Here is a 115,343-nt window from a genome sequence, read left to right on the forward strand (position 1 = left end):
ACCGCCCGCTGCCAGGTGGTCGGGATGTAGAGGGCGTAGATGAAGATCAGGACGATCCAGGGGTGGACCGGGTTGATCAGAAAGCCGAGCGGCGCGGTCTCGATCTGGGCGACGTTCGTATTGAAGAAGAACTCGAACGTCGTCGAGGCGAAGATCAGGAACTCGACGACCCGGAGGGAGGCGATGGCGTGTGTGCAGCGGACGCACAGTCGCCAGGCGATCAGCATCAGGAGCATCGTCACTCCCAGATGCGTCCACCACTGGGCGCGGTGCCACATCGTCGTCAGACCGTCGACGTCGAACAGGCCGAGGACGGTGAAGACGATAAAGCCGACCGAGAGCACGAGGGCGACGTTCCGGAGCCGGCTGGCGAGGAGGGAGCTCATCTCCCCGGTCAGTCCGGGCGTGGTTCCGGCGATGATCTGGACGGCGGCCCGTTGAGCGACGGGGGTTGGCGCGAGTGGCGACGCCATCAGCTGGGTCGCTTCATACGCGGAGGAGAGAGGGGGCATGATGACGAGGTCGGGGGCCGTTGTCGGTCGCAAGGCAGTGTGGCCGTGGGCAGCACGGCATCGCCGCAGGAACGCTCGGATTTCGCCAATCATAGTCTCGGCAGCGGCGAATCGAGAGTCTTGTAGCAGCTTTGTTCATCGCAAAGTGTTGTGGGGCAACGAGCCCAAGGCGTTCGCCCGAAGCCGGGAGACACTTCTGCCCGGGACATCTGCTGGCCCGAACCGCGTCCTTGCCGGCGCAGCGATGCCACCTCAAACCCAACCTGCTACGGCAGCCGGGGTCAAGGGGCCAGAAAAACAACACAGGCCCCTCTGCACTCCCCACCAGGGTGCCCCTGGACCCGGATGGGGGCGATGTCAGGCCGGCCGCGGCAATCACTTTCCGATACAGATCAGCGACTTTTGACCGCGAAGAACGAGCGCACCATCCACAACCGCCGGCGTGGCATTCGTCGCATCCCCCACATCGTTCCGCGCGAGCTCGACATATCCCGCCGACTGCGGCTCAAACACAACCGTCTTGCCGTTCTGAGCCGTCGCGTACGCCCTCCCTTCCGCCAGGACCATCGAGCTCCAGTAGTTCCCCCCGGCTCCCCGGTCCTGCCACAGGACCTTTCCACTCCGGGGATCCAGGCACTCAATCGTCCCCGGGCCGGCGTTGGGCCGGTAGACGTGCTCGCCAACGACCAGCCCCGTCCCGATGCTCTGCGGGCTCTTCTCCGTCCGCCACAGACGGGCCGTGTCCGTCATGTCCCCCGTACCGCCCAGCGTGAAAGCCATCGCCGGCCCGCTGAACCCGCCGGTCATGAAACACAGGTTCCCCACGATCAGCGGCGAGGAATAGGCAAGGTCCCCCCCGCCATGCCGCAGCCCGGAACACCACCACAGCGCCTTGCCGTCCCGCGGGTCATACCCCACGACGCGGGTCGGCATCGCCACGATCAACTGGTCCTGCCCGCCAACCTTGGCCACGACCGGCGTGGCCCATGAGCCAAAGTACCGCCGGTCGGGCGTGTTGCTCCCGTCCCCTTCGACCGGCTCCTCCGTCTGCCAGATCGTCTCACCGGACTGGAGATCGAGAGCCGCCACGAAGACCCGTTTTCCTGGTCCCGAGTGCAGGATCACGCGTCCCCCGTGGAGAATCGGGGAGGTCCCGTATCCCCAGATGTGACGGAACTCGCCGAAGTCCCGCGTCCAGCGCTTCTCGCCGCTGAGGGCATAGGCATGAAGTCCGCCGGTGGCGTGCCACACGACCACCGTCTGGCCGTCCGCAACGGGCGTGGTTCCAGCGTGCGGGTTGGTCTTGTGCGTCGGCATCTCGCGGTCGATCTCGACCGTCTGTTTCCATTCGAGCGACCCGTCGAGCAGGCGGTGGCAGATCAGGCTCAACCGCTTGCCGGCGGGGTCTTCGGCACTCGTGACGAAGACGCGGTCTCCCACCACGATGGCGCTGCCGTTGCCCGGCTGCGGGAGGGGCACTTTCCAGCGGATGTTTTCGTCGGGGCCCCACTTCAGCGGGACACGGGCGGCGTCGGCGGTCCCGTCCCCCCGCGGTCCCCGGAAGGCGGGCCAGTCGTCGGCAAGGGCCGGAATCGCCGTCGCGAGACAGGCCAGGATCGCCAGCCCGTGCCGCATGCGGCGGACGATCGATGTTCGAGGTGAAAGGTCGTCGGAAACGCCGGTCCGCATGGTGCCGTCCCCTCTGTCGTCGAAGATATGGCCCGCCAACGCTCCTCCTTTGCGAAGTATGGGCTTGCGGCTGGCGAACTTTCCAGATCGGGGGGCCCGCCCAGTGACCGACTGCACCCGACGGGAGCGGGGACTATGCTGTGACGAGCGACACCGGACCTCCGACCGACCTCGTCCAAGGCTCCTCTCTCCTGATGTCTTCCCCTCCTTCGATCCCTCGGTCGGCCCGAGAGGCCACGGCCCACGCGGAGGGAGCGGGGCCGGGAGTCGGACTGGTCGTCCTATCGGTCCTTGATGCCGCCAAACTCGCGCTGGTGCTTCTCTCGGGGTTGGGGCAGCCTTGGCCGGACTCGGTCGGTTACTGGTCCCTCGGTCGGGACGTCGCCGCGGGGGACCTGGCCCTGTGGGGCGCGGCGGTCGGCTATCGCACCCCCGGGTATCCGTGGTTCCTGGGAGGACTGCAGTGGGCCCTGGGCGACCGGGCCCTGCTGGCGACTGCGATCTTCCAGCAGGGATGCGTGTGGCTCACCCACCTGATCGTCGTGCTCTGGACCTGGCGGCTTTCCGGATCGCGACGAGGGGCGCAGATTGCCTATGCGCTCTGCGTCTGTTCGACGGCCCGGCCCCTGTACGCCAACTGGATTCTGACGGAAACGCTGGCGACCTTCATCCTCGTCGGGGTGTCATTCCTGCTCTCATCGACCGGGAGCGCCGCGCGGCTCCGGTCCATGCTGCTGGTGGGGCTCCTGGCCGGGATCGGGGTCCTGATCCGTCCTTCGCTGATCGTGCTGCCGATTGCCGTCCTGGCGGCGGGAGTCTGGCAGGCTCGAAGCCTGTCCGGGTCGCGAAGTCGCGCCGCCACGATCATTGGTCCGGTTCTCCTGGCGCTTCTGATCGTGGTTCCGTGGGCCGGGCGAAACAAGGTCCTCTTCGGCCGCTGGGCGCTCGTGACTTTCGCGGGGCGGGAACTCTGGACAGCCAACTTCAGCCCGTGGCCCGGAGCGGGGCTGGCAATACCGGAAGACGGCCCGGGAGGGGAGCTGCGCGACCGCATCGCGGCGGAACCGGCGATCGATCTCCGTCACAACTGGAGCGTGGCGAAAGCCCTGGCGGCCTCGGGGCTCAATGATGCGGAGCTCGACCGTCTCATGGAGCGGACGACATGGCAGGCGATCCTCCGCCAGCCAAACCGCGCGGCGTTCTACGGGGCGGCGCGGTGTCTCACGTTCTGGTATTGCCGGGAGTTCGCCCCTCCGACGAACGAGATCGGCCGATTCCCATCAGGAACGACGATGCCGATCCCCTCCAGCACCCGGGAAACGGTTCTCGCCTGGACGCCTGAGCGTCGGCAATGGTTCGTCGTGGCGGCGGGGGCGATCAGCGGATTGTGTGTCCTGCTGCTGATCCGGGATCCGGCGACGCGCTGGAACGGTCTCCTGCTGGCGGGGCTCTGCGGAGGGACGACCCTCCTGACCGCCGGCTTGGAGATCCCGACCTACCGCTATCGCCTGCCGCTGGAACCGCTCCTTATCGTCGCCGTCGCGACCGCAGCGTCTCGATTCCTCCACACGCCGACGGACGAACCCGCCGGAGGATGATGTCGCTCAGGCTTCCTGACGCACGCGGGCCGGCCGCGGCGAGCTGTTGACGCGGGCCGGCTCCAGGTCGTCTTCGGCGGTCGACATCCCGAGGGCCTCGTAGGTCATGCAGTGACCGGTCATTCCGCGGTAGAGAAGCCCGCCTCCAACCGCCAGCGTGAGGATGTTCCAGGATCGGGCGAACAGCAGGCTGCTTGCCAGGAGTCCGCCGCCGATCAGAAGGGAAAGCTGCTGCTCGTGCTGGCTGATGTTCCGGTGACAGGCGGAACCGCATTCGGAGGAAGTGTTTTGAGATGCCATCATGTCCTCGATTCTTGCAGAGATAGATTCGGTGAGGGTGGAGCGGGCAAACTGTGTGCCCCGGACGAAGGAAGGTGATCCCTGGAAGGCCGGATGTTGTTGAACCGAGTGGTTCGACGGTGGTAGAGTCGGGCGCGGATCGGTGTCGGCTTTGGGCATCGTGGATCGTGAGGGCAGGGGACGAGGTGACGGAATGAGCACATTCCTGTGGCGAACGACCGGCCTCTTCATGCTGGCGGTGCTGATGTCCCTCGGGCCGACAAGTCTCGCCCAGACGAAACCGGGGCTCGGGACCGCTTCGAAGAGTCCCGCCGACAAGGCGATCGACGGGGCGTTTTCCAAGCTCCGGACGATGCGCCGGCCGGCCGACGGAGTCGCCCTGCTGACCACGCTCCTCGAAGACAAGACCTTCTCCGCCGTCCAGCGGCAGAAGGTCGCCAGGGAACTGGAGGTCTGGCAGAAGCGCGAGGCGGACAAGCTCGTCCGCAGCGGGACCAGCTGGATCACCGCGGAGGAGAAGACCCGCCGGGAGAAGGAGGCGGACCTGCTGATCGAGAAGGCCTTCCTCCTGATCGACACGAAGGACTATCGGTCGGCCCGGGAAGCCCTCGAAAAGGCGAGCCGGACCGACGACGCCGGGCTGAGGGCGGACTTTCTGCTGGGCCTGCTCAACACGCCGATCCTCGCCAATTCGCCCGAGACGGCGGAGAAGCATTTCCGCAAAGTGCTGACGCGCTCGCCGAATCATATTCCGACGCTCAACAACCTCGCCCTGTGCTGCGTTCGGCAGAAGGAGTTCTCGAAGGCGTATGAGTGCTGGCGGCAGCTGGGCGAAGTCGCCCCCAACACGCCGGAGCTGTCGCACAACCTCGGCCGGCTGCTCGACGAGTCCGGCAAGGGGCTCATCAACCTCGGGAACTCCGAGAAGAAGCGGTTTCAGGACCTGTACCTCGATATCGCCACCGGGGAGAACGCGCCGGACCGCTACAAGCAGGGGGGCTGGCGGTACATGCACCTCACGCTTCCGAAGGAGGAAGCGGACCGCACCCCTGTCCGCGACGCCTCGTCGCTGATCCTGGCGGCGAGCGGGACGGGGTTCGCGATTCTGCCGGGGGTGGTGCTGACCAACCGGCACGTCGTGAACGACGCGCATTCGATCCGGGTCGATGTCGAGACCGCCTCCGGCTGGACGTCGCTCGAAGCGAAGGTCAAGGCGGTCAGCGACACGCTCGACCTGGCGATCGTGGAGTGTCCCAAGCTGGTTTCACCGGCGGTGCAGGTCTCGACCGGCGCGCAGCGCCGCGGCTCGGAGGTGATGATCCTGGGCTACCCGAAGCCGGGCGCGCTCGGTCGGACGCTCAAGACGACGCGGGGCTCGATCACCGCTCTCCCCAGCAGCGACTACGACGGCATGCTGCTGTTCGACGCGACCGCCAACCCCGGCAACAGCGGCGGTCCGATCGTCGATCAGAACGGGAACGTCATCGCGGTCCTGACGGTGGGATTCGACCTCAAGGGGCAGCTCACCGGGGGCGTGACGATGTCGGACGCGCTGAAGTTCATCCAGTTCCACTATGGGGACTATCGGCCGAAGCAGGGGGGCAAGAAGCTCGAATGGCCCGACGTCGATGAGCTGATCGCCAAGTCGACCGTGATGGTCGGGGTCTACCAGCAGGTCGTGAAGCTCGGAGCGGGGACAGGGGGGGCCGCGGGACAGGCGACGAAGTCGTCCGGCTCCTACATCGAAGACAACGCCTGCTCGTTCTGTGGCGGTTCGCAGATGGTCACCTGTTCGGCGAAGGGGTGTTCGCGGGGTGGCATGTCGGTGACGGAGACGGTCCAGGCGGGGACGAACCCGGTCACCGGGCAGGCGCTCTTCAAGTCGGTGACGCGGAAGGTCTCGTGTGGTACCTGTGGCGGGACGGGAAAGATCGACTGCCCCCGATGCCACTGATTCAAACCGCGTCCTCGTCGGCACGACTCCCATAGCTTAAGCCCAAGGTGCTACGGCCGCTGGGGTCAAGTTGGCTCACCCCCTTGCCGCCGGAGGCGCTTCCATGAGGAACCGTGGTAAGCAACGGACGCCCGCTTTGTGTCACCGGCGTTGAGGACTCCACGCTCGCTTCGTAGTCCCCGTGGGTTGGTGAGGGGGCATACGACACGTCGTCCGCGTCTGGACACTCACTCCTTCAGACAGTTCTCGACGGCCAGGCCTCCGGCGGGCAAAGGGGCGTTGCCCCTCTGCACTCCCCACCAGGGTGCCCCTGGACCCGGTGAGGGCTGTGACTTCGGGTGAGCTGTTTCACCGGGGAGCGCGCCGGTAGACTTACGGGCTTGTGCTTGAACGAGAACGGTGAGAATGAGCGGCTGCAGTTACGAATTCGACGTCGTGGTCATCGGGGCGGGACACGCCGGAATCGAGGCGGCCCTCGCGTCCGCACGGCTCGGAGCCCGCACCGCCTTCCTCACCATGAACTGCGACACCGTCGGCCAGATGAGCTGCAACCCAGCCATCGGCGGCGTTGCCAAGGGACAGATCGTCCGCGAAATCGACGCCCTCGGCGGCGAAATGGGGAAGTGCATCGACGCCACCGGCATCCAGTTCCGGATGCTCAACAGCGGCAAGGGGCCCGCCATGCACAGCCCCCGCGCCCAGGCCGACAAGAAGGCCTACCAGTTCCGCATGAAGGAAGTGGTCGAAAACGAGCCGAATCTGCACCTGCGACAGGAGATGGTCGAAGGCCTCCTGACGGAGGAGGCGGAAGGCGGAAGGCTTAAGGCGGAAGGTAGAGGGGAAGAGGCCGTGAACGGCCTCCCATCAGAGGCGCCGGACGCTGAGCTCCCCTCTTCTCTACCTTCAGCCTCCCGCCGCATTCGCGGCGTCGCCGTCCGCGGCGGCGCTGTCTACCGCTGCCGCGCCGTCATCGTCACGACCGGGACGTTTCTTCAGGCGATCATGCACACGGGAGAAGCGAAGACTCCCGGCGGACGCGCGGGGGACGGCACGACGGGGACGATGTCCGACAGCCTGCGGGACCTCGGCTTCGAGCTGGAGCGGTTCAAGACCGGCACCCCGTGCCGCCTCAACGGCCGGACGATCGACTTCTCCGTCCTCAAGGAACAGCCCGGCGACCCCGAGCCGACCCCCTTCTCGTTCCTGACCGACCGGATCGCGCAGCCGCAGATGTCCTGCTGGCTGACCGACACCAACCCTTACGTCCACGACCTGATCCGAGCCAACCTCCACCGGGCCCCGATGTACAGCGGTCAGATCCGCTCGACCGGCCCGCGGTACTGCCCGTCGATCGAGGACAAGGTGGTCCGGTTCGCCGACAAGGAATCGCACCAGATCTTCCTGGAGCCCGAAGGACGGAACACCTGGGAGTATTACTGCAACGGGATCTCGACCAGCCTGCCGCGGGACGTGCAGGACGAGCTCGTCCACTCGATCCAGGGGCTGGAAAAGGCCCAGATCATGCGGTACGGGTACGCCGTCGAGTACGACTTCGCGCCGCCGACGCAGCTCCACGCGACGCTGGAAACGAAGCGTGTCGAAGGGCTCTACTTCGCCGGCCAGATCAACGGCACGACCGGCTACGAAGAAGCCGCGGGACAGGGGCTGATGGCGGGGATCAACGCGGCCCTCAAGCTGAAGGGGGAGCCGCCCCTGATCCTCGACCGCAACCAGGCCTACCTGGGGGTGTTGATCGACGACCTCGTGACCCGCGGCGTCGACGAGCCGTACCGGATGTTCACGTCGCGGGCCGAGTACCGGCTGCTGCTGCGGCAGGACAACGCCGACCGCCGCCTGACGCCGACCGGAGTTCGGATCGGCCTGGCGACGGAAGAGCGGCGGACGCGGCATGAGGCCTACGAAGAGGAACTGGCGCGAGGGCTGGCCTTCCTCCGGAAGACGCGGCACGAACACGACACACTGGAGGCGTGGCTGCGGCGGCCGGAGATGACTTGGGACAGCCTGTGTCAGATGGCCCCGGCCGTGGGAGAGCTGGGGCTCAGCCCGCGGGCGGGCGAGCAGGTCCAGATCGAGGTGAAGTACGCTGGTTACGTCCAGCGGCAGGAGCTGGATGTGAAGCGGGCCGAGAAGGTCCAGGCAATGCGGATCCCCGAGACGTTCGACTTCCGGGCGATCCCGCAGCTCCGGGCCGAGGCGCGGGACAAGTTGAGCCGGGTCCAGCCGCGCGATGTCGGACAGGCGGGCCGGATCAGCGGCATTACGCCCGCGGACCTGGCGGTCGTGATGCTCTATCTCAAGAAGTGACGAAGCGGGCCGGGTCGGTGCGGGGAGGGAGAACGCAATGAAGGCGTCGGCGATCCCGAAGGCGAGTCTCGATCCGCACAGGAACTACGTCGACACGTTCATCACGGTCGCGCCGGACTCCACGGCGAAGGAGGGGACTGCGCCGCCCGTCCGGGGCGAGGCGCCGACGATTCCGCAGCTGGAGTTCGAGCTGTTGTCGAAGAGCCCCGGAAAGTGGACGCAGCAGGAGCTTCAGTTCGCGGTCCATCTGCGGCGGGAGGGGATTGCGGCCGCGGAGGCGAAGAGTCGGCACCGGGAGTTGTGGGAGGCGTTCTTCTCGAAGTCTCACGCCTGCCTGCGGGCCTCTGCGCTCCCCAAGAAGTACGGCTGGGGGTTGCGATTCGATTCGGATGGCCGGATTACGCTCGTGTCGGTGGAGAGTTCCGAGTACGCGCGGATTGCAGCGGGTCGTGAAGCCGGGACGAAGATCGTTCCGGCGATGCGGAGTCGTCGGGCGATGTAGCGTACTGCACGGGCCGCGTCCTTGCCGGACGGACTCTGGTAGCTCAAACCCAACGTGCTACGGCCGCTGGGGTCAAGGGGGCCACGCCCCCTTGCCGCCGGAGGCACTTCCATGAGGAACCGTGGGACACAACGGATGTCCGCTTTGTGGAACCGGCGTTGAGGACTCCCTCAAAATACACCGCTCGCTTTGCAATCCCCGCGGGTTGGTGAGGGGGCATACGACACGTTGTCCGCGCTTGGATACGCCCTCCTTCAGACATTCCCCGACGGCCAGGCCTCCGGCGGGCAAAGGGGCGTTGCCCCTCTGCACTCCCCACCAGGGTGCCCCTGGACCCGGTCGGGACGGAGAGCCCCCGTCGGACGTCTGCTCTCCCTTCAGCCTCTCCCACCACTACTTCGACTTCAAATCAAACGTCTGCGTCCACCCCGCGTCCGGCACCGTCAGCGTCAGCTTGGTCTGAGCGGCGTCGCTGAATCGCGGCGGCACCGTCTCGATCGCACCAACGTCCGCCGCCGACTGGCCCGGCGGAACAGGAGAGCCATTCGGCAGACCCATGCGGGAGACGACGATCTTGTACGATCCCGGCGGAATCCCGGTCTCGGTCCGCCACTTCGCTTCGAACTTCCCGTCCTCGCCCGTGTAAGCGACCCCCGCAATCCCCTTCGTCTCGCCGTCGGGAAGGAACGTCATGGCAGCCATCGTCAACGGCTTGCCGTCGAGAGTCACCATCCCATTGACGGGAGCCAGCTTCTCCGGCTTCTCCGACTTGGCCCCCCCGCAACCGACAAGCGCGGAGACGAGGAGCATGTAAGGAGCGAGTGAGCGCATCGGACGAATCGACATCGGACAGAAACCCGGGAATGGAGAAACCCTCCGTTCTCCGCTGACCACCCAAAGGGCCAGCGGAGAACCGGGGAGGGATGAGGGAAGGAGGGCTGTGGTGGTGGGACAAGGCCGGGTGCGGCCGCCCGCGCGGCCGAGAGAAGCGGAAGCGGAACGACAGGTCCCGCCTCCGTCACGACATCCGGCTGGAGGGAATCAGAAGTCGCCGAGCAGCTGACCGTCGGAGATCGTCCCCAGACGGCCGCGGGCGGTGTTGTCGAGGTTCTCGGTCAGGAACCGGACGGCGCCGTCCCCCATCAGGACGTTCATGCCTCCGGCGTGCACACTCCCGGGAGCGCTCCAGGTTCCGAGGCGGAGCGGGATCTGCGTGATCGGCGGAGTCCAGGCGCAGCAGTCCCAGTTGTTGATGTTCGCGGCGCGGGCCAGGTCGACCCCCTGCCCGACCCACTTGGCGTAGCCCCACGTCCCGGTGACGCCGTCGCGGATATCGAGCGTCGTCTCGCAGACCGCGACACTGTTGCTCATGCCGTCCTTCACGTCGCCGATTCGGGCGCTCGAGTTGATCCCGAACATCCGGCGGCTCGTCGAAGCAACGTTCATCCAGTCCGTGCAGTTGCTCGAGGTGCCGACAACATTGAACTCGTAGCTCGTCTTGGCCCCCAGGTAGGCGGCGTTGGCACCGCTGGACGCGATGGAGTAGTCCGCGGATGTCGTCGACCGGTAGAACCGGTCGCCAGGATCCGAGGGGCACAGGAATGCCGGAAGCGAGACGGAGACGACCTTGTCGTTCGTCCCCACCGCCGTCCCGGTCAGCACAGCCGGACTTCCGGTCCGCACGTGGTTGCTCGCGGGCGAGCTGTGGTCGTACTGGTTGTAGAGGGCCCCCTGGTCGATGTAGGGGAGCAGCATCGTCCAGCCGCGGGCGTTCCGGACGGGACTGTTCACCGTATTGGGGGCCGCCACGCTGATGCACGAGCCCGGGTTCATCGACGAGAACGGGAAGATGAAGTGCGTCTCGTGATAGCTGTGGAGGGCGATTCCGAGCTGCTTGAGGTTGTTCTGGCACTGCGACCGCCGGGCCGCTTCGCGGGCCTGCTGCACGGCGGGCAGCAGGATCGCCACGAGGACGGCGATGATGGCGATGACGACGAGCAGTTCGATCAACGTGAAACCGCTTGATCTCCCGCGGAGACCGGACTTCGAAAACAGCATCAGCTCACCCTGGGAAAAACGGAGACACTTTCGGGGCCGCCTTGATTCCTCGCGGGCGGCGCCGTTCGAACCTGTTCGACGCGTGGAACTCCACGCATTCGCGGAGGAGAGACACGGAGACGACCGCGTCGTGATCCGGCGATCGGACCAAGAGGTCCGGACAGGCGCTCAGCACGTTTCCGATCCCATCCTGGGCGGTCGCGCGAGCGATGTGCCTAGTGACTTAGCAAGCGACATTCCAACACCGCGAAACTGGCGATTGCCACGCGGGAAACGCAATCGGCAAAGGCCTCCGCCGGGACATCTGCTGCTGGAAACACTTCGCACAGAGTGGATTTAGGTCGATCTGCACCGCCCGTCTCGAAGCTCTCTCTGTTTTGCGAACAGTGCCCTTCAAAGCGGCAGTGTCCGATGGGTTCGCCGTGATGAGAGAGGCGCTCAGGCCCGCGCTGCCTCAAAAGCGGATGAGGATGCCTGTGGAGTGCGCAAACACTGCCTCGCCTCACGCCTGGCTCACGGGGACCGTTCCGGTGAGCCACAGGACGAGGTTCTCGATCTGCAGCCGATCCGAGACGCGGCTCGCTCCCTTGAGTCCGCGGTCGGCGGCGACGAGGCGGGGGATGATCCGTTCGGCTCGGTCCCGGCCGATGCGGCGGAGGTACCGCTCCACCAGCTCCAGCTCCTTGTAGTAGACGCCCGCCTCCTTGAGGGCGGCCGGCAGGGCCATGGAGCGGGACTTCTCGGTGGCGTTGGCGATCCGGCGGAAGACAAAGTTCATCCCGCCGAGGATCTTTTGCGGGGCTTCTCCGGCGTGGAGAAGTTTCTGGATGCACTCGAGGGCTTCGCCCGGTTTGCCGTCGCGGATGGCGTTGACCATGGTCCAGGTGGTTTCGGCCTTCCAGCCGCCGACGAGCTGGCGGACTTCGTCGACGCCGATCCGTTTCCCGTCGCCGACGAACGAGGCGAGTTTGGCGAGTTCCTGGGCCAGGAGGGTCAGGCTGGTTCCGGCGAGTTCCGGGAGGAGGGCGGCGGCGTCGCGGGTGAGTTGTTTGCCGTACTGGGACTCGGCCTGTTCGGCGAGCCATTTGGCGAGGGCGTTGCCTTCGAGCTGGGAGCAGTCGAGCTCGAGGCCCATCTCGGCGATCTTTTTGGCGAGTTTGGTGTTGGCTCGCCAGGTCTTGAGTTCGAGGACGAGGGTGGAGCGGGAGGAGGGTTTGTCGCAGTAGGCTTCGAGGGCGGGGCGGTGTTCGGTGACGAAGTCATCCGCGCCGTGGACGACGATGACGCGTGCGGAGCCGAACATGGAGACGGTCTGGAGTTCTCCTTTGACCATCTTGAAGTCGCACTGTTTGCCGTCGAAGGGGACGAGTCCCATGGAGGCGTCGGCGTCGGGGCCGAGGAGGGCTTGGGCGAGACGGGAGATGGCGCTGTTTTTGAGGTGGGCTTCGTCGCCGTGGAGGACGATGACCGGGCCGAGTTTGGCGGGGGTCTTGGCGAGGAAGGCGGTGGCGTGGAGGGCGGGCATGGAGAAGATTAGAGCGTGTCTGGAACCGCCTTTCAGTCTCGAACCGCGTTCTAGCCGGCACGGCTGTGCCACCTCAAACCCAACGTGCCACGGCAGCCGGGGTCAAGGGGGCAACCCAACGCCGTTAACCCTGGTTCGTGTTCAAAAAGAAAGTCTTGATGCGACATGGCGTTGTGGAGACGCTTCGGTTCTCACACTGAAACCCACCCACTTCGCCCTCCCGAAAGGATTCGGGGATGCCGCATCAAGACCTGTCTCCGGATGTTGCGCTCAATTCTCGGCATCTCGAGAAAGCTCTGCAATGGCTTCTGGCTGGGACGGACTGGAAGACCATCCTCTTCCGGCACGACTGCACGTGGACGCCACCACTGTTGGTTCGAGCCGCCCTTCTGTGGGCCTGGTCCGATGAGCAGACACTGCAGGAACGGTTTGTCACGACCCACAGGCTGATGGCGCATCTGTTCCCCCATCACGGCCCTCTGGCCGGGTCGTCCCAGGCCTTCATGAAGCTCCTCCGACGCTGGACCGTTCCCCTGGTCTATCTTCTCACGACGGCTCTCCGAAAGCGGATTCGCCAGACGCTCCCCCGGCAGTGGGAATCCTGCGGTCTGGTGGTCTACGGGGTCGATGGCAGCCGAGTGGAGCTCCCTCGCACCCAGTCCCACGAGACGGCCTATGCCCCGTCGTTCAAGAGATCGATCCGGAAGAGGCGCCACCGCCGCCAACGGACGAGAACAGCCGCCGGGGCCAAGGCGGCCCGCGTTCCCCAGATGTGGCTGACGACCTTGTTCCATGTCGGGACGGGGCTTCCGTGGGACTGGCGGATCGGCCCCGCCGACAGCAGTGAGCGGGAACACGCCCTTCAGATGCTCCAGGACCTGCCCGAGGGAAGCTTGATGACGGCGGACGCCGGCTTCGTGGGCTATGACTTCGCCCGGAAAGTCCTGGGAAGCGGCCGGCATCTGCTGGTTCGGGTGGGAGCGAACGTCAAGCTTCTGCGGAAGCTGGGGTTCGTGCGGGAATCGCAAGGAACCGTCTACGTCTGGCCTGACGAGGCCGCCAAACGGCTCGATCCGCCTCTGGTGTTCCGGCTGATCGTGGCCCAGGGACCGAGATCTCCGATCTCTCTGCTCACGAGCGTCCGGGACCCGAAGATCTTGAGCGACCGGGCGGTCCTGGACCTGTACCGCAAACGCTGGGGAGTGGAACTGTTCTATCGAACCCTGAAGCAGACGTTCGGTCGACGAAAACTCCGCAGCCTGTCCTCCCTGAATGCCGCGGTCGAGCTCGAATGGTCGCTGGTCGGCCTGTGGGGCATGGGACTGTCGGTTGCAGTGGAACTGGCGAAGGCCCAGGTTCCGCTGTCTCGAATCAGCATGGCGGGAGTCTTGCGGTCGTTCCGTCGACTGATACGGGACTACCGGCATCCCGTTGTTCGAGGTCAGACGCTGTGCGCGATGCTGCGTGAATCCGTCACCGACCCGTATGAGCGGAAGAACAAGGCCAGCCGGGACTACACACGGAGGAAGAAGGAGCGGCCGGCGGGATCGCCAAAGATCACCAACGCCACGTCCCAGCAGATCGACCAGGCCAGGAGACTCAAGCTCCTCAACCGGGGTTAACGGCGTTGGGGGCAACCCCTTGCCGCCGGAGGCACTTCCATGAGGAACCGTGGTAAACAACGGACGTCCGTTTTGTGGTACCGGCGTCGAGGATTCACCGCTCGCTCTGGACTTTCCGCGGGTTGGGTGAGGGGGCATCCGGCACGCTGTCCGCGCTTGGACACGCGCTCCTTCAGACATCTCTCGACGGCCAGGCCTCCGGCGGGCAAAGGGCCAGAAAAACAACACAGGCCCCTCTGCACTCCCCACCATGGGTTCCCGCTGGACCCCGATATTCTTCGAGTTTGTCGCTCCACCGGATAGAATCACCACGGCACCCGAGTCACCATCCCTCCCGGTCCACCTATGCCCTTTCCGCGTCTCCACGCGATCTGCCTCACGCTCATCGCGTCGCTGGCTCCCCCCGGTCCCATCCACGCCCAGGAACCGGCCGCGAACTTCCAACCCGACTGGCCCAACTTCCGCAACGGCCCCGCCCTCCTCGGCGTGAGCAACACACCCCTCCCCCCCCAGTTCGAACTCCTCTGGGAATACCCCACCGTCGACGGCACCAACTCCACCCCCGCCATCGCCGACAGCCGCGTCTACATCGGAGCCCTCAGCGGCGACCTCCTCTGCCTCGACCTCGCCACCGGCAAGAAGGTCTGGAGCTACCACTCCATCGAGTCCAAGGACCCCAATGAATTCGCCCCCGGCTTCGCCGCCCCGATCGGCATCACGGCCGACCTCGCGATGGGAGGCGACGAAGACGGCGTCTTCCACGCCGTCGACCGCAAGACCGGCGAGAAGCGGTGGACGTTCAAGACCGGCACCATCATCAACGGCGGCCCGGCGATCTATCAGGACAGCGTCCTCGTCGGCTCCCGCGACGGAAAACTCTACCGCCTGAAACTCGCCACCGGCGAAAAGATGTGGGAGTTCGACGCCGGCGGCCCGGTCAACGCCACCGCCACCATCGCCGGCCAGTTCACCTTCATGACCGGCTGCAGCGAGCCCTACCTCCTCGTCGTCGATCTCGAAACCGGCAAGCTCAGCAAGAAGATCGCCATCGACGGCCGGATCATCGCCTCCATCGCCTTCAAGGACGGGATCCTCTACTTCGGAACGGCCGAAGGAAAGATCTGCGCCCTCGACTGGCAGAAGGGGGCCGGCGAGATGGTCTGGGCTCACGAAGTCGCCAACCAGGACCAGCAGATCGACTCCTCCCCCGCGGTCACGGAGAACGAGGTCGTCATCGGCGGACCGGGGAAAATGATCCTGAGCCTCGACCGCAAGACGGGAAAGCCGCTCTGGACCTTCCCCTCGCGGGCCAAGTTCGAAGGCTCGCCGGTCGTGGCCGGAGACAAAGTCGCCGTCGGGGGCGTCGATCGGACGTTCTACGTCCTGACGCTCAAGGATGGCAAAGAGGTCTGGCGCTATGGCGCAGGACAGGCCTTCAAGGGTTCGGCGGCGGTCGGCGGCGGGCGGGTCGTCATCGGGACGGAGGCCGGGGACGGCCGCGTCCTGTGCTTCGGCAAGCGTTGAGTGTCGAGAGTTGAGCGGTAAGCGAAAGAAGGGGAGAGGAGCAGCGCGGTGGTCGTGCATCTTCATCGCCGAAGGGGGCGCCTGACGTTCCGCGTTCCGTCCGGAGAGCGGGCTCCGTTCTCTCTCCTGCTCTCGGTTCTCCTCTTCCTGAGCCTCCTCGCCACCACCGTGCGGGCAGCCGATCCGGCCAAGATCGAACGGGCGATTCAGCAGGGACGGATGGGGCTCAAGGGGCTGTGGGCGGGAGCCGGACCGGGAGGGCGGCGGACGCTGGCGGCGATGGCGCTCCTCAAGTCAGGCGAGCCCCACGGCGGGGAAGTCGAGAAGAAAGAGATCGAGTCGATCCGCGGCAAGATCAAGGACGGCGTCTATTCCCCCAGCACGACGTCGCACGAAGCGATCTACACCGCCGGCGTCGACGCGATGTTCGTCGCCGAGCTGGAGGACCACGACCAGCGGAAGGAACTGATCGAGCCGATCGCGAAGTATCTTCTCGCGGCCCAGCGGGAGAACGGCTCGTTCGACTACATGGAAGGGGCCGCGGAGGGACGGAACACCAACGGCGATACGAGCGTCACCCAGTACGGCTGCCTGGGGCTGTGGGCGGCCGCCCGATGCGAGGTCGAGATCGAGCCGGGGGTCTGGCAGAAGCTCATTGGCTGGCACGCCGCGACCGTGCGTCCGGACGGGATGGTTGCCTACACCCCCTTCCCGGCGCCCATCTCCGTCTCGCCGCAAATGTCGGTGAACAGCCTGGCGTCGATGCACATCGCGATTCTGTTCCTCAATCCCCCCGCCGTGACCAAGCTCCTGAGCGGGACCGCCCCGCCGCCGCGGCCCGAGGTTCCCAAGGAGACGAAGCGATACGGGTTCCTGGAGCCGGTCCCGCTCGAGGTGGCCAAGAAGAAGCGGCCCGTCGTCGCCACGCGGTCCGGGACGGACCTCGCGTCGCAGGCATGCCAGAAGGTGTTCCAGGCGCTGCTCCCCAAGATCAAGCAGCCCCAGTTCACGGGGAACTCGGTCGGCTATTACCTCTATTCGCTGGAGCGGATGGCGGCCCTCAGCAACCGGAAGGACTTTGACGGATACGACTGGTATCAGGGGGGAGCCGATCTTGTGATCCCGCTCCAGGGGCCCAGCGGGATCTGGAGCGGACAGTACGGAGACATCGTCGAGACGAGCTTTGTCATGCTGTTCCTGGTCCGGGCCACGGCCAAAACGCTCGACCTGGCGCCGCCGGAGGAGGTCCGGATTGGCGGCGGTCTCCTGGCCGGAGGGCGGGGGCTGCCGGACAACCTCAAGGCTCCGCCGCCGGATCCCAAGAAGCGGACGAGCCCGCTGGGGGATCTCCTGTCGACGCTGGAGAAAGCGGATCTGAAGACAGTCGAAGAGACGCAGACGGAGCTCGTCGAGCAGATCCAGCTCGGGGACCGGAAGGAGCTGATCGGCAAGACGGATCAGATCCTGAAGCTGTTGACGCATCCCGACGGGGAAGTCCGCCGGACGGCGGTCTGGGCCCTCGGCCGGACCAACGACCTCTTGCTGGCGCGGCATCTCGTCCGGGCGCTCGACGACAAGGATCCCGGCGTTGCGGTCGAGGCGCATAACGCCCTGTGCTGGATCACCCGCAATCCGACGGCGTTCGACCTGCCGCAGGACCCCCAGGAGGAGGTCCCGGAAGGGGCCCCGGCGGAGGCCCGGACGGCCGCCGTGCTTTCGTGGAAGCGCCGCGCCCTCCTGGCATGGGGAGAGTGGTATCTCGCGCACCGGCCGTTCAAGGAACGGGGGGATGCCTTTGAGACGTGGCTGCGGGAACGGATCAGGCAGCTGCGATAGATCCAGGTTGCGTGATGGATCTTCTGATGAATTCCGCGATGGGAGGGGATTCTTTCTGAATCCTGATACAGGCCCGCGGCGTAACTCCAGTGAAAAGCCGCCTGTCGTTGCGGTTCGCGTTCGACCTATCATCCTCCGTCGACGGAATTCGATTGCTGGAGAACGTTTGTGTCTGACATCCCTTCACCCACACCGTCCCCTGTTGCCGGCACCCCTGTGGCCCAGCCCGCCGCCCGGCCCCCGCGGGGAATCCTGCGGACCCTGTTTCTGATTGCGTTCTACGGACTCCTGACGATCTTCGTCGGCGCGGTCCTGGTGGCTTGGTTCCCGATCGAAGGGGCCGTCGCGGGGATCGGGGCGATTCCGTACCTGATCGCCCAGTCGAGCTTTGTCGCTTTGCTCGGCACGACCGTCCTGTGGCTCCTCGCCTTCTCGCGGCTGTCCGGCGGTGTCCGGGCCGCCGGGATCGCCCTGATCGTGATTCCGGTCGTCGCCTTCGTCGCTTCGGTGCGGGACCTCGAGTTCACGGCCGACATGCAGATCCAGCCCGTCTTCCGCTGGCAGAAGCTGCAGACCGAAGTCGTCGACGAGTACCGCCGGCAGACCGCCAAGCCGGCGGGCGAGACGGTCGCTGTCACTGAACCAGTCGCTGCGATTGTCGCCCCCGAAGACATGCCCGCTTACCGCGGTGTGCATCGGGACGGGATCGTGATCGGCCCCGCGGTTCGGGAGAACTGGCGGGAGGTCCCGCCGAAGGAGCTGTGGAAGCACCCCGTCGGCGAAGGCTATTCGTCGTTCGTCGTCGTGGGGGACCGCCTCGTCACGATGGAGCAGCGGACCGAAGGGGAAGCGGTCGTGTGCTACTCCGCCCGGAGCGGCGGCGAGCTGTGGGTTCACCAGACCAAGGCTCTCTTTGACGAAGCCCAGGGAGGCCCGGGACCGCGGGCGACGCCGGAGATCGACGGCGAGCACGTTTACGCCCTGGGAGCGACGGGGGAGCTGCACTGTCTCAAGCTCGGCAGCGGCGAAGTCGTGTGGAGCAAGAACGTGCTCGGCATGACGGGTGTGCAAAACGCCCAGTGGGGGATGACCAGCTCGCCGCTTGTTGTCGACAACCAGCTCGTCGTGAACATCGGCGGGGCGAATGGGAACGGGCTCCTGTCGTTCGACAAGCTCAGCGGCAATCTGCTCTGGAAGACTTCCGGCGCCGGCGGGACGGGGTCGTCGGGGGCAGCCGCCTCAGCGGCCGGTGAGGAGTCGAAGAAGACGGCCGACGCGGGGGAAGACGTGGCTGCGGCCGGGTCGGCGATGGCGGGCTACAGCTCGCCGCAGGTGACGGAGCTCGATGGCGTCCGTCAGATCCTGAACTTCGATGGGACCGCTCTTCGTGGGCACGACATCCAGGACGGGCATGTCCTGTGGACGTATGACTTCCGGAACCCGCCGGGGGTCAATGTCGCGCAGCCGGTGCAGTTGAAGGACGGTTCGCTGATTGTCAGTGCCAGCTATGGGCTGGGGACGGTGCGGCTGAAGATGACGCAGGTGGACGGCAAGTGGACGGTGACGTCGGTGTGGCCGAAGCCTTCGTATGACCTCAAGGCCAAGATGGCGAGCATGATCCTGCATGACGGCTATCTCTACGGGCTGGATGAGGGGATTCTGGTCTGTTTCGACCCGGAGACGGGCAAGCGGACTTGGAAGGGGGGGCGGTACGGGCACGGGCAGTTGCTTGCGACCGGGGACCGGATCGTCGTGCTCTCGGAGAAGGGGGAGGTGATTCTGATTCATCCGAACCCGAAGAAGCTGGAGGAGCTGGCGCGGTTTCAGGCGTTGCCGGCTGATGTGAAGACGTGGAATCCGCCGGCGATGTCGCGTGGCGTGCTCTACGTCCGCAATCATCATTGGATGGCGGCGTACGACATTGCGGCGGAGGCGAGTCGGGAGACGGCGCTGAACCGGTAGTTCCGCGACTTGAGTACCGTCCTTGCCGGCACGACTCCCATAGCTCAAACCCAATGTGCTACGGCAGCCGGGGTCAAGGGGTTTCGACCCCTTGCCGCCGGAGGCGCTTCCATGAGGAACCGTGGGACATAACGGACGTCCCCTTTGTGGAACCGGCGTTGAGGACTCCACGCTCGCTCGGGAATCCCCGCGTCTTGGTGAGGGGGCATCCGGCACGTTGTCCGCGCTTGGACACCGTCTGATTTCCATGGTTTCCGGCGAGACGGCCTCCGGCGGGCAAAGGGGCGTGGCCCCCTTGCATCCCCCACCAGGGTAGCCCCTGGACCCGGTGATTTTGCGGGAACTCAGCAGGCGCCCCGCGCGTCTCGATGGGACGTCCCTCCACAACACGCGACGAGGTGGACCCCAATGAGACCGTTCCTGACCGTCACAACCTGGGCCCTCGTCGGACTTCTGACAATGGCGGCCACATCGCACGGCGACGGACCCGAAGTCTGCAAAACAAGAATCAACCTCTCCCCCCGCCTCTACGCCGCCCACGAAGGCAACTTCGGAGTGAAAATCCTCCCCAAACAGGAGCCCCCCGAAGCCTCCGAGTCCTACGTCTACGAAACCACCCTCCTGATCTATCAGCTCAACCCCGACGGAAGCGAGAAAACCGTCTCCCGCACCGTCCTCGACACCCTGCCGCTCCAGACGCTGGTCTCCAAGCGCGGGGACGTCGTCTCGATCGGCCACCACGGAGTCCGGGGAGACGCCGGAGTCGTCGTCTCGATCTACGGCCAGGATGGAAAACGGAAAGGCGCAGCGGACTTCATCGCCGTCCTCGAAGGCCTGTCAGGCGCCGACCGCAACCTCGCCTACGAGGCCTTCACCCAGGGCCGCGGAGCGACCTTCCGGTACGACTGGTACAGCCGCGACTACGTCGTCCTCCCGATCAGCCCCAAGCGGACCGTCTGGATCGCCCTCGACAACGGCGACGTTATCACCGCGCCGCAGTGAAACGGACTCCGCCGCTTACCCGCTCCCGATCGGCCGCCCATCCGACTTGCGGACACTCGCCGGGAGAACCAGCTCGTGCCCGTCCCGCGGCGGCTCGGGGGGGATGCTCCCCTCCTGCCGCACATGGATCTCGCGCTGCGGGAAGGCGAACTCGATCCCCTCCCGCTGAAATCGGGCCGCGATCTGCGTCAACAGGCCATGCCGCAGTTCGAGATACACGTCGCGAGTCGGCATGTAGACCCGCAGGACGTACTGCATCACCCCCTCGCGGAAGTCGTCGAGAAGCGCGTGCGGCGGCGGGTCCTTGAGGACCAGCGGATGCGCCTGGGCCATCTCCAGGAGCAGGGCCCGGATCCGGTCCGAGTCCGCGTTCCCCGAGACCCCGATGTTAATGCTCATCCGCGAGACGGTCGTCGAGAGGGTCCAGTTGATGACCCGCGTCGTGATGAACTCCTTGTTCGGCACGATCAGCTCCCGCATGTCCCAGTCGGTGATCGTCGCCGCCCGCATATGGATGTTGGAGACCTTCCCGGTGATGTCCCCCACCGTCACCGTGTCGCCGATCCGGATCGGCCGCTCAAACAGCAGCACAAGCCCCGAGACGAAGTTCGCGAAGATCTCCTGCAGGCCGAAGCCGAGACCGACCGAGATCGCCGCCACCAGCCACTGGACCTGCGACCATTGCAGGCCCAGAGCCCCGAACGCCATCGCGAGCCCGGCCCCCGTCACGACGTACTTGGCGACCGTCCCGGTGGCATAGCGGGCCCCGGCGTCGAGCGGGAGCCGCTTGAGGACCGTCAGCTCGAGGAGGCTCGGGACATTCCGCCCCAGGACCATCGTCAGGGCGATCGCGGCGGTCGAGAGGATCAGGTCCGCCAGCGTGATCGGCGTCTTGAGGGTCTTGCCCCCCTCGATGGTCGTCTCGAGCGTCCAGAGCTCTACCTGCCGCAGGGCCCCCAGGGCGGGGAAGACCGAAACCCAGATCCACCACACCCCCATCGCGAGCGCCGTGAGCAGGATCCACTGCAGGGTCTGCCGCGTCTGCTGGTTGATGTCGGAGAGCTTGATCTCCAGCGTCGCGTTCCCTGCCACGGGCGTGTTGGGCGGTATCGGGGTGGCCGCCTGACCGGCCGCCTGAGCCGCGGCGCGGCGCTCCTGCAGCCGCTTCATGCCGAGGGCCCGGTAGGCCATCAACGACCACCGCAGGAGCAGGGCATAGGCGACCACGAGCCCCATGAAGAGCGCGGCCGTGAACAGCATCCGGGCGGCGAGCTGGACCGACGTGTAGTAGTACCCCGAGACCGCCAGCCCGACGAGACATAGCGGCACCGCGATCGAGGCGGCCCGCCACAGCCAGCCGAGCCGCGTCCACCACGTCCCCGCTTCGAGCCGATAGGTGGGAGAGAGGACGCCGCCGACGAGGCGGGTGATCCGGTACGCCGGCAGGAGCAGCAGCGCGTGGACGGCCACGAAGGTCAGTCGGCCGAGCGAGTTCTTGATCGCTTCGTCCGGCTGGAACTCGGTGATCAGGATCACTGCCGCCATCGGCAGGCCGACCAGCATCGAGGAAAGGACCCCCTGGCGGACCTGCTTGAGGCTGGTCGAGTCCCAGCCGAAGTGGGCATCCCCCAGACCGCTCGGCCGGCTGATCTGCCGCAGCAGCTCGAGACCGAAGAACAGCCCCGCGGTGTGCAGCAGCCCTTTCCCCACGGCGTGGACAAAAGGGTCTCCCGCGCCGGCAAACATCAGCCGCCCTCCGAGGACTGCCATCAGCGCAGGCCACGGACTGGCGAGAAAGATCGTCAGGACGAGCGCCTTGACCGTGGGGGTCATGTCCTGGCACGTCCCGCGAAACGCGACCTCTCCGAGCCGCGTCACTTCCCCGCGCCACCGTTTGCGGAACGCCAGCGCGCCGCACCAGAGAGCGGCGAACAGCCCGGCCGCGACGGCGTTGTCCGCGATGTCCTTCCGCAGCGTTTCGCCGACCGCCAGCCAGTGCCGCGGTCCGAGGAGCCACCGCAGGGCGGGGACGACGTCCCGGATCTGCGAGAGGACGAACGGTGAACTGCTGCGGATCCACAGGATCCGCTCGTTGCAGAACGCCAGGTACTCCCGGGTCTTGTCGATCAGCGACTGCTCGTGCGTGTTCTGTTCGACGAGCTTGTCGAGGTAGGCGTTCGTGTCCGAGATCAGGGAGTCGAGGTAGGTCCGCTGCGCCTCCAGCATCGCCTGGACGTCCGTTTCGAAGAGCGCTTGCTCTTCGGGGAGAAGATCCGGCCCGAGTCCTTCCACCACCCCCTTCACGCGATCGTCGAGCGTCGCCAGTTCGTTCCGCTGGTCCTCGTAGTCGATCAGCTCCAGCGAGGTCTCCCCGAGCGTGTCGCCGATCTTGTCCATCCGCGCGCGCTCCGCCGGGATGCTCGGAAGCTCGTCCCGTTGTTTGCGGAGCAGGAGGCCGACGGAGGTGTTGTTCTGCCCCTGGCCCATGTCGACCCGCTTGCGGATCTTCTTGAACTGGGAGTCAAGCTGCTCCAGGCGCGCGCTGACGGAGTCGACGTCGTGGACCGCCTCCTCGATCTGCGCCGCACGGTTCTGTCGGAGCTTCGCGAGCTCCGAGTTCCGCTCGGCAATCGCCCGCAGCGCCGGGTGGGCCTGGGCTTCGGCGCGGCGGGCTTCCCACGCCTGCCGGGCGGTCTCCTGCCGCCGCCGCACGGCGACCTCGTCCCGCAACCGCTTGACGAGCGCTTCGAGCGCCGCCGCCTTCCGGGCCGCCACATCCCGCTGGAGCGGGAGCAGCTCCGCCGCTGCTTCGTAGGACTTGAGCTCGGCCTGTCCCGCCGCCATCTCCGCCTTGAGCGCTTGGCCGCGGAGTTCGAGCAGGAGCTTCGACGCGGCGGCCGCTTCCCCCGGCTCCTCCGCGGTGGGGGGCGCTTCGGCCCGCTTCTCGAGGTCCGTCTGCTGCGTCTTGAGAGCCTCGGCCTGCCGGGTCAGTTCCGCCCGCCGGTCGGTGCGGCGCTTCGGTTCGTCCTGCCACTCCTTGAGGGACTGCTGCGCCGCCGCCAGGTCCGCCTCGACGGCGGTGAGCCGCTGTTGCCAGCTCATCAGCGTGGCGTCCTTGTCGAGGCCGAGCGGCAGCTCCGACTGCGTAGCCGCCAGCTCCCCCTGCTGGGTCTTCACCGCCTCGGGGATGTCGCGCGTCAAGCGGCTGAAGCGTTCGATCCGGGCCTGGGCGTCATCGAGACTCTTCTGGAGCTCGAGAGCCTTCGTGTACAATTCGGTGAGCCGGGCCTTGGCCGGAGCTTCCAGGGTCTCGTCCTGGGGGAGAGCCTTGAGCCGGGCCTGGATGGCTGCCGGAGTTCTGGCCCCCATGCCGAGCGGAGACGCAGCAGCGGGATCGGCCATCGCCCCCTGTCCGCGGACTGCGGCGGGTGCGAACAAGATGAGCGACGCAAAGAGAAGCATCGTCAGCAGCCGCGCGGTGGCGGGGCGGTGACGCATGAAAGCGGCCTTTCATTGGAAGTCGGGACGTTGCGTAAACGCAACAGGGCGGGTGGACGCGAAGTGGCACGGCGGTGTCAGCGCGACCACGGTGGCGTCGTTGGCAGGCGAAATCGGACGCGCTCGATGCGGCTTGCCGACCGGTTTGTGGCGAAACGCAGAGCGCCGGGTGAGCCGTGACGGTATCACCCGGTCGTCCGGAAGGTCCACCCGAATTCGGAGCCGCTCCCGCAATCCGTTCGGGCGGGACGAGTTCGGAAGGGGAGTAGCAAAACCCGTGCGTTTCAGCTGACACCAAGTTGTCGCAGTCTCGCCGTCGGGCCGGTGGGGAGTCTTCGGCCGGCATTGGAAGTGCAACCTCTTCGAGCTTGCTACAGAAGGAACGCAGGAGGACGGACGGGACACGGAGAATCGCGGGAGGAGAGCAAGTCGGTTCGCACCCATGAGTCTGCAACGATGGTCGCCATCCGGTCAGGCCGGACGGTGGCGCGTCAGGGAGGAAGACGTGCACATTACTGAAGTCCGCGTGAAGCTGATGGCGGACGCCCAAGACCGTCTTTTGGCCTTTTGTTCCATCACGTTCGACAACTCGTTTGTCGTCCGGGATCTCAAGATCATCCGGGGGCTGAAGGGGCCGTTCGTGGCGATGCCCAGCCGCAAGCTGACGGACCGTTGCCACGTCTGTGGAAACAAGAACGCCCTCCGCTCGAATTTCTGCAGCCAATGCGGTTTGCGGCTGCGCAACGACCGGGCTCCGCGGGGGCAGGACGGCCGGGCGAAGCTCTATGCCGATATCGCCCACCCGATCAACTCGGAGTGCCGGGAGCTGATCCAGGTTGAGGTGATCAACGCTTTCGATCGCGAGCTCGTCCTCGCCCAGCAGCCGGGATACGTCTGCCGCTATGATGACTATGACGACGGCATGATGGACGAGTTCCACGAGTGGGCCAGCAACGAGTTGCGGACGCACCACAGCTCGGACAATCCGTCGGCGGGCCACGCGGCTCCCGCTGCCGCCGGCGCGGCATCTCCCGCAACTTCGGCGGCCGCATCAGGAGCTGCCCCGTCCGCGGGGTCGGTCCGACCCGCGGACGACGTCCAGCGCCGCATCGACGCTCCGCGCCAGCCCTCCACGCACGGTCCGCACGAAACGCGGCAGGGCCGAAGCGTCGCGCCGGCCGACGAGGACTTCGGCGAAGGGGTTCTCTGACGGGCGTTCCGCTGTCAGCCCTCAGGGCGATCGGTGTGACTCGGCTTCGATGATGCTGGAACGCGTGCGCGCTGCGGTCTGCTCGCGGCTGATGGTTGGTGGCGGATCGCTGGCAGCTCAACTCGCTGCCCCTCTGTCCCATCTCTCACGATGCGCATCGGCAGAAAGTGCCGTTCAGCCCGCATGACCTTCCTGATTGGCAGACTCTAACGCCTCCTTCTCCGGTTTTGCGGAAGTGGCTGCACCGCGCTCGATACTGGACGGGAAGAGATGTCTGGCGGAAGGGGGCGGGCAGGGGGCCGCGCGACCTTCGCAGGCAGTGTTCCTTCTCACCGGTACGGCGATCGTTGCCGTCGCCGGTCGGGGCTTCAGGGTCGGCGTTCACCTCGCGAGAGTCGGAGAGTCACGATGAAGAAGTTGAGCCTGTGGAAAGCGATGCGGATGTCGCTGCAGGTCACGCTGGTGGCCCCCGCCTTCGGGGGTGCCCTGGCGATGGCCCAACAAGCCGCCCCGGTCCAGCTGGGATTCGAAACGGCGCTCGTCAGCGAGGAAGTCACCTCGCCGGTCTCGACGACCGCGCCGTGCCTCGAGGGGACTCCGGGGTGCGCCCCCACCGCTCCCGGCTACCAGCCGGCCGTTCCGGGCCAGGTTCCCCAGGCGACCGTTCCGCAGGCCGCCCCCACCACTCCGGACGCGATCTTCTCCAATCCGGCTCCGACCGCCGCTCCGCAGAACTTCGGTTCGCTGCCGGCGGGGCAGGGAGCCCTGACGGGACAGAACCTGATCGCCGCGGCCAACATGCCTGGCGGCTACCTCGATCCCGCCGCGCCGGTCACGATGTTCCGGCTGCGGTATGACGTCGCCAACGACAACGCCTACGGCGACCGCGGCGAATACTTCTACGCCAAGTGCGGCTGCTTCCGGCAGGCCAACCTCGACCCGAACGCGGCCGGTCCTGGGGGACTGAACACAAGCGTCGACTCCCAGACGCTCTCGGCCTACATGGAATATGCGACGAGCGAGCGGTTCTCGATCTTCGCCGACCTCCCCGTGCGGTTCGTCGACTTCTCGTCGCTGCCGGATCCGGGCGGAACGATGCCCTCTCCTGGAAGCGACGGCGGGCTGGGCGACATGAACGCCGGTTTCAAGTACGCCCTGATCGCCGATCCGGACGAGTACCTGACTTTCCAGCTCCGGACCTACATCCCGACCGGCGAATCGACGAAGGGTCTCGGGACGGACCACGTTTCGATCGAGCCCTCGCTGCTCTACTACCGCCGGCTGTCGCAGCGGTGGATGTTCCAGTCGCAGTTCACGGGTTGGACGCCGATCGGCGGCAGCGACTTCGCGAGCGACGTCCTGCAGTACGGGGCTGGCGTCGGCTACCTCGCGCTCCAGACGAACAGCGTCACGGTCATGCCGACCTTCGAAGCGGTGGGCTGGACGTTCCTTGGCGGTCAGAAGTTCAACCCGCTGTATGGCCAGTCGAGCGCCAACGGCGACACGATCTTCAACATCAAGCCGGGTGTGCGGATCGGCCTGGGCGACCCGAATGGCCCGATGATGATGCCGAGCCACTCGATCTATGCCGGTTTCGGCATCCCGGTCACGAACGAGAAGTTCTACAACGACCTGTTCCGCATCGAGTACCGGATCGTCTTCTAAGTGACGCCGATTTGAGATTCTGACAAAAGGCCGGACGCCCACGCGTCCGGCCTTTTGTTTTTTTGACACCGCGTCCTTGCCGGCACGGCTTGGTAGCTCAAACCCAACGTGCCACGGCAGCCGGGGTCAAGGGGGTCACCCCTTGCCGCCGGAGGCGCTTCCATGCGGAACCGTGGGACACAACGGACGTCCCTTGCGTGGGACCCGCGTTGAGGACTCACCGCTCGCACTGCAATCCCCGCGGGTTGGTGAGGGGGCATACGGCCCGTTGTCCGCGTTTGGATACGATCTCCTTCAGACATCTCTCGACGGCCAGGCCTCCGGCGGGCAAGAGGGCGTTGCCCCCTTGCATCCCCCACCAGGGTGCCCCTGGACCCGGTCAAAGGAGAGTACCATTTCGGCAAGCCGAAGCCCCAACCCCCTCCCCCGGAAGTCGCCTTTGCGCGTATGATGGAAGGTTCGCCGCCTCTCCCGAACCTCCCGCATGACCTCCGAACCGCTCCTTCCGCTCCTCGACACGTTCGGCCGCCAGCACACGAACCTGCGGATCAGCGTCACCGACCGGTGCAACATCCGCTGCTTCTACTGCATGCCGGCCGAGAACGTGCCGTTCATGGAACGGAAGGAACTCCTGACCTACGAAGAGATCGAACGCTTCGTCCGGATCATGATCCCGCTCGGAGTCGAAAAGATCCGGCTCACCGGCGGCGAACCCCTCGTCCGCCGCGATCTCGACCGGCTCGTCGCCCGCATCGTGGCGCTCCCCGGCATCCGCGACGTCGGCCTCACGACCAACGGCCTCCTCCTGGGCGAACAGGCGGAAGGGCTGTACCGCGCCGGACTGCGGCGGCTCAACGTCAGCCTCGACGCCCTCGACCCGATCAAGTTCCGCGAGGTGACGCGGCGCGACGGCTACGAACAGGTCCTCGCAGGACTCAAAGCGGCGGAGCGGGCCGGCTTCCGGGAGATCAAGATCAACGCCGTCTCGATCCGCGGCATGACCGAAGACGAGATCGTTCCCTTCGGCCACTTCGCGCGGCGGACCGGGCACGAGGTCCGGTTCATCGAGTACATGCCGCTCGACGCCGAGTCCGCCTGGGAGCGGGAGAAGGTCCTGTTCGCCAGCGAGATCGTCGAGCGGCTGTCGCGCGAGCTGATGCCACTCGTCCCGCTCCGCGGCGCCGACCCGCACGCCCCGGCGACCGAATACGTCTTCGAAGACGGCGTCGGGCGGATCGGGTTCATTCCGTCGGTGAGCCAGCCATTCTGCGGCTCCTGCAACCGTTTCCGCATCACGGCGGACGGCAAGGTCCGCAACTGCCTGTTCAGTCTCGAGGAGACCGACATCCGGGGCCTGCTGCGGGGAACCGCGGCGGATGCCGAGATCGTCGAGGCGGTCCGCGGCTCGATCGCGCGGAAGTGGGCGGGCCACCACATCAACGCGGCAGACTTCATTCAGCCGAAGCGCCCGATGTACTCAATCGGCGGATAGCACGCCTGTCGCCGATGGGTGCATTCGCCGACTGGTGGTCGCCGAATCTTTTTCCACCGGGTCCAGGGGCACCCTGGTGGGGAGTGCAGAGGGGCCTGTTTTGTTTTTCTGGCCCTTTGCCCGCCGGAGGCCTGGCCGTCGAGAGATGTCTGAAGGTGATCGTGTCCAAACGCGGACAACGTGTCGGATGCCCCCTCACCAACCCGCTTGGAATGCTGAGCGAGCGGTGAGTCTTCAGCGCCGGTCCCACAAAGGGACCGTCCGTTGTGTCCCACGGTTCCGCTACGAAAGTGCCTCCGGCGGCAAGGGGTGACCCCCTTGACCCCGACTGCCATGGCACGTTGGGTCTGAGCTACGGACGCTGCGCCGGCAAGGACGCCCGCTGACCTTGGAAACTGATGAGCCGGCGAACGCTTTCAGCCAAGGCCAAGGTGCGCCATGCCGGCGGAGGTTCCCCGTAAATCCCGTCTTTTGTGGGTTCGCGGCCGCCTCGCCCACGGTCTGTCCAATGAATTCTGAGTGAACCGGCCACATTCTCACTGCTGAACCTTCACGTTTTCTTTACGTGAACCAAACGCGCTCTGAACGGCGGAATCGATGATTCGCGTGCTCGGAATTTCCTCGGAGGAACTATTGATGTCGGTTCGGAAACGCGGGTTCACCCTGATCGAGTTGCTCGTGGTGATCGCCATTCTCGCGGTGCTGGTGGCAATTCTGTTGCCGGCCGTTCAGCAGGCCCGGCAGGCCGCCCGTCGTTCCCAGTGCTCCAACAACATGCGGCAGCTGGGACTCGGGATGCACAACTATCACGAAGTCAGCAACGTCCTGCCGTACGGCTGGGACACCTTCGAAGGAAGCTGGCACTGCCAGATCCTTCCGTTCATCGACCAGGGCGCTCTCTGGAACAAGTTCATCTGGCAGGAAAGCGGACCCGGCAACTGGGACTCCGGCAGCGCCAACACGGTCGCCTGCGCGACCTTTGTTCCGACCTTCATCTGCCCAAGCTACTCCGGACCGAGCAAGCTGACGAACCAGGGAATCACCGATCGCCGTCCCGTCTCCTACCGGGCCAGCACCGGCAGCAAGGCCGTGGCGGACGAAAGTAACGACATCACCGGCCAGACCGTGGTCGCGTTCGACGAGGTGCCGCAGGACGGAATGTTCTGGGGCTGCTCCAGCGTCCGTTTCGCAGACGTTTCCGACGGACTCTCGAACACGATCATGATCGGCGAGTCCTACACGGATCCGCAGTACAGCAAGGACGGCCAGGGAATGGACTTCTGGCAGTTCGGCTCGCCCCAGACCGGCGGATGGGCTCCCGGGAATACGAGCGGAGGCGAGTTCACGGAGTTCGTCGGTTCCTGCAACGGGCCGATCAACGCCCGCCTCCAGCCGAGCGTCCACGGGGCGATCATGGAAGCCTCGTTCGGCAGCTACCACCCCGGCGGCGCGTTCTTTGTGATCGGCGACGGGAGCGTGAAGTTCATCAGCGAGAACATCGACATCGTCAGCTACCAGGGAATGGGAAGCCGCGCCGGCAACGAGCGCGTCGTGATGCCGGAGTAAGGGTTTCGCTGGTTTCGATCGGGCCCGCCGACTCGGTGTCCGCAACGGCGGACCACTGGAGCGGCGGGCCGTTTTGTTTTGACGAGCCGGTGCCGGCTCGTTGCGTTCGACCGACTTGTTCTCTGGAAGATGTCGTTATGTCTCGTGGCGGTTTCGTGTGGGCAGCAGTTGTGGCGGTGTCGGTCGGAGTTCTGGCGGGCTGCGATGCACCGCCTCAGTCGAACTACGACGGACTGGGACTTGTTCCGGTGACCGGAACGATCACCCTCGACGGCCAGCCACTGGCGGGGGCGGTCGTCAGCTTTGACGCTCCCGACGGCCAGTTCGCCTATGGGCTGACCGATTCCAGCGGGAACTACAGCCTGCAGGTGGACTCCGTCGCGAAAGGGTGCCCGAGCGGCCCGCGGACGGTCCGCATCAGCACGGCCCGCAAGGTCCTGGGCCTGAACTCCGACGAAGAAGGGGGGAGCGGCGGCGAAGGTCCTCCCAAGCCTAAGGCGGAAGAGCGGGTCCCGGAGAAGTTCAACAAGAACTCGGAACTGAAGATCGAAGTCACCAAGGACAAGACCGACTACGACTTCGATCTGAAGTCGTAGCGAGTTGTCGGACTTGAGCCGTCAGTTCTCAGTGGGCGCGCCGGTCGCGGTCGGACCGGCTGTGAGAATGGACGACGAGGCGGCGGAGCGCGCAGCAAATCTCCGCGGGCCGGCGCGGGCCGGCCGCTTTTCGGTGGCGAATTCTGCCGGGGCTGCGTAACCTCCGAAATGTGCGGAGGTTCGCTCGCTTCCGCCGGTCCCGACCTCGCTGATCCTCGCGGAGGCCGCTCCCGATGTTTTCCGTCCGTCACGTCTCCCGACGTGCCGCCGCTGGCGTCTTGGCCCTGTTGACGCTCGTTGTTCTCTCCGGATGCCCTGGCTCCGGCGGCACCTCCAACGAGATCCTGATCGGACACTACGGGTCGCTGACCGGTTCGGAGGCGACCTTCGGAACCTCGACCGACAACGGCATCAAGATGGCCGTCGAGGAGTTCAACGCCGCCGGCGGTCTGAACGGCAAGAAGGTCCGGCTGATTACGTACGACGACAAGGGAGACGCCAAGGAGGCGGGGAACGCCGTCACCAAGCTCGTCACGAACGACGGCGTCAAAGCGGTCATCGGCCAGGTCGCCTCCAAGCTCTCGCTCGCCGGCGGACCGATCTGCCAGGAGCACGGCGTCCCGATGATCAGCCCCTCCTCGACCAATCCCAAGGTGACCGAGATCGGGGACATGGTCTTCCGGGTCTGCTTCATCGACCCGTTCCAGGGCTCGGTCTGCGCCCGGTTCTGCCGCGACCAGCTCAAGGCCGAGAAGGCCGCGATCTTCTACGACCAGTCGAGCCCCTACTCCGTCGGCCTGATGGAGGAGTTCGAGAAGGCGTTCGTCAAAGCCGGCGGCACCGTCGTCCGCAAGGAGACGTTCCAGGCGGGCGACCAGGATTTCTCCTCGCAGCTCACGCAGATCCGCGGCAGCGAGCCGAACGTCGTCTTCATCCCGGTCTACTACGCCCAGATCGGCAACATCGCCCAGCAGGCCCGGAAGCTGGGGATTCAGGTCCCGATGATCGGGGCGGACGGCTGGGAGTCGGGTGAGCTGACCTCGCTGGCGGCGGGGGCTCTCGATGGATGCTACTACTCGAGCCACTACTCGCAGGAGAGTGACTCGCCGAAGGTCAAAGAGTTCCTGGCGAAGTACAAGGACCAGTACAAGGGGGAGGCTGACAGCATGGCGGCTCTGGGCTACGACGCGGCAAAGGTGTTGTTCGAGGCGATGAAGAAGGCCCCTTCGCTGGAGGGGAAGGATCTGGCGGCCGCGATCGCCAAGACACGGGACTTCGACGGCGTGACGGGCAAGATCACGCTCAACGAGAAACGCGACGCCGTGAAGCCGGCGGTGATCCTGGAGATCAAGAACGGGCAGCCGAAGTACCTGACGACGATCGAGCCGGACGCGCCGTAGGGAAAGGGCAGAGGAGTCAGGATCGTCCATCTCCTGGAACCGTCCGTCTCCCACCCCGTCTCCTCGCCTGAATCCCAGTTCCTAACTCCTGGATCCTCTCTTCCTCCGGATGACGGACTTCGTCCAGACCCTCGTGTCTTCCATCACGGTCGGCAGCCTCTATGCGCTGATCGCCCTGGGATACACGATGGTTTACGGCATCCTGCGGTTCATCAACTTCGCCCACGGCGACATCGTCGTCCTGGGGGCCTGGTTCAGCTACACGCTCGCGACGAAGTTCGGGTACGTCGGGGCCGATGCTCCCTGGTACGCGGGGCTGCTCGTCCTGCTCAGCTCCTGCGCCCTGTGCAGCCTCATCGGGTTCATCATTGAGCGGTTCGCCTACCGGCCGCTCCGCCGCTCCCCGCGGCTCAACATCCTGATCACGGCGATCGGCGTCTCGCTCCTGCTGCAGAACATCGGCATCCAGACCTGGGCCTTCGGCGCCAGTCCGCGGGCGATGCCGAACCTCTGGCCGAACCGCGACCTGATCCGCATGACCTTCGGCTCCGGGACGGTCGTGATTGGTCTCGTCGACGTCCTGATCCTGAGCCTCTCGGCGATCCTGATGGTCGCCCTCCAGTACCTCGTCTTCCACACGAGCCTCGGCCGGGCGATGCGGGCCATTTCCTTCAACGCCGACACCGCGGCCCTGATGGGGATTCCGGTCGACCGCGTCGTCTCGATGACCTTCGTCCTCGGCTCCGCCCTCGCGGCGGCGGCCGGGTTCCTGTTCGTCATGAAGTACCCCGCGGCCCTGAACCACCCCGCCGATCCGGCCTGGGTGCTGCTGGGGCTCAAGGCGTTCGTCGCGGCCGTTGTGGGAGGGATCGGAAGCATCCGCGGGGCGGTCGCCGGGGGCTTCGTGATCGCCTTCGTCGAACAGTTCGGCATGTTCTACATCGGGGCCAGCTATCGCGATGTCTACGTTTTCGGGCTTCTCGTCCTGATCCTCCTCGTGAAGCCGACCGGCATTCTCGGGTCACCTTTGCGGGAGAAGGTGTGATGGGAGTGGGGAGAGGCGGAAGGCTTAAGGCGGAAGGCGAAAGGAAGAGGACCGTGCGGTCACGGGCTCGTCTTGCTTCTTTGGACCCACGACCAACGGCACACTACCCACTGGAGCGCTCCTGAGATGCCGACGACGATGCATCTGGACTCGCTCCGCCGCCCTTCGCCGCTCCAGACAGTCTGGCAGTCGGTCTGGCCGCTCCTCGTCGGGATCGGCCTGGCCCTCGTCCTGCACTTTGCCCTCCCTAAAGTCGTCAACGGTTACCGGGTCCGGATCGCGATGGACATCGGGATGGCGATGATCTTCGCCGTCTCGCTCAACATCGTGAACGGCATGACCGGCCAGTTCTCGATCGGACACGCGGGCTTCATGGCCCTCGGCGGCTACACGGCCGGCCTCATCACCTACTACGTCTCGCTCACGGCGTGGCATTCCACGGCCCGCCACGGCGGCTTTCTCGGTGTCGGCGAGTGGCTGTTCTTCTTCTCCTGCATCGTCGGCGGACTGGTGGCGGCCGGGCTTGGGTATCTCGTGGGCCTCCCGTCACTCCGTCTTCGCGGCGACTACCTCGCGATCGTGACGCTCGGCTTCGGCGAGATCCTCCGCGTCCTGCTGCAGCAGACCAATCCCGTCATCGACGACTATTCGGAGCTGCAGAGCGCCACCGCCGCGCAGCTCTTTCCACCTCCCGTCGGCGGAGCCCTGGGGTTCAACGGTATCCCGAAGTACACGAGCATTTTCTGGGTCTACACCTGGCTGGCGATCACCGTCATCGCCGCCTGGCGGCTCAAGAATTCGAGCCTCGGCCGGGCCATGATCTCGATCCGCGAGGATGAGATCGCCGCGCGGGCCATGGGGGTCAACGTCACCCGCCAGAAGGTGTGGGCCTTCATCCTGGCCGCCTTCTTCGCCGGCTGCGGCGGCGGACTGTTTGCCCACGAGTTCGGACTGAACATCGAGCCGCGGGACGCCGGATTCCAGCGGTCGTTCGATTACATCATCATGGTCGTCCTCGGCGGCAGCGGTTCGATCACCGGCTCGATGATCTCGGCGGCGATCCTGACCTGGCTGCCGGAGGCCCTCCGCGACTTCCAGAAGTACCGCCTCATCGCCTACGCCGCCCTGCTGGTCGGGATGATGCTCATCCGTCCGCAGGGACTCCTCGGCTTCCGCGAGATCTGGGAGATCTGGCCCCTGTCGAAGTTCTTCGGCCGGAAGGGGCTGGCGAACGAGTCCGTCGAACGAGACGGTCGAACGGAAGGGAGCCGCGGCATGAGGAGGCTTCCGTGATCGCTTCGCCCGCACCGCTCCTCAACGTCCAGAAGCTCAGCATCGCCTTCGGGGGGTTGAAGGCGGTCCAGGATTTTTCGCTGGTGCTGCCGGACAAGGCGCTCTACGGCCTGATCGGTCCCAACGGGGCGGGCAAGACGACGGTCTTCAACCTGCTGACGGGGGTGTACCGCGCCGATTCGGGCGAGATCACGCTCGCCGGTAACAACCTCAAAGGACGCAAGCCGGAGGCAATCACGGCCGCGGGTCTGGCCCGGACCTTCCAGAACATCCGTCTCTTCGGCGAGCTGAGCGTTCTCGACAACGTCCGCCTCGCCTGTCAGGTGCGGGGCCAGCACACGCTCGTCCGGACGCTGTTCCGCACGCAGCACTACCGCACGCAGGAAGACCGTTTCCGGGCGAAGGCGCTCGATCTCCTGGACCTGTTCCAGATGGGCCCGCTGGCGGACCAGCCGGCGAACTGCCTGGCCTACGGCTACCAGCGGCGGCTGGAGATCCTGCGGGCCCTGGCGACCGAGCCCAAGGTCCTGCTCCTTGATGAGCCGGCGGCGGGAATGAACCCGCAGGAGAAGCGGGAGCTGGCGCAGTCGATCCGCCACATCCGCGACAGCTTCGGCGTCGCGATCCTGCTGATCGAGCACGACATGGGGCTCGTGATGGACATCTGCGAGCGGATCACGGTCCTCGACCAGGGCCAGATCATCAGCGAAGGCCCCCCGGCCGCGGTTCAGAACTGCCCGCGGGTGATCCAGGCGTACCTCGGTGTCGAGGGCTGATTGGTTAAACACCAAGACACAAAGATTGCACCAAGGACACCAAGGTCTTCGCTGCACCTGTATTCTTTGTGACCTTGGTGCCTCCTTGGTGTCTTGGTGTTTAACTCTTCTGCCTCATCAGAAGAGTTCGCTTACGGGTCGGCCGTTCTCTTCGACGATGTAGCGGGGGCGGCCGCGGTCGTCGTCGTAGGTCGCGTCGAGCGGGACACCCATGTACTGGTAGATCGTCGCCGCCAGGTCGCCGGGAGTGACGGGACGGGAGGCGATCGTGCCCCCTTGCGGGTCGCTGCTGCCGATCACCTGGCCGTGCCGCAGGCCGCCGCCGGCGAGGCACATCGACATCACCTCGGGCCAGTGGTCCCGGCCATCGGTGCTCCCCTGCGTTCCCATGTTCGGCGTCCGGCCGAATTCCCCCATCGCGATCACGAGCGTACTGTCGAGGAGACCGCACCGCTCAAGGTCGCTGACCAGCGTCGTCAGCAGATGGTCGAAGAGCGGCAGCAGCGGGCCGAGTCCCTTTGAGATCCCGCCGTACGGCGGAATGTTGTCGCCATGCGTGTCCCAGGTTCCGGAGGCGCCGTGGTAGCTGAGGTCGAGCGTCACGAAACTCGAGCCCGCCTGCACGAGCCGCCGGGCGACGAGCGCCTGCTGGCACCACAGGTGTTTTCCATAGCGGTCGCGGACCGCGGCCTCTTCCCGCGAGAGGTCGAAGGCCCGCTGCGCCTTCTGGCCGAGCAGCATCTCGACCGCCTGCTGCTGGTAGACGTCTCCCGCCTCCATGATCCCGGACTGGTCGAGGTTCGTCCGCATCCGGTCGAACTGCGTTGCCAGCTCACGGCGGCTCTCCAGCCGCTCCACTGAGACACCGCTCGACATCCGGAAGATGTCGGCCCCGGTCATCTGGCCGGTGTCGACGCCGACATCCGTCAGGATCGGCAGCCGCGTGGCGGTGTTGGCCAGGAACGGGTCGTACTCCTTCCCGAGCCAGCCGCCGTAGGCGACGTGCGTGCGGGACTTCTGAAAGGCGACGTAGGCGGGCATCGCATCGGTCTGATCGCGGCGGTGCTTGGCGATGATGGAGCCGAAGCTGGCGTACTTGTCTCCGTTGGGGTTGCTCCGCGGCTCCGCCTCGCGGTTACCGGTCTGCATGACCTTGTTGGGCTCGTGGTTGCTTCCTTTGCAGTCGACCGACCGGATGACGGTCAGCTTGTCCATCATCCCGGCGATCTTCGGCAGATGTTCGCAGACGATGACGCCGGGGAGCTTTGACGAGATGACGGAGAATGGCCCGCGGTTGTTGTACGGGCGATCCGGCTTGGGGTCCCACATGTCGATGTGGCTCGGCCCGCCCGCCATCCAGAGCAGGATCACGCTTTTGGGCCGGGCCCCGGCCGCCGCGCCCTGGGCCTGTTGCTGGAGGAGCCGTGGGAGCGTCAGTCCGCCGATTCCTGCCAGACCGACCTTGAGGACATTGCGACGGGAGTGGACCTGGAGACCTTCTGGGCGCCGGGCGTTGAGAAAGGACCAGACCGGCGAAGAAGCGTGCGCAGCGTCATTCATGGACGGAACCGGGGATTCCTGGGCGACGACGATCCATCAATGCGAGCTGATGAGATGGTAGCGAGGAGTCCTGGCGGAGGCAATTCGCGATTTCGCGGCCGGTTCGCCGATTGGTGGTCACCAAATGCAGGGTCCAGGGGCACCCTGGTGGGGAGTGCAGAGGGGCAACGCCCCTTTGCCCGCCGGAGGCCCTCTCGTCGAGAGATGTCTGAAGGAGCGTGTGTCCAAACGTGGACACGGTGTCGTATGCCCCCTCACCAACCCGCGGGGATTCCAGTGCGAGCGGCAAGTCCTCCACGCCGGCTCCACAAAGGGGACATCCGTTGCTTACAACGGTTCCTCACAGGAGTGCCTCCGGCGGCAAGGGGTCGCCCCCTTGACCCCGGCTGCCGTGGCACATTGGGTTTGAGCTATGGACACTGCATCGGCAAGGACGTCGCCCAATTAAGCCTTGGGAAGCGTTCGCCGAAGCCGCTTGGCCCGTCCCTTCCAGAACATCTGCTTGCGGGCAATCGCCTTCGGAGCCGCCTCCAGATCCATCAGCAGCCCGTCGAGCAGTCGCCGAGCCTCGGCCGCCTCCCCCTGTCTGGCGAGCAGGTCCGCCAGAATGTACAGCGCCTCAGGATGCCGCCACCGCCGCGTGTGCTCTCGGAGATGCGCGATCGCCGCCGGGTCGTCTCCGAGCGCTTGAAGTACCCGCCCCTGCAGGAGCGAAACATCGCCGAACTTGTAGGCCGGATCCTTCTTCAGCACCGCGGCCAGATGGGCCTTCGCCTCCTCAAAGTGCTTCGCCTGGAACTCGCACTGCCCGGCCCCCCAGAGGGCGGCGATGTTGTCCGGCTCTTTGGCGAGCGCCTGGTCGTAGCTCTCGCAGGCTCCGTCCCACTGGCCGACTTCGCGGCGGGCATCCCCCAGCTCGACGAACTGGTGAGCGTTCCCAATGTTGTGGGCCGCGATCTCCTTCCGCCGGATCTCACTCCCCCGCGTGAACCGCCGGAGCCACTTCGGGCCATGCCAGTCGCGCGTCGGGATGTAGCGGGCGAAGAAGTACAGGAAGGGGCCGAAGGGCTGAATGACGAGGATGATCCAGATCCAGGCCCGTGCTTCCGGATCGTCCCGGACACAGACGTAAGCCATCCAGAGCAGGAACGGGAGGTAGACCCACGGTCCCAGTCCGACGAGTTGTTTCCAGAGGGCGTGCTGCCACCCGAAGTCCCGTGGGACGGGCGGAAGGACATCCTGGGCTAGGGTGAGCAGGTTCACGACTGGCTCGCGGTTCGTGGTGGCGTGTTGAGAGCATACGGTGGGGAGGTCTGTTCGTCAGCATCGACCAGCATCCGCCTGGCTCGGACCGCGTCCTTGCCGGCACGGCGTCCCTTGCTCAAACCCAACGTGCGACGGCAGCCTGGGGTCAAGGGGGCGACCCCTTGCCGCCGGAGGCACTCCTGTGAGGAACCGTTGGACACAACGGATGTCCCCTTTGTGGTACCCGCGTTGAGGACTCGACGCTCGCACTGGAATCCCCGCGGGTTGGTGAGGGGGCATACGGCACGTTGTCCGCGCTTGGATACTCACTCCTTCAGACATCTCTCGACGGCCAGGCCTCCGGCGGGCAAGAGGCATTCTGCCCCCTGCACCCCCTGACCAGGGTGCCCCTGGACCCGGTTGGGGACAATGCCGCTGGGGGCACGGATCGACAGAATCGCTGGCTTCCCCCTGAACGTCGGCCCATTCACAATCCTCTTCTTCTTTGAGCCCGGCCCGGTCCCTCACCTCCAGCCTCGTCAGGAGCGACACCCATGCGAGCGTTCATCACGTTCTGTCTTTGCCTCTGCAGCGTCACCGCCAGCGCCGCGGAACTCAAAGAAGTCTGGACCGTCAACACCGGACTCATGAAGCCGGAATCGGCGTGGTACGACCCTCTGACGAAGATCGTCTACGTCTCCAACATCGGCACCGCCCCCGACAAGAAAGATGGAACCGGCTACATCTCGAAGTACGACACCTCGGGCAAGGTGCTCAAGGAAAAGTGGATCACAGGCCTCAACTCCCCCAAGGGGATCCGCGGGGTCGACGGGCTGATGATGGTCAGCGCGGTCGATGAGATCGTGGTCATCGACTCCGAGTTCGACAAGATCAACCGGACCATGCCGGTCGAGGGGGCGAAGTTCCTCAACGACGTCGCGATGGACAGCGAAGGGAACTTCTACATCTCCGACACGGGAACGGGCGTGATCCACCGGGTCGATCCGTCCGCGAAGCTCTCCGTGTTCGTCCAAGGGCCCGAGACGCAGGCCCCCAATGGACTGCTCGTGAAGGACGGCGCCCTGATCGTCGGCGGGTGGATGAAGGAACAGAACGCGGATGGCTCGACCAAGGTGGCCGGCCAGCTCATGAGCTTTGACCTCAAGACCAAAGAACGGAAACTCATCACGCCGGAACCGCTGGGCAACCTCGACGGGCTGGAAGTCGACGAACACGGCCATTACCTCGTCAGCGACTGGTTCAACGGCAAAGTGTTCCACGTCACGGCCGACGGCAAAGCCACGACGCTCCTCTCAATGAAGCAGGGAACCGCCGACCACGCCTACATCCCTGAGAAGCGGCTCCTGATCCTGCCGCGGATGATGGAGGACAAGCTGACGGCCTACGAACTGGTCGACTAGGTCGGGGCCGATGCACACGAAGCGACGCCCGGACTGAACGTGATGAGGCGATGGCGGCTGACGGAGCCGCCCGTCACTGGCACGAGGCTGGCCGCGGTCCTTACAACATGGACCGCTCGCCTGCCTGCACCTCACCTCAGATCGTTGTGTCTACCGATGAGTACGCTTCGCGCCGGCATGGTCGGCTTTGGGATGATTTTCGACGAGACCTACCGCCCGTTCTTCGAGCGAGTCGCCCGGGAAGGACTCTACGACCGCCGCTTCGGCGACGTCGCGGTCGAGCTGGCCGCCGTCGCCTCGCGGACGGGGAAGCGGGTCGAGGCGTATAAGAAGTCCGCCCCGGCCGCGTTCCGGAATCTCGTAAGCCACTACGGCGAGAATCCGGTTCCGGCGCTGCTGGAAAGCGGCGTCGACTTCGCCTGCGTCGCGACCCCGGACAACCGGCACTTCGACGCCGCGAAACAGGTCCTCGAAGGGGGCCGGCACGTCATCATCGAGAAGCCCTCGGTCCTGATGCTCCAGGAGCTCGACGAACTCGCTGCCCTCGCCAGACAGAAGAACGTCCTGGCCAAAGTCGTCTACCACAAGCTCCTTGACCCGGACCACAAGAAGCTCAGGACCCTCGTCGCCGACGGCCTGCTGCAGCACGTCAACAACGGCTACTGCTCGCTCCTGGAGCCGAAGCAGATCGCCGGGGCCCAGTTCTCGGAGTGGATCACCGGCCGCAACCCGGGAACGTACGTCGCCTGCCACTACATCAAGCTCATCGACTTCACGTTCGGCGGCCGGCTCAAGACCGTGACGGCGACCGGCCAGCGGGGGATCGTCGGCCCCAAGGATGGCCCCACCTGGGACAGCACCCAGATGCGGATGATCTACGAGTACGACGACGGTCGCGAAGCTGCCTTCGACATCCACACCTCGTGGGTCACGCCGGACAACTTCCCCGGCTACGTCGAGCAGGAGGTCCAGTTCCGCTTCGACAACGGGGTCTGGAACGGCCACTCCCGCAAGCGCGGCGTCGAGTGCACGATCGAGGGGAAGACGCCGTTCGAACGGAAGATCACGATCAACAACCACTACAACGGCACCTTCCTGGAGCCGTGGGGCGAGCGGTCGCAGCGGGGCTACGGCGTGGAGGTCATCGAGCGGTTCGCCCGCGAGGTGGCCTACGTCGAGCACGGCGGCGACAAGTCGAAGCGAAGCGAGCGCTTGGCCGAGATGCAGGCCCTGGGGTACAACGACCTGACCGCCGACCGGCAATCGGTCGCCGCGGTCCAGGCCCTCGAGGCCATCCTCGAAGAGCAGGCCGGGGGACACGCCGACTGCGTCGTGCGGGTCAACGAGGCCAAGGGGGGACTCGTCCTCTACCGGCCCGGTTCGGCCGAGCCGCGCGTTCTCTATCCGGGACGCGTGTAGCGGCGATGGCCTCGGCGGCGGCCGTGCTCCCGCAGGCCGCCGCGGTCGTTCAGAACTCGACATCGACGTATCGAAGGAGACACCGCATGTCCCGCCTGACCCGTCGTGACTGGCTGAATGCCGCGGCCCTGACCGCCGTCGCCGGTGGACTTTCGCCCGCGATGCCCGCTGCCTCGGCCGCCGAGCCCGCGGCGCCGAAGCCGTCCCGCCCGCCGCGGATCGGCGTCTCGACCTACTCCTACTGGCGGTTCCGCGACGACACGAAGCTCGATGTCGAGCAGTGCATCGACCTCGCCGCCCGGGACGGCTTCGACGCCGTAGAACTCCTCCACATCCAGATGGGGGACGACTTTTCGAACGCCCGCCTGCAGAAGCTTAAGCAGCGGGCGTTCCGACACGGGCTCGACCTGTGCGGAATGTCGACCCACCAGTCGTTCGTCTCACCGGACAAGGCGGTCCGGCAGAAGAACATCGATCATACGATCGGCTGCATCGAGCTCGCCTACCGGCTCGGCATCCCCACGATCCGGGTCAACACCGGCCGCTGGGGGACGACGAAGACCTTCGACGAGCTGATGAAGAACAAGGGGATCGAAGACCGTCTCCCCGGCCACACCGATGACGAAGGGTTTCAGTGGGTCATCGACAGCCTCACGCAGTGCCTCCCGAAGGCCGAAGAGTGCGGCGTGGTCCTCGGCCTCGAAAACCACTGGGGCCTCGGCCGGACCGCGGAAGGGGTCCTGCGAATTCTCGACGCCGTCCAGTCTCCCTGGCTCCAGGCGACGCTCGACACCGGCAACTTCCTGGAGCGGCAGTACGAGCAGTATGAACTCCTCGCCCCGCGGGCGGTCCTGGTCCAAGCCAAGACTTACTTCGGCGGCGGGACGTGGTACACGCTCGACATCGACTACCCCCGCGTCGCCGAGATCCTCCGCAAGGTGAACTACCAGGGCTACATCTCGCTGGAGTTCGAGGGGAAAGAAGACTTTTCGACAGCCATCCCCAAGAGCCTGGAGCTGCTGCGGAAGGCATTCGCGCCGGCCTGATCCTGGGGCAGGGTCCAGTCCTCGGGAGACGGGCTTGTCTCCGTGGATCTTCTCCCTCTCTTCACGGAGCATTCGTTCCCAACTCACGTTCACCCGCTATCCCTCGCGGACTCTTTGCCCTTCCCCCGCGCGGTTCGGAGAACGTTCGATGTTGCGGAACGATTTCGTCACGCTGATTGGATCCCAGCCCGGCAAGGCCGACTACATCCCGGTCGCCTGTCTGCTCCGCAATGGTTATGGCGTTGCCGGTTACTTCAACACGCCGGTCAATGAGGGGCTGGTTGATACGTGCGTGCTTGTGAATGCCCGTCTGCTCGATCTCGCCTCGGCCAGCGAATCGCGGCGCGGTCTGCACAACTTCACGGATTTTGTGGAAGAGATCGTGACGCGGATGATGGAGAACGACGACTTCACGACGAACGGGGAGTTTGAAGGTTCGAGCTACATCGGCGGGGCGGTGCCGCTGACGGCGATTCCTTTTGGGGATATCACGGTTGTGTACCCGGTCTCGCGGATTCGGCATCTGCTGCAGCGGGTGCAGGAAGATCCGCAGACGACGCCGACGTTCCTCGATTTCCAGAACAAGAGCATCGTCGTCAAGTTGTTGACGGCCAAGATCTGGTGAACGCACCAACGCGCTCTTGCCGGCACGGCGTTGCTTGCTCGAACCCATCGTGCGACGGCCGCTGGGGTCAAGGGGGTCTCACCCCCTTGCCGCCGGAGGCGCTTCAATGAGGAACCGTTGAAAACAACGGATGTCCCCTTTGTGGGACCGGCGTCTCGAACTCACCGCTCGCTCAGCATTCCAAGCGGGTTGGTGAGGGGGCATCCGGCACGGTGTCCGCGTTTGGACACGATCGCCTTCAGACATCTCTCGACGGCCAGGCCTCCGGCGGGCAAAGGGGCGTTGCCCCTCTGCACTCCCCACCAGGGTGCCCCTGGACCCGGATTACGGCAGGCCGTTCACCTTGCGCAGCACCCACTCCGTCATCACGATCCCGCAGAACAGGAACAGCACCCACCACCGATTCCACAGCGGCTCCTCGCCCTCTTTGTGTAGCGTCTGATTCACGTCCCGGAACAGGCTCGGTATCTCACCCGCCTGATCAGGCAGGAACAACCGCCCGCCCGACACGCTCGCAATCTGCTCCAGCAACGCCCGGTTCGCACTCACGTCCGCCAGCTCACCCGTCGTCGGCGGAAGAACCACCAGCTCCGCCTGAATCCCCTCCGTCTTCACGTCCGCATTGTCCACCTGCAGCCGCACCCGATAGTCCCCGGACTTCAGCCCGATCGCCCGTCCCTCGAACGTCAGCGGCTTCGACGGCCGCAGATCGATCGTCACCGGCGCGATCGCAGGATGCGCCCCATCGGCCGACCCGTCCGCTCGGATCGGCTCCAGGATCGCCTGCACGCGGACATTCGGCGCCTTCTTGAGCGCCTGCTCGTCCCAACGGACCCGGACAACAGCATCCTCGCCCAGGCTGATCGTCGGCCGATCGAGGCTCAACTTCAGGAACTCATTCCCCGCCGCCGACTTTGCATCCGCCGCCCACCGGGCGAGCTGTCCCCAGTAGCGATGGTGGTACTTGTCACCCACGCGGAACCGCCACCGCCAGGTGCTGTCGATCCCCATCCAGACCACCTGGCCCGCCCCCACGAACTGCTGCACGAGCATCGCGTTCTTGCGGTCCCAGTCGAGCCGCGGCGTTTCGGCCTCACCCGGCGGAACTTCCAGCGACGCCCAGACCGTCGCGGCGGGTCGGGCTTCGGCGACGAGTCCCCACTGATGTCCGGGTAGTTTCGACCAGATCCGCCGGTTCTCGGCCACATCGGCGTCGAACTGGAGAATTGACTGCTGCTCGCCGTCGTCCGTCAGCCGCAGGTGAAAGCCCCGGTCGAGCGGCCCCCCGGTCTGCGTCGGGCCGGCCAGATCCTTCGCCCGGAGATTCGTGACCGGCAGCAGCCCCGCGACGATATCGGAGGCGTAGTCCTGAGGAAAAAAGTTCTTCCCGGCGATCAGGAGCAGAGTGCCCCCTTCCTCGCGGACATAGCGGTCGAGGAACTCCCAGGCCCGCGGCGAAAGGTCGTTCGGGGCAACATCGCCGATCAGGACTAGGTCGTACTGGCTGAACGGCGTCGGGCTTCCCGGAGTGAACTGCTCGGGCAGCTTCAGCAGCCTAGGAAAGAAAGTGTCGGCCAGGACACCCATGTAAGGCTGGTTGAAAACGATCTTGTCGACCTTGAGGCGGTTGTCCCGCATCAGGGCGTCCTGGATGTACCGGAACTCCCACCGCGCGTCCCCTTCCAGGACCAGGACGTTCGCCTTGTCGTCGACCACCTGCATCTGGAAGTCGCGTTGGTTGTTGTCCTGCCGGGTCTCATCCGGCTGCGGCTCGACCCGGAGGGCGTACTGGTGCCGGCCGACTTCCTTGGCGTCGAGATCGAACGGAACCTCGGCCGTCGGACCGTCGATGCGGACCGTCTTGCGGACCGGTTCCCCCACGGGTTGGCCGGCGGCGTCCCGCTTCTCCAGGACGACGGACATCTCCTTGCCGTCGTAGCCGCTCGTGCGGAGGATCGCCTTGACGATCGGTGTGTCGTCCTGGAACACCGTCGAGGGGTAGTCGAGCCCCGCCACGGCAAGGTCCTTGGGACGCCGGTCCGACCCGATCAGGATCGGATAGATCGGAGCCAGGCCGCCGAACCGCTGAACGAACCGGCCGTCCCCTCCGTGCAGGTTGTCCCGGCCGTCGGTCAGGATGACGACGCCTGCCAGCTTTCCGCCTCCGGAGCCTTCGATGGCCGCGTTGAGCGGGAGCGTGACGTCGGTTCCCTCGCTGTTTCCTTTGACCTTCTCCGGAGACTCCAGCGCCTTGACGTCCGTCGACGCCACATCGGCGGCGAAGACGTACAGCTCGGTGTTGGCACTCTCCTGAATCTGCTTGATGAGAGGCCGCGAGCCGTTCATCAGCAGCCGGCGGGCGATCTCGTACCGCGGCAGCCGCTCGACTTCCGTCATCAGCCCCTGGACCAGCTCACGCCGACCCGCGGCGAGGGCCCGGCGCTTGTCGGCGTCGTTCGTCTCCTGCGGCAGGACCCAATCCGGTTCCTTCCCCGCCTCGTAAGCCGCGATCCATGGATCGACCCGCTCTGCCGCCTCGCCGTGGCCGAGCATCCCCAGCCCCTTGGCGAGCCGCAGCTTCTCCGCCGGCGTGGCGACGGCATCCTGGGTGTCCATGCTCTCGGAGACGTCGATCGCTACGACCACGCGGCCGGTGGTCGTGATGTCCTCGCTCCACCGCGAGACCGGCTCGAACAGGGCGAAGAGAATCACCGCCAGGGACGCGAGTCGCAGGCCGAGGAGCGTGTTTCCGAGCTTCCGGTCGACGAGCTGTCGCTCGTAACCGTAGAGGAACGTGATGCACCCAACCGACGCCGCCGCCACGACGATCAAGACGATCAGCCACGGTGTGGACTCCACCCCGCGGAATGTCGGCCAGTCGAACGCGAGCATGGAGGTCCGGGGACGGCGGCGTGGACGAGGAGACGAGGGTTCCCTCGGCACGGGAACGGACGTCCCACACTATACGATCCGTTGGGAACGAATGTCACCGTCGGTTCGTGCGGAGAGCGAGGCTCCGCCGTTGACGGGAGTGTTGAGCTGGATGGTGGTCGCTCAACGAAGGCCGGGATGCTTATCCTTCCGGCTCGAACCGTGTCCTTGCCGGCACGACTCCCATAGCTCAAACCCAATGTGCCCCGGCAGTCTGGGGTCAAGGGGGTCTCACCCCCTTGCCGCCGGAGGCACTTCGATGAGGAACCGTGGGACACAACGGATGTCCGCTTTGTGGTACCGGCGTTGAGGACTCCCTCAATCCACACCGCTCGCTTTGCAATCCCCGCGGGTTGGTGAGGGGGCATACGACACGCTGTCCTCGCTTGGACACGCCCTCCTTCAGACATCTCCCGACGGCCAGGCCTCCGGCGGGCAAAGGGGGCGTTGCCCCCTTGCATCCCCCACCAGGGTGCCCCTGGACCCGGTTCGGTCAGTATTGGGCGACCACCGGAAGCGGGTTGTCGGATCTCGCCCTTCACCGGACAATGCTGCGTCCCCGTTCCCGTCAAACTTCGGACCTCCTCGTGGAAGCCCATCCCCTGCGATTCCTGCGGAACCTCGGCCGCAGCAGCGAAATCGCCACCGTCCTCCTGAACTACGGATTCGGAGACCTGCTCTACCGCAGCGGGATGCGGCGCTCCCTGGACCGCGGCTGGCGGTGGCTCCGCTTCAAACGCCCCGAACCGGTCGTCGAGTACACGACCTCCCAGCGGATCCGCATGGCCCTTCAGGACTTGGGGCCCACGTTCGTCAAGTTCGGGCAGGTCATGAGCACCCGTCCCGATATCCTCCCGTCGGAACTGCTCGACGAACTCGCCCTCCTCCAGGAACGGGTTCCCCCGTTCTCCGGCGAAGAGGCCGCCGCCACCGTCGAGGCGGAACTCGGCCGCCCCGTCTCGGAACTGTTCGCCTCGTTCACCCTCGAGCCCCTGGCGGCCGGATCGCTCGGCCAGGTGCACCGGGCCCGCGCGCACGACGGATCGGAACTGGCGGTCAAGATCCGCCGGCCCAACGTCGTCCGGGACGTGGAACGGGACCTCTCGCTCCTGGGCGAGCTGGCGGCGCTCCTGGACTACAGCGTCCCGGAGGCGCGGGTCTTCGATCCGACGGGCCTCGTCAACCACTTCGCCCGCACGATCCGCCGGGAGATGAACTTCCACCGCGAAGCCCGCAACATCCAGGAGTTTCAGCGGCTGTTTCGGAATGACGCCACGCTCCGGATCCCGCACGTCTACGAGGAGCTGACGACCGAAGCGGTCCTGACGATGGACTTCGTCACCGGCGAGCGGGCGGACGACCCCGAGGCCCTGCGGGCCCGCGGGATCTGTCCCAAGGGGGTTGCCCGCAATGGGGCCCTGATCTTCATGAAGCAGGCGTTCGACCTGGGGGTGTTCCATGGCGACCCCCATCCCGGAAACCTGCGGGTCATGAGCGACGGGACGATTGCGCTCCTCGACTTCGGAATGGTCGGGACGCTCGACGAGTCGAAGCGGGACGAGCTGGTCGACATGTTCCTGGCGGTCGTGCGGCACGATATCCGCCGGACGGTCTCGATGGTCCAGGTCATCTGCCCGCCTTCGCGGCCGATCGATCAGAACCTGCTCACCGCCGACGTCCGGGACTTCGTCGAGGGCTTCTATGAGTTGCCGCTGGAACGGATCAAGGTGGGGCGGCTCCTGGGGGACTTCGTCCACATGCTTTCCGACCATGGTCTCCGCTGCCCGGGGGACCTGATGCTCTTCATCCGGGCGATCATTACGCTCGAAGGGGTCGGCCGGGCGCTCGACCCCCGTTTCAATCTGGCGGGAGAGCTGCAGCCGTTCATCGAGCGGGTCGTCCGCCGACGGTACGAGCCGAAGCGGATGTTCCATCGCGCTTACGACGACGTCCGGTCGCTTCTTTCGGCGGCCCACGACCTGCCTTTGTCGACGAGCCGCGTCCTTGAGAAGCTGGCTCATGACGACCTGCGGATCAAGTTCGAACACCGGGGGCTCGACCATCTCATCACGGAGTTCGACCGATCGAGTAATCGTGTCGTGATCGCGGTGATCATTGCGTCGTTGATTCTCTCGTCGGCTCTCGTCCTCCGGAGCGGGGTGACGTCGTCGTGGATCACGATTCCGGTCTTCCTGCTGTCGGGGTTCCTCGGTGTGTGGTTGATTTATGGGGTCCTGCGGAGCGGGAGGCTGTGACATTTGGTGGAGCTCTTCCCCCTAGCCGGGTCCAGGGGCACCCTGGTCAGGGGGTGCAGGGGGGAGAATCCCCCTTGCCCGCCGGAGGCTTGTCTCGTCGGGAACTGTGTGAAGGAGGTCGTGTCCAAATGCGAACAACATGTCGTATGCCTCCTCACCAAGACGCCGGGATTGCAGTGCGAGCGGTGAGTCCTCAACGCCGGTCCCACAAAGGGGACGTCCGTTGTATCCGGCGATTCCTCATGGAAGCGCCTCCGGCGGCAAGGGGGCCAAGAAGACAACACAGCCCCCCTTGACCCCGGCTGCCGTAGCACGTTGGGTTTGAGCTATACAGTCGCGCCGGCAAGGACGCGGCTTGAGTCCTTCCCCCCCCCCACCATCCTGGCTACCCACGACCCCTTCACTGCCCCATGTCGCCGCTTGATCGCTACCGCAAACAGGTTCTCTACTCCGGGATCGGTGAAGAAGGCCAGCGGCGCCTCTGTGCGGCCCGGATCCTGATCGTCGGTTGCGGCGCACTCGGCTCCGTCCTGGCCGAGACCGCGGTCCGGGCCGGAATCGGCTTCGTGAGGCTCGTCGACCGGGACTTCGTCGAACTCACGAACCTCCAGCGACAGGTCCTCTACGACGAAGACGACGTCACCGCCCAACTGCCCAAAGCGATCGCCGCCGCCCGGAAGCTGCAGCGGATCAACTCGACCGTCACGATCGAGCCCATCGTGGCGGACGTCGACTACACGAACATCCAGGGCCTCATGCAGGGGATCGATCTCGTCCTCGACGGAACCGACAACTTCGAGATCCGCTTCCTCATCAACGACGCCGCCCTCGAAACCGGAACGCCCTGGGTCAACGGCGGCTGCGTCGGCAGCCACGGCCAGGTGATGCCGATCATCCCCGGCCAGACCCCCTGCCTGCGATGCCTCATGGAAGGGGTCCCCGACCCCGGCTCCATGGACACCTGCGATACCGCCGGGGTCCTCGCGCCGGCGATCCAGGTGGTCGCCTCGCTCCAGATCGTGGAGGCGATGAAGATCCTCACCGGCCAGGCGGTCGAATCCGCCCTGACAATCGTCGATGTCTGGGACGCCTCGCTCCGCCGCCTCAAGCTCGGCGACCTCCCCGCCCGCACGAACTGCCCCGCCTGCGTCCAAGGGGAGCGCCGCTGGCTCCGGGGCGACGCCGTCTCGCGCTCGACCTCCCTCTGCGGCCGCAACGCCGTCCAGGTGACCCCGCCGCAGCGGATGACCCTCTCGCTCGACGACCTCGCCGCCCGCCTCTGCGCCAGCGGCCCCGTGACCCGCAACCCGTTCCTGGTCCGTCTCGACCTCCGCGACCCCGCTTACGAGATCACGGTCTTCCGCGACGGCCGCGCGATCATCAAGGGAACGGAAGACATCCCGACCGCCCGGACCCTCTACGCCCGTTACATCGGGACGTAAGTGAGGCCCAAACAAAAAGAGTCACCCGCGAAACAGCGCGGGTGACTCGAAGTCTCTCCGGTCGGAATTCCAGACGAGTCCTCACCGGGCGGTCAGCGGCTTCTCGGCATCCTTCTCCGCCCCGAGATCCCATACGGGCTGCAACCCGGGAATGAGGGCATTCGTCGCCTGCCGCGGCGTGACGTCGTGGCTCAGGAACGAACCCTCCTTGCCAACGAAGTAGGTGTGCGAGTCCGCAACGACGAGGTTGTGGACCGTCCCCTCCCCGGCCGGCTCGACCGACGTGACCTCGACCGCGCCCCGCACCGTATGGAGGGGCATCTTGGGCTGCAGCGAACGGGCCTGCACCCAGCCTTCGCCATTGATCCAGAACGGGTGTCCGTGCGAACACAGGATCTCGTTGTCCCCGGTCTTGACCCGGTAGAGCTTGGCTTTTTCACGGACGGTCTGCGCGAACACCGGCTTGAACGTCAGTTCGCCGGTTTCCACGTTCTGCGAGAGAACCCGATCGCCCGGCTGGATCGATTCGACCGGCCGCGCTCCTAGTTCGGTAACGATCATCGTCCCCGCCGCCAGGCAGGAGCCGGGAGGACAGGTCTTCTGGCGGACGATCTGCCGCGGCGCGTGTTCGATCCTTCGGGTCCGCGGATCGATGTACCAGGTCTGTTCATAGTTCATCGAGACCAGCTGCTTCCCGCCGACCGCATCCCCTTCGGTTTCCCACCATTTCCAGACGTCGGCGGGCTGCTGAAGCTTCTGCCCCGCCACGGCGGCAACGGTCTGAATCGCTCGACGATTTCGGACACCGTCTCCCGCGGTCTGGTTGACGAGAATCGAGGCCCAGATCTGGGCTCCCGCCTTGCCGACCGTTTCATTGAAGTCGAGGAAGCCGGGAACGTCCGGTGCCATGAGAACAGTGAGACGCTCGATGGGATTCTTGAGCAGCAGTTGCAGATCAATTTTCTGGTCCAGCGTCTCCATTGTGAACCGCACGGTCTGCGCGCCTCGTCCCGCAAGCACCTCGGGAGTCGGATTCTCGGACATCAGAGTGACGCTCGAAATCAGTTCTCGCAGATAACCTTCCGTCGGTCGGTCCTTCAGTTCCTCCGTGGCCTGAAGTCGGATGTTCGCGTTCTCGGAGAAGAGAGCCTGACGGACAAGTGCGTGCGAGGCCTGGAAGTGGGAAACCGTCCCCAGCCATTCCACATAGGCGGTGTGAAGCGGGTCGCCAGCGTCGCCAATCGCGGACTCCAGGGCCGGAAGCTTCTCGGGCGCCGTCCATTCGTCGAACTGCTGCAGGTTTCGGGCGACGACCTCCGAGGATTTATTGCGCAATCGACGAACGAGAGCGGTCGCCTGCTTCCCGTATCGGTTCAGCGATGTTGACCAGCGCTCCTGATGATGAATGGCGCGGCCAATGGCCTCCCGAGCAACCCACCGCCCCTGAACCTGCATATCGCCCAGCCGCTGCCGAGCCTCGGTGTGCGTCGGATCGAGCAGTGTGACGGCAGTGAGGTGGGCCCGCTCCTCATCCTTCAGCCGATGCGCGCGACTTCCGTCCGCCAGGAACAACTGGTCTTCCACCGTCATCTGGCGGCTGTCCCGCGCCTTTCGATAGTCGTACAACTCCTTCCAGCGGTCGCCGTGATCGGCGACTTCGGCAAACGGAACCCAGGTGTCTCCAACCTTCACGTTTCCCGCCGCCCACTGGGCCAGCGGATCGTTGGGGTTCTCAGCCAGACGCCGTGTGACCGCCGATGCTCTCGCGGCCTGATCTCCGGAGAGCTCCAACTCCAGGATTCGCTTTCCATCGACAACCGGGGATTCCTCGGCCGAGGGGGCCGAGGACTTGGGAGTCGGAGGCGCGGCTAGTACAGCCGCTCCTGTCGCCAACACGCCGCACACCAGGCTCAGGTTTCCGAGAATTCGCAACATCGCTGAGACTCCTAAGGTTGTTTCACGGCCGGCAGGCCGCCAGCGGCGAGCGCGGACAGTTCCGCGGCAGCGTCAAAAGAATCGTACGTCGACCAACTCTGCATCTTGTTTCGCAGCGCCTGCGCGCGGCCGGAGCTGCCCGGGGCACTCGTCTGAATTTCCCGCAGTTGTGTCCGAGCCAGTTTCTGCAAACGCTCGTATTGAGCTGAGACGCGAACGGACTTGTTCGCCAACTGGTTCTGGAAGCCGTAAACCGTGGAACGCTGTTCGAGGAGCTGCTGAGCCCGTCGTGTGGCTTGATCGTGTGTCGCGTAGAGCGACATGAGGTCGGCCCTGAGCAACTCCCGCTCGGCCGCCTTCTCATTGATCTTGTCGGTATAGATCCGCTTGGCTGCCGGGTACCCCTCGTACCTCTGCAGCCTCTCCAGATCTCTTTGCAGTGCGCTCATCTCGTAGGCCAGGTTGAGGATTGCGTCAGAAAGTTTCCTCTCCGTCTCCTGAAGGCTGGTCAACTGCTTTTCGAGGGCCCCCAGTTTCGCATCGAGGTCCGCAGCGCCCTCCTCGACCAGCTTCTTGGCGGACGCTTGGTCTTTCTGCGCATCCCGGTAGTCGCGCTCCAGCTTGTCCTTGTTCTCAATCTCGCGCCGCAGGGCCTCGGTCTTCGCCGTCGAAGACTCGTCGAGGACCGTCTGAAGTTGATCCTGAAACTGACGCTGGACCCGCCCCACCGCCGCCTGTCCGGAGGCAACCTGCTCGCCGTATTCCTGCAGGTAGCTGTTGACGCTCGGGATCCGCCGGTTGACGAACTGGGCGACCTCCGCATCCCCGGCCGGTCCCTTGAGATACTCGACGAACGACCCCATCCAGACCGCCGCCTGACGCCGATCCTCAACGGGGATGGCCTCGGCCGGCGCATGCCCGATCAACTCCGCCAGATCCACAAGCTGCTCCGCAGCTTCCGTCAACTTCCGTTGACGAAGCTTGGTCCGGATATTCGCGACGCGGGCCGGCAGATAGGGAGGTGACGCGGCGAGCGCCTTCTGAAACGACTCCTCGGCCTGCTCGAACTTTCGATTCTTCGTCAGTACGACGGACCAGGCATACTCGACCCCGGCATCGTCCGGGGCCAGTCGTCGAGCCTTCTCATAGGCTCGCTCGGCCGCCTTGAGTCCCTCCGGAGTTCCCCGCAATCCCTCCTCGGCAAGGACTGTCAATTCGTGCGCAAGAGGAGTGGGCGCATCCGCATACGACAAAGCGGAGACAGCAGTGCACAGGAGGGCCGCGAGGGCCCTGATCGTTGACGAACCGGTCATGTTTCTGGCCCCGCCGGGGTCGCCGTCAGACCGTAGGGGAGATCCGACACCCTCCCCGAACGGACGGCCTGACAGTTGTTTCACCGATTTTCCCGACCCGGTTCCGAAAAGAGAAGAAGTTTTACGCTCAGTCCTGTCGGTTTTGTCAGAGAGCCCGCCGCGATTCGGAACGGCTGTTCACGGGGCGGAGGTCCGCCGGTCCAACTCCTGGCAACGATCCGCCATCCGTTTGCGGCCCCCTTCGGTCGATCCTACCTTATGTCGGTCGTCATTCCCCCGATGGCCCACGAACGATCGACTCGACCCGCGCGCAGGCGCCTCCCTGCGCCGACATCTGCTGTCTCCGACGTCAAACATGCCCATCACCAAGCTGCTCGTCGCCAACCGGTCCGAAATCGCCATTCGCGTCTTCCGCTCGGCCCACGAACTGGGGATCCGGACGGTCGCCGTCTACACGCATGAGGACCGCTACGCGCTGCATCGCTTCAAGGCGGACGAGGCCTACCAGATCGGGGCCCCGGGGGAGCCGATCAAGAACTACCTGAACATCCCGGCGATCATCGCCGTCGCCAAGCAGCACGGCATCGAGGCGATCCACCCCGGCTACGGGTTCCTGTCCGAGAAGCCGGAGTTCGCCCGGGCCTGCAAAGAGGCGGGGATCATCTTCGTCGGCCCGACGATCGATGCCCTCGAGAACCTGGGGGACAAGACCGCGGCCCGCAAGATCGCCGTCAAGGCGAAGGTCCCGGTCCTGAGCGGGACCGAGAACGCGCTCAAGGACGGCGACGAAGGTCTGGCGGCGGCGAAGAAGCTCGGCTTCCCGATCATCCTCAAGGCGGCCCACGGCGGCGGCGGCCGCGGGATGCGGGTCGTCGAGTCCGAAGACCAGTTCCTCGCCTCCTATGACACCGCCCGCCGCGAATCGCTGACGGCGTTCGGCAGCCCGGACATCTTTATCGAGAAGTACATCCGCCGGGCGCGGCACATCGAAGTCCAGCTCCTCGGCGACAAGCACGGGAACCTCGTCCACCTCTTCGAGCGAGACTGCTCGGTCCAGCGCCGCCATCAGAAGGTGGTCGAGATCGCTCCCGCGCCGAACCTCGATTCCAAGGTCCGCGACGCGATCTGCGCGTCGGCGGTCGAGATCGGCAAGCAGGTGAACTACGAGAACGCCGGGACGGTCGAGTTCCTCGTCGACGCCGACACGAACCAGTTCTTCTTCATCGAGGTCAATCCCCGGATCCAGGTCGAGCACACGGTCACGGAAGAAGTGACCGGCTTCGACATCGTGAAGTCGCAGATCCTCATCGCCCAGGGGGCCGCTCTCGCGGACCCGGAGATCGGGATCGACTCCCAGGCCGCGATCAAGACGACCGGCTTCGCCGTGCAGTGCCGCGTCACCACAGAAGACCCGGAGAACAACTTCACGCCGGACTACGGCAAGATCGCTCACTACCGCTCGGCGGCGGGACTCGGCATCCGCCTCGACGCCGGCACCGCGTTCTCCGGCGCCACCGTCACGCCGTACTACGACTCGCTGCTCGTCAAAGTGACCGCCCGGGCCCGGCGGTTCACCGACGCCGTGCACCGGATGGAGCGAAGCCTCGCCGAGTTCCGCATCCGGGGGGTGAAGACGAACATCCCGTTCCTCACCAACCTGCTGAACCATCCGACCTTCCTGGAAGGTCTCTGCACGACCCGCTTCATCGACGACACTCCGGAGCTCCGCGAGCTCCCGAAGCGGAAGGACCGGGCGACGAAGGTCCTGAGCTACATCGGCGAGACGATCGTCAACGGCAACTCGCTCGTGAAAGGCCGTCCCGTCGCCAAGCGGCGGCTTCCGGCTCCGATCCCGTCTCCGGTCGCGCCGGGGGCTTCGGCTCCCGCGGCCGGGAGCCCGCAGGCGGCCGCGTTCCCCGAAGGAACCCGCGACCTTCTCAAGAAGCTCGGCCCGCAGAAGTTCGCTGCCTGGGTCCGCGACCAGAAGCGGCTCATGATCACGGACACGACGTTCCGGGACGCGCACCAGTCGCTCCTGGCGACGCGGTTCCGCACGCATGACCTGCTCCAGATCGCCGGCATTTACGCCCGCCGCTGTCCGCAGTTCTTCTCGCTCGAAATGTGGGGCGGAGCGACGTTCGACACGTCGATGCGGTTCCTGAAGGAGTGCCCGTGGCAGCGGCTCTCCGAGATGCGGGCGCAGTGCCCGAACATCCTGTTCCAGATGCTCCTGCGGGCCTCGAACGCCGTCGGGTACACGAACTATCCGGACAACGTGGTCCGCGAGTTCGTGAAGGAAGCGGCCCAGGCAGGGAACGACGTCTTCCGCGTGTTCGACTGCCTGAACTGGGTGCCGAACATGCAGGTCGCGATGGACGCCGTCAATGAGACGGGGACGATCTGCGAAGCGGCAATCTGCTACTCGGGCGACATCCTCAACCCGAACCGCACGAAGTACAACCTGAAGTACTACGTCGACCTCGCGAAGCAGCTCGAGAAGATGGGAGCCCACATCCTCGCCATCAAGGACATGGCGGGGCTCTGCAAGCCGGAGGCAGCGACGAAGCTCGTCACCGCGCTGAAGCAGGAGATCGGGATCCCGATCCACTTCCACACGCACGACACTAACGGCATCCAGGCCGCCTCCTATCTCAAGGCGGCGGACGTCGGCGTCGATATCGTCGACTGTGCGATGGCTCCGCTCTCGGGCGGGACCTCGCAGCCGAACCTCAACACGCTCAGCGAATCGTTGCGGTTTATGGAACGGGACACCGGCCTCGATTCGCACGTCCTGGATGAGATCGCGGAATACTGGCGCGTCGCCCGGCAGTTCTACGCTCCGTTCGAGAGCGACGAGCTGGCCGGTACGGCCGACCTCTACAACCACGAGATGCCCGGCGGCCAGTACACGAACCTCTACGAGCAGGCCCGGGCTCTCGGCCTCGAAGACCGGTGGGCGGAAGTCTGCCGGGTTTACGCCGAGGTCAATCAGATGTTCGGCGACATCGTGAAGGTGACGCCGACGTCGAAGTCTGTCGGCGACATGGCGCTCTTCATGGTCGCCAACAACCTGACGGCGAACGACGTCCTGAACGGCGACCGCGAGCTCTCCTTCCCGGAAGGGGTCATCGACCTCCTCAGCGGGGCGATGGGCCAGCCCCCCGGCGGGTTCCCGGAGAAGATTCAGCAGCGGATTCTCGGCAACCGCAAGGCGTTCACCGAACGCCCCGGCGCGAGCCTTCCTCCGGTCGACTTCGGTGCCGCGAAGGAGAAGGTCGCCGGTATGGTCGACGGTGAGCCGTCGCACCAGGACGTTCTGTCCTACATCCTCTATCCGAAGGTCTTCGAAGGCTTTGCCGCTCACCGCCATCAGTACGGCGATACGAGCCTGCTGCCGACGCCGATTTTCTTCTACGGCATGGAGCCGGGCGAAGAGACCACCGTCGAGATCGAGTCCGGCAAGACGCTGTTCATCAAGTACGTCGGCCTGGGGATGCCGCATCCGGACGGAACCCGGACGGTCTCGTTCGAGCTGAACGGCCAGCCGCGGAACGTGACGATCACGGACCTGTCGCTGACCCCCGAGACGAAGTCCCGCCGCAAGGCGGAGAGCGATGACCCCAAGCAGATCGGGGCGACGATGCCCGGGATGGTAGTCCTCGTCCCCGTGACGGTGGGCGAAGAGGTCAAGAAGGGGCAGAAGCTGCTGACCCTGGAAGCGATGAAGATGGAGACCTCGATTTACGCCGACCGTGACGCGAAGGTCCGGGAGGTCGTGGTCGCGAAGGGAGAGAACGTCGAGACCGGCGACCTGCTGATGGTTCTCGGCTGAGTGCCGGCGCTCGAACCGCATCCTTGCCGGCGCAGCTCCGATAGCTCAAACCCAACGTGCGACGGCAGCCGGGGTCAAGGGGGTCACCCCTTGCCGCCGGAGGCGCCTCCATGAGGAACCGCGGTAAGCAACGGGCGCCCGCTTTGTGGAACCTGCGGGTTGATGTGGGGGGCATCCGGCACGCTGTCCGCGCTTGGACACGGCGTCCTTCAGACATCTCCCGACGAGACAGCCTCCGGCGGGCAGGGGGTGGCCCCTGCACGCCACCAGGGCATCCGCCCTGGACCCGGTATATGGCCCGCCGGGTGAACTAGTTCGAATTCTTCAGGATGTTGTACTTCTTCATCTTGTTGTACAGCGTCACCCGGCTGATCCCCAGATCCTTCGCCGTCCGCGTCCGGCTGAAACTGTTCTTGAACAGCGACTGCTCAATGATCTCCCGCTCGTTCACGGCCACCTGATTGCTCAGCGTCACTTCGTTCGTCCCGCGCCGATCACCCAGCACCACCGAAGGATCGTTCGTCGGACCCGCCTTCCCCGCCATGACGTGCGCGGGAAGCTGCTCCGCCGTCAACAGCCCGTTGCGGCAGTAAATCACCGCCCGCTGGATCACATGCTCCAGCTCGCGGACGTTCCCCGGCCACGGATAGTCGAGAAGCGCCTCCAGGAACGTGTCATCGATCCGGGCAATCGTGATGTTGTGCTTCGCCGCAAACTTCCCGATGAATTTCTTCGCCATCGGGATGATGTCGACCTTCCGCTTCCGCAGCGGCGGGATCTCAAACTTCAGCATGCTGAGCCGGTAGTAAAGGTCCGGCCGGAACCGGCTCGCCTCAACCAGCGGCTGCAGATCCAGGTTGCTCGCCACCACCAGCCGCGCCTGAGACTTGAGGGTCCGATTCGATCCGACGGGCTCAAACTCTCCCGTCTCGATCACCTTCAGCAGCTTCACCTGCTGCTCCAGCCCCAGGACGTCGATTTCGTCCAGCAGAATCGTCCCCTTCCCGGCGGCGACGAACTTCCCCTCCTTGTCGGCATGGGCACTCGTGAACGACCCCTTCTGGTGTCCGAACAGCTCGCTCTCGATCAGCTCCCGCGGCAGCGCCCCGCAGGGCACGTGCAGGAACGGCTCGTTCCGCCGCGGCGACGTCTCATGAATCAGCTTCGAGAGAAATGTCTTCCCGACCCCCGTCTCCCCGATGAGCAGGATCGTGACGTCGTGCGATGCGGCGATCGACAGGTCCTCGAGCATCGACTTGAGGACGGGAGAATTCGTCTCGAACTTGTGCGTTGCCCCCTCCAGGACCGCGCGGCCGAACGTCTCGGTCGGCCGGTCATGATGGACCGGGATCGGCGTGATCAGGGCGTCGGTGTATTCCTTCCGGATCGCGTCGACGACCCCCGCGGCATCGCGGAGATGAATCAATGTTGAGCACGCCGCGCGGCGCTCCAGAATCTCGGGACAGTCCGGCCCGGTCAGCAGGACAATCCGGCCCTGGGGATGCCGGAGCAACAGCTCCTCGACGAACCGGTCCGCGCCGTGGCCTCCGTCGAAAACGGTCCGCTGGTCGATGACGAGCAGGCCCGGCTGCAGCGGCGCGATCGAGGATCGGGCGTCGTCGAGTGTCGTGACGCGATGGTGCCGCAGAGCGGAGCCGAATTCCTGTTCCGCCGTGCTGGTCAGGTCCCGGTCCGAGGTCAGCCACAGAATCATCGTCGATCGCATACAGACTTCCCGTGATGGACGAGCCAGGCGCACACCGACAGACGAAAAGTGCGTCCGCGCCGCCGTGCCCGTTCCTGATAGGGAGTCTTTACAAATGGAGTGCCAATCTTGACGCGGCGCTCTCCGGGGTGCGTCCGAACGGCCGCGGGATCGGCGGCGCTCAAGCCGAAGATCCCGCGAACCGCCGCGCCGCTTGCAAAAATGCAAGGATTGTCTGGAGCTGGTCGCGCGGCGGAGCCGACGAGGGGCTTTTCCCTGTCCGTCTTCCGTGACACGTCCAGCGCTGCCCGTGAGGCGTTTCCGAAACACCTCATGTGGCAAATCGGCATCGCAAACGGCAACACACCGGGTGGGACCGGGTGCCCGGCCGCAAAGAAACACGCGAAGCCTTAACACGGGGCCTCTAGCATCAGCGCCCGGGTCAAGGCGTACCCCGCGTCGTCTGCCGCACGCGCGATCGGCCGCCTGTGAGCACAGCGGGATCAAGACGACTTCGGATGACCTCCCTCAACGAGTACCTGGAGCTTCTCTCCGAGAGTCCGGAGCCGGTCCTCCGCCTCGTTCTGGCGGCCGCGGTCATGCTGGTCGTCCACGCCCTCACCGGATGGGCGCTCTTCGCGTGGCCAACGGCCTCCCGCGACGAAGCCGATCGCCAACCCTACCCCGTTCCGTTCGGTGGCCGGCTGCTGCAATGCGTCGGGGCGGGAATCGGCCTCAACATCCTGCTCTGGACCGGGGCGCTGTTCATCGTGCCGTCCGCGATCCCCGGGACGGCGGCGGCGGGAGTCCTGGCGCTGGCCGGAGTCGTGGGAGCGGTCCGGAACCGTCGCCGATGGGCGATCTCCCGGGGGCCCGCGTCCTGGGTCGCGGCCGTCCTGCTCGCCGCCGGCTTCGGGCTGTGGCAGCACGCTCTCCTGGAGTTTCCCCTGCGGGTCCAGCGGGTCCCCCACTCCATCTACAACGACTTCTGGAGAGACCTCCCGATCCACGTTCATGTCGCGACCCTGATCGGCGAAGGGGGATTGCCGCTGCGGTGCGTTTTCGGCACGCCCGATCCGGCCCGGCCGTTCGAACCCCCCGGCCATGTCGGCTACGCGGTCTGGATGGACGGGGTTTCTTCGATCACCGGAGTCGGTCCCTATCACGCGGCCGCCGTCGTCTGGATCCTCTGCCGCCTCCTCACGGCGTGGAGCGCGTGGGAGCTCCTGGGGGACCGGATTCGATCACCGTGGCTCCGGGTCCTCGCGTCGCTGGTCCCTCTCGTACTGGGGTGCGTCGGCTGGCCCCCCTGGAGCATCTCGACCGACCTCGAGAAGGTGGCGGCGGCCGGCAGCCAGGTGGCGGGGGCGATGTCGTGGAACCTGCCGCAGGCGGCGTCGGTCGCGCTCGCCTTCGTCTCGATGGTCTTCTACGACCAGTACTGCCGCCGGGGACGAACGCCGGACCTGTTTCTGACGGCGTTCCTGCAGGTCGTCAGCGGACTGTGCAAGCCGTCGCTGTTCATCGTTCTGGCCCCCGCGCTGCTGATCCGGCTCGTCCTTCAGCGGACCTCCTGGCGGGCGCTCGCCGGCGTCGTCGCCATCCTGCTGTCGGGGGTCGGGATCTACCACCTGCCGCTCCTCTATCCCGTCTTCAGCCTCTCGCGGGGCTGGTCCCTGCATCCTTCCGCGGGGCAGGCGAGGGACGTCCTTTCGTTCTTCCTCGGGAAGTGCGGAGGGATCTTTCTTCTCAGTCTCCCCTTCCTGCGAAAACTCTTCGGGGACCTGGGGCGTCCGGCGGAACGGCGGCCCGTCGATCTGCTCCTCATCGCCATGGGAGGATCGCTCCTCTTTCCGCTGCTGTTCCGGGAGGAGGACCTGGTCCCGCTCGGGATGCAGCCCAACCTGTTCTGGGGGGCCATGGGCTGCCTGTCGCTCCTGTGGCCGTTCGTCGCGGCGCTCCCGTCAGGCCCCGTCGCTCCGGCGACGCTCTGGGGACGGCGGTTCGCCTGGCTGGTCGTCGGAGTCCAGATCCTCAACGGGGGGCTGTTCGCCTTCCAGTATCCCGTCCTCGAGACGCGGCACTTCCCGACGAGGGCGGTCGACCTGATTTATGCGGTCCGCCGCGAGACCGCTCCGCAGGACCGGGTGCTGCTCGACCCGATCATCAGCGATTCGACGCGGGCCAGTTACCTCGGCCGACCCGTCGTCATGGCTTACGAGTTGAACTGGTCGCAGCAGAAGCTGATGGACGACTGGCGCCGCCTCTGCGGGGGGGAATCGCCGGAGACTCCGATCGACTGGAACCGGTTCGAGGCGGTCGTCACCGCGCCGGAACGGGACCGTGTCCACGACCTCCTGAGGAGTCTGGACTGGGCCCCGCGGGAGCTTCCTCTCGGCTTCACGCTGTGGCGGAAGCCCTTGTCCGGTTCGCCGTAAAGCCTCGTCGTCCCCAACAGATTCGCAACGCCGCCTTCACTGGAAGTTCACCACGATCCATTGTCGGCCTTCCGGGGCGTGACTAGGATTTGAGTCTCCGTGGGTGGGCGCTCGGCACCGGTTCGGTTTCGATGGCCTGTTTAGGTCCACAGGGTGAATGCGGATGATTTCATCAGTCCCGCGCAGTTCCCTGACCAACGCCACACCGCACGAGGACGCACCGCTTGATCTTGATCAACGGTCGCCCTCTGCGATGCAGGGAAGTGTTCTCGTCTTAAATCGTGGATTCAGTGCGGTCCACGTGATCTCGGTGCAGAGGGCTTTCTGTCTCCTCTGCAAGGGCGTCGCCGAGGTGATCGCCGTCGAAGACGCCGGCGTCATGGCGTACGACTTCGAGGGCTGGAAGGACCTGAGCCAGCTCAAACGCTCGCTCGATCTTCCCCGCGAGCATGAAGAGTGGATCCGCTCGGTCCACTTCGACATCGAAGTCCCCCGGATCATCCGGCTGCTGAAATACGAACGCGGGCCGCGGAACGCTGTTAAATACAATCGCCGCAATATCTTCCTGCGGGACGAGCATCGCTGTCAGTACTGCAACCGGCGGTTTGCCAGCCAGCGTCTCAGTCTCGACCACGTCATGCCCCGCAGCCGCGGCGGCCCGGATACGTGGGAGAACGTGGTCTGCGCCTGCCTCACCTGCAACACCCGCAAGGGGGGGCGGACGCCGGCCGAAGCGGGGATGCGGCTGATCCGGGAGCCGGTCAAGCCGAAGCGCAGTCCGCTTCTCAGCCGCCAGCTCACGATGCGGCGGTATGCCTGCTGGAAGACGTTCATCCCGGCGCTGGAAGACGCGCAGCAGTAGATCGGGGCGTTCCAAGTCGGGCCGAGACCTCTTCTCTTTACTCCGAAGGAGTTACGCCCAATAGCCCGGGGTTGGCCGCGGAGCGGGCTACCCTGGGTTATCGTTGGTTCATTCTCAAGAACCCCGTCGGGGTTCCGTCAACGAACCGCCTTGACGCAACCTCCTTTGGGGTAGTCTCTGCCCACGCCCTCTCATCCCAGGGTAGCCCGCATGGCGGGCAACCCTGGGCTATTGGACGCAACCCCTTCGGGGTAGGCAGTATTGCAAAGCACACCACCGTGGAATGATTGAATTGGGCTTGAGCCTCACTCTTTCGGCCACTCGCCGCCGAAGGCCTCATAGGCCTCCATGCACCGTTTGACGCAGATGCCCGGCGCTTCGTCGTACTTCACGGTGTGGTCTGCGTGCGTGAGGCTGACCGCGTAGTCCCCGGACGCGATCAATCGGCAGACGGCGAGGACTTCGGCGGTGACCGGAGCTTTGCCATTCTTCATGGGGATCGTTCGGACGTCGTCTCCCTTGCGGACCGTCAGCTCCTGCATCCCTCGAATCCCGTGCCCCGTCGTGGCGATCAGGATCGGGGAGTGGACGGCACCGTCCGGGTCGACGACGAACCGGACAAACAAGACGCTCTGATCAGGAGGCAGGCGCCGGCTGTTGGGGAAGGCGGCTTTTTCGGGGCGGTCCTTGCTTCCGGCCAGGGAAATGTAGGACTTGGCCACGTCGCCCCGGGACATCACGGTGAACTTGTGGACTGTGGGCGTGGCGGCGACTCCGCCTGCGTGAATCTCGTAGGCGCTGAGCGTGACTGTCGAACCGTGTGGCGATGCGACCAGCTCTCTCCGCAGTTCGTCCGGGGTCGCAACGCGGACGCCGTTGACGGATTCGATGAGCGAGCCCGGGCGGAGCGGGTTGGAATCCTTGAGCCAGCCCGCCTCCTCCGCCGACTTCACGTAGACGCCTGGGGTGGTGGGGGGACGACGGATCCCGTGGTCCTTGAGGTACTGCTCGCCGTCGTCTTTGGACCAGGCGTAGACGCCGTAGAACATCTCCTTTGTCCAGGCCGGTGGTTCTCCGGCGGAGACGGGTGTGGCCAGGAGAAGGAGGGCGACGATCGTTCGCATGGGTGGCTCCGCGAGGGCCGGCCCGGTCACCGGGGGCGGGCAGAATGATCGTATCGCCGGTCGGGCTCGGCGTCCTTGCCGGCACGGCTCCCATAGCTCAAACCCAACGTGCCACGGCAGCCGGGGTCAAGGGGGCAACCCCTTGCCGCCGGAGGCACTCCTGTGAGGAACCGTGGTAAGCAACCGGCGTCCCCTTTGTGGAACCGGCGTCGAAGACTCACGACTCGCTCTGGACTCCCCGCGGGTTGATGTGGGGGCATACGACGCGGTGTCCGCGTTTGGACACTCGCTCCTTCAGACATCTCTCGACGGCCAGGCCTCCGGCGGGCAAAGGGGCGTTGCCCCTCTGCACTCCCCACCAGGGTGCCCCTGGACCCGGTTCTTGAGATAGCGGTCTCAGGCCTCCTTCCGAAGATGCTGCACCCACGCCGGCGGAACATTCGCAAACACCCAGTCACGGCGAAAACGCGAATCCCTAAACCGACCCTGCAGATAGCTCTCAATCGCCGTCAGCCGCTCCCGGTCCCCCTTCGCCCCCACAGAACACCGGACCGACCGCACGAACATGTACTCAAAAAACGAGTACGTCGCCCCCGGCGCCACGTGCCCCCACGAAGCCGACACCAGCTCCTCAACGAGCGACATCGGAAAGTTGTTGAACGGAAGCCCCGAGATCACAACGTCGTACGGAGCGGTAGACTGAAACGCCTGAAGCGGGCAGTTGTGAATCGTCGACTGCGCCGCCCTCAACCGCCACGCCCCATCGGACTCGAACCGATTCTTCAGAACCGCGACGAAGTTCTCGTTGATCTCAACGAGGTCAAAGACATCCCCGGGCTGCAGCTGCGAGACGATCGATCCCGTCACAGCCCCCGTCCCCGGCCCGATCTCCAGGATCCGCAGCGGCCTCGGACGCGGATGAGCACGGAGCGGCTCAGTCATCGCCCGGGCCAGAAACCGGCTGCTGGGAAGGATCGAGCCGGTCGTCTCGAACCGCCGCCGAAACTCCCGGAAAAACGCAATCTGTTCGAGCAGCGACACGAAGGAATACCCGCAGGACGAAAGCCGAAACAATAACGAAGTCCGCTTCCCAATTCAGCCCGGCTCCGCAGAGTTCGGCGGCGCCCGTCTTATCTGTGTGAATCTGTGTTCATCTGTGGCTCAATCCAGATTCTTCAGCCACGGATGAACACAGATAGACACAGATAGGGAGAAAGCGGATGCGGCGATCCGACGATCAAGCCGCCTTGCTGGCCTTCTTGATCTCGCCGTTCTCGCCCACTTCCTCGAACCGGACCGACATCCGCTTCGAGACCCCCGCCTGCTCCATCGTCACGCCGTAGAGGACGTTAGCGGCCGTCATCGTCTGCTTCCGGTGCGTAATGACGACAAACTGCGTCATCTCGGCGAACTCCCGAATGACGTTGATGTACCGGCCGACGTTCGCGTCATCGAGCGCGGCGTCGACTTCGTCCAGGATGCAGTACGGGCTCGGCTTGCTGCGGAACATCGCGAACAGGAGCGCCACGGCGGTCATGGTCTTCTCGCCACCGCTGAGCAGCGTCAGTGAGCGGAGCTCCTTGCCCGGCGGCCGGGCCACGATGTCGAGGCCGCACTCCAGCACGTCGTCGGTGTTCTCGAGAACGATATCCCCTTCGCCGCCGCCGAAGACCTTGCGGAACAGTTCCCGGAAGTGCCCGCGGATCGTCTCGAACGTCTCAAGGAACAGCCGTTTGCTCTCCGTATTGATACGGCGAATGATCTCTTCCAGCGTCGACTTCGCTTCCTGCAGGTCCTGAAGCTGGGCGCTCAGGATCGAGAACCGCGACTCCAGCTCGTCGAGATCGTTCAGCGCGTCGGTGTTGATGCTCCCGAGCGCCTTGATCCGCCGTCGCAGCCGCTCGACCGCCGCCTCCAGCTCGGGACGGATGTCGGCGTAGTTCACCACCGGGACGAGCTCGGCGTAGGCCGACTCCCCGGCCTCCGACTCCTCCGCCGCCAGCTCGTTCGACTCCACCTCGACTTCGACGGACTCTTCGTCCGAAGCGTCGACTGCTTCCATCCCGGTTTCTTCGTCCGCAGCCTCTTCAACGGCCGCCTCTTCGGACTCACGGGTGCCCCACATCTGTGCCGCCTGCTCGGGCGCATGCTCTTCGAGGTACGCGCGGAAGGACGAGACGCCGCTGGCCGCCAGCTCTTCGAGGGTCGTCTGGTACTCCTCCTGCATCTTCTCGGCGAGCGAGCGGAGATGCATCTCGCGCTCGCGGATCTGCATTTCGGCGGCGTGCTGCCGGTCCTGAGCCGCCCGCCGCTTCTTGTGGAGTTCGTCCCCGCGGCGGGACAGGAGCTGCCGCTGCATCCGGACCGCATCCCGCTGCTTCGCCGCGCTCCGCACCGACTGCGACAGCGTCTCCCCCTGGCCGAACCGCAGCGAGACGCTCGACTCGGTCCGCAGGATGAGCTGGATCGCCTCCCGCCGTCCGGACAGGAGCGACCGCAGCCGCTGTTCGACTTCCTTCTGCTGCGCCACGCGCTGGACCTGATCCTGCCGCAGCCGGACTTGATCGCTCTGGAGTGTCTTGAGCCGTTCCTCGTGCTTGGCGAACTCGAGCTGTTCCTCGCGGGCCGTCTCGATCAGGAGGTTGAGCGTCGCCTCGATCGACGCCGTCTGCTGCTCGGCATCCGCCACTTCCAGCGTCAGGGCGTCGGCATTCGCCCGTTCCTCTTCCATGAGGACCCGCTGCTCGTCGAGGGCCCGGGTCACCTGGTCGCGGCGCTCCTCCTGGCGGCTCAGAACTCCTTCGTAGCTGCTCAGTTCCTCGGTCAACCGGGCCACGGTCTGCTGCTGCGAGTCGAGCCGCGTCACCGCCTCGGCGAGCTGCGCGGAGACCAGCTGGAATTCCTGGTCGGCGGCGGCGAGCCGGCCGTCGTGGTCGGTCAGCGAAGACGTCAGCCAGCCCAGCCGGTCGACTTCGCTCGTGATCGTCCGGTCGAGGCGGATGATTTCGTTGCGGAGCTGGCGAAGCTCGCTCTTGCGGGAGAGGACGGCGTTCTCGCTCGGCACCGTCCCGACATAGAGCGTCCCGTCCGCTTCAACGAGCTCCCCCTGCTGGGTCACGAACCGGCAGCCCGCCCCGACACCGTCGAGGAGGTCGTACGCGTCTTTCAGCGAGGCGACGATCCAGGTATCGGCCAGGAGCCGCGCCGCCAGTCCCGGAACCGCTTCGGATTCGGTCAGGAGCGTGTCGGCCCGGGCGATCACCCCCGCCTCGTGCGACAGGTCCGGCAGCCGCTCCGCGGAGATCCGGAACCCGCGGGATCGGGCCGCCGCCGCGGCCGTCGGCGCGCCTCGGCGGGCGGAGGGGAGTTCCAGGAACCCGACACGGCCCAGGATGTGGGCCTCGCCGCGGTTGAGGTAATCGATGAGCGGACCGGCGTCGTCAACGACGATGAGTTGCGTCCGTGAGCCGAGCGCCATTTCGATCAGCGGGGCGACGTCGAGCGCCGCGTCGACGAGTTCGCCGACGCTCCCGACGATGCTCGACCACGGCGGCGAAGCGACCGTGGCGGCCCGTTCGAGGATTTCGCGGACCCCGATCCCGAGCCCTTCCTGACGCCGCTCCAGGTCCTGCAACACGGTCAGCCGGGCCTGCGCGGCGCTGCGGCGCTCCCGCAGGTCCGCCAGCCGCCGTTCGGTCTGGCCGTGGTCGCCGAGGAGATTCATCCGCTCCAGGCGGATCGACTCGATCTGTTCGCGGGCGGCGTCGCTCGACGACTGGATTTCGCCCGTCGCGATCTGCTGCCGCTCGAGTTCCCGCTCGGCGAGAGCCAGCCGGTCGACGCTCTCGCGGACCTTCGTTTCGGCGAGCGCCACGGTCTCGGCCGCCGCGCTGAGCTGCGATTCGAGGGCCGCGGTCTTCCGCTGCTGCTCGCTGACCCGTTTGAGGAGTTCGTCCCGGCGGTTCCGGGTCTCGCGGATCCGGGCCCGCGCCTCGTCGAACAGGACCCGCAGCCCGGCGAGCTCTTCCTCGCGACCCTGCATCGCCAGCCGCTGCTCGTCGAAGGCCCGCGCGAACTGCTCCAGCCGCGCGGAGGTGGTCCGCAGCTCCTCGTCGATCCGGGCCGAACGGACCGTCAGCGTCAGGCGATCCTGCCGCAGCCGGTCGATCTCCTGCTCCAGTTCCTTCAGCCGCGAGGTCTGGTGCCGGATCGTCGATTCCTGGACGGCGATCTGCTCGCGGTTGGCTCCCGCCTGCTTCTCCAGCTCGCGGACCGCCCGCTCATGCTCGGAGAGGCTCCCTTCCAGCCCCTGCGTCTCCTCTTCGATCTGCGACAGCTCGCCCGCCAGCCGCTCGACCTCGGCCTGCGCCCCGGCCGCATCGGCCTGGATGCCGGCCATGTGGGACTGGTGCTCGCGGAAGTCGTCCGCCGCCAGCCCGGTCCAGAGGGTCTTGAGCTCGACCGCCAGCTCGCGGTACTTGGCCGCCTTGCTCGCCTGGCTGCGGGTCGAATTGAGCTGGGTCTCGACCTCGTCGACGATGTCGGTCAGCCGCAACAGGTTCTGCGCGACCCGCTCCAGCTTCCGCTCCGCCTCGATCTTCCGGGACTTGTACTTGCTGATCCCGGCCGCCTCTTCGAAGACGAGCCGCCGCGTCGCCGGGTTGGCCTGGAGGATCTGGTCGACCCGCCCCTGCTCGATGATGCTGTAGGCCGCGGTCCCCGCCCCGGTCCCCATGAACATGTCACGGATGTCTTTGAGGCGGACGACGTTCCCGTTGAGCAGGTACTCCGAGTCGCCGCTGCGGTAGAGCCGCCGGCCGATCTTCACTTCGGCGCTGTCGACCGGGAGCCGGCCGGAAGCGTTGTCGAAGGAGAGGGACGCCTCGGCGAAGGCGCTCGCCTTACGGCTGTTGGAGCCGTTGAAGATGACGTCTGTCATCTCCTTTCCGCGAAGGCTCTTGGCGCTCTGGTCCCCCAGGATCCACTTGATGCCGTCGACGACGTTGCTCTTGCCGCTTCCGTTCGGTCCAACGACACACGTCACCCCCGGAGAGAACTCAAAGAGAGTCCGATCCGCGAAGCTCTTGAAACCGAAAAGTTCGAGAGACTTCAGCATGGAATGGGAAACGACGCGAAGTGGAGGGCGGCGCGCGGGCCGCCCGAGTCAGACGTCAAAAGGGAACGTTCGGGGCAGGTTCGACAGTGAAGTGAGTGGGGCAGGGAAGAGGCATGTCAGCGGACGGTCCGCTCGGCCGGACGGGCTCCCTCGCGGGAGTCGAGGGCGGCGGTCTCCGGCAGACGTCCGAAGCGTCCGCCCGAAGGGACCTCCTGTTGCGGCGGAGGTTCGGACTCGCCCTGCGCCGGCGGCAGGTCGTCGATGGCACTCTTGCCGGAGGCTTCCGCGGGGGCGGTCTTCCGGGCCTCCGGCTTCTTCGACTCCGCCTGCGCGGGCTTGGCCGGCGGCGGCGTTTCGGCGGTCCGCTTCTTGTCGGCGTCCGCGTCGCTCGCTTTGGCGGGGGCTTCTTCGTTCTCAGAAGCGTCGGCGTCCTTTTTGCCCTTCTTCTCGTCGGCCGACGGCTTTTCCTCCTCGGCCGGAATCAGCATCGGGGGTTCCGCCGGACGCTCTTCCTGGCCGGTCCCGAAGAGGTTCGGGGCGAGACCTTCGCCGCCGATCTGGGCCTCTTCCTTCTCGCCCTCGGCGTTTTCGCGGTAATACACCCGTCCCGCCTGCGGCAGCGCGTCGATGCCGATCGGGCCGGCGAGGTTGTGCTGCCGGTCGGCCTCCACGAGGAGCTGCAGGATATCCGGATAGGTCGCCCCCATGGCGGCCAGCGTCCGGATCACGTCGGCAACCCGCCGCGAGACCTTCTGCTTGATGTCCCGCTCGCCCGCGGCGATCCGGGTGACTTCCATGTGCGTTCCGTCGCCGGACGACTTGACGATGAAGTTCTTCCCGGGCCGGGCGATCATCGGCGGGAGGAACTCCTGGCCGGCGTTGAACAGAACGACCTCGCACTTCCTGTAGCGGGTCACGTGGATCATCGGCTCGGCAGTCGAGTCGACGATGTGCAGCGAGAACTTGTTGTCGTCAAACTTGATCCCCGCCACGACCGGATCGTGCGGCGCGACGGTGGAGAGCGCCCGGAAGGCGCCGTACCGGGTCTCGATACTGGGATGGTTCATCAGCTCCCGCAGGACCAGCATGGCGTCGCCGTCGGTCAACGTCGCCAGGGCCGCCAGGGCATAGGCCCGGAACGCCGGCTCCTTGTCGGCCGCTTCCTGCAGAGCCCGGACGCCGTCGGCGTTGCCGAGATACGCAAGGGCCTCCGCCGCGCGGAAGCGGGCTTCCAGCCCCGGCGCCTTGAGTCCGTCCTTGAGGGCCGCGAGTCCGTCGGGACCGACCCCCTCCAGTTCGAGCGCCGCCCGTTCGGAGGTCGCGTCGACGAGGAGCTGTTCGCGGAGCTGCTGCATCCGCATATGGCGGTCGATCGGCGTCTCGTTGAGCGCCATGTGGCGGATGACCTGCAGGTACCGCGGATAGTTCTCGCGGTACTTGTCATGGACCACGAGCTCGATCTGCGAGTCGGTCTTGGGCTTGGCCATCGGCTGCTTGATCCCCGCCTTGTCGTAGCCGTGGTAGCGCGACGAGACCCGGTTGGAGATCTTGGTCACCATCTTGGCTCCGACGTAGTCGGGCCGCAGTCCCATCGTCAGGTTCCGGTCTTCGCCGATGTACTCCGCGCCGCCGGGGATCAGCCCCTTCTTCAGCGACGCCTTCGAGCTCGAGTCGGAATTGAACAGGATGACCGGCCCGTTGCTCCGCGCCAGTTCCTTCCCTTCACGCATCCCGCCGTCGAGATACACGAACTCCGACAGGCGGCATGGCAGGAGCCATCCCCCGGCCAGGCTGGTCGTCTCGCTCCCTTCGGGGAGGGTGATCTCGACGTCGATCCGTTCCCCCTTGCGGATCAGCGGGGGGATGTAGGCGGTCACGATGACGAGGGCGGTGTTGGGAGAGCTGAGGATCGACTCCGGGCTGTCGATCTTCATCCGCCGCATGTCGTCGAGGAGCATCTTGCGGTAGTACGACGCCGGGGGGTCTTCGCCCGTGCCGTCGAGGCCGTTGACGAGCCCGACGCCCTGGATGGTCGTGACCCCCTGGCCGCGGATGCTGATGTAGTCGCCGATGTACTTCGAGTGCCCGCCCATGCCCAGGAGGGCCGCGTCGACGTTCTTCCGCCGCTTGAGCTTCTCCCGTTCGTCCTTCTTGAACGGCATGTCGAGCTTGATGTCCGACAGGTCGATGCCGGCGCAGCCGATGGCCATTGAGGAGAGCAGGAGGCCCGCCACCAGGGCCAGCAGGCGGCGACCGCCGAGCAGGCGAGGGGAGCGCGCGGGGGGCGTGGACGGACGAGCAGAGATCGGTCGAGCCATGAACTCGAACTCCCGGTGGGATGCCGGTCGGGGCGAGGTAGGATGGGAGACAGGCAGTTTGGGCGGATCGGAAGGATCTGCCGCGATGGAATCCGGGACACTACGGCAGCCGTTTTTGAAGGGTCAAGATGCGGGCCGACTTCGCCGGACGGGAGGGGGTGTGACAGGCGGGGATTGCTGGACACGGCGGGGAGCGGGGCCATGTTCGGCACTTTTGGCCGTCCGGAGCTTGAGTCAAAGTGTCGAACTTCCCGCAGGCGCCGGCTCGAAAGACGCCCTTGCCGGCACGGCTATGCCAGCTCAAACCCAACGTGCGACGGCAGCCTGGGGTCAAGGGGTCTCGACCCCTTGCCGCCGGAGGCAATTCCATGAGGAACCGTGGTACACAACGGATGTTCCCTTTGTGGAACCGGCGCTGAGGACTCCGCGCTCGCCCTGGAGTCCCCGCGGGTTGATGTGGGGGCATACGACACAGTGTCCGCGGTTGGCCACTCACTCCTTCAGACATCTCTGGACGAGAGGGCCTCCGGCGGGCAAGAGGGCGTTGCCCCCTTGCATCCCCCACCAGGGGTACCCCCTGGACCCCGGTGGGGCAATCCCCGGAAATCGCCCCTCCCTCACTACAGGACAGGCGTACAATATCGCCCCCGACCTGCCGGTCCCGGTTTCCGCAGCCGCCTCTGAAATAGCGGCCCGTCAACGACTTGTGGAAAGGACATTTCCCCTCGGCATGCCGGACGCCCCCCTCATTCGCGACACCTCCGCGGGCCTCTACTGCGAAGCGGGCGACTTCTACGTCGACCCCTGGCGACCCGTCGACCGGGCCATCGTCACCCACGCCCACGGCGACCACGCCCGCTGGGGCCACAAGCGGTACCTGACCACGACCGACGGCCGCCACGTCCTCCAGAGCCGCATGGGGCCTCAGGCGGTCATCGACACCCTCCCCTACGGCGAATCGCTCGACCTCAACGGCGTGCGGGTTTCCCTCCACCCCGCCGGACACGTCCTGGGCTCGGCCCAGGTCCGCATCGAACACCGCGGCGAAATCTGGGTCGTCTCGGGGGACTACAAAACCGGCCCCGACCTCACGAGCCGCCCCTTCGAACTCGTCCCCTGCCACACCTTCATCACGGAGTCGACCTTCGGCCTCCCGATCTACCGCTGGCCTGCCCAGGAAGAGATCTATCGGGAGGTCAACGACTGGTGGCGGAAGAACCGGGACGAAGGCCGGACCTCGGTCCTCTTCGGCTATGCCTTCGGCAAGGCCCAGCGGGTCCTGGCGGGTCTCGATCCCTCGATCGGCCCCATCTACTGCCACGGCGCCGTCGAACGGCTCAACGCCGCCTACCGCGAGACCGGCGTCCCGCTGCCGGAGACCCAGTACGCCGGCGCCGCCGATTCCAAGAAGCGATGGAGCGACTCCATCGTGGTGGCCCCTCCCTCGGCGATGGGGACCACCTGGCTCCGAAAATTCGGCGAGCTCTCGACCGCCTTCGTCTCGGGCTGGATGCTCGTCCGCGGCACGCGCCGCCGCCGCGCCGTCGACCGCGGCTTCCCGCTCTCGGACCACGCCGACTGGCCCGGCCTGCAGGAGACGATTCGCGCCACCGGGGCGCACCGCGTGCTTGTGACCCACGGCCAGGTCGGCGTCATGGTCAACTGGCTCAACCAGCAGGGGATCGAAGCCGCTCCACTCCGGACGGAATTCGAAGGGGAGCAGGACGGCTCGGAGCCGGGCGAGGACGCGGAGGCAGGCGAGGAGATGAAACCGGTCGAGGACGTGGAGGCGAATCCCCCCGCATCATGAAGCGATTCGTCGACCTCTTCCGGCAACTCGATGAAACGACCAAGACCAACCGCAAGGTCTCGGCGATGCGCGAGTATTTCGCGGCGGCTCCTCCGGCCGATGCCGCGTGGGCGGTCTACTTCCTGTGCGGCCGGCGGCTGAAGCGGCTCGTGCTGACCCGGAACCTGCGGGCCTGGTCCGCCGAGGCCGCCGGACTTCCGGAGTGGCTGTTCGACGAGTGTTACGACGCTGTCGGCGACCTCGGCGAGACGATCGCCCTCGTGCTTCCTCCACCAGACACGTCGTCGGACATCCCGCTTCATACCTGGATGGACGACGTTCTCCTCCCGCTCGGTTCCATGCCGGAGGCCCAACAGGCCGGGATGCTGACCGAAGCGTGGCGGCGGCTGACTGCGCAGGAGCGGTTCGTCTTCAACAAGCTAGTCACCGGCAGTTTTCGTGTCGGCGTCTCGCAGGGGCTTGTGGTCCGGGGACTCGCCGAAGCGGCCGGGCTCCCCCCAGCGGTCGTGGCCCATCGGCTCATGGGGAACTGGGAGCCGACGCCGGAGTTCTACCGCGGGCTGCTCGCTCCGGACTCCGGCGAGACCGACCGCAGCCGCCCCTATCCGTTCTGTCTCGCGCATGCTCTCCAGGAAGACCCGGCCACGCTCGGCGTGATCGAGGACTGGTCGGTCGAATGGAAGTGGGACGGCATCCGGGCCCAGATCATCCGCCGCGGCGGACAGTCGTTCGTCTGGTCCCGCGGCGAGGAACTGATCCTCGAGCGGTTCCCCGAACTCCAGGCCGATGTCGACGCCCTGCCGGACGGAACGGTCCTCGACGGCGAGATCGTCGGCTGGAAGGGGGGCCGCGTCCTCCCGTTCAACGACCTCCAGAAGCGAATCGGCCGGAAGACAATCGGGAAGAAGATGCTCGCCGATGTCCCGGCGCACTTCATCGCCTTCGATCTCCTGGAGGTGGGAGGCCAGGACCTCCGCGAGGCGCCGTTTGCCGAACGCCGGGCCCAGTTGGAAGCACTCGTCCCGGCCTCATCGGCCACCACGGAGCCTGGCGCGGCGCTCTCGGACAACGCGGTTCTCGGCCAGCCGATGTCTCCCGTCGGCGAGAGTCGGTTTCTCCTGTCGCCGGTCGTCCGGGCCGCCTCCTGGGAGGAACTGGCTTCGATCCGCACCCGCAGCCGCGACCAGCACGTCGAAGGACTCATGCTGAAGCGGCAGGACTCGGTCTACGGGACCGGCCGCGTGACGGGGCTGTGGTGGAAGTGGAAGGTCGAGCCATTCTCGTGCGACGCGGTCCTGATCTACGCCCAGCGGGGGCACGGCCGCCGGGCCAGCCTCTACACCGACTACACGTTCGCCGCGTGGCACAACGGGGAACTGGTCCCGTTCGCCAAGGCCTACTCGGGGCTGTCCGATCAGGAGATCAACCAGGTCGACCGCTTCATCCGCCAGAACACGATCGAAAAATTCGGTCCGGTCCGGTCGGTGAAACCGGAGCTCGTCTTCGAACTCGCCTTCGAAGGGATCCAGCGGTCGTCGCGGCACAAGTCGGGCCTCGCAGTCCGCTTCCCCCGCATGGCCCGCTGGCGGCACGACAAAACCCCCGACCAGGCGGACACGTTGGACGCGATCAAAGCCCTGCTCCCTCAAAACGGCGAGCCTGTTCCGGACTCCTCCACTCCCTAGTCTCTAGACCCTAGTCCCTCATCCCCTCCGATGCCCCTCGCGACGCCCGCCCCCTCGCTGCCGTCCGCCGCCCGCTGGGCCAAGGCCCGGTCGTCGGCACTGGCGTGGTTTCGTGCGGCGGACTGGACGCCGTTTCCGTTTCAGAAAGAGACCTGGACCGCCTACGCCGAGGGGCGAAGCGGACTCATTCACGCGACGACCGGCACCGGAAAGACCTACGCGGCGTGGTTCGGTCCGTTGATTGAGGGGCTGGCCGAGCAACGCGGGGCACGATCTGAGCCCGCGGCGACCGATGAGGCGGTGGAGGCGACGGGAAAGCGGAAGGCCGCGCGCAGCAAGGCGGAGCCTCCGCTCCGGATCCTGTGGATCACGCCGCTCAGGGCCCTCGCCGCCGACACCGCGACATCGCTCATCCGCCCGATGCTCGACCTCGGCCTCCCGTGGACCCTCGAAACGCGAACGGGCGACACCGCCTCCTCGGTCCGGAACCGTCAGCGGACACGGCTTCCAACGGTTCTCGTCACGACCCCGGAAAGCCTGTCGCTGATGCTGACGCGGCCCGACGCCGAGCATCAGTTCCGCGACCTGCGGGCCGTGATCGTCGACGAATGGCACGAGCTCCTCTCGACGAAACGCGGCGTGCAGGTCGAACTCGCTCTCGCGCGTCTCCGCCGCTGGCGGCCGGAACTGCGGACCTGGGGGGTGTCGGCCACGCTCGGCAATCTCGAACAGGCCCAGGAGGTTCTGCTCGGCCCCGAGCCGCGGCGGCTGACCCCGGCCCGCATTCAGGGGCGGCAGCGAAAGCGGATCGTCATCGATTCCGTCATCCCGCGGAGCATCGAGCGGTTCCCGTGGGCGGGGCACTTGGGACTGCGGCTTCTCCCGGAGGTGGTCGCGGCCATTGACGAGGCCCGCTCGACGCTCGTCTTTACCAACACCCGGTCCCAGACCGAGATCTGGTATCAGGCGATCCTGCGGGCCCGGCCCGACTGGGCGGGGCAGCTCGCGCTCCATCACGGCTCGCTCGACCACGGCACCCGCGGCTGGGTCGAGGACGGTCTGCGCCGCGGCGAACTCAAGGGAGTCGTCTGCACGTCGAGTCTCGACCTCGGCGTCGACTTCAGTCCCGTCGAGCGGGTCATCCAGGTCGGCAGTCCCAAGGGAGTCGCCCGGCTGCTCCAACGGGCGGGACGCAGCGGCCACGATCCGTCCCGCGACAGCCGCGTCACCTGCGTCCCGACGAACGCCCTGGAGCTGATCGAAGCGGCGGCGGTCCGCGAGGCGATCCACGGCGGCCACATCGAAAGCCGGATGGCGCATCAGAAGCCGCTCGATGTCCTGATCCAGCACGCGGTGACAATCGCGGTCGGCGGCGGCTTCGAGCGGAACGACCTGTTCGAGGAAGTCCGACGGACCCACAGCTTCCGGGACCTCACGGAAGGGGAGTGGGCCTGGGTGCTCGACTTCATCACCCGCGGCGGTCCGGCGCTGCGGGCCTATCCGGACTACCACAAGGTTCGGCAGCAGGAGGGCCGGTATCTCGTCGACAGCCCCCGCATCGCGCGGCAGCACCGGATGTCGATCGGGACGATCACGAGCGACGCTTCGCTGACGGTCCAGTTCCTCAACGGGCCGAAGCTTGGCACCGTCGAAGAGTCGTTCCTGGCCAAGCTGACTCCCGGCGACAAGTTCACGCTCGCCGGCCGGGTGGTCGAGCTCGTGTTCGTTCGCGACATGAAGGTCTGGGTCCGCAAGGCGACCGGGACCGCGACCGGCCGCATTCCCCGCTGGATGGGGGGGCGGATGCCGCTTTCGACCGAGCTGGCGCAGGCGTTCCGCCAGAAGCTCGACGAAGCGGCACGGGGCGAGTTCCTGGGGCCGGAGATGCAGGCGGTCCGGCCGCTCCTCCAGGTCCAGTCCGCGTGGTCCCACATCCCGCGCCCGGACGAGCTTCTGATCGAGGAGACGAAGTCCCGCGAGGGGTATCACGTCTTCATTTATCCCTTTGCCGGCCGGCTGGTCCACGAGGGGCTTGCGGCGCTGTGCGCGTATCGCCTTTCCCGGCGGACTCCGATCACGTTCAGCATGTCGGCCAATGACTATGGGTTTGAGCTTGTTTCGCCGACTCCCGCGCCGCTTCGCGGCGCGCTCGATGAGGGGCTGTTCACCACGAACCGGCTGGCCGACGACATCGCCCACTGTTTGAACTCGGTCGAGATGGGGAAGCGGCAGTTCCGCGAGATCGCCCGGATCGCGGGGCTCGTGTTCAGTGGGTTTCCGGGGGCTCAGAAGTCGGCGCGGCAGCTCCAGGCTTCGACGGGGTTGTTGTACGACGTTTTCTCGAACTACGACCCGGCGAACCTGCTTCTTGATCAGGCCCGTCGGGAAGTCCTTGAGCGGCAGCTCGAACATGCGCGGCTTGTGGAGACGCTTCGAGCGCTGGAGCGGGCGCGGGTGGTGCATAGGAACTGTGAGCGGTTTACGCCGCTGGCCTTTCCGCTGATGGTGGATCGTCTGCGGGAGCGGCTGACGTCGGAGAAGTTGTCGGACCGGATCCAGCGGATGCAGCAGGTGCTGGAGCGGGCGGCGGAGGCGAGTGTTGGGAGCCACAGATGAACACGGATGAACACAGATCAAGGCAGAGACTGCGACCCCGATCCAGCCGATTGGGTCCAGGGGCACCCTGGTGGGGGATGCAAGGGGGCAACGCCCCTTTGCCCGCCGGAGGCCCTCTCGTCGGGAGATGTCTGAAGGAGTGAGTGTCCAAGCGCGGACAACGTGTCGTATGCCCCCTCACCAACCCGCTGCAAGTGCGGAGCGGGCGGTGAGTTCTCAACGCGGGTCCCACAAAGGGGACATCCGTCGCTTACCACGGTTCCTCATGGAATTGCCTCCGGCGGCAAGGGGGCGTGGCCCCCTTGACCCCAGGCTGCCGTGGCACGTTGGGTTTGAGCAAACGGAGCTCAGCCGGCAAGGACGTGGTTCCGACCCTCACTGACCACTATGCCGCAACTGCCCTTCACAACCGCCTTTGGAACAACGGAATGAATTCGCCCAAGGAAGTCAGCGAGCAAACAACGGAACGGTCTCCCGGACAGATCGAGATCCGCTTCGCCGGCGAACGGCTCGTCCTCACCCCCGAACGAGCGGCCTGGTGGCCAGCCGGCGAAACGGTCTTCATCGCCGATCCCCACTTCGGCAAAGCCGCCACCTTCCGCGCCGCCGCGATCCCCATCCCCGACGCGACCCACGAAGACCTCCGAGCCCTCGACCGGCTCATGGATCGAACCGGCGCGGCAAAGCTCATCGTCCTCGGCGACCTGATCCACGCCCGCCGCGGTCGATGCGAGACAACCTTCGCCGCGATCGACGCTTGGCGGCGAACCCACCCCGATCTCCGGATCCAGCTCGTCCGCGGAAACCACGACGTCCGCGCGGGACGCCCCCCCGCCGCCTGGAGCATGGAGGAGCTCGACGACGGAGCGGCACTCGGCCCCTTCACGCTCTCCCACTATCCCGACCCCCGGGGCCGGCCGACCCTCGCCGGCCATCTCCACCCCAAGATCCGGCTCGACCTCGGAGCGGACCGCGTCCAGCTCCCCTGCTTCCTCCAGCGGCAGGAGGTCCTGATCCTCCCCGCCTTCACGCGCTTCGCCGATCACGGACTGATCCGCCGCGAGCCCGGCGACGAGATCTACGCCGTCACCGACGAAGCGGTCTTCCGCCTCTGACGTGTCTGTGTCTGGAACGTCGGTCAGGGAAGACTGACGCAGGGGACAGGGAGGGCGAAGCTCCTGCTGAGCCGCGAAGGTTCGCAATCGTCTTCCCTTCGTCGCCTCGACCTCCCGCGTCCGAGACGCACGGCCCCAACGTCACGGCTCTCTTCGGGCTTGGGCGATCGGGCACGGCCCCACCACCGCGGCTCGGCCGGAGCCTCGCCCTCCCGAGGACGGCAGCTTGAACAATGCGGGGCCCTTGTCGCTCCCCTTCGGAATGCTCCCCGGACTTTCGGGATACACACGCGACCGACCACCGGCGCACCTGGAATCGCCGCGGTCCGACGGACTCTCCGCGCGGACCGCTGGCGCAGGGCAGCCGCGATCAGGAGGGCTCAGTTCGAGATGCTGAACCCGAACCCGCGACCGAAGAGCGAAAAGCTGCTGCGGGGATACGGAGCGACCGGGTACACGGCGACCGGCGGCGGTGCGTAAACCGGGGCGGGGACCAGCACCGGGGCCGGGACAGGGGCCACCATCGCCGGAGCGGGGGCGACGATGGTCGGAACGGGCGCCGGGGCCGCAATGACGGCCGGGGGAGCCGCCACGATCGGAGGAGCCATGTAGTACGCCGGAGGAGGGGCATAGAGGAACGCCCCGCCGAAGGCCCGGTGGTGATGGTGATGATGGAAGTGCGGCGGAGGCCCACCGTAGCCGCCATGCCCGCCGTGTCCGCCATGGAAATGATCGCCGTGAACGCTCCCCGCCATCGTTGCCCACAGAACCGCCGCCGCCATCATGACCGGCTTCATCACAATCCCTTTTCCCTGAGAGTCGCTGCGCCTGGAAATCCCAGAACCTCGGCGGCGCACTCCGTGCGCCGATCCGCCGCAGCCCGATCAGGCGGGCATCAATTCCCGTGCCCCGGCGCGACAAGTCCTCCCGGGAGGGTTTTCGTTGAGCGCCGCTTCGCGGAGAGCTCGCCGGGATTGTCGTTTCTACACGCGACGCGGGGCGTCGTGATCACTCTTACAATCGGACGTCCGGCTTTCGGCGGAGGCGACCCGTTGTGATCCTGAGGCCCTGGACCGGCTCTGGCTTGGCCAGCACACGAGGTGCGCGCAAAAAAAGGCACCGGGAGGGGATCCCGGTGCCTTTGAATTCGATCGATGGACGTCTTGGCTCAGCCTTCGGACTTGGTGATCCGGCGCTCGCGAAGACGGGTCGCCTTGCCGATGCGGTCGCGGAGGAAGTACAGCTTCGCCCGGCGGACTTCCGCTCGCCGCTTGACGACGACTTCCGCCACCTTGGGCGAGTTCAGCGGGAAGGTCCGTTCGACCCCTTCGCCGGCAACGACGCGGCGGACGGTGAACATCTCACCCATCCCGCGGCCGGAGATCGCGATCACCACGCCGCTGAACAGCTGGATACGCTCCTTGTCCCCTTCCAGAATCCGGGTATGCACGTCGACGGTGTCGCCGATGGCAAAGGAGAGGGACGTCTGGCGAAGGCTGCCCTTTTCGGCAGCCAGGATCAACGGATGCATGGCCGAAATCTTTCGTCACCACCGGGGTGGAAAAGTGGAGCGAAGGATCGTAAAGGAATCGGCTGCAGAGGACAAGTCACGCTCCGCACTTCCAGAGGGCCGAAGCGGACCACGATTCCGGTGGACGGAACAACCCGCCCCGCAGGGAACCGGTTCCTCGACACAATATATATAGGCGGGTGCTCAACCGCGATCGTCCGGAGACGTGGCCGCCGGGCTCGGCACAGCGGAACAACCGCACCGATTTGATCTTAGCTCGAACCGCATCCCAGCCGACACGACTCCCGCCACCTCAATCCCGTCTGTCCACGGCCACCGGGTCCAGGGGCCTCGCCCCTGGTGGCTGGCTATGGGTTCTGGGGGAGCGTAGACTGATTTTGATCTATCGGCGCCCGGTCTGGCGCGCCGCGTGGTTGCTGCCGCGTTCCGCGGGTCGGCGACACAACCCCTTTGCCCACATCCAATTCGTTCGACAGGCGAGCGGCCCTCATGGCAAAAGACTACCTCGAAGAGTTCGTCCAGGACGGCACGATCAGCCGCGACCAGCTCCACGAAGCGGAGGGAATGGCCCGCAGCCAGGCGATCTCCGTCGAGGAAGCGCTGGTTCGACTGGGGTACATGGAAGAGGCTGACCTCCTCCGGGCCAAGGCGGCCCAGTTCGGCTTCCAGTTCGTCAACCTCGACACCTTCGAGATCGCCCACTCGACGATCGAGCTCGTCCCGGAATCGGTCGCCCGGGAAAACGTCTGCCTCCCGATCGAGTTCGAGAACGAGCGGCTCACCGTCGCCGTCATCGACCCGATGAACTTCGAGCTCGTCGAGAAGCTCCGGTTCGTGCTGAACCGGGATGTCGACCTCGTCATGGCTCCCAAGGAGCAGATCCTCGCGGGGGTGAATAGATACTACGGTCAAGGGGGCCAGACCGAGTCGGTCGACTCCATGCTCCAGGAGTTCACCGAAACCGCCATCGACTTCACCGAGACCGAGCTCGGGCAGGCCAAGTCCCTCCAGGAGGACGACGAGAAGTCGCCGATCGTCAAGCTGACGAATCTCATTATCACGGAAGCGGTTGCGCAGCGGGCCAGCGATATCCACATCGAGCCGTTCGAGGACAAGGTCCGCATCCGCTACCGGATCGACGGGGTGCTGCTGGAGCGGGACAGCGTCCCCAAGCGTCTCCAGGGAGCCCTGATCTCGCGCCTTAAAGTTATGGGGCGCATGGACATTTCGGAGAAGCGCCGCCCTCAGGACGGCCGGATCAAGACCCGCGCCAACGGCAAGGACTACGACCTCCGCGTGAGCGTGCTGCCGACGAACCACGGGCAGGCCATCGTCATGCGGATCCTGGACCGGGACAGCATCAAGATCGGGATCCGGAACCTCGGCTTCAGCGAAGAGAACTACCGCCGGTTCCAGAACATCATCCGCCGGCCGAACGGAATCTTTCTGGTGACAGGTCCGACCGGGTCCGGGAAAACCACGACCCTGTACAGTGCTTTAGGTGAACTGAACCGGCCCGACCGGAAGATCATCACGGCGGAGGATCCGGTCGAGTACTACCTCCCCGGGATCAACCAGTGCGAGGTGCGGCACTCCATCGGCCTCGACTTCGCCCGCATCATCCGCGCGATGCTCCGGCAGGCCCCCAACGTCATCCTTGTGGGAGAAATCCGGGACCAGGAGACGGCGGAGATGGCAATTCAGGCTTCTTTGACTGGACACTTGGTTTTCAGTACGCTTCATACGAACGATGCGCCCAGTTCTGTGACACGCCTGATCGACATGGGAGTGCAGCCGTTCCTGGTCGCCTCCTCCGTCATGGCGGTCATGGCCCAGCGCCTCGTGCGGGTCATCTGTCCGAAGTGCGGGGAGTCCTACAAGCCCGACGCCTCCGAGCTGGGCCAGTTCCCCCTCACCCCGGAACAGATCGCGGAGGCGAAGTTCAAGCGCGGGAAGGGGTGCAACAACTGTTCACACACCGGCTATCGCGGGCGCAAGGCTGTGTTCGAACTGATGATGATGAACACGACGCTCCGCGACATGACGTTCAAGAGCGAGCCGGCCCAGAACCTCCGCCGCCAGGCCCGCCTGTACGGCATGCGGACCCTGGCGGAGGACGCCCTCGATAAGGCGCTCCTCGGGATCACCTCCCTCAAGGAGGCCTTCGAGCTGTCGACGGTCAACTGAGCCGCCTGGCCGCTGGCAGGTGTCCGCAGGCCGTCCCCGCCGGCGACGGAGAGTCCCCCTCTTCTGAGCCCAAAGTGGCACGCGGCTTGGGCTTCTCACTCGTCCTTCAGAATAATTTGGTCCGCCCCACCCGCCCTGCCTCTCGGCCGCCGCTCGCGCGGCCCGGCAGAACGCCTGTTCCCGCTCCCTCGCGGGGACCGCGCCGGCGATTCGAATTTGAAATCCGTTCGCACGATCCGAAATCGGAACTTCATCGTCCGCCAGAATCCTCTGGTGATCGGCCCGGCAATTCCGCCTGTGGCCGGCCTTAGCCCTGGGCGCCCTTCATGAGTTTCATCCAGATCGACAAGCTGCTCGAAACGGTCGTCCGCGACCGCGTGAGCGACTTGCACATCACCACCGGACAGCCCCCCGTCTGCCGCGTGGGCGGACGCATGCGCAAGCTGGAAACGAAATCCCTCGGTCCCGAGGACACCGTTTCCCTGATGAAGTCCATCACCCCCGAGCGGAACCAGCAGGAACTCCAGGAGCGGGGAGGGACCGACTTCGGGTTCGCCTTCGGCGACAAGGCCCGCTTCCGCGTTGCCGTGTTCAAGCAGCGCGGCCACATCGCGATGGTGCTGCGGCGGATTCCGAACGAGTTCCTCACGTTTGAGCAGCTCGGCCTCCCGTCCAAGATCGGCGAGCTCATCGTCCGGCCCCGCGGGCTGTTCCTCGTGACCGGCCCGACCGGTTCGGGGAAGACGACCTCGCTGGCGTCGATGATCAACTGGCTGAACGACACGCACGACCACCACATCATCACGCTGGAAGACCCGATCGAGTATTACCACCAGCACAAGATGTCGACGATCAACCAGCGGGAGATCGGCGTCGATGTCCCGAACTTCCCCGAGGCCCTCCGCCGGGCCCTGCGGATGGACCCCGACGTGATCCTCGTCGGGGAAATGCGAGACCTCGAGACGATCTCCTCGGCGATCTCCGCGGCCGAAACCGGCCACATGGTGTTCGGAACGCTGCACACGACCGGGGCCCAGGGGACCGTCGACCGAATCATCGACGTCTTCCCGACGAACCAGCAGGAGCAGATCCGGACGCAGCTTTCGACGTCGATCGTCGGAATTCTGAGCCAGGCGCTCCTTCCGCGCAAGCCCAAGGGGCTGGTTGCGGCGTATGAACTCCTCGTGGTCACGTCCGCCATCGCGAACCTGATCCGCGAAGGGAAGACGTTCCGAATCAATTCGTCGATCCAGACCGGCCGCAAGCACGGGATGCAGCTCCTCGACGACGCGCTCTTCGACCTGTGGCGGAAACAGCTCTGCGAGGAGAAGGACGTCGTCATGAAGTCCAACAACCCCGCGGAGCTCAAGCAGCGGATCGCGAACTTCAAGAAGGGAATCATCTCCGACGACGAGGACGGAGACGAAGACGACGAAGATGAGGATGAAGACGAAGACGAGGACAAGCACTGAGGCGGATGGGAGGTCCGAGCCTCCTGTCCTGTTGCGTTCGTTTCGATCCGGAACCTGAACCCTTTCTCCCATTCACTTCATGGCCCAGCGCAAACTCGGACAGATCCTCGTCGACCTGGGGTACCTCAATGAGGACCAGCTCTGGGACATCCTCGAGGAGCAGAAGCAGAGCCCCGGCGAGATCATCGGGCAGGTCGCCCTCCGGATGGGGATGATCAGCCCGGACCAGCTCACCGAAGCGCTGGCCGAGCAGTGGGGGATGCCGGTCGTCAACCTGGACGAGACGAACGTTCCGCCGAAAGTGCTGGAGCTCGTCCCGCAGACGATGGCGGACGTCTATAAGATCATGCCCATCTCCCTGAAGGACGACGTCCTGACGGTGGCGATGGCGGATCCGCAGAACGTCGCCGCGCTCGACGACCTGCGGAACTTCATCGGCATGGAAGTCCGCGGCGCGGTCTCGAGCCCCGCCGCCGTCGAAGCGGCGATCGCCAAGTACTACGCCGCGCACGACGACAGCATCGAGGACGTCATCGGCGAGCTCGAGAAGCTGAGCGTCGAGGAGATGGAGGCGGGGGCCAAGGGGAAGAAGAACGCCTACGCCCTCGGCGGCGAGGCGGATCTGATGGACTCCCATCCGATCCGCAAGCTGCTCAACATGGTCATGCTCCTCGCCATCAAGGACCAGGCGAGCGACATCCACTTCGAGCCGTTCGAAGACGAGTTCAAGATCCGCGTCCGCGCGGACGGCGTGCTGTACGAGATGGTCCCACCCCCCCGCCACCTCGCGGCGGCGATCGTCTCCCGCGTCAAGGTCATGGCGGACCTCGACATCGCCGAACGCCGCCTCCCGCAGGACGGCCGGATCGAGCTCACGATCGGCGGCAACGCGGTCGACCTCCGGGTGAGCGTCCTCCCGACCATGCACGGCGAGTCCGTGGTCATGCGGGTGCTGGACCGCACCGTGGTCCAGCTCGACCTGAACAAGATCGGGATGGACCCCAACACGCTGAGCCGGTTCCGGGAGCTGATCCGCAAGCCGAACGGCATCTGCCTCGTGACCGGCCCTACCGGCTCGGGAAAGACGACCACGCTCTACTCGGCTCTCAACGAGCTCAACGACATCGAAACCAAGATCATCACCACCGAGGACCCGATCGAGTACGACATCGCGGGCCTCGTCCAGGTGCCGATCAATGCCGACATCGAGGTGACGTTCGCCAACGCCCTCCGCGCCATTCTGCGGCACGACCCGGACATCATCCTGATCGGAGAAATCCGCGACTACGAGACCGCCGAAATCGCCATCCAGAGCGCGCTGACCGGCCACCTCGTGTTCAGCACGCTGCACACCAACGACGCCCCCAGCGCCATCACCCGTCTCCGCGACATGGGGACGCCGCAGTTCCTCATCACGGCCTCGGTCGAATCGATCCTGGCCCAGCGTCTCGTGCGGAAGATCTGCGTCGAGTGCCGGACGCAGTTCGACCCCAGCGATGAGCTCCTGATGGAACTCCAGCTTCCCCTGGAGCAGGCCCGGCGCTACAAGTTTTATTACGGCAAGGGATGCCCGCGGTGCAACAACTCCGGCTACAAGGGCCGGTGCGGTCTGTACGAGCTCATGGAGGTCAACGACGACATCCGGGACATGATTTCCTCGGACGCGTCGGTGGACGACATGCGGAACCTGGCCCGCAGCCAGGGAATGACGACCCTGCGGGAGTCCGGCCTCAAGCTGATCTTCGACGGGGTGACCACGATCGACGAGGTCGTGCGGGAAACGGTCATGGAAGACTTGGAGTAAGTGGTTTTCAGTTGCCGGTTGTCCGTCTTTCGTTTGTTTGTTGTCAGTCTTTTTCGTCGTTGGTTTTCGGCTCGCGCTCAGTTCGACTCCTGCCTGGAGAGCTGACGACTGAAAACTGATAACTCCTCCGTAGGAGGCTTCAATGCCGACTTACACGTACGAAGCCATGGACAACCGTGGCACCGAGATCAAGGACACGATCGACGCCAATTCCGAGCAGGAAGCGGCGACCAAGATCAAGGAAAAGGGCTTCTACGTGACCAAGATCACGGAGAAGAACCGCGGCAAGAAGAACAAAGACAAGACCAAGGCCCAGACCCAGGCCCCCACGGGTCCGCGCAAGAAGCGGGCCTTCTCGCTGGGGAAGGTCAAAGCCAAGCATCTGTGCCAGTTCACCCGGCAGCTCTCCACGCTGCAGGACGCCGGCCTCCCGATTCTTCGCTCCCTCCGCATCCTGGAAGGGCAGCAGAAGCCCGGCCCGCTCAAGAACTCGCTGATCGGCGTTATCGAAGACGTCGAGTCCGGCTCCACGCTGTCGGAAGCGATGGGCAAGCAGCCCAAGGCGTTCGACGACCTGTACGTCAACATGGTCAAGGCGGGTGAGGCGGGCGGTGCGCTGGAAATCATTCTCCAGCGTCTCGCCGAGTTCAAAGAAAAGGCCCAGAGCCTGAAGCGGAAGGTCCAGGGGGCCATGATCTATCCGTGCGCGGTTATCACCGTCGCGGTCGTGATCGTCGGCTTCATCATGTACTCGATCATTCCCAAGTTCAAAGCGATCTTCGCGGACTTCGGCGTCGAGCTGCCGGAAGTCACCGTGCTGCTGATCACCATCAGCGATACGGTCGTGAACTACTGGTTCCTGGGGCCCGCCGTCCCGATCGGGCTGATCCTGTTCTTCAAGATCATCAGGCGAAACAAAACCGGGTCCTACATCCTCGACCGGATCCTGTTACGCATCCCCGTCATGGGGCAGATCATCGGCAAATCGACGGTCGCCAGAACCACCAGAACATTAGGGACCCTGATTGCCTCCGGGGTGCCGATCCTGGAAGCGATCTCGATCGCCCGGGACACGTCCGGGAACGAGGTCTTCAAGCGGGCGTTCGACCACATCCACCAGTCGATCCGCGAAGGGGAGTCGATGCACGTCCCGCTCAAGGAGACCCGCATCGTCGACGACCTCGTGGTCAACATGGTCGACGTCGGTGAAGAGACCGGTGCTCTCGACAACATGCTCTACAAGGTCGCGGACGTCTACGACGAAGAAGTCAACGTCCTCGTGGAAAGCCTTGTGAGCCTGCTCGAGCCGATCATGGTCATCGTGCTCGGTCTCGCGGTCGGTTTCATCGTCATCGCCCTGTTCCTGCCGCTGGTCAAGCTGCTCCAGTCGCTGTCGTAGCGAAGGGAGCAAGGGACCGCTGAAAGCTGCCAGCCGTCAGTTTTCAGCGGTCAGCCCGAAGGGGCGCCAGGGAGGAATCGGAGGGGAATCGGGGAAGGCGACGGCCCCCTTCAGCGAGCCGGACGGCAACAGTGCCGCAAAGCTCGCCGGGGGGATGACCAGGGAGGGGCGAGGGGGCGGCAGGGGGACGCGGCGGCCAGCCAAATCCTTAGCAGGCTGTGGAGTCTCTTCCCGGCGGCTGATCGCTGACGGCGGAAAGCAAACTACCCTCAGTCGACAGCTCCCCGCGGCACGCCAAATGCCTTCCTTCCCCACAGAGGGTCCCCGCCGAGTTGAATGTCGAGTGCCGCTACGGGTGATGCGGTAATCCAACACGCCCGCTAAGGCAAATTGAAACAGCATCAGGATTTTCGGCCGAAACGTTCCGGCCGCCGGCCGGCCCGGCAGTTGAGCCCGCCGTCCAGATAAGAACGTCCAGACCACATCTCAGAGCCCATCCGAACCCGTATCCCCGCCGCCCCCCCCCCCCTTCGACCATACCCCGGCCCGATCGCCTGACCCGATCACCTGGATTGGTCCGATCACCTGGAACTGGGGAGCAGGAGTCCGTCATGCGATCGACCCTCAGGACGTCCCACTCAACTCGCCCGGCACAGCTCGGCTCCCGATCGGCCTTCACGCTGATCGAGCTGATCGTGGTGATCATGATCATCGCCATCCTGTCGAGCCTGCTCATGGTCGGCGTTCAGTCGGCCGTCGGACGGGCCCGGGAGGCGGCGGTCGGCGTGGACGTCAAGAACCTGGAGCAGGGGATCAAGGAGTTCCAGTCCAAGTTCAGCGTGTCGGAGCCCCCCCCCAGCGCGCTCATCCTGTTTGAAGACGCGGATGACTGGGCGGACTTTACGGCGGGCATGAACACCCAGCAGAACGTGGCGCTGATCCGTCGCCTCTGGCCGAGCTTCCTGAAGAGCAACGGCAAGCCGGACATCAACAACGACGGCATGGTCAACGGCAGCGACAACATCGATATCAACGGCAACGGCACCATCGATACTACCCCCATCCGGCTGAACGGCGCGGAGTGCCTGGTGTTCTTCCTGGGCGGGATCATGGAGATCGACGGGTCGAACTACATCCCCCGCGGCTTCTCGACGAATCCGCTCAATCCGTTCTATCGCCCGGCGATGCCGACCGATTCGTGGGGAACCCGGATCGGCCCGTTCACGGAGTTCCGTCCGTCGCGGCTGGCGGATGACCCGTTCGGGGGAACGGATGGCATGCCGGTCTACCGCGATGCCTTTCCGAACAGCATCACCCCCTATCAGTACTTCAGCTCCTATGGCGGCCGCGGGTACCGGTTGTCGGGCTTTGACGGCGTCTCCAGCACGACCGCCGAACAGCTCGATGACGAGGTCCTCTGGATCGACGCCACGACCCCCACGCTGCGGTCCGTCTATCTGCAGAAGGACAACAACTATTCCATGGGGGGAACGGCGGCGATTACGGGAGCCGCCTGGAACCCGAAGGGTTTCCAGATTATCTCCGCCGGAGCGGATGGTCAGTGGGGCGTCGGCGGGCTCTACAAGGAGGCCGGGATTCCGACCGACGGAACGGGGGCGTACCGTCAGTATTCGGCCCGTTCCCCGGAGCTGGACAACATCACCAACTTCAAGGGTGGACGGTTGAACTGAGCCGGGTTGAAGGCAGTCACTCGATCGGTGGACAGATTTATGCAGGCGACAAGAACATCCCGCGCTCTCGCACGCTCCGGCGGATTCACGCTGGTCGAGCTGCTCGTCGTCATGGTGATCATCGCCATCCTGGCGGGCCTGGGGATCGGATTGCTGGGGACCTCGGGGACGCAGGCCCGCGTTGCGCAGACGCAGACGACGCTCAAGTACATGGATGCGATCATGGGGCAGCGGACGGAAGCCTTCCGGGCGACCGACCTGACCAAGATCGTCGAGCAGTTCGAGAAGGCCTATGAGGCCGCCAACATGGGAGCCGCGTTTACGGCCCAGGACCGGAAGGCGGCGGAGATCCTGGTTCGAAAGAACCTCTTCCGACAGCTGTTTCCGACGAAGATCGAAGATCTCTACGGAATGGATGGGGTCTCCGGAACCTGGGACGATCACCCGCAGGCCATGACCGTCAGCGGCTACACGGAGCCGGAGCTCCTGTACTGGGCCCTGACCGAGGGGACGGCCTATGGGCTGTCTCCCGCCACTCTCGACGGGCTGCCGTCGTCGTCGATCGCGCAGAGCGCCAACGGTCGCAACATCCTGGTCGACGCCTGGGGAACGCCGATTCAATTGTTCCGCTGGCCGACCGGGCTGATGTCGAGCGCCAACCGCGCCTATGCGAAGGCCCTCATCCCCGGACTTCCCTCCACGACCAACAAGGACCCGGACGATCCCCTGGGCGTGCTGGAGAAGAACAAGAGGTTCTCCAACTTCGCCACGCCGCCGGTCTCCACGTTCGATCTCCGCCTCGCCATGTCGACGATCAGTGCCAAGGCCTTCAGCGAGGCGGACTACCACGAACGGCAGGCCTTTCACACGCCGCTGCTGGTCTCGGCCGGTCCCGATCGCGGCATGGGGATCACGGGGGATCATGCCGATAACGTCGACGCGGCGACGGTCTCTGACAACATCACCAACCGGCAGGGGAGATAGGCCATGAGAATGCTGACTCCCACGCTCGAAGCGTCATCGCGTCGCCGCGGTTTCACGCTGGTCGAGATGCTGATCGCCATCACGATCTTCGCCATCCTGGCGACGATTGCGATCGGTTCGTTCAGCGAGCTCGGCGGAGACCGGGTCCCTGCCGCGGCCCGGCAGCTCCGCGGCATGATCGCCGGCGCCCAGAGCCGGGCGGTCAAGGACCGTGCGGCCCGAGGGCTGCGGTTGCTGCTCGATACGAACCTGTCGACCGGCACCGACACCATCTATCTCACGAGCCTCGTCTACGTCGGCGCCAATACCGACGTGGTCGGCAAGCTGCGGGACAACGGAGACATTCCCGCCACGCCGTTCCATCCTCAGCGAACCGTCAAGCTGATGCCGGACGGCCTGGGGTGGGAGATCCGCCAGGACAACAACGAGACGATCCTCTGGGATTCGTTGCGGACGGGCGGAAACGCCCGGAAGGGGGACCGGGTCTATCTCCAGTGGCCGAGCCTTCCTCCGCGCCGGCCGTTCGATCCGCCGATCGACGACGAACTCCCCTACCAGGAACGGGTGTTCTACATCAACGACATCTATGACGACGGCGGCGAGACGAAGATCCGCGTGAGCGGACCCGAGCCTCCGATCACGCTCGATGGAGAGATCCGCTACCGCCTGGAGCTCGCCCCGGAAGTTCTGCCCAACAGTGAGCCGGTCACGCTCCCCCGCGGGACGGTGATCGACGTCAACGCGTCCAAGATTCCCAACGCGGTTCTGGCGTCGGATATCCCCAAGGGGTATGTCGACGTCCTGTTCACTCCGCGCGGCGAGATTCAGGGATCGATGGCGGGGCAGGGGATGGTTCACTTCTACGTGGGCGAACTCGGAGACAGCCAGAATGACCGGATCGTCTCCCCCATGGAAACGCCGCGGGTGATCGATGGAAATGCCAGTTCGCCGACGACGGGTCCGCAGCGTCTCGTCTCTCTGATTCCTGCCACGGGGCAGGTCCTCGCCTCCGAATACATCCAGTCGACGAACAGCCTGGACCGTTTCGGTCAGTCCATTTACGGAAGAGAGTCCAAGTGATGATCCGCTCTCTTCCCCCGCAGGTGTCTCCCCGTCGCGGAGCGACGTTGACGGAGGTGCTGATGGCGATCTTCGTCATGAGCATCGGGGTCGTCTCCGTCATCACGCTGTTTCCGCTGGCGATCCTCCGGGCCGTCCACGCGACGCAGCTGACGAACTCGAAGGTTCTGGAACAGAACATCGAGGAGTTTCTGCACGCCAATCCCTGGATGTGGCGTGGGTCGCCGGTCGATCCGAAGCTGAACTCGACGGACACTGAGTTCGTCAAACCTTGCGTCATCGATCCGCTCGGCAAGCCGGTCATGGGGACGTACTACCCGGCCTACGGCCGGCAGTTCGGCAACCGCGGCAGCGGAAGTGTTCCGACGGACTGCATTCGGCGGATCAGTCCCTTCGCCCAGTTGACCAACAACGCGGGGACAGCGGTCAATCCGTCTTACGAGACGGCCGCGGAGAACGTCGACTGGCCCGTCACGGATCACACCTGGCTGGACGCGGGAATCTGCGCCCTGCCGGACTCGTGGAATACCGTCGCGGACGACATCCCGGAGGCGATCTCGGCCACGGAGGTCGATTTTTCGGCGGCCGGTCCCGCGCTCGGGGCGAGCGGCGGGAACGTGCGGCTGACGCTGATCTCGCTGGATGGGACCCGGAGCATCACCCGGCTCGGAACGACGAACAACTACAAGTTCACGAAGCTGGGAACGGAGCCCAACATCCCCCTCCCCGATTTTGATCTCGCCAGTGTCGGACGGGCGGTCGTCGAGGCGAACGAGTCCCGCTACTCCTGGGTGATCACCTGTCCGTCGCCGGCGGACGCCCCTCCTCAGGCGAGTTGTGTCGTGTTCTTCCGCCGGGCCTTCGATCCGGACGAGGAGTTTGTCTACGACAATGGCGGATCGGCTCCGATGACCGCCACCTCCTCGACGGTCGACATCACGTGGGGAGCGGGGCAACCGGAACCCGTATTGCGCGAGGGGAACTACCTCTTCGACGCTCAGAACGCGATCTGGTACCGCATCCGGTCCTACACCATCACGGAAACCGGCACGACCGGGAGTGCCACGATTGAACTCGATCGGCCCGCTCGCAAGCCCGCCACCATGGTGATGCTTCCGCACGGTCTCGTCCATGTCTTCGACCTCGAGGTCCGGGGTCAATAATGAGCCATCCTCGCATGCGTCACACGTCGAAGTTCCTCGCGCGGGCGGCCCATCGGGGACGGGGCGGCTTTACGCTCGTCGAGATGCTCGTCTCGACGGCGCTCGTGCTCCTGATCATGGTGCTGTTCGCCCAGATCTACGGGGCCGCGGTCGGAACGCTGCGGGAACAGGAAGGGATCGCCAAGAACGACGCCAAGGCGCGGTCGGTCGTGACGATGCTCCGCAACGATCTGCGGGAACGCTCCTACCGGGAGATTCCGCTGGCGGTCAGCGATCCGCTCCGGGCGAGCGTGATCACCCGCGGAATCGTGCCGATTCATCCGCGCTGCATGGAAGTGAACGACGCGCAGCGGGGCTACTTCTACGTGTCCGAGAACGACCCGGGAAACGACTCGGACGACGTCCTGTCGTTCACGATGTTTCTCCGCCAGGAGCTGGGGCACTTTACGGGACGGGTGGCTCAGGACACCTCCATGAGCGGGATTCCCAACCACCCGGACTCCGACGATGCGGTGGTCGGGGATGGCGTGACCTCCTCCCGGGCCGCGATCGTCACCTACTACATGCGGGACGGAAAGCTGCACCGCCGGATCAACCTGCTCCGCGATCCGCTGGTCATCCCGAATCCCTACAACACGGGGGATGCGGGAGCCGGGGCGCTGACCTGGCTGCCGGTCCAGCCCTCCAACGAGCCGACTCCCGACCAGATCGGACTGGGCAATCCGCTGTTCACGGCGGCCGATTTCACCGCCTGGTATCAGAACAACGCGCTGGCGGTCATGCAGAACGTCCCCCCGAGCGCGGTGTTTTCGAACCCGATGGCTCCCGATCAGCGGCGTCGGCTGCTGAGCGTGAAGTCGCTGGACAATTCGTCCCGCTACACGAATACGCCCGTCTCACTGCCGCTGTTTCGTGAGGGACACGTCTCACCCTCCGGCAACCCGTCGGGAGAGTTCACGGGGACGACGTTCATCGGCCGGTCGGCGCTCTCGGGCAACCGGACCGGGGAAGACATCGTTCTGTCCGGCGTCGTCGGTTTCGACGTCAAGGTGTGGGAACAGCAGGACGGCAATGCGAACGGCACCCGCGAAGCGAACTTCGAAGGGGTTCAGCGGAGCGGGCGATTTGTCGACCTGGGCCACGGTGCACTGACGGATGGAACGACCAAGGGGCCGTTCGGCGACTCCGTTCCGTCCGGAACTCCGACGAATTCGACCTGGGGGCGGAACTCCACCAGCACCTACGGCCCGGGGGGCCCCTCGGGCAACCGGGTGTTCGACACGTGGCATCCGCTCGCGCCGACGGGCAACTTCCCCGGCGCTCCCCCGTCGACGTCCCCGGCGCCGACTACGCCGGAAGCGATCTCTCCGCCGTTCTATCCCCTGAAGATCGCCCCGGACAAATCGACCGCCGCGCTCTCCTGGGGGGCGAACAGCGCGATCACCGTCACGGGAACGGACTGGACCGCGCATCAGGTCTACTTCCCCTGGGCGTTCCGCGGCGACTATTCGATCGGGTACCGGGCCACGACCAGCGGCAATACGGGAACCCGCGAGCCCGTCTGGAGCCGCATTCCGGGCGACAAAGTCCTGGACGGCGGTGTCACGTGGGAATGCTTCGACAACCGCATCGGCCTGACGGCGATGCGGATCACGATTCGATTTGTCGATCCGGGAAGCAACCTGATCCGTCAGGTGACCCTGGATCATTCGTTTTTGGATTAATGGTGGGTGCCGGAGACGAGGAAACAGGCAGGCCGGAAGGACAGGCGAGTCCCGTTCTTCCGGCGCTGCAAGCCTCGATGGCGAAAGCCGGCCGGCCACCCGCTCCCTGTTTCACCTTGTGCGGGCGCTCAAGGGACGATCACTATGAACCGGACTAAAGAGAGTCGTCGCCGCTCGGGAGTTCCGCTCCCAGGAGCAGGAGCACGCCGCAAAGCGGACGCACGCCGCACAGCGGGAGCAGGCCGCGGAGCGGAAGCGCGCCGCGGGGGAGCGGTCATTGTCGTGGTGCTGGCCCTGATGGCGATGCTCGCCTTCCTGGGTCTGTTCTTCTACGACTTCGTGCAGGTCGAGGCCAATACGGCGGAGAACTTCTCCCAGGTCGTCGAGCCGCTGGGGGGGATCGATCCGGAGTCGCTGATCAACAATGGTCTGTCGCAGATCATTGTCCATCCGGATGACGACGCCGTGGCGCGAGGCAGCGTGCTCGACGGCGGAAAGCTCGGGCTTCTGCCGCACATCCTGGGAACCATCAAGAAGTCGGGCACCGTCCTGAAGCCGCACGACTATGAGCTGCGGAACGGGCGCGGGATCCGGGTCATTCCCGGGACGAATCCGGGCGACCCGCCGCAGTTCGTCTACACGGGAAACGATCTGAACCCGAATCCGCCGACCTCCACGCCTGGCGTCGGAACGTCTGATCCGGCTCTGGTTCTGAATCGGAGTGCGGCGGCGAACCCGGCGAGCGGATCGGGGGTGCGGCTGGCGGACACCGATTTCAGCTATGAGCCGGACGTGGGCTACACCTATCCGGACGTGACCTCGCTGTTTCTCTCGACGGAGTATCTGCAGTCGGAGGACACGAACAACAACGGCATCCAGGATGGCGGGGAAACGGACCTGAATGGAAGCGGCGCCTGGAACGCGAACGACTTCATTGTTGTCGTCAAACCGAGCTTCATGGACCCGTCGGTCTTCCTCGCTTTGGATAACACCACGGCGAACTGGTACAACGCGGCGAGCACCAAGCGGTGGATGCTCCGGCCGCACAAGTCGCATCAGATTCCCAACACGACGACCGCTCGTTTCGTGGTCGACGAGTTCCCGGAGATCAAGACCACTCCGACGGCGCTGGCGCTCGGGCCCTGGACGAGCAGCGGCAAGAACTACGGCGGACTCGACGTGGATGCGGACGCGAACGGCGTCCGCGACTCGATCTACATCGACCTGGGGTTGCCGCCGCAGACACTGGCGGATGGGAGCGGGCGGGTTCTCGTTCCGATGTCGTTCTGGAAGATCGAAGACCTCAACGGCCTGATCGATCTGAACGCCGCGGGCAACATCGCGGACATCATCTACAAGAACCGGACCGATGGGGCCAAGACGGCGATCGATCTGTCGACGCCGACGACGGTCGACCTGATCGCCGACGTTTACAACTCGGGCGGGAGCAACCGTTCGATCCATTACTCGCACTACGGATTGAGCCGCGCGGAAGTGAACCCGGCGTGGGCGCTGTGGGCCGTCCCTCCGACCGCTTCCGACGGCCGGACCCGCTGGAATGTCGCCTTCTACCGCTCGACGACGAACGCTACGTTCACGCGTCAGCAGATGCAGAACACGGAGCTGGCGATGCTCCTCATGGGCTCGTCGGTCTCCATGGAGCAGTCGATCTCGACCGGCTACAGCTTCACCGACAACCTCGATGACCTGCAGGGCCGCTACGGAGACGCGAACCGCATTCTGAACACGCCGACGGGGAACTACGCGACGGCGGGCGATCCCAACACGGACGAAGACCTCGGCGAGGATGTCAACAACAACGGCATCCTGGACACGGGGGAAGACGTCAACGGGAACGGGATCCTGGATGGATACGCCGTCCCGCGGGGGATTCACCCGACCGACTCGTTCGGGACCGGGGGAATCAACATCGACGTGACCGCCCGCGGGGCGCGTCAGCTGACCCTCCTTCCGGGGGGCCAGATCCCGATGCCGGGCTACAACGGCCGCTGGCAGGCCCAGCCGGCCACGATGATGGGACAGAACTACCGCGATCTCTCCCTCGGCGGCTCCCTGCTGCTCCCCCCCGTGACCGGGGCGGCGCCGGCCGTCGTCGACCTGCGGCCGGACGATCCGGGCGAAGTGAATCGCTACTCCTACACCTTTACGGAGCGGGACAACCTGTTCCGTCCGACGGAGATCGCGGCTCTGCATTTGAGCGACTTCGACTACACGCGGGCGGCCATGTTCTCCCGCACGCGGCAGCTGGCTCCCTTCAACTTCAACATGTCCTCGTTCTCGCGGAACATCCGTCAGCAGTTCACGACCGAGAGTTGGGATCGGCGCGAGTTCTCGTTCCCCTACGATCCGAATCGGAACTTTGAGTTCAACGATCAGGACGGAAGCAACTATCGGTTCCCTCCGAAGTCGAACGGCACGGGAGCGTCCCGTCACGAACTGGGGACGCTCGTCAACAACGATCCGTTCCGCCCCGTCGTGCGGCGGCTGCTGACGACGTTCAGCATCCGCGACAACACGAATCCGCCGCTGCGGAATCGGGCCAATTTCCCGCAGCTTCCGCTGGAGCTGAATCGAATCCTGGATGAGAACGGCACGGTCCTGAAGGCGTTCGACAGCAACGGGAATCCGAACTTCCGCCAGCTGACGCCGCACCCGAATCTTCGGACGGCCAGCACGCCGGGGACGGTCGAGCCGGAGATGCTTCATCACAACAACATCGATGACGTTTCCATCATCCCCGCCATTATCCCCACCCATCCCGTCCGTCAGTACAACCTGTGGGGGACGACCCCGGGCGATCCGACCGGCCCCTATGTCCAGGAGTGGTGGGCGCGGTATGACCGCCAGCGCCTGGCGCGGGACATCTATGTCCTTCTGGCGGTGCTTTGCAATCCGACGACGACCAACCCCATGACGACTCCCATGGATCCCGTCGTGGCGAAGGAAATGGCCCAGTTCGCGGTCAACTACGTCGACGCGTTCGACCCGGACGATGTCATCACCCGCTTCGAGTACGACCCGGACCTGTCGGACGGCTGGAACCTCACCCCGTCGTACTATTCTTCGAACCAGTATTTCGTCAACGGCGTGGAAGCCCAGCAGCTGACGCTGTCCGAAGCCCTGTGGATCAAGCAGAAGAAGAACATGGGTGCCGTCAACGGCACGTTGCACAAGGAAGGGAAGGGGCACCACGAGTTCCTTTACGTGGAGCTGCGGAACGGGACCCCGTTCAACATCGACCTGCGGCAGAACACCTGGCGTCTCGTGCGTCTGGATCCCACGCTCGTGACCCCCACGATGGATCCGACGGTCCAGACGAATCACCTCGCCAGCGTCGCGTTCCGGTCCACGACGAAGTATGTGAGCGGCGGCGCGAACTTCGTGATCGCCGGCCACGACGGGAATGTCGTCAACGAGAGCGACGTTCCGATCTCTTCGGACTACTACGCCGATACGAACGGGGATGGGACGACCCTGGAACCGGTCGTGCCCGGCGCGGGACCGACGACGACCGCGTCGGCGACTCCCGATCCGCTCTGCGATCTGGATCTCTGCCACAGCCGGGATGCGATGGAGTTCGATCTCGTTGCGATCGGTGACCCGGCCAACTCCGCCGGTTCGGCGACGATGAAGACCGCCAACAACCTGGTGCCGAAGCTCCTGTACTTCGATACGGACGCCGAAGAGATCACGACCAACCCCAACGCGGACCGGATGGTCCTTTCGCTCCAGCGTCGCCGGAATCTCTGGACCGATGGAAACATCACCAACACCGCCTCCGCCCCGGGAGCCAATGACTGGGTCGAAGTCGACCGGCTCGATTTCACGATGGAGAGCAACAACCGGGTGACGATCGGTTCGGATGCCGCCATTGTGACGGAGCTTCCGAAGCTCCGGAGCCGGGAACGCTATCACCACCTCGATGAACGGAATGAAGCCGCCGTCGTGGCCCCCGCGCCTCCGGCGATGGGGAGCCGGGCCTTCCTGGTGAATCACAGCATCTACCAGCCGTACAGCGTGAACGCGACCAACGCGGTCAAGAGAAATACGATCGCGACGGAAGACATGCTGACGGACATGACGAATGTCTACAACACGGTCTGGCAGCCGCATCACGACCGGGACCTGACCTCGGCCTACGAGATGCTGTCGATTCCGGTCGTGGGGCCGGGGCAGCTCGTGGAACGGATCCGCGATCACGCCAGCAACGTGAACGTGGCCAAGTCGGTGAACGGCTGGTCCAACTCGACGACCTTCCTGCCGTACGCGGCGGCCATCAAGTTCCTGCCCCGGTACCAGGCGACTCAGCCGCCCGATGTGATTCCGTGGACCCGCCTGCTGAACTTTGTGGCCCTCCCGGATCCGACCGACCGGGTCCAGCAGAAGGTCAATCCGAACTACGTCCGCTCCCGGACGTTTGGGCAGATCAACATCAACACCCTGCGGACGCCGCCTGTTCTCGAGGGGTTGATCGACGACCCGCGGATGATCGACGTGAATACGCCCGGCCTCAAGAACAACCCGGGTCTGGCGACCGAACGTTACTGGTGGAACGACTTCAAGAGCCGTCGCGACGGCGGCCCCGGCAACGGGATGGGCGGCCTGTCGTCCGTCCCGTTCCTCCCGCCCGGCCAGTTCAACGTCGATCCGACCCGTCCCGCGGACGGCGTGGAGCGAGGCATGGCGCGGCACCGGGAAATCCTGACCGGCGCCAACTCCAAGTTCGGCCTGTTCGAGGCCCGTGACCTGGCGGACGTGGTGCCGACCGAGGACCTGTCCGCGGTCGATCTGCATACGCGTTACCGGCTGCTGCAGAAGATCGCGAACAATACGACGAATCGCAGTCACATGTTCGCCATCTGGGGCGGGTTGGACTTCTTTGAAGGGACGGAAACGTCGACCGGATCCGGTCAGTTCCGGGTCGGAGCCAAAGCGACGGACGTGCAGACCTGCCGCTGGTTCTTCATCGTCGACATGACCCGTCTTGAGGAAGCCTTCAACACGACCGACAATTCGTTCGACTGGCGGAAGTTTGTGATTTATCGGCAACGGCTGGAGTAGTGGCACCGGAGTTGCCGTATGTGCCGTCCCACCGAGGAGATGGGTTGAAACGATGCAACTCCTTCCGGGGACTTTGGTTTTCCTTTTGACCGATCCTCCCGGTGTTCCATAATGAGAGCGGCGAATTGGGGGGCTGCTGCATAACGCGGCGGCCACCCTCTAAGACGCAGGCGGAGCAACACCGCCGAACGCACGAGCCTTCCAGCTGTGCAACCAGAGAAAATTCACAGAGTTCCGAAACGTTTCGCCGGCCCCCTTGCACTGGATTTTCGGTAAAACATTTCGCAGGATTTCGTAACTGAAGAAGAGCGTAAGAGTTCCTTACGTCAGAATATGCGGTCGAGGCCGGGAGGTGACGCCGGCCGATGTCTGGGCGGTTCTCGCCGAGGCATCACCCCCGCCGGTCGCACGTGAGCGTTCCGGCGGTCAGCCAGTTTTTTCCCTTCCCTGTTCCGTCTATCCCGGCAGTCCTGGAGAGTTCCATGCAATCCCATCGTCCCTTCGCCCCGCGTGCGTCCCGGACGCGTCGCGGATTCACCCTGATCGAGCTGCTGGTGGTGATTTCGATCATCGCCACCCTGGCCGCCCTGCTCCTGCCGGCCGTCCAGCAGGCCCGCGAAACCGCCCGCCGGACGCAGTGCCTCAACAACATCCGCAACGTCGCCCTCGCCGCCCAGCAGTTCGCCACCGCCCGCGGCGGCGCGCTGCCGTATCTCGTGTCGAACTCGACGATGCAGTACTACATCCAGGGAACCGGCAACTCCGGAGATATCCGGATCCCCTGGATGGTTTCGCTGTTCCCCTTCTTGGAACAGGGCGCTCTCTATGAACGCCTCCTCGAGAAGAACGCGATGAAGCCGGCCGATCCGATTTCCATCTCGGTGCTGAACTGTCCGAACGATCCGGCCCGCAACTCGCAGGCGAATGTGACGTACGTGGCTAACGCCGGTTACACCTCCCAGGCCACGTGGGGAGATCTGGATGAGCCGGATATGACGGCTCCTTATTTGTACGTCCACCGGGCCGACAACTACTCGTTCACCGGCACGCCGGCCCTCACCGCCTCGGACGGTGTGGATCTGATTACGGCAAGCGGACTGTTCTTCCCGCAGCTCATTTCCGCGGCCTCGACAACGGCCGGACTGTCCTCACGGCAGATCACCCTCGATCAGGTGACCTCGGCAGACGGAACTTCGCAGACCCTGATGTTCAGCGAAAACCTGCAGGCGGAAACTTGGATCGAGACCAACCTCAAGTCGTTCTCGATGATGCTGCCGCTGGCCACTTCCACCTCGCCGGCCATCGCAACGAAGGGGGTCTTCAACCCGATGACGACTCAGGGGATCGGCCTGGGGACCACCAAGGACTTCGCGATGCAGATTCCCGGAGCGTCGGGCGGAACGTTCAGCCTGGCCCTGCCTGGAACGCGGGACGGCGTCATCAACAAGAACCTTTCGGGCGCCAGCGAAGGTCTCGCACCCCGCCCGAGCTCGCTGCACACCGGTGTCGTGAACGTCATGTTCGCCGGCGGTAACGGCAAGCTCCTCAGCCAGGATATCGACGACCGGATCTACGCCGAACTGTACTCGTGGAACGGCAAGCGGTTTGGCCAGAAGGTCCTTTCGGACAATGATTTCTAAGCGGATCGAACTCCGCGGAAGAGCGACGACAGGCCGGGGATTCTCCCCGGCCTGTTTTGTTTTCCACGTCGCTGCCGACCCGAAGACGGGCGGGGCGGGCTTCGATGGCCGTGACATTTTCCGACGCAGGAGAGAATACCGGCGAGGAGCGGCGCATTGACTTGGACAGGCAGCCGATCGACGTCGGACGGGGTCGGTTGTGTATTCCTTACTCGGAGTCAGACAGATGGCAAAGTGGTTGGTCGCCGTGGTGGCGTGTGCCGCGATGAGTTCCGTGGTTCCTGTTTGTGCTCAGGCCGCGGATGAGAAGCCGAAGGCGACGCCGGAGGAGATGTTCAAGCGGCGGGACAAGGACAGCGACGGCTTCCTGAGCTGGGACGAGTTCAAGGGGAAGCTCGAAGGAGACAAGCTTGCCGCGGCCGAGAAGCAGTTCAAGGCCAAGGACACCAACAGCGACATGAAGCTTTCGCTGGAGGAGTTCAAGGCGAAGGTGAAGAAGGCCAAGTAGGCCGGCCGTTCAGCGCGCGGTCGCACGCGCCCCGGGGGTGACGTTCTCGCCAGGACGTCATCCCTTTTTTGTTGTTGCAGTTTTGTTGTTGCAGTCGACCCGCGCGCCCCTCGGACTCGGGACGCTGTTGAGGTGTCCTCGGGGAACAGGCCTTCTTTCGCAAATTTCACATACCTACGTTCGGTCCCCGGTCCGGTGCTTGATCGTCGCCTGCTCACGGGCGTTGGAGACCGCGGTGTCGTAGGTGATCTCCCCCCGCTGGTAGAGATCGAGCAGGGCGTGGTCCATGGTCTGCATCTGCAGCTTCTTGCCCGTCTGCATCTCGCTGTAGAGCAGGTGTGGCTGCTGCTCGCGGATGTGGTTCCGGACGGCGGCGTTGGCGATGCAGATCTCGCAGGCCACGACCCGCCCCTTGCCGTCTGCCTTGGGGAGCAGCTTCTGCGAGACGATCGCCTGCAGGCTGTTGGCGAGCTGCACCGTGATGGCGTTCTGCTGCGCCGCGGGGAAGACGCTGTAGATCCGCTGGATGGTCTGGACGGAGTCGGGGGTGTGGAGCGTCGCCAGGACGAGGTGACCGGTTTCGGCAGCGATGAGCGCGGTCTCGATCGTCTCGAGATCCCGCATCTCGCCGATGACGACGACGTCCGGATCCTGCCGCAGGACATGAATGAGAGCGTCACGGAAACTCTTCACGTCCGTCAGGACTTCCTGCTGGATGATGACGCTCTTGCGGTTCTCGTGGACGAACTCGATGGGGTCTTCGATCGTGATGATCTTGGCCCGCCGCTCCGTGTTGATGAGGTCGATCATGTAGTTGAGGGTCGTGGTCTTACCGACCCCCGTGGGGCCCGTCACCAAAATCAGACCGCTCGATTTGCGGGTCAGTTCCTGGATGATCGGCGGAAGCGACAGCTCCTCGCGGGAGCGGACGCGCGGCTCGCAGATCCGAATCGCCAGCTCCGGGACTCCCGCGTGGAGATAGATGCTGACGCGGAACCGCCCGACCCCTTCGAGATGTCGCGAAAAGCAGAGCTGCCACTTGTCTTCGAGACTCTGCCGGAGCTTCGGCGAGAGCAGGCCGCCGACGAGCGACGTGAGCGCCTCGGCATCGAGCGGCGGGCCGTCGATGGGGCGGATCTCGCCGTTGATCCGGTAGATCGGCGCAAGGCCCCGGACCAGGTGGACGTCGCTGGCGTGATGCAGCCGGGCTCCCTTGAGGATCCGGTCGAGAGACCAGCCGCCGCGGAGAGAAGGGGGGAGGATTGTGGGGGGCGAGGCGAGGTCGAGGGACATGGGGAGGAGGGCTCACGTATCAGGTGGCAGGTATCAAGTCTCAGTCAGGCGCGGAGGTGACGTTGATCGATCGCGAGGATCAATCCGTGGGGCGACGGAGCCGGGCGGAAAACTGGACTTGGTGTCCTGGATCGTCTCTTCGTTCTGCCTTCGGTCTTTCGCCTTCCGCCTCGACGCCACGTTGGATCAGGGGGCTGACGCCCCCCGCTCGCCTTCAGTTGCTCCAGAGGCTGCGGAGCCGTTGCCACAGGGATCCGCCTTGCTCGGTTTCCATCAAGAGATCCTGGGCCAGACGAAAATCCTGTTTCAGTTCCAGGCAGTGCTGGGCGGATCGGCGGGCGGGGACCGCCATGCCCATCCGTTGCTGGCAGGCGGCCTGGATGTACCAGGCGTAGGGGGAGGTGGCGTCCCGCTCGACCGCCAGCCGGGCCCGGGCGAGGGCGTTGTTCGGCTGTCCGTAGTGCGTGTGGATCAGCGAGATCTCGACCGGGACGAGCCAGTCGGAATCGATCTGCAGGGCCTTGTCGAAGCAATGCCGATCCGTCGGCTGACGGCCGGCCAGGAGCAACTCGCCGCGGACGGTCCAGCGGTAGGCGGACTGCCCGGGCTGCTGCATCGCCTGATCGATGGCGCCGAAGGCGTCGCGGGTCTTGCTCTGGCGGATGAGGGCCTGCGCGCGGGAGGCGAACAGATCCGCTTCGGCGGGGAACAGTTCGAGCGCCTTGCGGCTCCAGAGCTCCGCTTCGGGGTACTCTTCGAGGAGGATCAGCATCTGGACCTGACCGACCCAGCAGGCGACCTGCGTCTTGTCGGACTCGAGGGCCCGGGAGTAATACTGGAGCGCCCCTTCGTAAGCTCCGAGGCGGCGGGACTCTTCGGCGCGCTTCTGCCACGTCGTGTCGTCGACGCGGGAGGCGGCGATGGTCTCCGTGTGGGAGTGGTGCTCCTCGTTTCGATCGATTTCAAGCTTGGTGAAGCGGGCCATGTGACGTTTCGCGAGCGGTGTTCGAAAGGGGGGGCCGGGACGAAGAGGTCCATCGCTCTAGGGGAGGGACCGGATCCGTCCGAACTGCGTCAGGGGATGAAGCTGGAAGACGACCCGGCCGAGAACGTTTCTCGCAGGAACCCGGCCGAGCTCGGGCAGCATGAACTCCGTGGCATACTGATCGGTCGTGGGGAGGATGATCCACTCGCCGGAGCGGGCCGTGAGGGCAAAGGGACTTCGGTAACGGCCGGCGTTCAGAGGCAGGTGCGGAGCCGGGACGCCGTCGAGCGTGAAGCCTTTTCCGTTGAACGCCAGCGTCTGACCCGGCCCTGCGAGGATCCGGTCGATGCGCCATCCCTCCAGCACGACATTGGCATTTCGTCCGTCCACCTGACCGTTGAACCGGATGTAGGGGACGTTGTAGACCACCGCGTCCCCCACTCGTGGTGTGAACAGAGCGTTCGTCAACAGGACGTCCCCCGGCTCGAAGGGATAGGCCGCACGCGGAATCACCAGCGGGCTCGCGACAAAGAGGGACCCCCACCAGAGCGGGACGTAGATCCCGCCCAGCAGGGCGGCGATCGTCACCGCCCCCTTGCCCAGTCGTTCGAACCGCGAATCCGTTTCCAGCAGGACGACGTCGAGGACCGAGGCGGCGTGGCCGGCGACCGCCAGACCGAGAAGCCACGTTCCCCAGCCGGTTCCGATCATCAGAAGGCCGGAGAGGAAACAGGCCAGGTAGCTCCAGAAGAAGATCCGGCCGCGAATGCGATGCCCCAGGTAGGACTGGGCCCAGCCCGGGACGAACAGTCGCCACAGGATGGAGGACTCCGGGACGTCCGGCACCACCCATTCGGGGATGAGGGTCTTGCCGACCTGGGTCGAGAGCGTCTCCGCCTGCTCACGGAGTTTCGGAACCGCTGAGAACTGCTTCCGCAGCCGCTTGCGGCGCGCGGTGGCCCGCGGCGGATGCACGTCGATCTGAACCGCCGCAGAGTGCAAAGCTCCGCCGCACCGGCCGCACCGCGTCAGGCCGGGCATGTTCTCGAATTGGCAGCTGGGGCATTGCATGAGGAGGAGGTCTAGGGACGAGGGGCCAGGGACCAGGGGCCAGAGGCTTGGTTCCGAGAATCACAAGGGCGTTCGTCCTCGCGGTCCCTGGACCCTCGTCTCCAGTCCCTCGTCCCCCTTCCTCACTGATATCGATCGTGCAGGTTCTGGTGCTGGCTGACGACCTGGTCCGCTTCGTAATACTCTGACGTCAGCTCGCGGTCCTGTTCCTGCCCGACGATCTGGGCGAGGGCCTCCGCGATATCGAGACACCGCGGGCCTTTGATGCCGATCGTGCGGACCGTCACCTTCCCCTGCGGGCTGATTTCGATTTCGAGTTCTTCACGGGCCATGGGAGGTCTCGGGTGGGTCTAGGGACTGGAGACGAGGGTCTAGGGAGAGGAATGGGAAGGCTCTGTTCTTTCTCTCGTCCCTAGACCCTAGTCCTGCTCCTACGAATTCCTGACGCGGATCCGGACTGTCTGATCTGCTTCGACGGACTCTTCGACCACCGTCATGTGGCGGCTCTTCATTTCGGTCATGAGCCGGTGATAGGCGTACTGCTGCGTGACGCGGCCGACGAGCTCTTCGCCGATCTGCCGGAGCTCTCCCTTCGAAAGTCCGCCCCCTTCGACGCAGACCTTGAGGGCGCCCCTCGCATCGCGGGAGAAGCGGGCGATGACGCCGTCCCGCTGGACCACGATCTCCTGCTGGCCGGTTCCGGCCAGGATCTCGCTGTCCTCGATCGCGATCTCGGCGCGGTTGCCCGTGTCGACCTGTCTTGTGACGGAGCGGCCTTCGCGGACGGCGGCGAATCCCATCGCCCCGACGGCGCCGACCACCGCGGCCGAGATCGCCGGCCAGCTCGCCACCACGACGGGGGCAATCACCAGGACTGTGCTCATCCGAAACTCCTCTCGCGCAGGATCACGCCGCGATTCGCGATTGATCGACCGTAGACGTTTGCGGCTCCGCGGGAGCGTCGCCCTCCCGGGATGTCGGTCGCTTCCTCGATGTTTCTAAACCAGTTCGATCTTCCGCCTGGCTTCGGGCTTGGCGGCCGCTTCGGTCCCTGTTGCCGGACGGGCTCGGCCGGCGGCCCAGGTGCGGAGGCGGTTCAGTTCCTCGCTCATCGTTCGCGAGAGCGGGACTGTCTGTTGCAGGCTGTTCAGGAGGATGTCGGTCGTGAGGTCCGACTTCTGGCTGAAGGCGTCGAACAGGCCGGAGACGACCGATTCCTCGATCTCCGCCCCGCTGTACCCCTCGCAGGCGCGGGCCAGGGCATCGAGGTCGAAGCGGGCGGCGTCGCGGCCGCGTCGCTGGAGGTGGATCTGGAAGACGTCCTTCCGTTCCTCCGCGTTCGGGAGGTCGACGAAGAAGATCTCGTCGAGACGCCCCTTGCGGAGGAGTTCCGGGGGGAGGTGACTGATGTCGTTCGCGGTGGCGATGACGAAGACCGGTGAGGACTTTTCCGAGAGCCACGTCAGGAGCGTTCCGAAGACCCGCGACGATGTCCCGCCGTCGCTGCCGGCGGAGCTGGTCGAGCCGGCGAGGGCCTTGTCGATTTCGTCGATCCACAGGATCGCAGGGGCGACGCTCTCAGCGGTCTGGATGGCGCGGCGGACGTTCTCTTCGCTCGACCCGACGAGACTGCTGAACATCCGGCCGACATCGAACCGCAGCAGGGGGAGCCGCCAGAAGCTCGATACTGCCTTGGCAATGAGGCTCTTGCCGCAGCCCTGGACTCCCAGCAGCAGGACGCCGCGCGGGGAGGGGAGGCCGAACCGGGCTGCCTGGTCGCTGAAGGCGATCGAGCGCTTCTTGAACCAGTCCTTGAGGTTGTTGAGGCCCGCCACGTGGCCGAGCCGCTCGTCGGACTCGTAGTACTCGAGGAGGCCGCTCTTGCGGATGATCTGCTGCTTCTCGCTGTAGACCATGTCGATGTCGTCGGCAGTGAGCTTGCCGTCGACGACGAGGGTCTTGGCGAAGACGTTCTCCGCTTCCCGCAGCGTCAGGCCGCGGGCGGCGTGGAACAGCCGCTCGCGGTCGTGGCTGTCGATGGCGATCTCGAGCTGGCTGTTTTCCTTGACGTCGCTGACGATCCGGTCGAGCAGGGCGTTGAACTCGCGCGTGGTCGGGAGCGGGAAATCGAGGATCGTGACATCCTTCTCCAGCTCCGGCGCCAGGTTCAGCAGCGGGCCGACAACGACGATCGTCTTGTATGTGTCGCGAAGCTGGATCGCGGCGTCGCGAAGCCGGCGAATGATGTGGCCGTTGCGGTTGCACGGCGTCGGCATCATGTAGGGATGGAAATCCTTCATGAGGAAGATCGCCGGCTCGACGGAATCGAGGATCGAGTCGAGCGCGGTGAGGGGGTCGTTGGTGCGGCCGCCCGGTTTGCCGCGGGCTGCTTCCGCCTCGGGCTTCTGGATCCCCTGCGTCACGGTCCAGACAAGCAGCTTTTTGTTCCGTCGCTCGGCGATCGACCGCAGGAGGTGCTCGGCCCGTTCTTCTTCATAGGTGCGGATGAAGATGATCGGGTAGCGGGCGCGGATCAGGACGTCGACTTCCTGGTCCAGGGTCAGCCGGCATCTTCCCCGGGCGGGGGCCGGGGTGGCGGCCGCGGGTCGAGGGGCCGGCTTCCGCGCCGCGGCGTTGGGCACGGAGGGGAGAGAGGCGCCGGAGGAGTTTGCAGCCGAGTCCATAGTGTCAGTGGTCGCCCGGGGTGGGAATACGGGGGAGCATTGCGTTGTCGGCGAGGCCGCATTCGCGGAGCAGTGTCAGGACGCCCGACGACGCTCCGAACAGGAACAGCCGGCCGTCCGGGGCGATCTCGATCTCGGTGATCGCCGAGGACTCGGAGCATTCAAGGTCGGAGACCGCGATGTCCTGAAGTGTTTCGTGTGCCGTCACAGCAGCACCTCCAGTCCCGACTGCCGGGCCAGCGCGCGGGCCTGTTCGACCTCGTCCCGGCGGAGACGCCGCGAGAGTTCTTCGATCCCCTTGGCTTCGGAGGCGGCCCGCCAGCGGGGGAGGTAGCCGTCGCGGAGGCTGAGGGCCGCTTCGGGAAGCTCGTCGGTCAGCCACCGCAGGACCGGGACGAAGCAGCAGTCGTGGTGGCCGGGCATCAGCAGGTGCCGCACGATCAGCCGTCCCTGCCGGGAGGCGATCCGGAGATTGCGGGTCAGGATCGACCAGTAGTTCGGGACGCGGGCGATCCGTTGGGCACAGTGGTCGTTGCCGAACTTGAAGTCGGCGACGTAGGTGGTGACGAGGCCGTCGAGCAGTTCGAAGACTTCGGGGGTCCCGTGGAAGTCGGACTTCCAGACGATCGGCGGGAGGGCTTCGCAGCCCTGCATCGCTTCGAGGATTCGCGGCAGGTGGATCGTCGGTTCGCCGCCGACCCATTGCAGGGTTCTGGCTCCCTGCTGTTGTCCCCAGGTGGCGGCGGCGCGGAAGAAGTCGGGAGTCAGAATGCGGCCGCGCCCTGGGTCGAAGGCGTTGGCTTCGGCGATGCAGAAGGCGCAGCGCAGGTCGCAGCCGGAGAGGTAGAAGAGGTGGCAGGGGACGAGTTCGGGTTCTTCGCCGCATTCGATGCGATGGCGGAAGACGCGGGCTTCGATCCCGGCTTTGCATTCGCCTCGTTCGGCTGCGGCGCGGTTGATGGCGCAGCGGTGTTCGCACAGCAGGCAGCGTTGGTCATGTTGCTGCGCGGTGGCGAGTCGTTCCTCGATCGTCGCTCTGCGCATGACGAGCCTTGTGCGCATGGAGGCATGGCGGTTGTGGGCCGCGTGATCTCTCGATTACGTGTTGTCTGAGGCCAACGTGGGCGCGAATCAGCGAGATCAAAAGAATTTTTGAAATGCGTCGCGAGCGGCGCGTTCATTCCACCGGGTCCAGGGGCACCCTGGTGGGGAGTGCAGAGGGGCAACGCCCCTTTGCCCGCCGGAGGCCTGGCCGTCGAGAGCTGTCTGAAGGAGTGAGTGTCCGAACGCGGACAGCGTGCCGGATGCCCCCACATCGACACGCAGGGATTCCAGGGCGAGCGGGGAGTCGTCAACGCAGGTACCGCAAAGGGGACATCCGTTGTGTCCCACGGTTCCTCATAGACGTGCCTCCGGCGGCAAGGGGGCGAGGCCCCCTTGACCCCAGCGGCCTTGGCACGTTGGGTTTGAGCTATCACGTCGTGCCGGCAAGGACGTGGTTCGACACGCCGCGTTACGAGAGTCCGCTGAGGACTCCATCGATAACCGCCCCCACCCGGTCGGCGGCGTTCCGCGCCGCGGCCGCGACTTCCTCACCACTCGTCGTTTCCAGATGGTCCGGGTCGCAGACGTTCGTCACCGTCGAGATCCCCAGGACCCGCATACCCAGGTTCGCGGCCGTCGTTGCCTCCGGAACCGTCGACATCCCGACGACATCCCCCAGTCCACGGAAGAAACGGTACTCCGCCCGCGTCTCGTAGTTCGGTCCCGTGACACCGATGTAGACGCCCGACCGGGCCCGGATGCCGGCACCTTCGGCCGAGGCCAGGGCGGAGCGGTGCAGCCCGCGGTCGTAGAACGTGCCGGACCGGCAGGGGCCGCCGCCGGAGACGACCGGGTCACGACGGGGATTGCAGAAGGCAAAGTTGACGTGGTCCTCGATCACCACAAGGTCTCCGACCCGCAGATCGGGCGAGAGTCCGCCGGCGGCGTTGGTGACGACCAGGGTCTCGACCCCCAGGCCATGCATGACGCGGATGGCGCGGCCGATCTGCTCGAAGCTGTAGCCTTCATAGAGGTGGAAGCGGCCGGACATGACGGCGACCGGCGTTCCTCGCCAGCGGCCGCAGAGCCATTCGCCGGCGTGTCCGACGGCGGTGGACTGGCAGAAGTGGGGGATGTCGGCGTAGGGGATGCGGGCTGTCGTTTCGAGCCGGGAGGTGGCACTGCCGAGCCCCGTTCCCAGGATGATCCCGACGCGGGGGGACTCGTTGTCCCAGCAGCACAGAGCGCGGACCGCTTCACCGACGCGATCCTCTTCCATTCGGGCTGCTTCTCTTTCAGTGGTTGCTGCGCGAGGAGTCGGACGGTGCCGCGTGGGGGTGGGCGTCCGGATGTCTCGCGTTTCGACGGGCATGCGGAGGAGAGTATCGAATCACGGCTGGACCGTCGCGTGAAGACCGTCCCCGTCGGCGCAGCGCCATTTTCTCAAACCGATCGGGCGACGGCCCCTGGCCGCACTCCCTGTCGGACCGTTGCTCCTGATCCGAAGACGGAGCATCGCGCGCTCGTGTCATGGCAGCGAGCTCTGCCAATGGGCGGAGGACGAGGCCCGACTCGGTTGACGTCGTTGTATTTCAGAGGCCTTCGGATTTTGAAACACAGAGGTACAGAGAACACGGAGAGTGACGAATCCAGAGGCAGGACGGGGCTGTGGGACCGCGTTCCCGGCCTTGAGCTGTGTCCATCCGTCTCCATCCGTGTTCATCTGTGGCTCCCCTTCCTCTCCCGAAACCGCTTCACGAACGTCTCGTCTCCCGCCGTCCCTCTCTGTGTTCTCTGTGCCTCTGTGTTTCAAACCTCTTCCGATGAGGAACCTGCAGAGCGCAGAGATGGCTCCGGCGCAATGCGCCGTCTTCGTCTCAGTAGCAACGGATGAGCAACTGCGGTAGGAGACAACCCCCAAGCCAACTACAACTTGGAGGCAACCCAGGATCGAAGGAGCGACAGGATGAAGGACGCGGCGAAAGGAAAACGAGAGGGAGCCGCAGCAACCTCCCTCCCGTCCCGCCCGATCGAGCGCTGGCTGGCCCCGCTGCACCGTTTCCTCCATGTTCAGGCGGCCGGCGGCATCGCGCTCCTCCTGGCGACGATCGTCGCCCTGGTGCTCGCCAACTCGGATTTCAGCCACGAGTTCTCCGAGCTGTGGGAGATCCCGGTCGAGTTCGGTTTCGGCGACTTTTCGCTGAAAGGGACGCTGGGCCATCTGATCATCAACGATGGCCTGATGACGCTGTTCTTCTTCGTCGTCGGTCTTGAGATCAAACGGGAGCTCGTGGCGGGCGAACTCCGCGATCCCCGCAAAGCTCTCCTCCCTGTCGTGGCGGCGATGGGCGGGATGATCGTTCCTGCGCTGATCTACTTCGGCTTGCAGTGGGACGAGCCGGGCCAGCGGGGGTGGGCGATCCCGATGGCGACCGACATCGCCTTCGTCGTCGGCGTCCTGTCGCTGCTCGGGCACCGCGTCCCCTTCGGACTCAAGATCGCGCTCCTGTCGCTGGCGATCGTGGACGACCTGGGGGCGGTGCTGGTGATCGCCGTCGTCTTCACGGAGACGATCGTGTGGGAGTGGCTGGCGGTGGCGGGGGGCGGGTTCCTGATCGCGGTCCTGCTCAATCTCCTGGGCGTCCGGGCGATCGCGCTCTATGTCTTCGCGGGGATTATCGCCTGGCTCGGGTTTCTGCAGGCGGGGATCCATCCGACCGTGGCCGGCGTGCTGCTCGGCCTGCTGACGCCGGCCCGCGCGTGGATCGGCGATCGAACGCTTTCCGAAGTGCTCGAGAAGACCTGGAAGAGTCTCGATGTGGCCGATCCCGAAGAGCGCGACCGGCGGGCCGACCTGAAGCGGGTCGAGTTCGCCCTCCGCGAGTCCGAGTCGCCGCTCCATCGGCTGGAGACCGGCCTGCACCCGTGGATGTCGTTCTTCATCATGCCCCTCTTCGCCCTGGCGAACGCCGGGGTAGCGTTCGATCCCTCGGAGCTCTCTCATCCGGTCTCGATGGCGGTCGCGGCGGGACTGGTGCTGGGGAAACCGCTCGGGATCCTGCTGTTCACGGTGGCGGCGGTCAAAGCGGGGGTGACACGGCTGCCGACCGGCGTCGACTGGAAGGTCATGACCGGCGGGGCCTGCATGGCGGGGATCGGCTTCACGATGTCGCTGTTCCTGAACGGCCTGTCGTTCCCGGGCCCGCGGTACGCCGAGATGGCGGCCGCCGGAAAGATCGGGACCCTGATGGGGTCGCTGGTCAGCGCCGTCCTGGGGACGACGCTGCTCCTGATCTTCCTGAGAGAGAAGTCCGCTCCGGCCCCGGCCCCGGCCGCGTCAGGCAAGGGAAAATGAACGCCGGGACGGGGCAGGACCGCCAGCAGCGCGGAAACCCATCAAGACCCGCTGCTGCGGTTCGCGGCCAGAGATGTATCGATTGTGCCGTTTGTCTCGGCGAAAGGTGCATTTGTCCGAATCTGGGGCATTCGCTGCTGCGATTTCGGAACATTTCGGCGACGTCAGAAAACGCGGCAACCTAGCCTTGTGAGGCTTCCCCACATCACGAGGTCCCCTGTCAATGGCCACGCTCGAAATGACTCGCCCCGCCGCGGAGCTCTCCGGCTCTCCTACCCCCGCCGGAACGAGCGCCCATTTTGATCTTCCCCAGCTCCTCGACCGCTGCCTTGGAAACATGCGGCTGGTCGACAAGCTGATCTCCGGATTCCGCCGGAGCCTGGCGACGAACGTCCCGACCCTCCGCGGCCTGGCCGATGCCGGTGACATGCCGGGAGTCGCCCTCCTGGCTCACCGCCTCAAGGGAGAAGCGGCGAACGTCGCGGCGCCGGACGTTCGGCACTGGGCGGCCCGCATCGAAGACTTTGCGACCCGCGAATGGTCGGACGAAGTGACGGACGCGATCGGACACCTCGAACAGATTTCCTGCGACCTTCAGCAGGGCGCCGCCGGCGCCTGAACCCCTTGGAGCGGTAGAACACCGAATACTACGCGGGCTGCGGATTGTATTCCCATGAATGTCCTGATCGCTGATGACGATGAGAGCACGACGCTGACGCTCTCGCATGCGCTGGAGGCGTTCGGCTACTCCGTCACCGTGGCCCACGACGGCCTCGAAGCCATTCAGCTGCTCCGCTCGGGGCGGTACCGGATGCTGATCTCCGACTGGCAGATGCCGGGGATGAGCGGTCCGGAGCTCTGTCGCGAGATCCGCCAGCGGCACATGGGGCGGTACATCTACATCATCCTCCTGACCTCCTTCTCCGGGAGCGAGCGGGTCATCGAGGGGCTCGAGGCCGGGGCCGACGACTTCATCGCCAAACCGTTCAACCCCAGCGAACTGCGGGTCCGGGTCCGCGCCGGAGAGCGGCTGCTCGGTCTCGAAACCCGCGAGCTGACGATCTTCGCCCTCGCCAAGCTGGCCGAGTCCCGCGACCAGGAGACCGGTGAGCACCTGGAGCGGATGCGGGAGTACTCCCGCGTCATCGCCGAGGACCTCTCCCGGACGCCCGACTTCCGCGACGAGATCGACGGCGAATACATCCGGCTGCTCTATCTCACGAGCCCGTTGCACGACATCGGCAAGGTTGCGATTCCCGACACGGTCCTGCTGAAGCCCGGACGGCTCACGGCGGAAGAGTTCGAGATCATGAAGACCCACACGCTGCTGGGGGCCAAGACGCTGGAAGACGTCGCGGCCAGCTACCCGGGCGGGGGTTTTCTCAAGATGGCCCGCGACATCGCTCTCACGCACCATGAGCGGTACGACGGCAAGGGGTATCCCAGCGGCATCTCGGGAGACGAAATTCCGCTCGCCGCGCGGATTACCTCGGTGGCTGACGTCTACGACGCCCTGACGAGCAAGCGGGTCTACAAAGAAGCGTTCACTCACGAGCTGGCCCGCGAGATCATCGAGGACGGCGCCGGGACGCAGTTCGATCCCCGCGTGGTCGCCTCCTTTGTCCGCTGCGAGGACGAGATCCTCGCCATCAAGAACCGCTTCCACGACGGCTACCTGGGACAGGAGCCGCATACGCTGCCGTCGCGCTCCGTGCTGGCTGAGTCGTATGCGTGAGGGGGAGGCAGAGGCTGAAGGGGTTCAGACGGAAGGCTGAAGGTTGAGGCTGCCGTCACGGCCTTCGCCTTCTCTGTCTTTCTACCTTCCGCCTTAAGCCTTCCGTCTTCCGCCTCTCTCAGCGATAGCTGACCACAAGAAACAGCGACGCTTTCCCGCGGCCGGTGTTGGCGATCTCGTGGCTGACGTCCGCCGCATACGTGGCCGAGTCGCCGCGGGCGAGCTCCGAGACGTCGCTTCCCGATGTGACCCGCACCTTCCCCTGGACCACCGTGAGGAACTCGCGGGTCTTCGGAAAGTGGGGCGCGCTGCTCAGGACCGCCCCCTCTTCCAGGACGAGTTCGTAGAACTCCGTGTCCTTCTCCAGGTGCAGCGGCGACAGCGTCCGCAGCGTCACGTGCTCGTCCGACCGGAACGTGTGGGCCGGATCGTTGCCGCGGACGACGTGGATCGTCGACCCCCGCTTGGGGCCGTGCTCGACGAACTCACCGATCGTCAGGTCGAACGCCTCCGCGATCCGGAGCGTCACGCCGAGCGTCGGGTTCGCCAGCCCCCGCTCGATCTGGCTGAGCATCGAGCGGCTCACCCCGCAGGCGGCGGAAAGCCGCTCCAGCGACCAGCCCTTCTCTCCGCGCAGGGCTTTGATCCGCTGGCTGAGCTGCATGCCGACGACGTCGGCGTTTGACCCGGTTCCCGTCCCGCCGCTCTCTTCCGCTGGTCGTCTGGCCATGTTCACTATTGTGGATGAATGTCTTGCATACTGCACGGTGCCCCGTCTAGGATAAGGAACCTCGAATCGCGTCGGAACGTTCGCCCCGCGATTTTGGAGGGGTGTTAGGATTCCGCCTTCCTTCGCCCCGCTCCTCTGGCTGCCCGATTCCGGGCGGCAAACCGTTCTACCGGGACACTCATGAAAGCTCTCGTCAAACGCCATGCCCAGCCCGGACTCTGGCTGGAGAACGTTCCGGAGCCGACGGTCGGCCCCAACGATGTCCTGATCCGGGTCGACCGGACGGGGATCTGCGGGACTGACGTCCACATCTACAACTGGGACGCGTGGGCCCAGAAGACGATCCCGGTCCCGATGGTGGTGGGGCATGAGTTTGTCGGGGACATCGTCGAGGTCGGTTCGAACGTCCGGGACTTCTTTCCCGGCGAGGTGGTGAGCGGCGAAGGGCACGTTGTCTGCGGGCACTGCCGCAACTGTCTGGCGGGGCGGCGGCATCTGTGTGCCCACACGCAGGGGATCGGTGTCAACCGGCCCGGGGCGTTCGCGGAGTACATCGCGGTGCCGCAGACGAACGTCTGGCACCACGATCCTTCGATCAATCGCGACATCGCGAGCATCTTCGATCCGTTCGGGAATGCGGTTCATACGGCGCTGTCGTTCGACCTTCTGGGCGAAGACGTCCTGATCACCGGGGCGGGGCCGATCGGCTGCATGGCGACGGCGATCGCGCAGTACGCGGGGGCCCGGTACGTCGTTGTGACGGACGTGAACCCGTGGCGGCTGGAGCTGGCGAAGAAGATGGGGGCGACGCGGGTTGTTGATGTCCGGACCGAGAAGCTCTCGGACGTTCAGAAGGAACTCCGCATGAAGGAGGGGTTCGACGTCGGTCTGGAGATGTCGGGCAATCCTTCGGCCTTCCGTGACATGCTGGCCAGCATGGCGCATGGCGGGAAGGTGGCGATGCTGGGGATTCCTGAGAAGGAGATGGCGATCGACTGGAACCTGGTCGTCTTCAACATGCTGACGATCAAGGGGATCTACGGCCGGGAGATGTATGAGACGTGGTACAAGATGACGGTGATGCTCCAGGGGGGGCTGAAGATCGATCAGGTGATCACGCACCGGTTTTCGGCGACGGAGTTTGAGAGGGGTTTTGAGGCGATGCGGAGTGGTCAGTCGGGGAAGGTGATTCTGGACTGGAAGTCGCTGTAAGGGCCGGCGCTCGAACACCGTTCTTGCCGGCACAGCTCGATAGCTCAAGCCCAACGTGCGACGGCCTCTGGGGTCAAGGGGGTTTCACCCCCTTGCCGCCGGAGGCACTTCCATGAGGAACCGTGGTCAGCAACGGATGTCCCCTTGTGGAACCGGCGTTGAGGACTCGCAACTCGCTCTGGAATCTCCGCGGGTTGGTGAAGGGGCATCCGGCACGGTGTCCGCGTTTGGATACTTACTCCTTCAGGCATCTCTCGACGGCCAGGCCTCCGGCGGGCAAGGGGGTGTTGCCCCCTTGCATCCCCCACCAGGGTGCCCCTGGACCCGGTTCTTGGGGTGGCGTTGAAGGGGGCGCGGTTTGGCCGGTAACGTGCCGGTCAAACTCGGACAGGCCGGGTTCCCACGTTTGACCCCTATCGGGCGACCTCACGCGAGACGCCCGCCTCCCCCATGACGTCTTTCTCCCGCCGCCAATTCCTCGGCTCCGCCCTTGCCTCCACAGCCGTCGGCTCCCTCTTCGCCTCCCTCACCTCCCACTGCGCCGCCGTCGGGTTCCCCGAACTCCTCGCCCCCGGCTACGGCCCGCTCCGCCCCGTCGAAGACGAAACAACCGGCCTCGAACTGATCCGGCTCCCCGAAGGCTTCCGCTGCATCTCCTACGGCTGGACCGGCGACCCGATGAGCGACGGCGCTCCCACCCCTGCCGCCCACGACGGGATGGCAGTCGTCAAGGAGCAGAAAGGGATCATCTCCCTCATCCGCAACCACGAGCTCGACAAGCCCGGCGTGCCGTTCACGAAGCCCGAAGCGACCTACGACGCGGCCGCCCGCGGAGGCTGCACCGTGCTGCAGTTCGACGGCACCCGCGGCAAGTGGCTGTCGAGCCGCGCGGCGCTCGGAGGAACAGTCCGTAACTGCGCCGGCGGTCCAACCCCCTGGGGGACCTGGCTCACCTGTGAAGAGACCGTCGTCGATGAGCGGGAAGAGTTCCAGAAGTCGCACGGCTGGGTCTTCGAAGTCGCCGCCGACGGCGCCGCGAATCCGGAGCCGATCCGGGGGATGGGCCGCTTCGTTCATGAGGCAGTGGCCGTCGACCCGGCGACGAGCATCGTCTACCTGACGGAGGACCGTGGCGAGTCCGGGCTTTACCGCTACGTCCCCAAGATCCCGGGGAAGATGCATGACGGCGGCCGGCTGGAGATCCTGGAAGCGGTTGGGCAGAAGGATCTGCGGCGAGGGATCCGGGTTGGAAGCCACTTCGATGTCCGTTGGCATGTTCTCGACGATGTCGAGGATGCCCGGACCGGCGAAGCGGATGAGACGCAGGCGGTCTTCAAGCGGGGGGTGCGGCTGGGGGCTTCGACGTTTGCCCGGTTGGAGGGGTGCGCGGCGGCCCACGGAATGATCGTGATGACCGCCACCAGCGGGGGGGATGCGCGGCGGGGGCAGGTGTGGCAGTACGACCCGTCGAAGGAGCAGCTGACGCTTTTGTTTGAGTCGCCGGCGCGGGACGTTCTGGACATGCCGGACAACATGACGTTCAGTCCGCGGGGTGGGATTGTCCTCTGTGAGGATGGGGATCATTCGCCGCTTCGGTTGCAGGGGCTGACGGGTGACGGGCGGGTGTTTCCGTTTGCGGCCAACAACTGCGATTTCAGTGCTGGCAGGGCGAAAGGGCGTCTGGCGACGCTGGGGAAGAAGGTGGCGACAGCGGACCATCGCGGGCGGGAGTGGTGTGGCTGTACGTTTTCGGCGGACGGTCGGTGGCTCTTTGCGAATCTGCAGACGCCGGGGATCACGCTGGCGATCACGGGGCCTTGGCAGGCGGGGCTGATCTAACTGCCACCATGAGAACCGGGTCCAGGGGCACCCTGGTGGGGAGTGCAGAGGGGCAACGCCCCTTTGCCCGCCGGAGGCCTGGCCGTCGGGAGACGCCGGAAGGAGCACGTGTCCAAACGCGGACACCGTGTCGTATGCCCCCACATCATCCCGCGGGGATTGCAAGGCGAGCGGGGAGACTTAACGCCGGTTCCACAAAGCGGACGTCCGTTGTGTACCACGGTTCCTCATGGAAGTGCCTCCGGCGGCAAGGGGGCGTGGCCCCCTTGACCCCAGGCTGCCGTCGCACGTTGGGTTTGAGCTATCGAGTCGTGCCGGCAAGGACGCGGTTCGAGCTTTCGGTGATTGCTGTCGCATCAGCGTTCGT

77 protein-coding genes (1 of these 77 running past the window's edge) are annotated in these 115,343 nt (G+C 65.5%); 48 read left to right on the plus strand and 29 right to left on the minus strand.

Going from position 1 to position 115,343, the window contains the following annotated elements:
- Positions 1 to 512, minus strand: partial view of a serine/threonine-protein kinase gene (locus VT03_RS17505; RefSeq protein ID WP_075094173.1) — the 5' portion only. Its footprint begins 1,138 nt before the window's first position; the window shows 512 of its 1,650 coding nt (coding positions 1-512); its start codon is at positions 510 to 512; its stop codon lies off the left edge, out of view.
- 375 nt (positions 513 to 887) lie between these two features.
- Positions 888 to 2,201 carry a PQQ-binding-like beta-propeller repeat protein gene (locus VT03_RS17510; protein WP_082846303.1) on the minus strand — a complete coding sequence of 438 codons (1,314 nt, stop codon included), beginning with the start codon at positions 2,199 to 2,201 and terminating at the stop codon, positions 888 to 890.
- Positions 2,202 to 2,395: 194 nt separating this feature from the next.
- On the opposite strand from VT03_RS17510, the gene VT03_RS17515 reads away from it, so the two are divergent.
- Positions 2,396 to 3,799, plus strand: a complete 1,404-nt coding sequence (locus VT03_RS17515) for a glycosyltransferase family 39 protein (protein WP_156514573.1) — start codon at positions 2,396 to 2,398, stop codon at positions 3,797 to 3,799.
- A gap of 6 nt (positions 3,800 to 3,805) precedes the next feature.
- Here the strand turns inward: VT03_RS17515 and VT03_RS34250 are convergent, their stop codons facing one another.
- Positions 3,806 to 4,102, minus strand: coding sequence for a DUF2892 domain-containing protein (locus tag VT03_RS34250; RefSeq protein WP_075094176.1), 297 nt, complete (start codon positions 4,100 to 4,102; stop codon positions 3,806 to 3,808).
- A 190-nt stretch (positions 4,103 to 4,292) separates the two neighbouring features.
- Between VT03_RS34250 and VT03_RS17525 the strand changes: the two genes are divergently transcribed.
- From VT03_RS17525 to VT03_RS17535, 3 genes are all read left to right on the plus strand, one after another.
- Positions 4,293 to 6,053, plus strand: a complete 1,761-nt coding sequence (locus VT03_RS17525) for a trypsin-like peptidase domain-containing protein (RefSeq protein WP_075094177.1) — start codon at positions 4,293 to 4,295, stop codon at positions 6,051 to 6,053.
- 405 nt (positions 6,054 to 6,458) lie between these two features.
- Positions 6,459 to 8,378 carry a tRNA uridine-5-carboxymethylaminomethyl(34) synthesis enzyme MnmG gene (gene mnmG / locus VT03_RS17530; RefSeq protein ID WP_075094178.1) on the plus strand — a complete coding sequence of 640 codons (1,920 nt, stop codon included), beginning with the start codon at positions 6,459 to 6,461 and terminating at the stop codon, positions 8,376 to 8,378.
- Positions 8,379 to 8,415: 37 nt separating this feature from the next.
- On the plus strand, positions 8,416 to 8,880 hold the full coding sequence (locus VT03_RS17535) for a DUF6157 family protein (protein WP_075094179.1): 465 nt from the start codon (positions 8,416 to 8,418) through the stop codon (positions 8,878 to 8,880).
- A 393-nt stretch (positions 8,881 to 9,273) separates the two neighbouring features.
- On the opposite strand, the gene VT03_RS17540 is transcribed toward VT03_RS17535, so the two are convergent.
- From VT03_RS17540 to holA, 3 genes are all read right to left on the minus strand, one after another.
- Positions 9,274 to 9,711, minus strand: a complete 438-nt coding sequence (locus tag VT03_RS17540; RefSeq protein WP_156514574.1) for a carboxypeptidase regulatory-like domain-containing protein — start codon at positions 9,709 to 9,711, stop codon at positions 9,274 to 9,276.
- Between the two features lie 210 nt (positions 9,712 to 9,921).
- Positions 9,922 to 10,938 carry a DUF1559 domain-containing protein gene (locus VT03_RS17545; RefSeq protein WP_075094180.1) on the minus strand — a complete coding sequence of 339 codons (1,017 nt, stop codon included), beginning with the start codon at positions 10,936 to 10,938 and terminating at the stop codon, positions 9,922 to 9,924.
- 502 nt (positions 10,939 to 11,440) lie between these two features.
- A complete protein-coding gene (gene holA, locus VT03_RS17550; RefSeq protein WP_075094181.1) occupies positions 11,441 to 12,463 on the minus strand; it encodes a DNA polymerase III subunit delta in 1,023 nt (340 codons plus the stop codon).
- A 236-nt stretch (positions 12,464 to 12,699) separates the two neighbouring features.
- On the opposite strand from holA, the gene VT03_RS17555 reads away from it, so the two are divergent.
- The 5 genes from VT03_RS17555 (at position 12,700) to VT03_RS17575 (ending at position 20,409) form a co-directional block, all read left to right on the plus strand.
- On the plus strand, positions 12,700 to 14,085 hold the full coding sequence (locus VT03_RS17555; RefSeq protein ID WP_075091179.1) for a transposase: 1,386 nt from the start codon (positions 12,700 to 12,702) through the stop codon (positions 14,083 to 14,085).
- Between the two features lie 345 nt (positions 14,086 to 14,430).
- The gene (locus tag VT03_RS17560) at positions 14,431 to 15,609 is read left to right on the plus strand and encodes a PQQ-binding-like beta-propeller repeat protein (RefSeq protein ID WP_075094182.1); all 1,179 of its coding nucleotides are present in this window, start codon (positions 14,431 to 14,433) and stop codon (positions 15,607 to 15,609) included.
- A gap of 48 nt (positions 15,610 to 15,657) precedes the next feature.
- Entirely contained in the window at positions 15,658 to 17,445 is a 1,788-nt protein-coding gene (locus VT03_RS17565) for a HEAT repeat domain-containing protein (protein ID WP_075094183.1), read from the plus strand.
- A gap of 168 nt (positions 17,446 to 17,613) precedes the next feature.
- Positions 17,614 to 19,407 (plus strand): PQQ-binding-like beta-propeller repeat protein, encoded by a 1,794-nt coding sequence (locus VT03_RS17570; RefSeq protein ID WP_156514575.1) that lies wholly within the window; start codon positions 17,614 to 17,616, stop codon positions 19,405 to 19,407.
- Between the two features lie 408 nt (positions 19,408 to 19,815).
- Positions 19,816 to 20,409: a hypothetical protein gene (locus tag VT03_RS17575; protein WP_075094185.1), complete on the plus strand. Its 594-nt coding sequence runs from the start codon at positions 19,816 to 19,818 to the stop codon at positions 20,407 to 20,409.
- Between the two features lie 15 nt (positions 20,410 to 20,424).
- Here the strand turns inward: VT03_RS17575 and VT03_RS17580 are convergent, their stop codons facing one another.
- A complete protein-coding gene (locus VT03_RS17580; protein WP_075094186.1) occupies positions 20,425 to 23,907 on the minus strand; it encodes a mechanosensitive ion channel domain-containing protein in 3,483 nt (1,160 codons plus the stop codon).
- 505 nt (positions 23,908 to 24,412) lie between these two features.
- On the opposite strand from VT03_RS17580, the gene VT03_RS17585 reads away from it, so the two are divergent.
- The 9 genes from VT03_RS17585 (at position 24,413) to VT03_RS17625 (ending at position 34,950) form a co-directional block, all read left to right on the plus strand.
- Positions 24,413 to 25,117: a SpoVG family protein gene (locus VT03_RS17585; protein WP_082846305.1), complete on the plus strand. Its 705-nt coding sequence runs from the start codon at positions 24,413 to 24,415 to the stop codon at positions 25,115 to 25,117.
- 408 nt (positions 25,118 to 25,525) lie between these two features.
- Positions 25,526 to 26,782, plus strand: a complete 1,257-nt coding sequence (locus VT03_RS17590) for a hypothetical protein (protein ID WP_075094188.1) — start codon at positions 25,526 to 25,528, stop codon at positions 26,780 to 26,782.
- A 484-nt stretch (positions 26,783 to 27,266) separates the two neighbouring features.
- A complete protein-coding gene (moaA, locus tag VT03_RS17595) occupies positions 27,267 to 28,274 on the plus strand; it encodes a GTP 3',8-cyclase MoaA (protein WP_075094189.1) in 1,008 nt (335 codons plus the stop codon).
- Positions 28,275 to 28,910: 636 nt separating this feature from the next.
- Positions 28,911 to 29,840 carry a DUF1559 domain-containing protein gene (locus VT03_RS17600; RefSeq protein WP_075094190.1) on the plus strand — a complete coding sequence of 310 codons (930 nt, stop codon included), beginning with the start codon at positions 28,911 to 28,913 and terminating at the stop codon, positions 29,838 to 29,840.
- Between the two features lie 137 nt (positions 29,841 to 29,977).
- A complete protein-coding gene (locus tag VT03_RS17605) occupies positions 29,978 to 30,436 on the plus strand; it encodes a carboxypeptidase-like regulatory domain-containing protein (protein WP_075094191.1) in 459 nt (152 codons plus the stop codon).
- Between the two features lie 233 nt (positions 30,437 to 30,669).
- Positions 30,670 to 31,836: an ABC transporter substrate-binding protein gene (locus VT03_RS17610; RefSeq protein WP_075094192.1), complete on the plus strand. Its 1,167-nt coding sequence runs from the start codon at positions 30,670 to 30,672 to the stop codon at positions 31,834 to 31,836.
- A gap of 109 nt (positions 31,837 to 31,945) precedes the next feature.
- The gene (locus VT03_RS17615; protein ID WP_075094193.1) at positions 31,946 to 32,881 is read left to right on the plus strand and encodes a branched-chain amino acid ABC transporter permease; all 936 of its coding nucleotides are present in this window, start codon (positions 31,946 to 31,948) and stop codon (positions 32,879 to 32,881) included.
- 126 nt (positions 32,882 to 33,007) lie between these two features.
- Positions 33,008 to 34,174, plus strand: a complete 1,167-nt coding sequence (locus VT03_RS17620) for a branched-chain amino acid ABC transporter permease (protein ID WP_075094194.1) — start codon at positions 33,008 to 33,010, stop codon at positions 34,172 to 34,174.
- Positions 34,174 to 34,950, plus strand: a complete 777-nt coding sequence (locus VT03_RS17625) for an ABC transporter ATP-binding protein (protein ID WP_075097169.1) — start codon at positions 34,174 to 34,176, stop codon at positions 34,948 to 34,950. Before VT03_RS17620 ends, VT03_RS17625 begins: the two co-directional genes overlap by 1 nt.
- 117 nt (positions 34,951 to 35,067) lie before the next feature.
- Here VT03_RS17625 and VT03_RS17630 read toward each other — a convergent pair whose 3' ends face one another.
- Complete coding sequence (locus VT03_RS17630; protein ID WP_075094195.1) at positions 35,068 to 36,510, minus strand: DUF1501 domain-containing protein; 1,443 nt, start codon at positions 36,508 to 36,510, stop codon at positions 35,068 to 35,070.
- A 444-nt stretch (positions 36,511 to 36,954) separates the two neighbouring features.
- Positions 36,955 to 37,773, minus strand: a complete 819-nt coding sequence (locus VT03_RS17635; protein WP_082846307.1) for a tetratricopeptide repeat protein — start codon at positions 37,771 to 37,773, stop codon at positions 36,955 to 36,957.
- 536 nt (positions 37,774 to 38,309) lie between these two features.
- On the opposite strand from VT03_RS17635, the gene VT03_RS17640 reads away from it, so the two are divergent.
- The 4 genes from VT03_RS17640 (at position 38,310) to VT03_RS34755 (ending at position 42,266) form a co-directional block, all read left to right on the plus strand.
- Positions 38,310 to 39,176: an SMP-30/gluconolactonase/LRE family protein gene (locus VT03_RS17640; RefSeq protein WP_075094196.1), complete on the plus strand. Its 867-nt coding sequence runs from the start codon at positions 38,310 to 38,312 to the stop codon at positions 39,174 to 39,176.
- A gap of 156 nt (positions 39,177 to 39,332) precedes the next feature.
- Positions 39,333 to 40,595, plus strand: coding sequence for a Gfo/Idh/MocA family protein (locus tag VT03_RS17645; protein WP_075094197.1), 1,263 nt, complete (start codon positions 39,333 to 39,335; stop codon positions 40,593 to 40,595).
- An 86-nt stretch (positions 40,596 to 40,681) separates the two neighbouring features.
- Positions 40,682 to 41,641, plus strand: a complete 960-nt coding sequence (locus VT03_RS17650) for a sugar phosphate isomerase/epimerase family protein (RefSeq protein ID WP_075094198.1) — start codon at positions 40,682 to 40,684, stop codon at positions 41,639 to 41,641.
- Between the two features lie 148 nt (positions 41,642 to 41,789).
- Positions 41,790 to 42,266: a hypothetical protein gene (locus VT03_RS34755; RefSeq protein ID WP_082846309.1), complete on the plus strand. Its 477-nt coding sequence runs from the start codon at positions 41,790 to 41,792 to the stop codon at positions 42,264 to 42,266.
- Positions 42,267 to 42,590: 324 nt separating this feature from the next.
- On the opposite strand, the gene VT03_RS17660 is transcribed toward VT03_RS34755, so the two are convergent.
- Entirely contained in the window at positions 42,591 to 45,158 is a 2,568-nt protein-coding gene (locus VT03_RS17660; protein WP_075094199.1) for a hypothetical protein, read from the minus strand.
- Positions 45,159 to 45,784: 626 nt separating this feature from the next.
- Between VT03_RS17660 and VT03_RS17665 the strand changes: the two genes are divergently transcribed.
- Both VT03_RS17665 and VT03_RS17670 read left to right on the plus strand, forming a co-directional pair.
- Positions 45,785 to 47,452 (plus strand): ABC1 kinase family protein, encoded by a 1,668-nt coding sequence (locus VT03_RS17665; protein ID WP_075097171.1) that lies wholly within the window; start codon positions 45,785 to 45,787, stop codon positions 47,450 to 47,452.
- A 410-nt stretch (positions 47,453 to 47,862) separates the two neighbouring features.
- On the plus strand, positions 47,863 to 48,894 hold the full coding sequence (locus tag VT03_RS17670) for a ThiF family adenylyltransferase (protein ID WP_075094200.1): 1,032 nt from the start codon (positions 47,863 to 47,865) through the stop codon (positions 48,892 to 48,894).
- A gap of 81 nt (positions 48,895 to 48,975) precedes the next feature.
- On the opposite strand, the gene VT03_RS17675 is transcribed toward VT03_RS17670, so the two are convergent.
- Positions 48,976 to 50,829, minus strand: coding sequence for a polymorphic toxin-type HINT domain-containing protein (locus VT03_RS17675; protein WP_082846310.1), 1,854 nt, complete (start codon positions 50,827 to 50,829; stop codon positions 48,976 to 48,978).
- An 11-nt stretch (positions 50,830 to 50,840) separates the two neighbouring features.
- On the minus strand, positions 50,841 to 52,019 hold the full coding sequence (locus tag VT03_RS17680; RefSeq protein ID WP_075094202.1) for a hypothetical protein: 1,179 nt from the start codon (positions 52,017 to 52,019) through the stop codon (positions 50,841 to 50,843).
- Between the two features lie 478 nt (positions 52,020 to 52,497).
- Here VT03_RS17680 and VT03_RS17685 point away from each other — a divergent pair, with 478 nt between their 5' ends.
- Positions 52,498 to 55,974: a pyruvate carboxylase gene (locus VT03_RS17685; RefSeq protein ID WP_075094203.1), complete on the plus strand. Its 3,477-nt coding sequence runs from the start codon at positions 52,498 to 52,500 to the stop codon at positions 55,972 to 55,974.
- 310 nt (positions 55,975 to 56,284) lie between these two features.
- Here the strand turns inward: VT03_RS17685 and VT03_RS17690 are convergent, their stop codons facing one another.
- Positions 56,285 to 57,700 (minus strand): sigma-54-dependent transcriptional regulator, encoded by a 1,416-nt coding sequence (locus tag VT03_RS17690; RefSeq protein WP_075094204.1) that lies wholly within the window; start codon positions 57,698 to 57,700, stop codon positions 56,285 to 56,287.
- Between the two features lie 497 nt (positions 57,701 to 58,197).
- Here VT03_RS17690 and VT03_RS17695 point away from each other — a divergent pair, with 497 nt between their 5' ends.
- Entirely contained in the window at positions 58,198 to 60,117 is a 1,920-nt protein-coding gene (locus VT03_RS17695; RefSeq protein ID WP_075094205.1) for a hypothetical protein, read from the plus strand.
- Positions 60,118 to 60,370: 253 nt separating this feature from the next.
- A complete protein-coding gene (locus tag VT03_RS17700; protein WP_075094206.1) occupies positions 60,371 to 60,979 on the plus strand; it encodes an HNH endonuclease in 609 nt (202 codons plus the stop codon).
- Positions 60,980 to 61,284: 305 nt separating this feature from the next.
- Here the strand turns inward: VT03_RS17700 and VT03_RS17705 are convergent, their stop codons facing one another.
- The 4 genes from VT03_RS17705 to VT03_RS17720 form a co-directional block, all read right to left on the minus strand.
- The gene (locus VT03_RS17705) at positions 61,285 to 62,103 is read right to left on the minus strand and encodes a hypothetical protein (RefSeq protein ID WP_075094207.1); all 819 of its coding nucleotides are present in this window, start codon (positions 62,101 to 62,103) and stop codon (positions 61,285 to 61,287) included.
- Positions 62,104 to 62,499: 396 nt separating this feature from the next.
- A complete protein-coding gene (locus VT03_RS17710) occupies positions 62,500 to 63,144 on the minus strand; it encodes a class I SAM-dependent methyltransferase (RefSeq protein WP_075097172.1) in 645 nt (214 codons plus the stop codon).
- Positions 63,145 to 63,340: 196 nt separating this feature from the next.
- Complete coding sequence (gene smc, locus VT03_RS17715) at positions 63,341 to 67,219, minus strand: chromosome segregation protein SMC (RefSeq protein ID WP_075094208.1); 3,879 nt, start codon at positions 67,217 to 67,219, stop codon at positions 63,341 to 63,343.
- Between the two features lie 116 nt (positions 67,220 to 67,335).
- On the minus strand, positions 67,336 to 69,537 hold the full coding sequence (locus VT03_RS17720; RefSeq protein WP_075094209.1) for a flagellar basal body P-ring protein FlgI: 2,202 nt from the start codon (positions 69,535 to 69,537) through the stop codon (positions 67,336 to 67,338).
- Between the two features lie 730 nt (positions 69,538 to 70,267).
- Between VT03_RS17720 and VT03_RS17725 the strand changes: the two genes are divergently transcribed.
- The 4 genes from VT03_RS17725 (at position 70,268) to pdeM (ending at position 76,763) form a co-directional block, all read left to right on the plus strand.
- Positions 70,268 to 71,347 (plus strand): ligase-associated DNA damage response exonuclease, encoded by a 1,080-nt coding sequence (locus VT03_RS17725; protein WP_075094210.1) that lies wholly within the window; start codon positions 70,268 to 70,270, stop codon positions 71,345 to 71,347.
- Entirely contained in the window at positions 71,344 to 73,032 is a 1,689-nt protein-coding gene (locus VT03_RS17730) for an ATP-dependent DNA ligase (protein WP_075094211.1), read from the plus strand. Before VT03_RS17725 ends, VT03_RS17730 begins: the two co-directional genes overlap by 4 nt.
- A gap of 30 nt (positions 73,033 to 73,062) precedes the next feature.
- Complete coding sequence (locus tag VT03_RS17735; protein WP_082846313.1) at positions 73,063 to 75,648, plus strand: ligase-associated DNA damage response DEXH box helicase; 2,586 nt, start codon at positions 73,063 to 73,065, stop codon at positions 75,646 to 75,648.
- A 428-nt stretch (positions 75,649 to 76,076) separates the two neighbouring features.
- The gene (gene pdeM / locus VT03_RS17740; protein ID WP_075094212.1) at positions 76,077 to 76,763 is read left to right on the plus strand and encodes a ligase-associated DNA damage response endonuclease PdeM; all 687 of its coding nucleotides are present in this window, start codon (positions 76,077 to 76,079) and stop codon (positions 76,761 to 76,763) included.
- Between the two features lie 380 nt (positions 76,764 to 77,143).
- On the opposite strand, the gene VT03_RS34255 is transcribed toward pdeM, so the two are convergent.
- Positions 77,144 to 77,560: a hypothetical protein gene (locus VT03_RS34255; protein ID WP_075094213.1), complete on the minus strand. Its 417-nt coding sequence runs from the start codon at positions 77,558 to 77,560 to the stop codon at positions 77,144 to 77,146.
- 371 nt (positions 77,561 to 77,931) lie between these two features.
- On the minus strand, positions 77,932 to 78,294 hold the full coding sequence (rplS, locus tag VT03_RS17750; protein ID WP_075094214.1) for a 50S ribosomal protein L19: 363 nt from the start codon (positions 78,292 to 78,294) through the stop codon (positions 77,932 to 77,934).
- Between the two features lie 489 nt (positions 78,295 to 78,783).
- Here rplS and VT03_RS17755 point away from each other — a divergent pair, with 489 nt between their 5' ends.
- From VT03_RS17755 to VT03_RS34260, 12 genes are all read left to right on the plus strand, one after another.
- Positions 78,784 to 80,481 (plus strand): GspE/PulE family protein, encoded by a 1,698-nt coding sequence (locus VT03_RS17755; protein WP_075094215.1) that lies wholly within the window; start codon positions 78,784 to 78,786, stop codon positions 80,479 to 80,481.
- Positions 80,482 to 80,807: 326 nt separating this feature from the next.
- Positions 80,808 to 81,953, plus strand: a complete 1,146-nt coding sequence (locus VT03_RS17760) for a type IV pilus twitching motility protein PilT (protein ID WP_075094216.1) — start codon at positions 80,808 to 80,810, stop codon at positions 81,951 to 81,953.
- Positions 81,954 to 82,032: 79 nt separating this feature from the next.
- Positions 82,033 to 83,757: a GspE/PulE family protein gene (locus VT03_RS17765; RefSeq protein WP_075094217.1), complete on the plus strand. Its 1,725-nt coding sequence runs from the start codon at positions 82,033 to 82,035 to the stop codon at positions 83,755 to 83,757.
- Positions 83,758 to 83,899: 142 nt separating this feature from the next.
- Complete coding sequence (locus VT03_RS17770; RefSeq protein WP_075094218.1) at positions 83,900 to 85,156, plus strand: type II secretion system F family protein; 1,257 nt, start codon at positions 83,900 to 83,902, stop codon at positions 85,154 to 85,156.
- A 611-nt stretch (positions 85,157 to 85,767) separates the two neighbouring features.
- On the plus strand, positions 85,768 to 86,847 hold the full coding sequence (locus tag VT03_RS17775) for a type II secretion system protein (RefSeq protein ID WP_075094219.1): 1,080 nt from the start codon (positions 85,768 to 85,770) through the stop codon (positions 86,845 to 86,847).
- A 39-nt stretch (positions 86,848 to 86,886) separates the two neighbouring features.
- Positions 86,887 to 87,831 (plus strand): type II secretion system protein, encoded by a 945-nt coding sequence (locus tag VT03_RS17780; protein WP_075094220.1) that lies wholly within the window; start codon positions 86,887 to 86,889, stop codon positions 87,829 to 87,831.
- Between the two features lie 3 nt (positions 87,832 to 87,834).
- A complete protein-coding gene (locus VT03_RS17785; protein ID WP_082846314.1) occupies positions 87,835 to 88,911 on the plus strand; it encodes a Tfp pilus assembly protein FimT/FimU in 1,077 nt (358 codons plus the stop codon).
- The gene (locus VT03_RS17790; RefSeq protein WP_075094222.1) at positions 88,911 to 90,074 is read left to right on the plus strand and encodes a hypothetical protein; all 1,164 of its coding nucleotides are present in this window, start codon (positions 88,911 to 88,913) and stop codon (positions 90,072 to 90,074) included. Before VT03_RS17785 ends, VT03_RS17790 begins: the two co-directional genes overlap by 1 nt.
- A 14-nt stretch (positions 90,075 to 90,088) precedes the next feature.
- Positions 90,089 to 91,798 carry a prepilin-type N-terminal cleavage/methylation domain-containing protein gene (locus VT03_RS17795; protein WP_075094223.1) on the plus strand — a complete coding sequence of 570 codons (1,710 nt, stop codon included), beginning with the start codon at positions 90,089 to 90,091 and terminating at the stop codon, positions 91,796 to 91,798.
- Positions 91,799 to 92,080: 282 nt separating this feature from the next.
- Positions 92,081 to 96,880, plus strand: coding sequence for a hypothetical protein (locus VT03_RS17800; RefSeq protein WP_075094224.1), 4,800 nt, complete (start codon positions 92,081 to 92,083; stop codon positions 96,878 to 96,880).
- 482 nt (positions 96,881 to 97,362) lie between these two features.
- A complete protein-coding gene (locus tag VT03_RS17805) occupies positions 97,363 to 98,520 on the plus strand; it encodes a DUF1559 domain-containing protein (protein WP_075094225.1) in 1,158 nt (385 codons plus the stop codon).
- A 226-nt stretch (positions 98,521 to 98,746) separates the two neighbouring features.
- Entirely contained in the window at positions 98,747 to 99,028 is a 282-nt protein-coding gene (locus VT03_RS34260; RefSeq protein ID WP_075094226.1) for a hypothetical protein, read from the plus strand.
- A 174-nt stretch (positions 99,029 to 99,202) separates the two neighbouring features.
- Here the strand turns inward: VT03_RS34260 and VT03_RS17815 are convergent, their stop codons facing one another.
- The 9 genes from VT03_RS17815 to VT03_RS17855 all read right to left on the minus strand — a co-directional run bounded on the left by VT03_RS17815 (position 99,203) and on the right by VT03_RS17855 (position 107,384).
- Positions 99,203 to 100,321 (minus strand): type IV pilus twitching motility protein PilT, encoded by a 1,119-nt coding sequence (locus VT03_RS17815; RefSeq protein WP_082846316.1) that lies wholly within the window; start codon positions 100,319 to 100,321, stop codon positions 99,203 to 99,205.
- Positions 100,322 to 100,535: 214 nt separating this feature from the next.
- On the minus strand, positions 100,536 to 101,306 hold the full coding sequence (locus tag VT03_RS17820) for a tetratricopeptide repeat protein (RefSeq protein ID WP_075094227.1): 771 nt from the start codon (positions 101,304 to 101,306) through the stop codon (positions 100,536 to 100,538).
- 57 nt (positions 101,307 to 101,363) lie between these two features.
- On the minus strand, positions 101,364 to 102,347 hold the full coding sequence (locus VT03_RS17825; protein ID WP_075094228.1) for a hypothetical protein: 984 nt from the start codon (positions 102,345 to 102,347) through the stop codon (positions 101,364 to 101,366).
- A gap of 152 nt (positions 102,348 to 102,499) precedes the next feature.
- Complete coding sequence (locus VT03_RS17830) at positions 102,500 to 102,709, minus strand: DUF2997 domain-containing protein (protein WP_075094229.1); 210 nt, start codon at positions 102,707 to 102,709, stop codon at positions 102,500 to 102,502.
- 99 nt (positions 102,710 to 102,808) lie between these two features.
- A complete protein-coding gene (locus tag VT03_RS17835) occupies positions 102,809 to 103,261 on the minus strand; it encodes a DUF1257 domain-containing protein (protein ID WP_075094230.1) in 453 nt (150 codons plus the stop codon).
- Positions 103,262 to 103,375: 114 nt separating this feature from the next.
- Positions 103,376 to 105,061 (minus strand): AAA family ATPase, encoded by a 1,686-nt coding sequence (locus VT03_RS17840; protein ID WP_075094231.1) that lies wholly within the window; start codon positions 105,059 to 105,061, stop codon positions 103,376 to 103,378.
- 4 nt (positions 105,062 to 105,065) lie between these two features.
- A complete protein-coding gene (locus tag VT03_RS17845) occupies positions 105,066 to 105,269 on the minus strand; it encodes a hypothetical protein (RefSeq protein ID WP_075094232.1) in 204 nt (67 codons plus the stop codon).
- A complete protein-coding gene (locus VT03_RS17850) occupies positions 105,266 to 106,105 on the minus strand; it encodes a radical SAM protein (protein WP_197488987.1) in 840 nt (279 codons plus the stop codon). The genes VT03_RS17845 and VT03_RS17850 overlap by 4 nt, the downstream gene beginning before the upstream one ends.
- A 469-nt stretch (positions 106,106 to 106,574) precedes the next feature.
- The gene (locus tag VT03_RS17855; RefSeq protein WP_075094234.1) at positions 106,575 to 107,384 is read right to left on the minus strand and encodes a purine-nucleoside phosphorylase; all 810 of its coding nucleotides are present in this window, start codon (positions 107,382 to 107,384) and stop codon (positions 106,575 to 106,577) included.
- Positions 107,385 to 108,071: 687 nt separating this feature from the next.
- Between VT03_RS17855 and nhaA the strand changes: the two genes are divergently transcribed.
- The 3 genes from nhaA to VT03_RS17870 all read left to right on the plus strand — a co-directional run bounded on the left by nhaA (position 108,072) and on the right by VT03_RS17870 (position 111,195).
- Positions 108,072 to 109,460, plus strand: coding sequence for a Na+/H+ antiporter NhaA (gene nhaA / locus VT03_RS17860; RefSeq protein ID WP_075094235.1), 1,389 nt, complete (start codon positions 108,072 to 108,074; stop codon positions 109,458 to 109,460).
- Between the two features lie 223 nt (positions 109,461 to 109,683).
- Entirely contained in the window at positions 109,684 to 110,079 is a 396-nt protein-coding gene (locus VT03_RS17865; RefSeq protein WP_075094236.1) for an Hpt domain-containing protein, read from the plus strand.
- A gap of 54 nt (positions 110,080 to 110,133) precedes the next feature.
- On the plus strand, positions 110,134 to 111,195 hold the full coding sequence (locus tag VT03_RS17870; protein WP_075094237.1) for an HD domain-containing phosphohydrolase: 1,062 nt from the start codon (positions 110,134 to 110,136) through the stop codon (positions 111,193 to 111,195).
- 118 nt (positions 111,196 to 111,313) lie between these two features.
- Here the strand turns inward: VT03_RS17870 and VT03_RS17875 are convergent, their stop codons facing one another.
- Entirely contained in the window at positions 111,314 to 111,925 is a 612-nt protein-coding gene (locus VT03_RS17875; RefSeq protein ID WP_075094238.1) for a helix-turn-helix domain-containing protein, read from the minus strand.
- A 180-nt stretch (positions 111,926 to 112,105) separates the two neighbouring features.
- Between VT03_RS17875 and tdh the strand changes: the two genes are divergently transcribed.
- Positions 112,106 to 113,137 carry an L-threonine 3-dehydrogenase gene (gene tdh / locus VT03_RS17880; protein WP_075094239.1) on the plus strand — a complete coding sequence of 344 codons (1,032 nt, stop codon included), beginning with the start codon at positions 112,106 to 112,108 and terminating at the stop codon, positions 113,135 to 113,137.
- Positions 113,138 to 113,587: 450 nt separating this feature from the next.
- Positions 113,588 to 114,976 carry a PhoX family protein gene (locus VT03_RS17885; RefSeq protein ID WP_075094240.1) on the plus strand — a complete coding sequence of 463 codons (1,389 nt, stop codon included), beginning with the start codon at positions 113,588 to 113,590 and terminating at the stop codon, positions 114,974 to 114,976.
- The last annotated feature ends 367 nt before the right edge of the window (positions 114,977 to 115,343 follow it).

Source organism: Planctomyces sp. SH-PL14 (assembly GCF_001610835.1).
Taxonomy (GTDB): Bacteria; Planctomycetota; Planctomycetia; order Planctomycetales; family Planctomycetaceae; genus Planctomyces_A.

Excerpts from the sequence above, each read along its gene's own strand:
- VT03_RS17510 (WP_082846303.1), bottom strand. The coding sequence starts at position 2,201 with ATGCGGACCGGCGTTTCCGACGACCTTTCACCTCGAACATCGATCGTC.
- VT03_RS17515 (WP_156514573.1), top strand. The coding sequence starts at position 2,396 with ATGTCTTCCCCTCCTTCGATCCCTCGGTCGGCCCGAGAGGCCACGGCC.
- VT03_RS34250 (WP_075094176.1), bottom strand. The coding sequence starts at position 4,102 with ATGATGGCATCTCAAAACACTTCCTCCGAATGCGGTTCCGCCTGTCAC.
- VT03_RS17525 (WP_075094177.1), top strand. The coding sequence starts at position 4,293 with ATGAGCACATTCCTGTGGCGAACGACCGGCCTCTTCATGCTGGCGGTG.
- mnmG (WP_075094178.1), top strand. The coding sequence starts at position 6,459 with ATGAGCGGCTGCAGTTACGAATTCGACGTCGTGGTCATCGGGGCGGGA.
- VT03_RS17535 (WP_075094179.1), top strand. The coding sequence starts at position 8,416 with ATGAAGGCGTCGGCGATCCCGAAGGCGAGTCTCGATCCGCACAGGAAC.
- VT03_RS17540 (WP_156514574.1), bottom strand. The coding sequence starts at position 9,711 with ATGCGCTCACTCGCTCCTTACATGCTCCTCGTCTCCGCGCTTGTCGGT.
- VT03_RS17545 (WP_075094180.1), bottom strand. The coding sequence starts at position 10,938 with ATGCTGTTTTCGAAGTCCGGTCTCCGCGGGAGATCAAGCGGTTTCACG.
- holA (WP_075094181.1), bottom strand. The coding sequence starts at position 12,463 with ATGCCCGCCCTCCACGCCACCGCCTTCCTCGCCAAGACCCCCGCCAAA.
- VT03_RS17555 (WP_075091179.1), top strand. The coding sequence starts at position 12,700 with ATGCCGCATCAAGACCTGTCTCCGGATGTTGCGCTCAATTCTCGGCAT.
- VT03_RS17560 (WP_075094182.1), top strand. The coding sequence starts at position 14,431 with ATGCCCTTTCCGCGTCTCCACGCGATCTGCCTCACGCTCATCGCGTCG.
- VT03_RS17575 (WP_075094185.1), top strand. The coding sequence starts at position 19,816 with ATGAGACCGTTCCTGACCGTCACAACCTGGGCCCTCGTCGGACTTCTG.
- VT03_RS17580 (WP_075094186.1), bottom strand. The coding sequence starts at position 23,907 with ATGCGTCACCGCCCCGCCACCGCGCGGCTGCTGACGATGCTTCTCTTT.
- VT03_RS17590 (WP_075094188.1), top strand. The coding sequence starts at position 25,526 with ATGAAGAAGTTGAGCCTGTGGAAAGCGATGCGGATGTCGCTGCAGGTC.
- moaA (WP_075094189.1), top strand. The coding sequence starts at position 27,267 with ATGACCTCCGAACCGCTCCTTCCGCTCCTCGACACGTTCGGCCGCCAG.
- VT03_RS17600 (WP_075094190.1), top strand. The coding sequence starts at position 28,911 with ATGTCGGTTCGGAAACGCGGGTTCACCCTGATCGAGTTGCTCGTGGTG.
- VT03_RS17605 (WP_075094191.1), top strand. The coding sequence starts at position 29,978 with ATGTCTCGTGGCGGTTTCGTGTGGGCAGCAGTTGTGGCGGTGTCGGTC.
- VT03_RS17610 (WP_075094192.1), top strand. The coding sequence starts at position 30,670 with ATGTTTTCCGTCCGTCACGTCTCCCGACGTGCCGCCGCTGGCGTCTTG.
- VT03_RS17615 (WP_075094193.1), top strand. The coding sequence starts at position 31,946 with ATGACGGACTTCGTCCAGACCCTCGTGTCTTCCATCACGGTCGGCAGC.
- VT03_RS17620 (WP_075094194.1), top strand. The coding sequence starts at position 33,008 with ATGCCGACGACGATGCATCTGGACTCGCTCCGCCGCCCTTCGCCGCTC.
- VT03_RS17630 (WP_075094195.1), bottom strand. The coding sequence starts at position 36,510 with ATGAATGACGCTGCGCACGCTTCTTCGCCGGTCTGGTCCTTTCTCAAC.
- VT03_RS17640 (WP_075094196.1), top strand. The coding sequence starts at position 38,310 with ATGCGAGCGTTCATCACGTTCTGTCTTTGCCTCTGCAGCGTCACCGCC.
- VT03_RS17645 (WP_075094197.1), top strand. The coding sequence starts at position 39,333 with ATGAGTACGCTTCGCGCCGGCATGGTCGGCTTTGGGATGATTTTCGAC.
- VT03_RS17650 (WP_075094198.1), top strand. The coding sequence starts at position 40,682 with ATGTCCCGCCTGACCCGTCGTGACTGGCTGAATGCCGCGGCCCTGACC.
- VT03_RS34755 (WP_082846309.1), top strand. The coding sequence starts at position 41,790 with ATGTTGCGGAACGATTTCGTCACGCTGATTGGATCCCAGCCCGGCAAG.
- VT03_RS17660 (WP_075094199.1), bottom strand. The coding sequence starts at position 45,158 with ATGCTCGCGTTCGACTGGCCGACATTCCGCGGGGTGGAGTCCACACCG.
- VT03_RS17670 (WP_075094200.1), top strand. The coding sequence starts at position 47,863 with ATGTCGCCGCTTGATCGCTACCGCAAACAGGTTCTCTACTCCGGGATC.
- VT03_RS17675 (WP_082846310.1), bottom strand. The coding sequence starts at position 50,829 with ATGTTGCGAATTCTCGGAAACCTGAGCCTGGTGTGCGGCGTGTTGGCG.
- VT03_RS17685 (WP_075094203.1), top strand. The coding sequence starts at position 52,498 with ATGCCCATCACCAAGCTGCTCGTCGCCAACCGGTCCGAAATCGCCATT.
- VT03_RS17690 (WP_075094204.1), bottom strand. The coding sequence starts at position 57,700 with ATGCGATCGACGATGATTCTGTGGCTGACCTCGGACCGGGACCTGACC.
- VT03_RS17695 (WP_075094205.1), top strand. The coding sequence starts at position 58,198 with ATGACCTCCCTCAACGAGTACCTGGAGCTTCTCTCCGAGAGTCCGGAG.
- VT03_RS17700 (WP_075094206.1), top strand. The coding sequence starts at position 60,371 with ATGCAGGGAAGTGTTCTCGTCTTAAATCGTGGATTCAGTGCGGTCCAC.
- VT03_RS17705 (WP_075094207.1), bottom strand. The coding sequence starts at position 62,103 with ATGCGAACGATCGTCGCCCTCCTTCTCCTGGCCACACCCGTCTCCGCC.
- smc (WP_075094208.1), bottom strand. The coding sequence starts at position 67,219 with ATGCTGAAGTCTCTCGAACTTTTCGGTTTCAAGAGCTTCGCGGATCGG.
- VT03_RS17720 (WP_075094209.1), bottom strand. The coding sequence starts at position 69,537 with ATGGCTCGACCGATCTCTGCTCGTCCGTCCACGCCCCCCGCGCGCTCC.
- VT03_RS17725 (WP_075094210.1), top strand. The coding sequence starts at position 70,268 with ATGCCGGACGCCCCCCTCATTCGCGACACCTCCGCGGGCCTCTACTGC.
- VT03_RS17730 (WP_075094211.1), top strand. The coding sequence starts at position 71,344 with ATGAAGCGATTCGTCGACCTCTTCCGGCAACTCGATGAAACGACCAAG.
- VT03_RS17735 (WP_082846313.1), top strand. The coding sequence starts at position 73,063 with ATGCCCCTCGCGACGCCCGCCCCCTCGCTGCCGTCCGCCGCCCGCTGG.
- pdeM (WP_075094212.1), top strand. The coding sequence starts at position 76,077 with ATGAATTCGCCCAAGGAAGTCAGCGAGCAAACAACGGAACGGTCTCCC.
- VT03_RS34255 (WP_075094213.1), bottom strand. The coding sequence starts at position 77,560 with ATGAAGCCGGTCATGATGGCGGCGGCGGTTCTGTGGGCAACGATGGCG.
- rplS (WP_075094214.1), bottom strand. The coding sequence starts at position 78,294 with ATGCATCCGTTGATCCTGGCTGCCGAAAAGGGCAGCCTTCGCCAGACG.
- VT03_RS17755 (WP_075094215.1), top strand. The coding sequence starts at position 78,784 with ATGGCAAAAGACTACCTCGAAGAGTTCGTCCAGGACGGCACGATCAGC.
- VT03_RS17760 (WP_075094216.1), top strand. The coding sequence starts at position 80,808 with ATGAGTTTCATCCAGATCGACAAGCTGCTCGAAACGGTCGTCCGCGAC.
- VT03_RS17765 (WP_075094217.1), top strand. The coding sequence starts at position 82,033 with ATGGCCCAGCGCAAACTCGGACAGATCCTCGTCGACCTGGGGTACCTC.
- VT03_RS17770 (WP_075094218.1), top strand. The coding sequence starts at position 83,900 with ATGCCGACTTACACGTACGAAGCCATGGACAACCGTGGCACCGAGATC.
- VT03_RS17775 (WP_075094219.1), top strand. The coding sequence starts at position 85,768 with ATGCGATCGACCCTCAGGACGTCCCACTCAACTCGCCCGGCACAGCTC.
- VT03_RS17780 (WP_075094220.1), top strand. The coding sequence starts at position 86,887 with ATGCAGGCGACAAGAACATCCCGCGCTCTCGCACGCTCCGGCGGATTC.
- VT03_RS17785 (WP_082846314.1), top strand. The coding sequence starts at position 87,835 with ATGAGAATGCTGACTCCCACGCTCGAAGCGTCATCGCGTCGCCGCGGT.
- VT03_RS17790 (WP_075094222.1), top strand. The coding sequence starts at position 88,911 with ATGATCCGCTCTCTTCCCCCGCAGGTGTCTCCCCGTCGCGGAGCGACG.
- VT03_RS17795 (WP_075094223.1), top strand. The coding sequence starts at position 90,089 with ATGCGTCACACGTCGAAGTTCCTCGCGCGGGCGGCCCATCGGGGACGG.
- VT03_RS17805 (WP_075094225.1), top strand. The coding sequence starts at position 97,363 with ATGCAATCCCATCGTCCCTTCGCCCCGCGTGCGTCCCGGACGCGTCGC.
- VT03_RS34260 (WP_075094226.1), top strand. The coding sequence starts at position 98,747 with ATGGCAAAGTGGTTGGTCGCCGTGGTGGCGTGTGCCGCGATGAGTTCC.
- VT03_RS17815 (WP_082846316.1), bottom strand. The coding sequence starts at position 100,321 with ATGTCCCTCGACCTCGCCTCGCCCCCCACAATCCTCCCCCCTTCTCTC.
- VT03_RS17820 (WP_075094227.1), bottom strand. The coding sequence starts at position 101,306 with ATGGCCCGCTTCACCAAGCTTGAAATCGATCGAAACGAGGAGCACCAC.
- VT03_RS17825 (WP_075094228.1), bottom strand. The coding sequence starts at position 102,347 with ATGCCCGGCCTGACGCGGTGCGGCCGGTGCGGCGGAGCTTTGCACTCT.
- VT03_RS17830 (WP_075094229.1), bottom strand. The coding sequence starts at position 102,709 with ATGGCCCGTGAAGAACTCGAAATCGAAATCAGCCCGCAGGGGAAGGTG.
- VT03_RS17835 (WP_075094230.1), bottom strand. The coding sequence starts at position 103,261 with ATGAGCACAGTCCTGGTGATTGCCCCCGTCGTGGTGGCGAGCTGGCCG.
- VT03_RS17840 (WP_075094231.1), bottom strand. The coding sequence starts at position 105,061 with ATGGACTCGGCTGCAAACTCCTCCGGCGCCTCTCTCCCCTCCGTGCCC.
- VT03_RS17850 (WP_197488987.1), bottom strand. The coding sequence starts at position 106,105 with ATGCGCAGAGCGACGATCGAGGAACGACTCGCCACCGCGCAGCAACAT.
- VT03_RS17855 (WP_075094234.1), bottom strand. The coding sequence starts at position 107,384 with ATGGAAGAGGATCGCGTCGGTGAAGCGGTCCGCGCTCTGTGCTGCTGG.
- nhaA (WP_075094235.1), top strand. The coding sequence starts at position 108,072 with ATGAAGGACGCGGCGAAAGGAAAACGAGAGGGAGCCGCAGCAACCTCC.
- VT03_RS17865 (WP_075094236.1), top strand. The coding sequence starts at position 109,684 with ATGGCCACGCTCGAAATGACTCGCCCCGCCGCGGAGCTCTCCGGCTCT.
- VT03_RS17870 (WP_075094237.1), top strand. The coding sequence starts at position 110,134 with ATGAATGTCCTGATCGCTGATGACGATGAGAGCACGACGCTGACGCTC.
- VT03_RS17875 (WP_075094238.1), bottom strand. The coding sequence starts at position 111,925 with ATGGCCAGACGACCAGCGGAAGAGAGCGGCGGGACGGGAACCGGGTCA.
- tdh (WP_075094239.1), top strand. The coding sequence starts at position 112,106 with ATGAAAGCTCTCGTCAAACGCCATGCCCAGCCCGGACTCTGGCTGGAG.
- VT03_RS17885 (WP_075094240.1), top strand. The coding sequence starts at position 113,588 with ATGACGTCTTTCTCCCGCCGCCAATTCCTCGGCTCCGCCCTTGCCTCC.